Here is a 112,229-nt window from a genome sequence, read left to right as displayed (position 1 = left end):
AACCTGCTCGGCCCCGAGCTGACCGAACAGGCCATGTGGGGCGCCACGCCGTTCGACCAGATGCTCTGCCGCATCCAGTTCCGCAGCCTGCGCTACGAAGGCCAGTACACCCCGCCGTCCGAGCAGGGCAGCCTGGTCTACCCGGGCAACGTCGGCGTGTTCAACTGGGGCAGCGTGTCGGTCGACCCGGTGCGCCAGATCCTCTTCACCTCGCCGAACTACATGGCCTTCGTGTCGAAGATGATCCCGCGTGAGCAGGTAGCCGAAGGCAGCAAGCGCGAAAGCGAGACCAGCGGCGTGCAGCCGAACGCCGGCGCGCCATACGCGGTAACCATGCACCCGTTCATGTCGCCGCTGGGCATCCCGTGCCAGGCGCCAGCCTGGGGCTATGTGGCGGCCATCGACCTGTTCACCAACAAGGTGGTGTGGAAGCACAAGAACGGCACCACCCGCGACAGCACCCCGGTGCCGATCGGTATGCCGGTGGGCGTGCCGAGCATGGGTGGCTCGATCGTCACCGCCGGTGGCGTGGGCTTCCTCAGCGGCACCCTGGACCAGTACCTGCGCGCCTATGACGTGAAGAACGGCCAGGAGCTGTGGAAGGGCCGCCTGCCGGCAGGCGGCCAGGCCACGCCGATGACCTACACCGGCAAGGACGGCAAGCAGTACGTGCTGGTGACCGCCGGCGGCCATGGCTCGCTGGGCACCCGCATGGGTGATTACATCATCGCTTACAAACTAGCCGAGTAAGCCTCATCGCGGGGCAAGCCCGCTCCCACGCAGCCTGTATGGGGCTCGTGGGAGCGGGCTTGCCCCGCGATGGTTTCACCCCGTTCGTCTACCATTGAAACCCATCCTCCCCTGCCCCATCTAAGCACCATAGCCATTCACGCAGGTGCCCCATGAGCGACCAGCAGGATTTCCCGGAACATCCCGACGAACACAGCGAAGTCGAACACCTCGATACCTCGGCCACCCCCGGCCACCACCTCGCCCTGCCCGGCCAGCAGCTGCCGGACAAGGTCTACGTGATCCCGATCCACAACCGCCCGTTCTTCCCCGCGCAAGTGCTGCCGGTGATCGTCAACGAAGAACCCTGGGCCGAAACCCTCGACCTGGTCGCCAAGACCCCGCACCACTCCCTGGCGCTGTTCTTCATGGACACCCCGCCGGAAGACCACCGCCACTTCGACACCAAGGCCCTGCCCGAGTACGGCACGCTGGTGAAGGTGCACCACGCCAGCCGCGAAGGCGGCAAGCTGCAGTTCGTCGCCCAGGGCCTGACCCGGGTGCGCATCCGCACCTGGCTCAAGCACCATCGCCCGCCCTACCTGGTGGAAGTCGACTACCCACGCCAGCCGGCCGAGCCCACCGACGAGGTCAAGGCCTACGGCATGGCCCTGATCAACGCGATCAAGGAGCTGCTGCCGCTCAACCCGCTGTACAGCGAAGAGCTGAAGAACTACCTCAACCGCTTCAGCCCCAACGACCCGTCGCCACTGACCGACTTTGCCGCCGCCCTCACCTCGGCCACCGGCAACCAGCTGCAGGAAGTGCTCGACTGCGTGCCCATGCTCAAGCGCATGGAAAAGGTCCTGCCGATGCTGCGCAAGGAAGTCGAGGTGGCCCGGCTGCAGAACGAGATCTCCGCCGAGGTGAACCGGCAGATCGGCGAGCACCAGCGCGAGTTCTTCCTCAAGGAGCAGCTCAAGGTCATCCAGCAGGAGCTGGGCCTGACCAAGGACGACCGCAGCGCCGACCTGGAGCAGTTCCAGCAGCGCCTGGAGGGCAAGACCCTGCCTGACCAGGCGAAAAAACGCATCGACGAAGAGATGGGCAAGCTGGCCATCCTCGAGACCGGCTCGCCGGAGTACGCCGTTACCCGCAACTACCTGGAATGGGCCACGGCCCTGCCCTGGGGCGTGTACGGCAAGGACAAGCTCGACCTCAAGCACGCGCGCAAGGTGCTCGACCGCCACCACGCGGGCCTGGACGACATCAAGGAACGTATCCTCGAGTTCCTCGCCGTGGGCGCCTGGAAGGGTGAGATCAGCGGCTCCATCGTGCTGCTGGTGGGCCCGCCGGGCGTGGGCAAGACCAGCATCGGCAAGTCCATCGCCGAATCCCTGGGCCGGCCGTTCTACCGCTTCAGTGTCGGCGGCATGCGCGACGAGGCCGAGATCAAGGGCCACCGCCGCACCTATATCGGCGCCCAGCCGGGCAAGCTGGTGCAGGCGCTGAAGGAAGTCGAGGTGATGAACCCGGTGATCATGCTCGACGAGATCGACAAGATGGGCCAGAGCTACCAGGGCGACCCGGCCTCGGCGCTGCTGGAGACCCTCGACCCCGAGCAGAACGTCGACTTCCTCGACCATTACCTGGACCTGCGCCTGGACCTGTCCAAGGTGCTGTTCGTCTGCACCGCCAACACCCTCGACTCGATCCCCGGCCCCTTGCTCGACCGCATGGAAGTGATCCGCCTGTCCGGCTACATCACCGAAGAGAAGCTGGCCATCGCCAAGCGTCACCTGTGGCCCAAGCAACTGGAGAAGGCCGGCGTGTCCAAGGCCAGCCTGGGCATCAACGACGCCGCCCTGCGCGCAGTGATCGAAGGCTACGCCCGCGAAGCCGGGGTGCGGCAGCTGGAAAAACAGCTGGGCAAGCTGGTGCGCAAGTCGGTGGTCAAGCTGCTCGAGGACCCCGAGGCCAAGATCAGGATTGCCGCCAAGGACCTGGAGCCCGCCCTGGGCATGCCGGTGTTCCGCAGCGAACAGGTGCTGGCCGGCAAGGGCGTGATCACCGGCCTGGCCTGGACCAGCATGGGCGGTGCGACCCTGCCCATCGAAGCCACCCCCATCCATACCCTCAGTCGTGGCCTCAAGCTCACCGGACAGCTGGGCGAGGTGATGAAGGAGTCGGCGGAGATCGCCTACAGCTACGTCAGCTCGAACCTGAAGCAGTTCGGCGGTACGCCGGGTTATTTCAACGAGGCCTTCATCCACCTGCATGTCCCTGAAGGCGCCACGCCGAAGGACGGCCCCAGCGCCGGCGTGACCATGGCCAGCGCCCTGCTGTCGCTGGCCCGTGACCAGGCGCCGAAAAAGGGCGTGGCGATGACCGGCGAGCTGACCCTGACCGGCCAGGTGCTGCCGATCGGCGGGGTGCGCGAGAAGGTGATCGCGGCGCGCCGGCAGAAGATCTTCGAACTGATCCTGCCGGAGGCCAACCGCGGTGACTTCGAAGAGTTGCCCGAATACCTGAAAGACGGTTTGACCGTGCATTTCGCCAAGCGCTTTGCCGACGTGGCGAAAGTGCTGTTCTAAAAAGCCCAAGCCAGCTCCTGCAGGAACCTGTAGGAGCGGGCTTGCCCCGCGATCTGGCCCGCACAGACCACACAAACTTCCGACAGCTTCGGTTATCCTCAGGCAACTTCAGCCTCAGGAGCCAACATGATCGCCCCTCGTCTGCTCGTCCCCCTGGGCCTGGCCCTGCTCACCGCCTGCGCCCAGCACCCGCAACACACCGTCGAACTGGACGGCGACAGCGAGTGCCCCAAGCGTCTGGTCGTCGGCCAGACCATGACCCTCACGCTGCCCAGCAACCCCACCACCGGCTACCGCTGGCTGCTGCAGAACCCGGCCCCGGAGATCCTGCGCAGCCTCGGCCCCGAGGTATACAACTCACCGGAACAAGCCGGCATCGTCGGCAGCGGCGGGCTTTCCACCTGGCGTTTCCAGGCCAAGGCCGCCGGCGAGGGTCACCTGATCCTGGTCTACCAGCAGCCGTGGGCCCCGGAAGTGCGCCCGGTGCAGACCTTCGATTGCGCCATCCGGGTCAAGTAAGCGGGCGGCGCCGGTCAGCGAATCATGCAAGCTTGCCGTGGTTTGGCTAGAATGCCGCCCCTGTAGATTGCCAGCCGCCTGGACCCACCCGTGAGCAAACAACCCGACCGCCTATTCGCCCAACCCCTGGAGCAGGTGCCCGACTTCGTCTTCAACGAAGACGTGGTGCAGGTGTTCCCGGACATGATCAAGCGCTCGGTGCCCGGTTACCCGACCATCGTCGAGAACCTCGGCGTGCTGGCCGCGCGCTTCGCCCAGCCGAACTCCGCGCTGTACGACCTCGGCGCCTCGCTGGGCGCGGTGACCCAGGCGCTGCGTCGCCATGTGCGCACGGACGGCTGCCGGGTCATCGCGGTGGACAACTCCGCGGCCATGGTCGAGCGCTGCCGCCAGTACCTCACCGCCCAGGACTCGATGTTCCAGGAGCTGCTGCCGGTGCAGGTGCTGGAGGCCGACATCCTCGCCCTGCCCTTCGAGCCCGCCTCGGTGGTGGCGATGAACTTCACCCTGCAGTTCGTCGCCCCCGAGCAGCGCCTGGAGCTGCTGGGCCGCATCCGCCAGGCCCTGTTGCCGGGCGGTGCGCTGATCCTCTCGGAAAAACTGCGCTTCACCGACGCGCAGGAGCAGGACCTGCTCAACGAACTGCACCTGGACTTCAAGCGTGCCAATGGCTACAGCGAACTGGAAATCGCCCAGAAGCGCAGTGCCATCGAGAACGTGATGAAGCCCGACACCCTGGAGACCCATGAACAGCGCCTGCGCGCTGCCGGTTTCTCCAAGGTCGTGCCCTGGTTCCAATGCCTCAACTTCGCCTCGCTGATAGCCCTGCCATGATCGATCTGTCCCCCCTCGTCCGCCGCCTGGCGGGCACGCCCCTTGCCACCTGGTCCCAGGGCCTGCAGGCGCAACTCGAAGCCAAGCTGGAAAAGGGCCACGGCGACCTCGACCGCTGGCGTGGCGCCCTCGAGGCACTGCCGCAGCTGACCCCGAGCGAGATCGACCTGGTCGACGGCCTGCGCCTGGACTGCACCTGCGACGACGCCACCCGGGCGCAGATGCGCCAGGCGCTGATGGGCCTGTCGCCCTGGCGCAAGGGCCCGTTCGACCTGTTCGGCGTGCATGTCGACACCGAATGGCGCTCGGACTGGAAATGGTCGCGGGTCGGCCCGCACCTGGACCTCAAGGGCAAGCGTGTGCTCGACGTCGGCTGCGGCAACGGCTACTACCAGTGGCGTATGCTCGGCGCCGGCGCCGACATGGTCATCGGCGTGGACCCCAACTGGCTGTTCTTCTGCCAGTTCCAGGCCGTGCAGCAGTACCTGCCTGAACTGCCGGCCTGGCACCTGCCGTTCGCCCTCGAAGAGCTGCCGGCCAACCTCGAAGGCTTCGACACCGTGTTCTCCATGGGCGTGTTCTACCACCGCCGCTCGCCCATCGAGCACCTGCTGGCGCTCAAGGACTGCCTGGTCAAGGGCGGTGAACTGGTGCTGGAAACCCTGGTGATCGAGGGTGACGAAAACCAGGTGCTGGTACCCGAGGATCGCTACGCGCAGATGCGCAACGTCTGGTTCCTGCCGTCGGTGCCGGCCCTGGAGCGCTGGCTGCGCCGCGCCGGCTTCAGCGATGTGCGCTGCGTCGATGTCAGCGTCACCAGCATCGAGGAGCAGCGCAGCACCGAGTGGATGCGCTACCAGTCGCTGGGCGACTTCCTCGACCCGAACGACCACGGCAAGACCGTCGAAGGCCTGCCGGCCCCGCGTCGCGCCACATTGCTGGCACGCAAATAAAAAAAGGCGCCCGTTCGGGCGCCCAGGGTCACCTGCGCCGAGGAGCTGTCGCGGTGCAGGTGTGTGGTACTCAGTCCTTGGCCAGTTCGCGGGCCTTTTCCTCGGCCTCGCGCTCGGCCAGCGCCTGCTGCTTGTCGCCGTGCAGGCGAGCCTGGTCGTCGCGGAACGCTTGCCAGAATTGCTTCGAACGTTCCGCGCCACCCTCGGCGAAAACACTGGTGCTGCCCAAGGCGAGAATCGCCAGCAGCAGGTACTTGGTCAGGTTCATCGTGCTTGCCTCGTGTTAACCGTTTCGACAGGGCCATCATCGCAAGCGGCAGCTAACGCCAAGGTGAGGCGGACATTACAGTCCTGCAAGACAACCGCATCGCGGGGCAAGCCCGCTCGCACAGGATCGCCCTGTCAGGCACATGACCCGCGTATTACAAATCCGTTATTCCCGCCGCTTGCCCATTCGCATCCAGTAACATCCTCGCCGCTTGACCCTGATGTCACTACAGGGTCGAGAATCGCCCCCTTTCCACACAGAGCCCGACCATGCGCCTACTGATCATCGAGGACGAACCCCGCACCGCCGACTACCTGCAACAGGGCCTGCGCGAGAACGGCTACGTGGTCGATTGCGCCCACACCGGCACCGACGGCCTGCACCTGGCCCGCCAGCAGGCGTACGACCTGGTGATCCTCGATGTCAACCTGCCCGGGCTCGATGGCTGGGGCGTGCTGCAGCGCCTGCGCGCCGAATCCTCGACGCGGATCATGATGCTCACCGCCCATGGCCGCCTGGCCGACCGGGTCAAGGGGCTGGACCTGGGCGCTGACGACTATCTGCTCAAGCCCTTCGAGTTCCCCGAACTGCTGGCGCGCATCCGCAGCCTGTTGCGGCGCAACGACCAGCATCTGCAGCCAAGCACGCTGAAGGTCGCCGACCTCGAACTCGACCCCGGCCGCCACCGGGCCTGGCGCGGCGGCCAGCGCATCGACCTGACCGCCAAGGAATTCGCCCTGTTGCACCTGCTGATGCGCCAGAGCGGCGAGGTGCTGTCGCGCACGCAGATCATCTCGCTGGTGTGGGACATGAACTTCGACTGCGACACCAACGTGGTGGAGGTGTCGATCCGCCGCCTGCGGGCAAAGATCGACGACCCGTTCGAGGACAAGCTGATCCACACCCTGCGCGGCGTCGGCTACGTGCTCGAGGCACGGACGTGAAGCGCTCCAGCCTGTCGCTGCGCCTGGGCCTGACCGTCACCTTGCTGGGCGCGGCGCTGGTCTTGCTGCTGGCGTGCCTGGCGGTGTTCGCCCTCGACCACGAGCTGGACAGCCGGGCGCGTAAGGACCTGGCGCGCAAGATGCAACAGGTCGAACACAACCTGCGCGTCGATCTGCGCAGCGACGATCTGGGTGCCCGCGCCCACCCCCTGCTCGACCTGGTCATGGGGCACGACAACCTCAGCCTCAGCGTGCTGGCCGTCAACGGCCGCCACCCCGCCCTGCTCAGCCTGGGGCCGGCGCTGCAGTCGCAGCACCTGCTGAACCAGGAGGCCGACAACCAGCTGACCTTCCATACCTGGCGCGACGATGATGGTAATCAGATCCTCACTGCCAGCCGCCTGATGCGCCTGCGCGACGACACCCCGGTCAAGGTGCTGATGTCGCTCAACCGCAGCGATGACAACAGCCTGTTGCAGGCCTACCTGAACTCGACCCTGCTGGCCCTGCCGCTGCTGCTGGTGCTGATCGGCATCGCCGCGTGGAAGCTGGTGCAGCGCGGCCTGCGCCCGCTGCGGCACTTTCGCCGGATCGCCGGGCAGGTCTCGACCCAGGACCTGGCGCATCGCCTGCCGGACGAGGGCCTGCCTGCCGAGCTGGCCGACCTGGCCCGTGCCATCAACGTCATGCTCGACCGGCTCGACCAGGGCGTGCGCCAGCTGTCGCAGTTTTCCGACGACCTGGCCCACGAACTGCGCACGCCGATCGGCAACCTGATGGGCAAGGCCCAGGTGACCCTGGCCCGCGAGCGTGATGGCGACAAGTATCGCGAGGCGCTGGAGGACAGCGTCGAAGAGCTGACCCGGCTCAACCGCATCATCAACGACATGCTGTTCCTGGCCCAGGTCAGCCAGCCGCAGACCCAGGTGGCACTGACCCCTGTGGCGCTGGCAGACGAAGTGGCGCGGGTGAGTGAGCTGTTCACCTTCAGCGCCGAGCTCAAGGGCATCTCCCTGCACTTGCAAGGCTGGGGTACCGCGATGGCGGACAAGCTGATGTTCCAGCGGGCGCTGTCGAACCTGCTGAGCAATGCGATTCGCCATGGCCCTGAAGGCCAGCCGGTGGCCGTGGGGATTGAGCGAGTCGGTGACCAGGTCTGCGTGTGGGTGGAAAATCGCGGGCCGGGGATTGGCGAGGCGCATTTGCCGCACCTGTTCGAGCGGTTCTACAGGGCCGGGGCCGGGCGTTCGCGATTGGAAGGCGGGACGGGGTTGGGGCTGGCGATCGTGAAGTCGATCATGCAGTTGCATGGGGGGCGGGTGGAGGTTCAGAGCCAACCAGCGGGCCCGACTCGCTTCACCCTGGTGTTCCAGGCCGAGTGATCCACCGCCAGCGCCGGCCTCTTCGCGGGTAAACCCGCTCCCACAGGGATCTCACCAGCCCTGGGGCTTGCCCAGTACCTGTGGGAGCGGGTTTACCCGCGAAAGGGCCGGTACTGAAGAGCGCTGATCAGCGCGAAGCGGCGACGATCAGTGCCTTCATCTCTGCTACCGCCGCCTTGAAACCGACAAACAGCGCATGGGCCACCAGCGCGTGGCCGATGTTCAGTTCGTTGATGCCCTTGATCGCGGCCACGGCCTCGACGTTGTGGTAGTGCAGGCCATGGCCGGCATTGACGATCAGGCCCTGGCTAACGCCAAATGCCACGCCATCGACAATACGCTTGAGCTCCTCTGCCACCTCGGTCGGTGTCTCGGCGTCCGCATAGCGGCCGGTGTGCAGCTCGATGGCCGGCGCGCCGACACGGCGCGAAGCCTCGATCTGCCGCTCGTCGGCATCGATGAACAGCGACACCTCGGCGCCAGTGCGCGACAGGCGCTCGACCGCCGCCTTGATCCGCGCTTCCTGGCCGGCCACATCGAGGCCGCCTTCGGTAGTCAGTTCCTGGCGGGTTTCCGGCACCAGACAGATATGCGCCGGGCGGATCTTCTCGGCGAAGGCCATCATCTCTTCGGTGACGCCCATCTCGAAGTTCATGCGGGTCTGCAGCACGTCCTTGAGCAGCAGCACGTCGCGCTCCTGGATATGCCGGCGGTCTTCGCGCAGGTGCACGGTGATGCCGTCGGCACCCGCTTCCTCGGCGTCCAGGGCGGCCTTGACCGGGTCCGGATAGCGGGTGCCCCGGGCCTGGCGCAAGGTCGCCACGTGGTCGATGTTGACGCCGAGAAGCATGCGGTTGCTGTGAGTCACGAAGGGGCACTCCTGAAGGTTGAGGGCCACAGCATACGTGCTGATCAGCGCTTGCGAAACAGTTCCCGGCTGACCAGCGGCTTGGGCCCCAGGTGCACCGCCAGGGCCTGGCGCATCAGGCGCTTGGCGGCGAGCAAGGCGCCGGGCGCCTCCCAATCGGCCTGGGCCAGGGCCAGCAGCTCGCTGCCCTTGAACAGCCCGGGCTGGAACAGCTCGACCCGCTCAAGGCCAGCGTCCACCTGCAGGCGATAGAGCCCCTCGGCGACGACGGCGCTGTCGTTGACGTCATGATCCAAAGCGAAGGCATAACCCAGCTCGTCCAGCAGGCGCCATTCGAAGGAGCGCAGCAACGGCTCCAGCGGCCGCCCGGCGGCCAGGGCCTGCAAGGTCAGGGTGTAGTGTTCGAACAACGCCGGGTGCGGCGCCTCGGCGGGCAACAGGCGCATCAGCAGCTCATTGAGGTAGAGTCCGCTGAACAGCGCGTCGCCATGCAGCCAGGCGGCAATGCCGGAGCTGTCCAGGCGGCCGACGTTCTTCAGTTCGCCGCGCCCGCGCAGTTCGACTTCCAGCGGCACGAACGGCCGCACCAGGCTGCCACCCTTGCCCCGCGCCCGGCGCAGCACCGCCCGCACCCGCCCCTGGGGGGTGAGGAAGTCCACCAGCGCGCTGGTTTCCTTGTAGGGGCGGCTGTGCAGCACGTAGGCGGGTTGGGGGGCTGGTTGTTCCATGACGATCTCTGAACCCAGGTTTGACGCAACCCATGTAGGAGCGGCCTTGTGCCGCGAAAGGGTCGCGCAGCGGCCCCAAGACCCACGTAGTAATCGAGATCTTGGGGCCGCTGCGCGACCCTTTCGCGGCACAAGGCCGCTCCTACAGAGGGGGTACAGGCTTTACAGGTCGCCGTAACCCAGCGACCGCAGGGCGCGCTCGTCGTCGGACCAGCCACCCTTGACCTTGACCCACAGGTTGAGCATGACCTTGGAGTCGAACAGCACTTCCATGTCCTTGCGCGCCTCGGAACCGATGCGTTTGATACGCTCGCCCTTGTCGCCAATGATGATCTTCTTCTGCCCGTCACGCTCGACCAGGATCAGCGCATGGATATGCAGCACATGGCCCTGCTGCTTGAACTCCTCGATTTCCACGGTGATCTGGTACGGCAGCTCCGCGCCCAGCTGGCGCATGATCTTCTCGCGCACCAGTTCGGCGGCGAGGAAGCGGCTGCTGCGGTCGGTGATCTGGTCTTCCGGGAAGAAGTGTTCGTTCTCCGGCAGGTGCTTGGCGATCTGGGCTTCCAGCGCTTCGAGGTTGTGCCCCTGCTGCGCGGAGATCGGCATCACTTCGGCGTTCGGCAGTTGTTCCTGCAGCCATTGCAGATGCGGGATCAGCTCGGACTTCTCTTCCATGCGGTCGGTCTTGTTGACCGCAATGATCAACGGGCCGGTGACGTACTGCACCCTCTCCAGCACAAGCTGGTCCTCGTCGGTCCACTTGGTACGGTCGACCACGAAGATCACCACGTCGACGTCCTTGAGGGCCGCCGAGGCGTTGCGGTTCATGTAGCGGTTGAGCGCCTTGTCGTTGGCCTTGTGCATGCCGGGGGTATCGACATAGATCGCCTGCACGTCACCCTCGGTCTTGATACCGAGCATGTTGTGGCGGGTGGTCTGCGGCTTGCGCGAGGTAATCGCCAGCTTCTGCCCGAGGATGTGGTTGAGCAGCGTGGACTTGCCCACGTTGGGGCGACCGACAATGGCGACATAGCCGCAGCGGGTCGAAGTGTTCTCAGTCATTGCCATTCTCCACGCCCAGGGCGATCAATGCGGCGGCAGCGGCGACCTGCTCGGCGATACGCCGGCTCACGCCCTGGCCGCGGCTTTTCTTGTTCAGCAGGACCACTTCGCATTCGACGAAGAAGGTCCGGCAGTGCGGTTCGCCCTGGATGTCCACCACTTCGTAGCGTGGCAGCTCGCAGGCACGCGACTGCAGGAACTCCTGCAGGCGGGTCTTGGGGTCCTTGTTGGTGTCGACCAGGGTCAGCCCGTCGAACTCATCGGTCAGCCAGGCCAGGATACGCTCGCGGGCGGTCTGCATGTCGGCGTCCTGGTAGATGGCGCCGATCAGGGCCTCGAGGGCGTCGGCGAGGATCGACTCGCGACGAAAGCCACCGCTCTTGAGTTCGCCCGAGCCTAGGCGCAGGTACTCGCCCAGGTCGAAGCCACGGGCCAGACGGGCCAGGGTCTCGCCCTTGACCAGGCGTGCACGCAGGCGCGACAGCTGGCCTTCGCGGGCCTGCGGGAAGCGCTCGAACAGCGCCTCGCCGACCACGAAGTTGAGGATGGCATCGCCAAGGAATTCCAGGCGCTCGTTATTGCGCCCGGCATAGCTGCGATGGGTCAGGGCCAGCAGCATCTGGTCCTGGTTCTTGAAGGTGTAGCCGAGCTTGCGCTCCAGGCGGGCCAGGGAAGCGCTCATGGGGCCACCCGTGCAATGTTCAACGCGTTGTTCAAATCAACATCCTGAAAGACGGTTTGACTGCGGTCTGTCGCCGGAAACGGCGAAAGCTCTCGCTCCCTGAGAACACAGCCTATGTCAGAAATGCAATCGGCGCTGTCCGTGGACAGCGCCGTCGTTACTCAATGGATCAGCCCGACCCGCGACAGGTTCGGGAAGTGGCTGAGTTTCGGCTCCGGCCAGCTCATCCACACCGCGAACGCCTTGCCGACGATGTTCCGGTCAGGAACCATGCCGTGCAGCTCCTTGGGAATATTCGGGTCATCCCAGAAGCGGCTGTCGTTGGAGTTGTCGCGGTTGTCGCCCATCATGAAGTAATGACCGGCCGGCACGGTCCATTGCTGGTCCGGCGGCATGCGGTAGCGGGTCATTTCCTTGCGGATCAGGTGCTCGGCTTCACCGAGCTTTTCCTTGTACAGCTCGGCGCTGCCCAGGGTACCCGGCTCGCTGCCGACCAGTTGCTCGGCGATCGACTGGCCGTTGACGAACAGTCGCTTGTCGCTGGTGTAGCGCACCACGTCGCCCGGCAGTCCGACCACACGCTTGATGTAGTTGACGTTGGGGTCGCTTGGGTAGCGGAACACCATCACATCCCCGCGCTGCGGATCGCCCACCTCGATGACCTTCTTGTCGATCACCGGCAGGCGAATGCCGTAGGAGAACTTGTTCACCAGGATGAAGTCGCCCACTTCCAGCGTCGGCTTCATCGACCCCGACGGGATCTGGAACGGCTCGACCAGGAACGAACGCAGCACCAGCACGATGAACAGCACCGGGAAGAACGACTTGCCGTACTCGACCAGCAAGGGCTCCTTGTTCAGGCGTTCGACCACGGCCATTTCGGGCTGGCTGACGCTGCCCTGGTAGTTGGCGATCGCCGCCCGCCGGCGCGGGGCCAGGAACAGCAGGTCGATCAGACCCAACAGACCGCAGACGGCGACGGCGATGACGAGCAACAGCGGGAAATTTAGCGACATAGGACCTAGCTATCCAACCTGAGCACGGCAAGGAAGGCTTCCTGTGGAATCTCCACGTTACCCACCTGCTTCATGCGTTTCTTACCGGCCTTCTGCTTCTCCAGCAGCTTCTTCTTACGGCTGACGTCACCACCGTAGCACTTGGCCAGTACGTTCTTTCTGAGCGCCTTGACGGTTGTCCGCGCGATGATCTGGCCGCCAATGGCTGCCTGGATCGCCACATCGAACATCTGCCGAGGGATCAGTTCCTTCATCTTTTCGGTCAATGCGCGGCCTTTGTAGGCGGCATTGTCGCGGTGCACGATCAGGGCCAGGGCATCGACCTTGTCGCCGTTGATCAACACGTCCAGCTTGACCAGGTTGGCCGACTGGTAACGGTCGAAATGGTAGTCCAACGAGGCGTAACCGCGGCTGGTCGACTTCAGGCGGTCGAAGAAGTCCAGCACCACTTCGTTCATCGGCAGGTCGTAGCGCACCTGCACCTGGCTGCCGAGGAACTGCATGTCGCGCTGCACGCCACGCTTCTCGATGCACAGGGTGATGACGTTGCCCAGGTGCTCCTGTGGCACCAGGATGGTCGCGGTGACGATCGGCTCACGGAAGTCGTTGACCGCCGAGACGTCCGGCAGCTTCGATGGGTTGTCGACGGTGATGGTCTCGCCGGTCTTGAGCTCCAGCTCGTAGATCACGCTCGGCGCGGTGGTGATCAGGTCCAGGTCGTATTCGCGCTCCAGGCGCTCCTGGATGATCTCCATGTGCAGCATGCCGAGGAAGCCGCAACGGAAGCCGAAGCCCAGGGCGTCGGAGCTTTCCGGCATGTACTGCAACGACGAGTCGTTCAGGGTCAGCTTCTGCAGGGCGTCGCGGAAGTCCTCGAAGTCGTCGGAACTGACCGGGAACAGGCCGGCGTAGACCTGCGGCTGGATCTTCTTGAAGCCTGGCAGCACTTCGACTTCAGGCGTGTTGGACAGGGTCAGGGTGTCGCCCACCGGCGCGCCGTGAATGTCCTTGATGCTGGCGATGATGAAGCCCACTTCACCGGCTTTCAGATCGGCAGTCTGGGTGTGTTTCGGGGTGAACACGCCGACGCTGTCGACCAGGTGCACCTTACCGGTGGACTTGACCAGGATCTTGTCGCCCTTCTTGACGCGGCCCTGGCGCACGCGCACCAGCGAGACCACGCCCAGGTAGTTGTCGAACCAGGAGTCGATGATCAGTGCCTGCAGCGGCGCATCGATCTCGCCCTCCGGCGCGGGGATGGTCTGCACCAGGCGCTCGAGTACCTCGTCGACGCCCATGCCGCTCTTGGCGCTACAGGCCACGGCATCGGTGGCGTCGATGCCGATGATCTTCTCGATCTCGTCCTTGACGCGGTCCGGGTCGGCCTGGGGCAGGTCCATCTTGTTCAGCACGGGCATGACTTCCAGGCCCTGCTCGATGGCGGTGTAGCAGTTGGCCACGGACTGGGCCTCGACACCTTGACCGGCATCGACCACCAGCAGCGCACCCTCGCACGCCGCCAGCGAGCGCGAGACTTCATAGGTGAAGTCGACGTGGCCGGGGGTATCGATGAAGTTCAGCTGGTAGGTCTTACCATCCTGGGCCTTGTAGTGCAGCGTGACGCTGTGGGCTTTGATGGTGATACCGCGCTCGCGCTCGAGATCCATGGAGTCGAGAACCTGAGCTTCCATTTCGCGCGCAGTCAGGCCACCGCACATCTGGATGAAACGGTCGGCCAGCGTCGACTTGCCATGGTCGATGTGGGCGATGATGGAGAAATTGCGGATATGACTCAAATCACTCACAGGTCAACACTCGAAAAGGCTGCGAGCCGGACGCCCGCCGAAAAATAGCCGGGAATTGTACCTCAAGCCGGAGGGATATGGGAGATTCCTCTATCGGGTGCACTTACGCACTGTAGGAGCGGCCTTGTGCCGCGATCGGGCGCGCAGCGGCCGCAATATCCAGCATGCGCTGCACCTGGCGAGCGGTGACGGTGCCTCTGCGGCCGCTGCGCGCCCGATCGCGGCACAAGGCCGCTCCTACAGAGAATTGTGAAATTTCATGAAAAAAGGCAGCCGAAGCTGCCCTTTCCCTACTGTTCAACCCGCTTATTCAGCCAGCTTGAAGGTGATGAAGCTGGCACGCCCCTGACGCAGCACACGCATGGACACCGAACGGTTCTTCGGCAGCTCCTTGGCGATCTCGGTGAACTGCTTGGCCGAGGCGATGGCCTGGTTGTTCAGGTGGCTGATGACATCACCCGGACGCAGGCCGATCATGGCCGCCGGACCATCCTGGACTTCCTTGATGACCACGCCGCCCTTGAGTTCCAGCGACTTCTTCTGCTCGGCGGTCAGGTCCGACACGGATACGCCCAGACGGTTGCTGCTGCGCTCGGCGCTGCCATCGGCACCCGCGCCCAGACCGATGTCGGCGTCATCCTCAGGCAACGCGCCGATGGTGACGTCCAGGTTCTGACGCTTGCCGTTGCGGATGATCTCCAGCTTGGCCTTCTCGCCGTCCTTGAGGCTGCCGACCAGGTGCGGCAGGTCGGCGGACATGACGATCGGCTGGCCGTTCATGCTCAGGATCACGTCGCCCACCTGCAGGCCGCCCTTGGCTGCCGGGCCGTTTTCCAGGACCTGGGCCACCAGGGCGCCGGCCGGCTTGTCCAGGCCGAAGGACTCAGCGAGGTCCTTGTTGACCTCCTGGATCACCACGCCCAGCCAGCCGCGGCTGACCTTGCCATCCTTCTTCAGCTGGTTCGACACATCGATCGCCACGTCGATCGGGATGGCGAACGACAGGCCCATGAAGCCGCCGGAACGGGTGAAGATCTGCGAGTTGATGCCCACCACCTCGCCTTTCATGTTGAACAGCGGGCCACCGGAGTTGCCCGGGTTGATGGCCACGTCGGTCTGGATGAACGGTACATAGGTGTCGTTGGGCAGCGTACGGCCCTTGGCGCTGACGATACCTTTGGTCACAGAATGGTCGAAGCCGAACGGCGAGCCGATGGCCAGCACCCACTCACCGACCTTGAGCTTCTCCGAGTCGCCCAGCTTGACGATCGGCAGGTTCTTGCCTTCGACCTTGAGCAGGGCCACATCGGTGCGCGGGTCGGTGCCTACCAGCTTGGCCTGCAGTTCGCTGCGGTCGGACAGGCGGACGATGATCTCGTCGGCGTCGGCCACCACGTGGTTGTTGGTCAGCACATAGCCGTCGCTGGAGATGATGAAGCCCGAGCCCAGCGACTGTGCTTCGCGCTGGCGATCGCCACGGGGCGAGCGCGGCTGCTGCGGCATGTTGCGCTCGAAGAACTCGCGGAACATCGGCGGCAGGCCTTCGAGGTCCGGCATCTGCCCGGCGGCGACGCGGCGGTCCGGCAGTTTCTGCTTGGTACTGATGTTGACCACCGCCGGCGAGGCCTGCTCGACCAGGGTGGTGAAGTCCGGCAGGGACTCTTCGGCCTGGGCGCTGAGCACCTGGCCGAGCATGAGCACGGCGGCGAACATCGATAGGTAGGTTTTCAAGCGTGGTATTGACATACGGCTCCCGTCACAACGAGCGTAGTTAGCAGTAAGGTTCCCGCAGACGCAGGAAAGGCCAGACTCCGAGAAGCCTGACCTATAGAAAATTTGCGGCAGGATTGCAAATGACAATGCCTTAATTTCATGTCAGCTCTGTGTAACAAGAGCTGTCAGAAGGCGCGCCGTCATTGACGCGCCTGGGCATCCTGGGCCCGCATCGACAGGGCGACACGTTCAGCGGTCCCCAGCGGGATCTCGCCGACCACGGTGACCATTACTTTGCCCTTGGGCGTGGTCAGGCGCCGCGACACCGCGACGGTGGGACCGAGCTGGGCACGGGTATCGATACCGGCCTCGTTGCCGATCGGCTCGAGGAACACCGAGAAACGAGCGAGGCCGTCGTCATACATGAGGCTGCTGACGGTGCTCTTGCGCTCAGGGTCGCGACGCACCGAGCTGTTGACCAGCTCGAAGCCCGGCGGCAGCCAGTCCGAACGCCATCCGGCGACGGTTTCGGCGGTGCCGGCAGCCTTGCGCTCGACCGGTTTGCAGCTCGCGCTGGCCCCCAGTTCGGCATCGGTCGGCAAATTGTCGGTGTCCAGACGGGTCATCTGGAAGCGCTCGAGCAACTGACCCTTGTCGTTGAGCATCAACGAGCGCAGGGGCAGGCCGGTGCGGCGGTCCAGGTGCAATTCGAAGGCATAGCGATGCTGGTCACGCGGGGTGAGCGCGACAATCACCGCGTCGCGCCCGGCGACGCGTGATTTGCCCGCCACGCTCAGGTCGTACCAGCTCATCAGTTTCAGGGGATCAAGCACCCGCGGGGCGCTGTCCGGCGGTGTGCCCACGCTGCTGACCAGGTTGCCGCTGACGCACTGCACCTTGCCATCGACCCGCACGATTTCCTGGGCCGAGCCGTCGAGCTGCAGCAGCCGCTCGCTGACCTTGCCGTCCTGGACGCGATGCCAGATATCGTGGGATGAGAAGCTGCCGTTGCGTTCGTAGACGAAGGATCCCTGGTAACTCTGCTGCTGCTCGGCCCGTGCCAGCTTGTTCAGCCACTCACTCGCCTCGGGCGAGGAGTTGGCGGCCAGGGCCTGCACCGTCAGGCTGCTGCCAAGCAGCAGCGACAGGAGAGGTAGCGCGCGCATGATCCTCCTTAACTTAGCGGTTTTCCAGGCTGGCGGCGCGGGCGTAAGGCAGCGCGGTCTCGTTGCCCTTCAGCGCGGACTCCTGGGCGTGCTGGCGCAGGTAACCCGGCAGACGTTGATCCCAGCCGGCCTGGTTCTGCAGCACACCGTTGGCCATCGGCCCGGTCGGTTGCTCGTTGCCTTCACTATAGCCTGCCAATACGGCTGGGCCTTGCGCCTGTGGCATGCTCAGGCCCTGCTGGGCAGGCTGCTGGGCGGCCAGCTCGGCACCAGTGATCTCGTCCTGGTTGTAGAAACGCACGCCGGCCAGTACGGCAACGGTCACGGAAGCGGCCACGGCCAGGCGGCCGATGCTGCGCCACGGGCCCTGCTTGACCTTGGCCGGCACGGCCTCGTCGGCCAGCGCCGCGGAAACCGCCGAGGCGATGTCCAGCTTGGGCAGCAGCAGCTCCTTGTGCATGGCTGCGCGGGCAACCTGGTAACGCGACCAGGTGGCACGGGTTTCGGCATCGTCGACGGCGTTCAGCACGCGACGCAGTTCCAGTTCGTCCGCTTCGTTATCCATCACCGCGGACAGCGATTCCTGCAAAGCTTCACGACTCATGGCGGTTCCTCTCTTGGCTGTCGCCGCTGTCTCAGGTTTCCTGCAACAAAGGTTGCAGGGCTTTGTCTATGGCCTCCCGAGCGCGGAAGATTCGAGAGCGCACGGTACCCACTGGACATTGCATGACGCTGGCAATGTCCTCGTAACTCAGTCCATCGAACTCGCGCAGCGTCAATGCTGTACGCAGGTCTTCCGGCAGTTGCTGGATGGTGCGATGGACAGTGCCTTCGATTTCATCCCGCAACAACGCGCGCTCTGGGGACTCGAGATCCTTGAGACCATGATCGCCGTCGTAAAACTCCGCATCCTCGGAGCTCACATCGCTGTCTGGTGGCCGTCTACCGCGGGACACCAGGTAGTTCTTCGCCGTGTTGATGGCGATGCGGTACAGCCAGGTATAAAAAGCACTGTCACCGCGAAAATTCCCAAGCGCCCGGTATGCCTTGATGAAGGCTTCCTGCGCCACGTCCTGCGCCTCATGGGTGTCGTGTACAAAACGCACGATCAACCCGAGAATCTTGTGCTGATACTTCAGCACCAACAGATCGAAAGCTCGCCTGTCGCCACGCTGCACGCGCTCGACAAGCTGCTGATCCTCTTCCTGGGTTAGCATGAACACTCCTCAGTGATCTCGAAGGAGCGCTGCAACAGCCATCGTTCAGGCTTGCAACCATAGACTCGGGCTTTGCGCAAAAGTTCTCCCCTCCAAGCAAGTTTCCTGCGGCCCTTGGTCGGCTCGCACGAAAGACGCAGCGCGGTCACGGCCGGCTGCGTCGATAATCTGGTTTCATTACGCAGGTGCCAGCCCAAGATAGAGCTGCCGCCTTGCGTCGCCGCGGCGATCTGTGGCGTACGGGCAGCCTTCATAGGATTTCCAGGGGTATCGGAAAGTTCCCATAAAGATCGCCATCCACCCGTATGCGCCATTGGAAATCAGGCGCCCGGGGCTGCTATAAAGGCATCCCGGCCAGGTTTCACGATAGTTTCACAGTGCCATCTGCGCTCGACTATTGTGCCGTGCCCCTTCCAAAGATTACTAGTGTCCCGACATGAGCCAACAATTCCAACATGATGTCCTGGTGATCGGCAGCGGTGCCGCCGGTCTCAGCCTGGCACTGAACCTTCCGCGCCACCTGCGCATCGCCGTGCTGAGCAAGGGCGACCTGGCCAACGGCTCGACCTTCTGGGCCCAGGGCGGCGTCGCCGCGGTGCTCGACGACACCGACACCGTGCAGTCCCATGTCGAGGACACCCTCAACGCCGGTGGTGGGCTGTGCCACGAGGACGCCGTGCGCTTCACCGTCGAGCACAGCCGCGAGGCCATCCAGTGGCTGATCGAGCAAGGCGTGCCGTTCACCCGCGACGAACACTACAGCGTCGACGACGGCGGCTTCGAATTCCACCTGACCCGCGAGGGCGGCCACAGCCACCGGCGCATCATCCACGCCGCCGATGCCACGGGCGCCGCGATCTTCACCACCCTGTTGGAACAGGCTCGGCAACGCGCGAACATCGAACTGCTCGAACAACGCGTGGCCGTCGACCTGATCACCGAGCGCCGCCTGGGCCTGGACGGCGACCGCTGCCTGGGCGCCTACGTGCTGGACCGCAACAGCGGCGAGGTGGACACCTTCGGCGCGCGCTTCACCGTACTGGCCACCGGCGGCGCGGCCAAGGTCTACCTGTATACCAGCAACCCCGACGGCGCCTGCGGCGACGGCATCGCCATGGCCTGGCGCGCCGGTTGCCGGGTGGCGAACCTGGAGTTCAACCAGTTCCACCCGACCTGCCTGTACCACCCACAGGCCAAGAGTTTCCTGATCACCGAGGCCCTGCGCGGCGAGGGTGCCCTGCTGCGCCTGCCCAACGGCGAGCGCTTCATGCCGCGCTTCGATCCGCGCGAGGAGCTGGCGCCACGAGACATCGTCGCCCGCGCCATCGACCACGAGATGAAGCGCCTGGGGGTGGACTGCGTCTACCTGGACATCAGCCACAAGCCGGCCGATTTCATCACCAGCCACTTCCCGACGGTCTACGAGCGCTGCCTGACCTTCGGCATCGACATCACCCGCCAGCCGATCCCGGTGGTGCCTGCGGCCCACTACACCTGTGGCGGGGTGATGATCGACGAGCACGGCCACACCGACGTGCCCGGCCTGTACGCCATCGGCGAGACCAGCTTCACCGGCCTGCACGGCGCCAACCGCATGGCCAGCAACTCGCTGCTCGAATGTTTCGTCTATGGTCGCGCCGCCGCCGCCGACATCGAGGCGCGCCTGGAGCAGGTGGCCATGCCCCGCGCCCTGCCCTGCTGGGACGCAAGCCAGGTGACCGACTCGGACGAGGACGTGATCATCGCCCACAACTGGGACGAGCTGCGGCGGTTCATGTGGGACTATGTCGGCATCGTGCGCACCAGCAAGCGCCTGCAGCGTGCCGAGCACCGGGTGCGCATGCTGCTGGACGAGATCGACGAGTTCTACAGCAACTACAAGGTCAGCCGCGACCTGATCGAACTGCGCAACCTGGCGCAGGTGGCCGAGCTGATGATCCGCTCGGCCATGCAGCGCAAGGAAAGCCGGGGCCTGCACTACACCCTGGACTACCCGGGGATGCTGCCCGAGGCCCGGGACACCATCCTGGTGCCGTAGGCAGTCTGCGCGATCCCTGTAGGAGCGGCCTTGTGCCGCGAAAGGGTCGCGAAGCAGCCCCAGGGTTGATCGATTGACGCATCAACCGCCGGGGCTGCTTCGCAGCCCTTTCGCGGCACAAGGCCGCTCCTACAGGGGCATGCGCCAGATCACACAAGTGTAGGGTCGATCACCAGCACCAGCTTGCCGGACACCTGGTTGCTCGCCAGCTCCGCGTAGGCGGCCTCGGCGAATGCCACCGGGTAGGTGTCGACCAGCTGTGGCGACAGGCGCCCCTCGGCGAACAGCGGCCACACCTGCTGGCGCAGCTCGCGCAACAACTCTGCCTTGAACGCGTCATCGCGGTTGCGCAAGGTCGAACCGGTAATCTCCAGGCGCTTGCCCAGCACCAGCGCCAGGTCCAGCTCGACCTTGCGCCCGCCCATCAGGCCAATGATCACCCAGCGCCCGTCACGGGCCAACAGCTTGAGGTTGAGCGGGCCATAGCTGGCGCCCACCGGGTCGAGGATCACGTCGAACGGCCCGAGCTGCTCCAGATCGTCGAGGTTGTCATTGCGCACCACGCCGCCGGCGGCGCCGAGGGACTGACAATAGGCCAGGCGCTCCGGCGAACCGACACTGACCCACACCGGGTTGCCGAACGCCTTGCACAACTGGATGGCCGCGGAGCCCACACCACTGGCACCGGCATGCACCAGCACCTTCTCGCCGGCTTTCAACGCGCCCAGCTGGAAGATGTTCAGCCAGGCCGTGGCATACACCTCGGGCACCGCCGCTGCCTCGTGCAGGCTCAGGCCTTCAGGCACCGGCAGCACGTGCCGGGCGTCGACCACGACTTCCTCGGCCATGCCGCCGCCAGCCAGCAGCGCGCAGACCCGGTCGCCCACGCGCCAATCGGCGCCAGCCCCGACCTCCTCGACGATCCCTGAGCACTCCAGGCCCATATATGGACTGGCGCCAGGCGGTGGCGGGTACAGTCCGGCCCGCTGCAGCAAGTCGGCGCGGTTCAGCCCGGCGGCGGCCACTCGGATGCGCACCTGCCCGGCATCGCAGGCCGGGCGCTCGGCCTCGACCCACGCCACATGTCCGTCAACGCCTTGCAATGCCTTCACAGTGCCTCCATAGTTGAATCATATGACTGAGCCTGGGATAAGCACGTCCCAGGCTTTTTGCAGTATGCGTCCGGCTCCGATGGAACCGGCGAACGGAAAAGACGGCCTACTATGCGTGATCAATTGCCTCCACGTCGAATCAGCATGAAGCATTTCCTCCCCAGCACCGCCCTCGCCCTCATGATCGGCCTGGGCAGCCTCACGCTCGGTGGCAATGCGGCCGCCGCCAACAAGTGGGACAGCCTGCAGCCGGACCGCGACGAGGTCGTGGCCAGCCTCAACATCGTCGAGCTGCTCAAGCGCCACCACTACAGCAAGCCGCCGCTCGACGACGCCCGTTCGGTCATCATCTACGACAGCTACATCAAGCTGCTCGACCCGTCGCGCAGCTACTTCACCGCGGCCGACATCGCCGAATTCGACAAATGGAAGACCCAGTTCGACGACTTCCTCAAAAGCGGCAACCTCGAACCCGGCTTCACCATCTACAAGCGCTACCTGGACCGCGTGAAGCAGCGCCTGGACTATGCCCTGGGCGAGCTGAACAAAGGCGTCGACAAGATCGACTTCAGCGCCAAGGAAGACCTGCTGGTCGACCGCAAGGACGCGCCCTGGATGAAGAACCAGGCCGAGCTCGACGACCTGTGGCGCAAGCGCGTGAAAGACGAGGTGCTGCGCCAGAAGATCTCCGGCAAGGAGCTCAAGCAGATCCAGGAAACCCTGATCAAGCGTTACAAGAACCAGCTGGCGCGCCTGGACCAGACCCGCGCGGAAGACATCTTCCAGGCCTACATCAATACCTTCGCCCAGTCCTACGACCCGCACACCAACTACCTGTCGCCGGACAACGCCGAGAACTTCGACATCAACATGAGCCTGTCGCTCGAAGGCATCGGCGCGGTGCTGCAGAGTGACAACGACCAGGTCAAGATCGTGCGCCTGGTGCCGGCAGGCCCTGCCGCCAAGACCAAGCAGGTCGCCCCGGCAGACAAGATCATCGGCGTGGCCCAGGGCAACAAGGAAATGGTCGACGTGGTCGGCTGGCGCCTGGACGAGGTGGTCAAGCTGATCCGCGGCCCGAAAGGCTCGGTGGTGCGCCTGGAGGTCATTCCGGCCAGCAACGCGCCGAACGACCAGACCAGCAAGATCGTCTCGATCACCCGCGAAGCGGTCAAGCTCGAGGAGCAGGCGGCGAAGAAGTCGGTGCTCAAGCTCAAGCAGGACGGGCGTGACTACAAGCTGGGGATCATCGAAATCCCGGCCTTCTACCTGGACTTCAAGGCCTATCGCGCAGGCGATCCGGACTACAAGAGCACCACCCGCGACGTGAAAAAGCTGCTCACCGAGCTGCAGAAGGAAAAAGTCGACGGCGTGGTCATCGACCTGCGCAACAACGGTGGCGGCTCGCTGCAGGAAGCCACCGAGCTGACCAGCCTGTTCATCGAGAAGGGCCCGACCGTACTGGTGCGCAACGCCGACGGCCGTGTCGACGTGCTCGAGGACGAGAACCCGGGCGCCTTCTACAAAGGCCCGCTGGCGCTGCTGGTAAACCGCCTGTCGGCCTCGGCCTCGGAGATCTTCGCCGGTGCCATGCAGGACTACCACCGCGCGCTGATCATCGGCGGCCAGACCTTCGGCAAGGGTACCGTGCAGACTATCCAGCCACTCAACCATGGTGAGCTCAAGCTGACCCTGGCCAAGTTCTACCGGGTTTCCGGGCAGAGCACCCAGCACCAGGGCGTGCTGCCGGACATCGCCTATCCGTCGATCATCGACACCAAGGAAATCGGCGAAAGCGCGCTGCCTGAGGCCATGCCGTGGGACACCATCCGCCCGGTGGTCAAGCCGGCCTTCGATCCGTTCAAGCCGTTCCTGGCCCAGCTCAAGGCGCAGCATGAGGCGCGCAGCGACAAGGATGCCGAGTTCGTCTACATCCGCGATCGCCTGGCGCTGACCCAGAAGCTGATGAACGAAAAGACCGTCAGCCTCAACGAGCAGCAACGTCGCGCCCGCCACGACGAGATCGAGGCCAAGCAGCTGGCGCTGGAGAACATCCGCCGCAAGGCCAAGGGCGAAGAGCCGCTCAAGGAACTTAAAAAGGAAGACGAGGACGCCCTGCCCGCCGAGCCGGACGACACCAAGCCCGAGGACGATGCCTACCTGTCCGAGACCGGTCGCATCCTGCTCGACTATCTGGGCCTCAGCACGTCGGTGGCCAAGCACTGAAATGATGGCGAAATAATGTGACCTGTCATCAAACAGTCACCGGACTGTCGTGAAATGTAAGGGCCGGACGTGCAAGCGTCCGGCCTTTTTCACTTCAGGAAGCAGTCCATGACCGTCACCGAACAGCTCAGCGCATTGAGCGCCATCCTGGCTCAACGCAGCGTCCACTGTCTGTTCCAACCCATCGTCTGCCTCTCTGAAAGGCGTATCCTCGGCTATGAGGCCCTGAGCCGCGGCCCGTCCAACAGCCCACTGCACTCGCCGCTGAACCTCTTCGCCATCGCCCGCCAGGCCGGCCGCCTCGCCGAACTGGAGGTGCTGTGCCGTGAAACCGCCTGCCGCCGTTTCAGCGAGCTGAACCTTCCGGGCCTGTTGTTCCTCAACGTCTCGCCCGAGTCCCTGGTCGAGCCCGACTACCCGTCCGGGCGCACCCTGAAAATGCTCGAACAGGTCGGCCTGGCACCCAGCCGAGTAGTCATCGAGCTGACCGAGCAGACGCCTACCGAAGACTTCCAGCTGCTGTACAACGCCCTGCACCACTACCGCGACATGGGTTTCTCCATTGCCCTGGACGACCTGGGCGCCGGTTACTCGAGCCTGCGCCTGTGGTCGGAGCTGCGCCCGGACTATGTGAAGATCGACCGTCATTTCATCGATGGCATCCACCAGGACCCGCTCAAGCGCGAGTTCGTCGGCTCCATCCTGCAGATCGCCCGTGCCTCCCGCGCCCAGGTGATCGCCGAGGGCATCGAACTGGCCGAGGAGCTGGCAGTGCTGGGCGACATGGGGGTGACCCTGGTCCAGGGCTACCTGCTCGGCCGCCCTCAGGAGTTTCCAGCAGGCGACAGCCTCGGCCTGCCGCCCCCAGTGACAGGCTCGGGCGTTGCGCTGTGCGAGGACAGCCGCGACCTCAGCGCCCTGCTTATCCAGCAACCCTCGGTCACCCTCGACACCGCCACGCAGCAGGTGCTCGACGCTTTCCGTCGACAGGCCAACCTCAACTCCCTCGCCGTGCTGGACGAACAAGGTCGCCCCTGTGGCATCGTCCACCGCCACTCGCTCGCCGACGTCCTGCTCCAGCCTTTCGGCACCGACCTGTTCGCGCGCAAGCCGATCAGCCGCCTGATGAGCCAGGATTTTCTCGCCGTCGAGCGCGGCCAGTCGCTGCAGCAGGTCAGCCGCCTGCTTACCAGCCGTGCGCGCCAGCGTATCGAGGAAGACTTCATCATCACCCAGAATGGGCGTTACCTGGGGCTTGGGCGGGTGATCGACGTGCTCAAGCTGATCACCGAGCAGAAGATCCAGCAGGCAAGGCACGCCAATCCGCTCACCCTGCTGCCGGGCAACGTGCCGATCCAGCAGTGCCTGGCACGCCTGCTGTTGCAGCGGCGCAAGGCGGCTGTGTGTTACGTGGACATCGACAGTTTCAAGCCCTTCAACGATATCTATGGCTACGCCCGAGGCGATGAAGTGCTGTTGTGCCTGGCCCAGTGCCTGAACGATTGCGTCGATCCGAGCCGGGATTTCGTCGGCCATATCGGCGGCGACGACTTCATGCTGGTGCTGGGTTCGACGGACTGGCGCGAGCGCCTGCAATTGCTGCTGGAGGCTTTTGGCCGGCAATGCCGGCGCTTCTACCGTAGCGAACACCTGGAGGCCGGCTGCTTCATCGCCCACAACCGTCAGGGGCAGCGGGAGACGTTCGCCTTGCTGTCACTGTCGATCGGCGTGGTCTGGCTGGAGCCCGACAGCAGCGACGGGCTGGATGCCGGTCAACTGGCCGAACTCGCCTCCCAGGCCAAGCGCCAGGCCAAGGATGGCGGTGGCTCAGGCCTGAGCCTGATCGATACGACTGTGCTGAGTTAAACCAGGGGACCGCTATGCGGTCCTTTCGCCGGCAAGCCGGCTCCCACAATCCAGCCTACAGCCCCGATTTCAGGCTTCTTCCGGGTAGCGATACTCGAACACCCGCACCACTTCCGAGGCATGCCAGGATGCCGCTTCCATGCCATCCACCGGTCCGGAAAACCGCCCCAGGCGCTCGACGCACTCGAAGAACCCGGTGCGTGGCAGGCGACTGGCCCCCTGGCTGATCACCAGCGAGCTGCGCAGCGGCTGCTCGGCGCGGGCGTCGAGCGTCGCCAGGTACTCGAGGGCCGCCGTCAGGGTCTGCATGGCCGGGCTGGGCAATTGCAGACGCTCGAGCAGCGCACGGTAGGTGAGCAGGTGGCGTTGACGGCGGGCCAGGTCGAGCTCGGTCAGCAGGCTCTGCCACTGCTGACGGCTGATCCTGACCTGGCTCATGACGGCTCGCTCCAGCCGGCCACGCCCAGGTGCCAGGCCAGGCTGCGCAGGATCGCAGCGTCCGGGCGGCGCTCCCCGGACTCGATCATCGCCAGGTAGGCCGGGCTGATGCCGACACTGCGTGCCAGTTGCTCCGGGGCCAGGCCCTTGGCCTGACGCAAGGACGCCAGCTGGTCCAGGGAGGACTGGCTGGCGCTCGGTTGAGTGCTCTCGTTGTGACTGACTGAGTCGGGAGCTACGGCCGGCGCCTGGCCTGCGGCCGCCAGCAACTTCTGATATTGCTCCCAGGGAACCACTGCGTACTCGGGCTGACCGTCCCGGCTGATGACCTGAATACCCATACAACCCCCTTGACGTTGGATTACGGCATGTAATCCGTAGGCATAACCCTTATGCCAATTATATTACCAACCTCGGGGGTCTGTGCGGAATCAGCTGCCGGGCCGTTCGAGACGCAGGGCCTCGGGAGTATCAGGCAGGCGCTCGACCACCCGCAGCCGTTCCGGCGACTGGGCATCGCGCCAGGCCTTGAAACGGCCCAGCTCATCGGCCACGGTCTTGAGCACCCAGCCCAGCACGGCGATGTCATCGAGCAGGCCGACACCCAGCAACCAGTCGGGGATGGCGTCCAGGGGGCTGACGAAATACAGCAGCCCGGCAACGATGGTCACCAGCGCCCTGGGGCTGACGGCGCGGTACTCGCCACGCCACCAGGCCAGGCACAGCGCCTGCATCAGGCGCAGGTCCTCGCGTAATTGGCCCAGCTTCGGCCCCTTGCGGGCCACCGCGAACAACAGGGCCGGCAGGCGGCCACGACTGAGCAGGCGCTCGGCCAAGGGCAGGAAGCGGGCGAAATTCCAGGGTGCGCTCATGGGACCTCCAGAGGAGCAGGGGTTATCCACATTTATTGTGGATAACCTTGTGAACAGGGCGACATTGGCGCCGCGTGGTGCCCGCCGGGCAAGGGCCAGGTACGAATCGGGCGTTTTTTACACAACCGTTTCAATCGCGCAAACGTTTTGCGACACCGGCACCCGTGTCTGCGCGGCTACTGCTTGCGACAGTGAATGACGCCGACGGTTCGCGTCAAGCCGGACTGAAAACGACGACGCCCCGTCGAAACGGGGCGTCTTCTTGCAACGGGCCGGGTATTACTTGGCCGGTGCCTGGTCGGCCTTGGCCGGATCCTTGATGGCAATCAGTTCCAGGTCGAAGACCAGGACCGAGTTGGCCGGGATCAGCGGGCTCGGGCTCTGGGCGCCATAGGCCAGCTCAGCCGGGATGTACAGCTTGTACTTCTCGCCGACGTGCATCAGTTGCAGACCTTCGACCCAGCCCGGGATCACGCCGCTGACCGGCAGGTCGATCGGGCTGCCGCGCTCGACGGAGCTGTCGAAGACCTTGCCGTCGGTCAGCTTGCCTTCGTAGTGGACGGTGACCACGTCGGTCGGCTTGGGTTGCGGGCCGTCGGCCTTCTTGACCACTTCATACTGCAGGCCCGAAGCGGTGGTGATCACGCCAGGCTTCTTGGCGTTTTCCTCAAGGAATTTCTTGCCGGCGGCGGCAGCTTCCTCGCTGGCCTTGGCCAGGCGTTCTTCGGCGCGCTTCTGCAAGGCGGTGAAGGCTTCGACCAGCTCTTCGTCCTTGATGCGCTGCTCTTTCTTGCCTACCGCGTCCTCGATGCCCTGGGCGACGGCTTTCGAGTCCAGGTCGTCCATGCCTTCCTGGGCCAGGCTCTTGCCCATGTTCAGGCCGATACCGTAGGAGGCCTTCTGTGCCGGAGTCTTCAGCTCGACGCTGCTGGTCTGGGCGTCGCAGCCCGCGAGGACCAGGCCTACCAGGGCAACCGCGGCCGCCAAACGATGCTGTTTCATGTAATTTCCTTGTTCATGCGCCATGAGGGCAATCAGGGTAAAGCCGCGAGCTTAGCAGGCGGCCGCGACCAATGGCTACCGGCATAAGAGCGGGTTGCGCGCAGGAAGTTCCTGGGTGAAAGGTTGTTCATCCTCGGCGCTTGAAGCCAATGGCCAGTATTGACGGTTCAAAGGCGTGTTGCCGGAAGAATTTCATACAACCCGCTGCTCTTCCTCTCGCAGCGTCAGCACCTCGAATCCGCTCTCGGTCACCGCCACCGTGTGTTCCCACTGCGCCGACAGGCTGTGGTCGCGGGTGATCACCGTCCAGCCATCGCGCAACCCGCGCGTGCCGCGCCCGCCCTGGTTGATCATCGGCTCGATGGTGAACACCATCCCCGCTTGCAGCGGCATGCCCAGGCCGCGCTGGCCGTAGTGCAGCACCTCCGGCGCCTCGTGCATCTGCCGGCCGATGCCGTGCCCGCAGTACTCGCGCACCACGCTGTAGCCGGCGGCCTCGGCGTGGGCCTGGATGGCATGGCCAATATCGCCGAGCGTCGCGCCGGGGCGCACCTGCTCGATGCCCTTCCACAAGGCGGCATAGGTGGTGTCGACCAGGCGCCTGGCCTCGTCGCCGATCTGGCCGATGCAGTACATCTTCGACGAGTCGGCAATGTAGCCGCCCTGCTCCAGGGTGATGTCGACGTTGACGATCGAGCCTTCCTTGAGCACCTCGTCGACCTTGGGCATGCCATGGCAGACCACATGGTCCACCGAGGTGTTCAGCGAATAGGGGAAACCGTATTGGCCCTTGCTCGCCGGCCGGGCCTTGAGGGTTTCGACGATGAAGGCCTCGGCGCGGTCGTTGATCTGCATCGTGGTCACCCCGGGGCGAATGAAACCGTCGAGGTCGGCGAACACCCGGGCGAGCAGTTGGCCGGCGTTGCGCATCAGCTTGAGCTCGGCGGCGTCCTTGAGGATGACCTTGCTCATTGCAGCAACTCCTTGAGGTTGGCCTGTTCCTGGCGCAGCAACTGGCGCAGCAGTTCCTGGTAGGTCGCTTGCGGGTGCAGCTCGGCCAGCATGCCGATGCGGATCCAGTGCTCGGCCTGGGCGTTGATCGAACGCGACAGCGCGGCGCTGGCCACGCGCAGGTCTTCGTGGAGGTCGTCGGAGATCTTGACGATGCCCATGGTGCAGTTACTCGCATATATGAAACGTATGTGAATCATATACTCATCCAATTGCATGTGCCATCCGCTGGTGCGTGGCTCCCCGTATCGGTGCACGCCCATCGCGGGGCAAGCCCGCTCCCACGCGTGCTCACCTGCGGGGCGTGGGAGCGGGCTTGCCCCGCGATGACATGGCCCGGGATTTGCTGCCCATACGCCATCGAGACCATCAACGCCGATGGTCCCCTCCCATCACGACGAAGGCGCCGTGTTGCCCCGCTTGCCGATTGGCAGGCCAGGCAGCCGGCGCCTTTGCCATTTCATCAGCAGGAGATCGCCGATGAGCGACAGCCAAGTGCGCAGTGTGTGCCCGTATTGCGGGGTCGGCTGCGGCATCGTCATGCACGTGAGCGATGGCAAGGTGGTCAAGGTCAGTGGCGACAAGCAGCACCCGAGCAACTTCGGCCGCCTGTGCACCAAGGGCCAGAGCGCCCATGTGCCGCTGCAGGCCGGGCGCATGGCCCACGCCTTCGTGCGCGACCAGCGCAACCAGCAGCCGGCGCGCCGCAGCCTGGACACGGCCATCAGCGAAACCGCCGCGCGGTTGCGCGCGATCATCGACACCCATGGCGCGGATGCCGTGGCCTTGTACGTGTCCGGGCAGATGTCGCTGGAAGCCCAGTACCTGGCCAACAAACTGGCCAAGGGATTCATCGGCACCCGCCATATCGAGTCCAACTCGCGGCTGTGCATGGCCAGTGCCGGCAGCGGCTACAAGCAGTCGCTGGGCGCCGACGGACCGCCGGGCAGCTACCAGGATTTCGAGCGTGCCGAGGTGTTCCTGGTAATCGGCGCGAACATGGCCGACTGCCACCCGATCCTGTTCCTGCGCCTGCTGGACCGGCTCAAGGCCGGGGCCAGGCTGATCGTCGTCGACCCCCGGCGCAGCGCCACCGCCGACAAGGCCGACCTGTTCCTGCAACTGCGTCCGGGCACCGACCTGGCGTTGCTCAATGGCCTTCTCTATCTGCTGCATGCCAACGGCCACACCGACGCGGATTTCATCGCCCGCCATACCGAGGGCTGGGAGGACCTGCCGGCGTTTCTTGCGGACTACACCCCGGAGCGGGTCGCGGCCATCACCGGGTTGGACGAGGCCGACATCCGCGCAGCCGCCCGCCTGATCGGCGAGGCCGACGAATGGATGAGCTGCTGGACCATGGGCCTGAACCAGAGCATCCACGGTACCTGGCACAGCAATGCCCTGTGCAACCTGCACCTGGCCACCGGCGCCATCTGCCGCCCCGGCAGCGGGCCGTTCTCGCTGACCGGCCAGCCCAACGCAATGGGCGGCCGCGAGATGGGCTACATGGGGCCGGGCCTACCGGGCCAACGCTCGGCACAGGTGGCGGCGCACCGCGCCTTCGTCGAGCGGCAATGGCAGCTGGCGCCCGGCACGTTGCGCAGCGAGGGAGGCGAAGGCACCGTGGCGCTGTTCGAACAGCTCAAGAGCGGCGAGGTGAAGGCCTGCTGGATCATCTGCAGCAACCCGGTGGCCAGCGTCGCCAACCGCCAGCAGGTGATCGACGGCCTGAACCAGGCGCAACTGGTGATCAGCCAGGACGCCTTCCTCGACACCGAGACCAACCGCTACGCCGACATTCTCCTGCCGGCGGCGCTGTGGGCCGAGGGTGAAGGGGTGATGATCAACAGCGAGCGCAACCTGACCCTGATGCCCCGCGCCGTCGAGCCACCCGGCGAAAGCCTGGAAGACTGGCGCCTGATCGCGCGCATCGCTTGTGCCCTGGGCTACGCGCATGCCTTCGACTACCCCGACGCCGAGGCGGTGTTCGATGAGATCCGCCACTTCCATAACCCGGACACCGGCTACGACCTGCGCGGCATCGACTATGCCGGACTGCGCGCCAGCCCCCGGCAGTGGCCCTGCGCGCCGGGGCGCGAGGATGACCGCAGCCCGCTGCGCTATCGCAACGACGAACACGGCCAGCCAGCGGCACTGGCCTTTCCGACCGTCAGCGGCAAGGCGCGTTTTCATGCGCGGCCCTGGCTGGCGCCCGCCGAGCTGCCGGACGACGCCTACCCCTTTGTCCTCAACACCGGCCGCGTGCAACACCAGTGGCACACCCTGACCAAGACCGGCAAGGTCCCGAGCCTGAACCGGCTCGAGCCCGGCCCCTTTGTCGAGATCCACCCCGACGATGCCCGGCGCCTGGGCATCCGCGACAAGGACCAGGTGGCAATCCGTTCACGCCGTGGCCAGGCGCTGCTGCCGGCCCGTCTCAGCAACCGGGTGCTGCCTGGTGGCTGCTTCGCGCCGTTCCACTGGAATGACCTGTACGGCGAGCAGTTGGCGATCAACGCGCTGACCAGCGACGCCGTCGACCCCACCTCGCTGCAACCGGCCTTCAAGTACTGCGCCGTGACCCTCGAACGGGTCGCGGGCGAACGCATCGAGGCCCTCGACCTGAACGTCGCCATTCCTTCGGAGCCCGTCACCATGCCGACCGCCACCCTCGCCCGCCTGCTGGGCCTGGAGACACAGCCTGCCCCGGTGCTTGCCGAGGAGGAGCGGCATTACCTGCAAGGTTTCCTGCTCGGCCTGCAACAGGCGCGGGCCGAAGGCGTGCCAAGCCTGCCGGCTAACGCACCGCTGGCGCCGCCCCGACGCCTGTTCGTGGATGGTCTGCTGGCGGGGCTGTTCGCCCAGCCTCAGGCACAGGCAGGATTACCTTGCCATCGCGTGCTGTGGGCCTCGCAGACCGGCAACGGCGAGGCGCTGGCCGAGCGCTGCGCTAAACGCCTGCGCGAGGCAGGGCTGAAGGTGGAGCTCAGCAGCATGGAAGGTGTCAGCCCGGCGCAACTGCGCGGCTGCGCCAGCGTACTGCTGATTGCCAGCACCTTCGGCGACGGCGACGCCCCGGACAGTGGCGCCTCGTTCTGGCAGGCCCTGCAGGGCGCGGGCGACGTCGATTGCGTCAAGCTGCCCTATGCGGTACTGGCCCTGGGCGACTCCAGCTACGACCAGTTCTGCGGCTTCGGTCGCAAGCTCGACCAGCGCCTGGCGGAACTGGGCGGCCAGCGCCTGCTGGAGCGGGTCGACTGCGAGCCGGATTTCGATGCCGCATTCAGTGCGTGGCTCGAGGCCCTGCTGGCGGCCCTCGGCACAAACACCCCCGCGACATCGGCACCAGCAACCGCCGAATCTCACGGCAGGCACCAGCCATGGCCTGCGCGCCTGGTGCAGAACCGCCTGCTCAACGGCCCCGGCTCGACCAAGGAAACCCGCCAACTGGTGTTCGACCTCACGAGTAGCGGCCTGGACTATCAGCCCGGTGATGCCCTGGGCGTGTGGCCGCGCAACTGCCCGGCGCTGGTCCAGGAGCTGCTCAGCCTGATGCAACTCGATGGCCAGGCCGTGGTCGAGCTTGAAGGTCAGACGCCGATGCCCCTGAGCCTGGCGCTGGAACGGCATCTGGAGATTGCCCGTGTCACGCCACGACAGCTCGAAGCGCTCAGCGAAAACGCACCCTCTCTGCAACAGTTGTTGCAGCCTGAGTGCAAGACCGCGCTCAAGGACTGGCTATGGGGCCGGCAACTGGCCGATGTGCTGCGCGAGTTTCCCCGGCAATGGCCACTGAGCCGTTGGCTGACCTTGCTCAAGCCCTTGCAGCCGCGGCTGTACTCGATCAGCTCAAGCCCCAAGGCGCATCCCGGGCAGGTGCACCTGACGGTGTCCACAGTGCGCTACGGTGAACGCAAGGGGGTCTGCTCGGCCTTTCTCGCCGACCGTGCTGCGGACGTCGAAGTGGCCATCTTTGCCCAACCATCCAGACACTTCCGCCTGCCCGACGACGACGGCACGCCCATCGTAATGATCGGCCCCGGCACCGGCATCGCGCCCTTCCGGGCGTTTCTCGAAGAACGCCGGGAACGCGCTGCGTCTGGCCGCAACTGGCTGTTCTTCGGCGAGCAGCACGAGGAGCACGACTTCTACTATCGCGAGCAGTTGCTGGCTTGGGAAGCACAGGGCCATGTGCGCCTGAGCACCGCGTTCTCCCGCGACCAGCCGCAGAAGATCTATGTGCAGCAACGCCTGCTGGAACAGGGCGCCGAACTGTGGCGCTGGCTGCAGGACGGCGCGCATGTGTATGTCTGTGGCGATGCCCAGCGCATGGCCCGGGATGTGGATGCGGCCTTGCGCCAGGTGGTGGCGCAGCACGGCGGCCTGGACGAGGCCGCGGCAGCGGCGTATGTCGAAGGGCTGGGGCGGGACAAGCGCTACCGGCGGGATGTGTATTGATGCACCAAGGTGGTGAGGGCTGCACCCTGCTTGTGCGGCCGCACCACCTGGCCAGCACACGCCCAAAGCTGCAACCCTTGTGGGAGCGGGCTTGCCCCGCGATGACCGGAAGCCTGGCACACTCCCTGCTTCACCCAATGCACAACAGCCCCAACGACCAACGGCGGTCAACAGGGGCCTCACACTGATGAGTACAGGCAAAGGCGCCTGGAGCTTCGGCTCCAGGCGCCTTTTTCGTTTTCCGTGATCGAGGATCGGCTATGCAGGCAACAGCGAACGAGGCACAACGAGCACGACTGGTCATCGTCGGCAATGGCATGGTCGGCCATCACTGCGTCGAGCAGTTGATCGAACGCGGCGCCACGGCACACTTCGAGCTGCATGTGTTCGGCGAGGAGCGCCAGCGCGCCTACGACCGGGTGCACCTGTCGGAGTATTTCACCGGCAGCTGCGCCGAGACCCTGGCCCTGTGCGCCCCGGACTACTACAGCCGCCACGGCGTGCACCTGCACCTGGGCGAAGCGGTGCTGGACATCGATCGCGAGCGCCAGGAACTGCTCACCGCCGAGGGGCGCCTGGGCTACGACCAGTTGATCCTGGCCACCGGCTCCTACCCGTTCGTGCCGCCGATCGAAGGCTCCAGCGGCAATGCGCGCCTGGTCTACCGCACCCTCGAGGACCTCGACGCGATACGCGCCGCCGCCGCGGATGCCCGGCGTGGCGTGGTGGTCGGTGGCGGCCTGCTCGGCCTCGAGGCGGCCAACGCCCTCAAGTCCCTGGGCCTGGAGGCGCATGTGGTGGAATTCGCCCCACGCCTGATGCCGGTACAGCTGGACAGCGAAGGCGGCGCGGCGCTCAAGGCACGGATCGAGGCCCTCGGCGTGGGCGTGCACCTGTCCCGCGCGACCCAGTCGATCAGCGCTGGCGAGCAGTACCGCTACCGGATGAACTTCGACGGTGGCGAACACCTGGAGACCGATCTGATCGTCTTTTCCGCCGGCATTCGCCCACAGGACGCCCTGGGCCGGGCCTGTGGCCTGGAGATCGCCGCGCGCGGAGGTGTTGTGATCGACAACCAGTGCAAGACCAGTGATCCGCGGATCTTCGCCATCGGCGAGTGCGCGTCGTGGAATGGCAGCGTGTTCGGCCTGGTCGCCCCCGGCTACGCCATGGCGCGCAACCTGGCCGCGCGGCTGCTGGGCGAGGCGGCAGACGACTTCACCGGCGCCGACATGTCGACCAAGCTCAAGCTGCTGGGCGTGGATGTCGGCTCGATCGGCGATGCCCACGGCGCCACGCCCGGCGCACGCAGCTACCGCTTCATCGACGAGGCCAACAGCGCCTACCGCCGGCTGGTGGTGGATGCCAGCGGCAAGCAGGTGCTCGGCGCGGTGCTGGTGGGCGACAACAGCTACTACGACACCTTGCTGCAGTATGCCCAGAATGGCATCGCCCTGCCGGCCGACCCGGCCGCGCTGATCCTGCCGCAAGGCGGTGGCGCGCCGGCCCTGGGCGCCGATGCGCTGCCCGACAGCGCGACCATCTGCTCCTGCCACAACGTCAGCAAGGGCGCGGTGTGCGCCGCCATCGACAGTGGTTGCGCCGACCTTGCCGCCGTCAAGGGCTGTACCAAGGCCGCCAGCGGCTGTGGTGGCTGCGCAGCCCTGCTCAAGCAGGTGTTCGAACACGAACTGACCGCCCGTGGCGTGACGGTAGACAAGAGCCTGTGCGAGCACTTCGCCTACACCCGCCAGGAACTCTACGCATTGGTGCGGGTGGAGGGCATCCGCACCTTCAGCGAGCTGCTCGAACGCCATGGCAAGGGCCACGTGGGTTGCGACATCTGCAAGCCGGCGGTAGGCAACATCCTCGCCTCGTGCTGGAACCAGCCGATCATGGACCCGGCGCTGGTGCCGCTGCAGGACACCAACGACACCTTCATGGCCAACATGCAGAAAAACGGCACCTACTCGGTGGTGCCGCGCATTCCCGGCGGCGAAATCACCCCGCAAAAGCTGATCGTGATCGGCCAGGTGGCGCAGAAATACGACCTCTACACCAAGATCACCGGCGGCCAGCGCATCGACCTGTTCGGCGCCCAGCTGCATGAACTGCCGCTGATCTGGGGCGAGCTGATCGCCGCCGGTTTCGAGACCGGGCACGCCTACGGCAAGTCGACGCGCACGGTGAAATCCTGTGTCGGCAGCACCTGGTGCCGCTATGGCGTGCAGGACAGCGTGGCCATGGCGCTGCGCCTGGAGGATCGCTACAAGGGCCTGCGCTCACCGCACAAGCTCAAGTTCGCGGTGTCCGGCTGCACCCGCGAATGCGCCGAGGCGCAAAGCAAGGACATCGGCGTGATCGCCACCGACAAGGGCTGGAACCTGTACGTGTGCGGCAACGGCGGCATGCGCCCGCGCCACGCCGAACTGTTCGCCACCGACCTCGACGACGAGACCCTGGTACGGCTGATCGACCGCGTGCTGATGTTCTACATCCGCACCGCCGACAAGCTGCAGCGCACCTCGGTATGGCGCGAGGGCCTCGAAGGCGGGCTCGACTACCTCAAGCAGGTGGTGATCGACGACAGCCTGGGCCTGGGCGCCGAGCTCGAGGCACAGATGCAACTGGTGGTCGACCGCTACGAATGCGAATGGGCCAACGCCCTGGGCGATCCGGAAAAGCTCAAGCGCTTCCGCACCTTTGTCAACGACCAACGCGCCGATCCGGATGTGCACTTCGTGCGCGAGCGTGGCCAACGCCGACCGGCCGCGCCGCTTCAGCTGATTCCCACCCACGAGGAAGCAATGTGATGAACCTGTCCAACACGGCTTTAGCAAGTGAAATCCGCTGGCAGGCGGTGTGCCAGGCCAGCGACCTGGTCGCCGACTCCGGGGTGGTGGTGTGGCACGAGGGCAAGCAGGTGGCGTTGTTCTACCTGCCTGGACACGGGCGGGAGCTGTACGCCGTCGGCAACCGTGACCCACGCTCGGGCGCGAACATCATCGGGCGTGGGCTGGTGGGCAGCCTGGGAGCAACCGTGGTGGTAGCGGCACCGCTGTACAAGCAACATTTCTGCCTGCAAAACGGTAACTGCCTGGAAGATCCGACACAGCGCTTGCCGGTGTGGCCGGTGCGTATCCGTGGGATGACGGTCGAACTGGGACAGAGATTCAGATAACGATCAGCCTGCCGGGGCATGCCCCCGGCCAGTGCCCGGCTCTTGCCGCGGGTAATCAGTTCAGCCGCAAACCTGCCTTGATGGCTTCCCAATGGGCCAGATCAACCGCCTCCAGTGGTGTTTCCTTGCTATAGCTGACTGCCACGAAACGGGCCTGCCCGCTTGGCGCGTAGGCCAACTGACGCTGGTACGAGACCACTTCGCCGCGCTTGAATTGCAGGCTGACTTCCAGGCCGTGGATGCCGCGATCGACGCCTGCGCTGACCGGCTGTGGTTCGCTGATGACCGCCCCCAGGCGCTCACGCAACTGCGCCAGTTGCTGCTGGTAAAGCGCCTCCAGCGTCTGCCCGGCCGCCAGCGGACTGCGGGCGATCACCAGGGTGGTGCCACGCTGACGGAAGGTCAGCATGTTCATGGTGGTGTCTTCGGGCGTTTCATCGCCCAGTTCAAGGACCAGGTCCTGGGTCAGGTAGGCGGCCATAGCGCTGCTCCATGCATCGAAGCGGCACACGCTAAAGGTTCGGGGCTTCGCCTGCAAGGGAGGAACCGCCGCCCAGTGACGAAGATCACCCAGACGTTGCAGGTCTGGCCCGCACGGATACACTGCCGGGCATGAACCTCGATACCCGCATCAAGTTCCGGCACCTGCTGTGCTTCCTGGAGATTGCCCGGCAGGGCAGCCTGGCCAGAGCCGCCGACGTGCTTGCGATCAGCCAGCCGGCGATCTCCAAGACCCTCAAGGAACTGGAGGAGCTGCTCGAGGCACGCCTGTTCGAGCGCGGCCACAACGGCGTGACCCTGACCCCGGCCGGCACGCGCTTCATGCGCTACGCCGGCCCCAGCGTGCAGGCGTTGCGCGACGGGGTCGGCAGTGTCCGCGGCGAGGCGCGAGCGCCGTCGCAGGTGCGCATCGGCGTGCTGTCGACGGTCGAAGGGCTGCTGATGCCCGAGGTGCTGTGCCGCCTGCACCAACGTCACGAGGCGTTGCTGATCAGCGTGGTGACCGGGGCCAGCGCCCAGTTGCTCGGCCAGTTGCACCTGGGGGAGCTGGAACTGGTGGTCGGGCGGATGACCGACAGCCCGCAGATCCAGGGGCTGTCGTTCGAGCACCTGTACAGCGAGTCGATGACCCTGGTGGTGCGGCCCGGGCATCCACTGCTGGCGCAGCAGCCCGTCGAGCGCAGGCAGGTCGGTGATTATCCGCTGGTGCTGCCGCCACCGGGGACGACCATTCGCCAGCATGCCGACAGCCTGTTCGTGCAATGCGCGATCCCGCTGCCGGCACAGCGCCTGGAAACCTTGTCGCTGGCCCTGAGCAGGCGCTATGTGCTGGGCAGCGAGGCGGTCTGGGTGGCGCCACGGGACGCCGTGCTGATCGACTTCGGGCGTGGTGAGTTGGCCGAACTCGACCTCGGTGTGCGCGAACCGGGCGGGTCGGTGGGCATCTGCCGCAATGCGGCCCTGCCCCAGAGCCTGCCGGCGCAATGGGTGTGCGAGGTGCTCCGCGAGGTGGCCGAGGCCTATCGACTCGGGACCTATCCCTGACAACCCGGCAGGCATCTTCCTATACAATCCCCGCCAGTTCCCCGCGCCTCCAGGACCCCTTTCATGGACGAAACCGCGCAGCACTGGCTGCATGCCCTCTCCGCCCCCATGGCCGCCCTCAACGGCGCCAGCTACACCGCCCCCGACTATTTCGAGGGCGAAGACCAGACCGACCTCGAGCGCTGGTGGGGCATCAGCAACCGCGCCCAGTTGCTGGACATGCTCAGCATGGCCGACAACGGCCACGCCACCGAGATGAGCGAGGCCTACTGGCAATACCAGCGCTGCCTGCCCAGCCAGTGGCAAGCCCTGCTCGACACCCTGTCTCCACGCGAGCGCATCCGCCACGAATACGCCGCCCGCACCTTCCCCGACTGTGGCCCGGGCGGCACCCGGGCCTGGGACCTGGGGCGCATGGGTTTCCTGTTGCGTGCCGGCGTCAAGAAAGGCCTGATCGATCGCGACGAGAGCCTCTACCTGCACTATCGCCTGGCCCTGCGCGCCCGCCATTACTACAACCGCTGGGACGGCTACCTGGCCGGCTACCTGTTCGGCAAGGCGCTGTGGAATGCCAGCGACAGCAGCGACGAGACCCTGGCCGCCAACCTCGAGCGCCAGGGCTGCGAGCACTGGAATCGCTGCATCGTGCTCAACCTGCGCCTCGGCGCCCATGACCTGCTGGCCGGGCTGCCCTGGGACATGCCCCTGCCCGAGCCCGCACGGCCCACCACGCTGGAAGAGGACTGCTGGTCATGAGTTGCTGGATTCGCCTGGGGATCGAACCGACCCAGGACCTGGACACCATCCGCCTGGCCTATCGCGGCCGCCTGCCCTCGCACCACCCGGAAACCGACCCCGAAGGTTTCCAGGCGCTGCGGGCAGCCTACGAGGAAGCCCTGCGCCTGGCCCGCGAGCAGGCGCCCAGCGAGGCTGAGCCAACACTCGAAGAGAATGCCCCTCATCCAGCACTCAAGCAGTTCCACACCCTGCTTGAGGAGCCGTCCCTGCGCTTCGACCCACAAGCCTGGCAGCGCTTTATCGCCGAACTGGACGAGTTGCCGCTGGACGAACTGGACGACCTCGGCTGGCAACTGCTGCACACCCTGCGCGACTGCGGACCGCTGTCCCACCACTGCGCGGGCCTGCTGGCCCGGCGCCTGGGCTGGGCCGAACAGCTGCTGCGCCTGGACGACCGCCACGAAGTGGAAGCTTTCCTCGACCGCCTGGAAGAGCCCGACCCCTTCGACACCGCCTGCATGCGCGACTGGCCGGCCAGCGCACAGATGGAAAGCCTGTGGTATTTCCGCAGCCTTGAATACTGCTACCAGCAGCGCCCACTGTTCGAATACGAGCAGTTCGCCGGCGTGCATACCTGCCTGGCCATGCCGGATGACCCGGCCCTGGTGCAACGCCTGCTGGTGCAATTCTGCCAGGCCGGCATCGCCAGCAGGACCTTCCACGACCTGCTCCAGGCGCGCCAGCAACAGGCCCCGGACGATGCCGACCTGCTCTACCTGCTGGCCCGCCAGGCCGATGCCCTGGGCGCCGAGCAACAGGCCCTGGACTGCTGGCTGCGGCTGTACCGCGAACACCAGCACCCCCAGGCCGAACGCTGGCTGATCGACCTCTGCGCCCGTCACCAGCCCCAGCGCCTGCCGTTGCTGATCCAGGCCTTCGACCGCCTGCACACCCCGGCCGGCTGGCCCGCCGAGCTGGACGACCCCGCGCAGAACTGGGGCAGCCCCGGGCAATCCCCGCAGACCCTGGCGCGCTGGTCCGAAGCCTCGCGCCTGGAGCTGCAAGGCATCGCCGCGACCTTTGTCGACTGGCGGCTGGACGGCGACGACGAACTGCCGCTGCTCGCCTGGCTGTTGCAGGACCCGCAGGACCACGACCTGCACCGCCTGTACTGGCAGGCCTGGGCGCTACAACGCGGGGAAGCCGGCCTGCTGCGCCAGGTTCTCGCCCAGCCCCTCGCCGAAGATGCCCTCGACGCGCTGATCCTCGAAGGCTTCCAGCGCCAGGCCCGCCAGCAACTGCACTGGCTTGAACAGGCCCCGGTGGTCAAGGCGCTGGTGGATTTCTGCGCCAGCGACGACCCGGTGGCGGCCCTGCCCGAGGCCTTGACCGAGGACGCCATCCGCCCGGTCTGTCGCGAATGGCTGCGGCGCATGCGGGTCTACCCGGCCCACGCCCTGCATGCCCTGAATGTGCGCTTCGACATGCGCCGCCTGTTCACCACGCCGTTCGCCTTGCAACTGCAGGGCAACCTCGCCGAGACCGGTGTGCTGCTGCCGGCGATGCCTGAAGGTGAGTCGCTGTGGAACTGGCATCGCCAGCAATTGTTCATGCTCGCCCTGCTGGAGCAGCCGTCACGCTGGCTGACCCTGATCGACCCGGCCCTGCCGAGCCAGCTGCACTACCCGGCCGGGCATCCGTTCGCCCCGCTGCACGCCCTGCTCTGCCAGTTGCTGCCCAGCCCCGACGGCAGCAGTGGCCTGCTCGGCAGCCTGGACACCCGCGACCCTGTACAGGCGGTGGTTTCAGCGCGGTTGCTGACCCTGCATCAAGCCCTGAACAGCACACGTCTACCGGATGCAGCGCAATTGCTGGCCTGCCTGGAGCATGACGATGGCAGCCTGGGCAACGACCATCCTCTGGGTTACCTGCTGTTTTGCGCCGTGCTGCACCATGACCGCTCCCTGGACACCGAGCAGCGTGAACGTCTGCGCCAGCGCCTGGAAGCGCTGGCCCCGCAGGACGAATGGTTCGAGGCGCTGCGCAACGGCTTGCTGCAAGGCAAGACCAAGCATCCACCGGCCGAACTCGCCCATGCCCACGGCGTCGACAGCCGTGCGCTCAATGACGTGCTCGACGCCCTGGACAGCCTGTACAACGATTGCGCGCCGCCGAAGCTGCGCGCCCTGCGCGCCTTGCAGAAGATCAAGGACGACCCGCAGCAGGACCCGGGCCTGCGCTGTGCAATCATGGCCGTGCTGTCGTGGAGCGAGCGCATGCTGCGCAATGCCCTGCAGCACCCTCCGGCGAAATTCTGGGCCGTATGGAAGCTCAATAGCCGCCTGAACCGCTCAGGATTCGCCTTGAACCTGGCCGCCGCCGCCCTCTGCGCCAGCATGATGCTCACGCTGCCGGTGTTGATGCTGGTCACGGTGCTGTTGTTGATCAGCGCCTTCCTCAGGCGCCTGCGCGACCTTGGCCAGGGTATCCCGGCGCTGATCCTGCTGCTCGTGCTGAGCAGGGTGCTTCCGGTACTGCCGCTGTTGCTGCTGGGGCTGCCCGGTGACCGGCTGCCGAACCGCTACGGCTCGCAACCGGGCCAGCAGGCGCTGCTCGATGACAGCCTGCAGGCTACCCTGCGGCGCCTGAACGGTCAGTAGCGCAGCTCGTCGAGCGCCTGGCTCAACGCCTGGCGCTCACGGCTGATCTCACCGGCCTGCTGCCCGGCGAGCACGGCGTTGAAGGCGTCCAGCCAGTTGCCGATCAGCTCGCGCTCGTCGCCCAGGCTCTGCATCCAGGCCCGCTCCAGGCGGGCCAGCAGGGTACGGTTGGGCAGCGTGTCGCGCGGGTGGATCTTCAGCCGCGCCAGGCGCTCTTCACTGGCCAGGCGCGTCTCGGCATCCAGCCCGGTGGGGCTGCGGTCGATGCTGTGGCTGTGCTTCTGGCCGCTTTCGAGGAAGGTCACATCCACTTCCAGCAGACCGTTGATGTCGTAGCTGAAACGCACGTCCAGCGACTGGATCTCGCCGGTCGACTGCAAGGGGATCTCGAAACTGTCCACCAGGATGTTGTCGCGCACCCACGGCCGCTCGCCCTGGTACACGGCGATGCGCACGAACTTCTGCTCCGGGTGGCTGCTGTAGAAGCGCTGCACCTTCGAGGTGGGGATCACCGTGTTGCGCTCGATGATCGGCGAGAACGCGCCGGTGACGTCCTCGCCCCGGGACGAGGCCACACCGAGGGTGTAGGGGCAGACATCGGTCAGGATCAATTCGTCGATGGCCGCGTCGCGGGCCTTGCAGGCGGCCTGGCTAGCCGCGCCGAGGGCGACAATGGTGTCCGGGTCAAGGTGCCGGTACGGCAGGCGGCCGAACAGCTTGGCCACCAGTTGCTGCACCTGCGGCATGCGCGTGGCGCCGCCTACCAGCACCAGGCTGTCCAGCTCGCGTGGGCTCAGCCGGGCATCGCGCAGGGCCTGCTCGATGGGCGCACGCACCCGGGTCAGCAAAGGCGCCCAGATCGCCTGCAGCTTGAGGTCGTCCAACCGCCACTCGCGGGGCTGCACGCCATCGTGCCAGTCCAGCACGCGGCTGCCCTCGCCCGCCTCGCGCTTGAGCTGTTCGATGGCGTCATGCAGGCTGGCCAGGGCCTGGGGGGCCAGCTCCTCGACCTTGAGGTTCCAGTCGCGCAGGCAGGCCTGCAACAACGCTTCGGTGAAATCCTCGCCGCCCAGGTAATTGTCACCGGTGGAGGCATGCACCTCGATCAGCGGCAAGGCGTACTCCAGCACGGTGACATCGAAGGTGCCGCCGCCCAGGTCGAACACCAGGGTGCGCTCGAACTTCTGCTCGTGCAGGCCATAGGCCATGGCCGCGGCGGTCGGCTCGTTGATCAGCCGCTGGACCTTCAGCCCGGCCAATTCAGCCGCGAACACCGTGCGCTTGCGCTGCTCGTCGCTGAAATACGCCGGTACCGAAATCACCGCCTCGTTGACCGCGCAGCCCAGGTACGCCTCGGCATCCTGTTTCAACGCACCCAGCACCAGTGCAGACAATTCTTCAGGCGTGAATCGATGCTCCCCCAGCGTGTAGCGCTTGTCGCTACCCATGAAGCGCTTGAACGCCGCCGCGGAGCGCTCGGGGTGCGTGGTCAATCGCGCCCGGGCGGCCTGGCCGACCAGGATCGAGCCGTCGTCATCGACACTGACCACCGAAGGGGTGAGCACTTCACCCACGGCATTAGGGATCAGCCGGGCTTCACCGCCCTGCCAGACGGCAATCAGGCTGTTGGTGGTGCCGAGGTCGATACCGAGCAGTGGCGTGGAATGGGTGGGGGCGTTGGAGAGGCTGGCATCCTGCATGATCGGTCTCTGGCTTGCGATAGGAACCGACGCGGGGCCTGCTGGCCACATGCGGCGGACAGGGGCATTCTGGCGCAATGCCAGAAACAAAAAAAGCGACCCTAAGGTCGCTTTCTCTGTTGCTTCCGGGTGTTCAGTGGGCCCTGGAAGCTAAATATGGCGCGGCGGACGGGACTCGAACCCGCGACCCCCGGCGTGACAGGCCGGTATTCTAACCGACTGAACTACCGCCGCGCTATACATCGAGTGGTGGGTGATGACGGGATCGAACCGCCGACCCTCTGCTTGTAAGGCAGATGCTCTCCCGGCTGAGCTAATCACCCTTCGTCTCGGTGTGGCGCGCATTCTACGGAGGACCTCCTACCCTGGCAAGCACTTTTTTCAAAATTTCTGAAAAAAATTTCCAGGCCTTTCAAAGACCTAGCCGCGCCGCGATTTTCTTCCTCTCTATATGACTGCTGGCCCTATGACAGGGTTGGCCTGGAACCGCCCCTCGGAGAATAATGCCCGCCTTATGTATTAAGGAGAGATTCCCCCTCATGTGGTTCAAGAACCTGCTGTCCTATCGCCTGACCCAGGAAGTACCGTTCGAGGCCGAGGCCCTGGAGGCCGCCCTGGCCAGCAAGCCGGCCCGCCCCTGCGCCAGCCAGGAACTGACCACCTACGGTTTCGTCGCGCCGTTCGGCAAGGGCGAGGACGCCCCCCTGGTCCACGTCAGTGGCGAGTTCATGCTGATCGCCGCCCGTAAGGAAGAACGCATCCTGCCCAGCAGCGTGGTCAACGACGCGGTCAAGGAGAAGGTCGAGGAGATCGAGACCGAGCAGATGCGCAAGGTCTATAAAAAGGAACGCGACCAGATCAAGGACGAGATCATCCAGGCCTTCCTGCCGCGTGCCTTCATCCGCCGCTCGATGATCTTCGCCGCCATCGCCCCGCGCCTGGGCATGATCCTGGTCAACTCGGCCAGCGCCAAGCGCGCTGAAGACCTGCTGTCGACCCTGCGTGAAGTGATCGGCTCGCTGCCGGTGCGCCCGGCCACCGTGAAGATCGCGCCGAGCGCGACCATGACCGACTGGGTCAAGTCGCAAAAGGCCGCCGAGGGCTTCTTTGTCCTCGACGAGTGCGAACTGCGCGACACCGCCGAGGACGGCGGCATCGTGCGCTGCAAGCGCCAGGACCTGACCAGCGAGGAAATCCAGCTGCACCTGAGCACTGGCAAGCTGGTCACCCAGCTGGCCCTGGCCTGGCAGGACAAGCTGTCGTTCGTGCTCGACGACAAGATGGTGATCAAGCGCCTGAAGTTCGAGGAACTGCTGCAGGAGCAGGCCGAGCAGGATGGCGGCGACGAGGCCCAGCAACAGTTCGACGCCAGCTTCCAGCTGATGATGATGACCTTCACCGAGTTCCTGCCAGTGCTGTTCGAAGCCCTGGGCGGCGAAGAGATCCCGCAGGGGGTCTGAGGGTCAGGCCGGCGCGGCCCAGCGGCGCCGGCTGAACTTCAGGCGCACCCGCAATCGCCGGTGCGCCTCACGATCCAGTGCGTCCCTGGGGATGCACTGGCTCTGGCTGAACCTGTGCCCCTTGGGCACGAACCGCAGTACCACCAGGTTGGGCAGTGCGACGCTGTCCCTGCACAGGCGCGCCAACTGCCAGCCCCGCGCGCGGCTATATAGAAGCCAACCACGTGGGTCACGGCGCAGGCCGGTGATGGCCTCGGGGTGTATCAGCAGGATTCGCCGGGGAATGGCCCAGCAGGCGTGGGCAAGACAGGCGATGACCAGCAGGCCGCGCAGCCAACCGGGCAGCGCCATCAGCGCGAGGGTAAGCAGTGCCAGCGCCAGGCTGGCGAGGTAGGCCGTCAGCAGCAGGCGCGAGCCTTGCCAACGGCACTCGAAGCATTCACTTGGGCTGGACACGGTCCAGGATGATGCGAACCATGCGCTGCAGCTCCGGGTCTTCGGACTCGCTGCGTTCCATGAACCAGCCGAACATGTCCTGATCCTCGCAGGTCAGCAGGCGACGATACAGCTCGCGGTCGGCTTCGCTCAGGCTCGGGTAGACCTCCTGGGTGAAAGGTACCAGCAGCACGTCCAGTTCCAGCATGCCGCGGCGGCTGTGCCAGAAAAGCCGGTTGAGTTCAGTTTGTTCGACCATGGGGCCCTCCTCGAGTGGTCGCGCAGTATACCGTGCAGCGGACAAAGCGGCACAAGGCGTTGGTCTAGTCACCTACCTATTTTGTTACCGGCGTTCTATGATGGCCGCCAGTCTTTAGCTACCGCGATGACCCATGGCCGATTCCGCTTTCTTCTGTACCCTCTCCCATGAGGGCATCCTCGCCGTCCGCGGCTCCGACGCCGGCAAGTTCCTGCAAGGTCAGCTGACCTGCAACATCAGTTACCTCAGCGACGAGCACGCGAGCCTTGGCGCCCGTTGCATGGTCAAGGGGCGCATGCAGTCGAGCTTCCGTATCCTGCCCGAGGGCAATGGCTACCTGCTGGCCATGGCCAGCGAACTGCTCGCGGCGCAGCTTGCCGACCTGAAGAAGTACGCGGTGTTCTCCAAGGCCACGCTGGTCGACGACAGCGCCGCCTGGACGCGCTTCGGCCTGCAGCAGGGCGACGCCGCCCTGCAGGCGCTGGGCCTGTCCGTGGCGGACGAGGCCGGCGCGACCGCCCGACATGATGGGCTGATCGCCGTCCGCGCCTCGGCCGGCCGGGTCGAACTGTGGGCGCCTGCCGACCAGGCTGCCGCCGTTGGTGAAAAACTCGCAGCCTTGCTGCCTGAGGGCACGCTCAACGACTGGCTGCTGGGCCAGGTCCGCGCCGGCATCGGCCAGGTCATGGGCCCGACCCGCGAGCTGTTCATCCCGCAGATGATCAACCTGCAGGCCGTCGATGGCGTGAGCTTCAAGAAAGGCTGCTACACCGGCCAGGAAATCGTCGCCCGCATGCAATACCTGGGCAAGCTCAAGCGCCGCCAATATCGCCTGGCGCTGGCCGAGACAGCGGTACCCCAGCCGGGCGCCGAGATCTTCTCGCCGACCCACGGCTCGTCGGTCGGCGAAGTGGTGATCGGGGCCAGCACCGGCAGCGCCGTCGAACTGCTGGCCGTGCTCAGCGCCGAGGCGGTGGCGGACGACAACCTGCACCTGGGCAGCCTGGAAGGCCCGCGCCTGACGCTGCTCGACCTGCCTTACGAACTGGACCGCGACCGGGAAATCCAGCGCTGACCAGCCCGCCCCGGCTTTATGCCGGGGCAGCACCACCTTTGCCGTAGAGAAGTCCATGAACAAGCTGGCCGAGAAGGTCCAAGCGCAACTGCTCGCCGCCATCGACCGGGACGACCTGGTCCTGCCGACGCTGCCGGAAGTCGCCCTGAGCATCCGCGAAGCCGCCGAAGACAGCGAGATCAGCGTTTCCGCCCTGAGCAAGGTGATCGGCCGCGACGCCGCGCTGTCGGCCCGCCTGATCAAGGTGGTCAACAGCCCGCTGATGCGCGCCGCCGTCGAAGTCACCGACCTGCACACCGCCATCACCCGCCTGGGCATCAACTACAGCTGCAACCTGGCCATCGGCCTGGTGATCGAGCAGATCTTCCATGCCCGCGCCCCGGCGGTGGAACACAAGCTGCGGGATATCTGGGCCAACAGCCTGGAAGTCGCAGGCATCAGCTATGAACTGTGCCGACGCTACACCCAGCTCAAGCCCGACCAGGCCACCCTCGGCGGCCTGGTGCACCAGATCGGCGCCCTGCCGGTGCTGATCTATGCCGAGGAGCACAACGAGCTGCTGTCCGACCCGATCTGCCTGCATTTCGTGATCGAGCAGATCCAACCGGTGCTGGGCGACAAGATTCTCAGCGCCTGGGAATTCCCCGAGCAGTTGGTCAATGTGCCCAGTCAGGTGCAGGACCTGGACCGGCGCACCGACCAGATCGACTACATCGACATCGTGCAGATCGCCCGCTGCATCAGCCAGCGCGAACGCAGCCGGCCCCTGGCCGCCCTGCCCGCCTACCGCCACCTGGGGCTGCCCTATGGCACCGAGCTGGATATCGCCGAGCTGCTGGATGCGCGCAGCATGCTGCGCTGATCGAGCCCCGTATGCGCCGCCCCCTTCGCGGGTAAACCCGCTCCCACAGTCACCAGCCTCCCTGTGGGAGCGGGTTTACCCGCGAATAGGGCTGTAGGGACAACACATCAATCCGCGATAAAACTCACCCGCACCTTCAGCCCGCCCCGCTCGCCGTCGTGCAGGCTGATCTGCGCCAGGTGCGCCCGGCAGATCTCGCCGACGATGGCCAACCCCAGCCCGCTACCCTGCGCGCTGCGTCGGTAGAAGCGCTCGAACACCCGCTCACGCTCGTCCTCGGGAATCCCCGGCCCGTCGTCCTCGACTTCGAGCACGGCCGGCGCCAGTACCCGCAGGACTACGTCGCCACCGGGCGGGGTGTGGGCCAGGGCATTGTCCACCAGGTTGCTGAGCAGTTCGTTGAGCAAGGTCGGCTCGCCCTTGAGCCACACCGGCGCCTCGGCCTCCAGCGCCAGGGCGACGCCGCGGGCATGGGCCAGGGGCGCCATGGCCATGCCCAGTTCGCGGGCCAACTGGCTCAGGTCCAGGCGCTGGGCGCCGCCCTCGGCGATGGCCCGGGCGCCGTTCTCCACCCGTGCCAACGACAGCAGCTGGTTGGCCAGGTGGGTGAGTCGGTCGGTGCCCTGGGCCGCTGCCTCCAGGGTCTTGCGCCATTCATCGGGCTGCTGTGAGCGCAAACCCAGTTCGACCCGCGCCTTGAGCGCCGCCAGCGGCGTGCGCAGCTCGTGGGCGGCGTCGGCGATGAACTGCGCCTGGCGCTCGAACTGCCCCCGCAAGCGCTCGGTGAAGTGATTCAGCCCGCGCACCAGCGGCCCCAGCTCGCGCTGCACCTGGACCACCGGCAGAGCACGCAGGTCGTCCGGCTGGCGCTCCTCCACCGCCGTGCGCAAGCGCTCCAGCGGGCGCAGCGCGGCACTCACCGCGAACCACACCATCACCAGCGCGCCGAAGGCCAGCATGCCCAGGCGCAGCAGGGTGTCGGCCATCAGCCCGCGAGCCATGCGCACCCGTGCCTCCTCGGTCTCGGCCACGCGGATCTCGGCCATGCCGTTCATGTTCGGTTCGCTCACCGCCTTGAGCAGGCTGACCACGCGCACGTCCTGGCCCAGGTAGGTGGCGTTGTAGAAGCGCGCCAGCGCCGGATAGTCGTCGGTGCGCGGCGTGCCCGGCGGCGGAGGCGGCAGGTTCTCGTAGCCGGAAATCAGCTTCTGGTGGATGTCCAGCACCTGGTAGTAGATACGCCCGGCACTGTCGTAGGCAAAGGTGTCCAGGGCCACGTAGGGCACATCGGCGCTGAGGGTGCCGTCGCGCTGCGACAGGCCGGCGGCGATGGTCCGTGCCGACGCCAGCAGGGTCCGGTCATAGGCGGTGTCGGCGGCCTCGCGACCGTTCCAGTAGGCGCTCAGGCCGCTGGCCAGCATCAGCACCACCAGCAGCAGCGCCAGGTTGCCCAGCAAACGCCCGCGCAGGCTGCCGTTGTCACGCATCGCGGTGCTCGAGCAGATAGCCCAGGCCACGGAAGGTGACGATGGCCACCGGGTGGCCGTCGAGCTTCTTGCGCAGGCGGTGGATGTAGATCTCGATGGCGTCGGGGCTGGCCTCCTCGTCGAGGCCGAACACCTGGGCCGCCAGCTGTTCCTTGCTCATCACCCGGCCAGGGCGGGCGATCAGCGCCTCGAGCACGCTCTGCTCGCGCTGGGTCAGGGTCAGCGGCTCGCTGCCCAGGCTGAAGCGCCGGGTATCCAGGTCGTAGACCAGCGGGCCGCAGCGCTGCTGGCGCTCGCCACCAAGCACGCTGCGGCGCAGCAGGGCCTTGACCCGCGCTTCCAGCTCGGTCAGCTCGAAGGGCTTGGCCAGGTAGTCGTCGGCGCCCAGGTTCAGGCCGTGCACACGGTCCTTCACATCGCTGCGGGCGGTGAGCATCAGCACCGGCAAGGTCTTGCCGCGTCCGCGCAAACGCGCCAGCACCTCGAAACCGTCCAGCCGCGGCAGGCCGACATCCAGCACTGCCACGGCGTAGTCCTCGCTGGCCAAGGCCAGGTCGGCGGCCACGCCGTCATGCAGCACGTCCACGGTCAGGCCCTGGCTCTTGAGGGCCTGGGCCACGCTTTCGGCCAGTTGCAGATGGTCTTCGACCAGCAGCACACGCATCGGATTCTCCCTGTTCGGCTGGGCTTTTTGCGCGGAGTGTAACCCCGTGGCGGGTGCTGTGAAGCCCTCGCCGGAAACCTTTCACGCTGAAAGGTTAGCGAAAGGTTGGTTGCCTAGCATCGCACCACGGTCGCCCCGCGCGCCGCAAAAAGCACCAGCAAGGTGCAACACATAAGAACAATAAATGGAGTCACCGACGATGCTGTCCATGCAGCCGCAGGCGTTTGCGCCTATCCGTTCATTCGCCGCCCGACCTTCCGCCCTCGCCAGCGCCGTCGCCCTTGCCGGTGTCGCGCCCATCAGCCAGGCCGCCTTCTTCGAAGACAGCACGGCCACCTTCGAAACCCGCAACATGTACTTCAACCGCGACTTCCGCGACGGCACCAGCGCGCAGCAATCCAAACGCGACGAATGGGCCCAGGGGTTCATGCTCAATTTCGAGTCCGGCTACACCGAGGGCACCGTGGGCTTCGGCCTGGACGCGCTGGGCATGGTCGGGGTCAAGCTCGACTCCAGCAAGGACCGCACGGGCACCGGCCTGCTGCCCACCCACGACAACGGCAAGGCGGCCGACGAGTACTCCAAGCTGGGCCTCACCGGCAAGGTCAAGGTCTCGCAGACCGAGCTGAAGATCGGCACGCTGATCCCCGAACTGCCCACCCTGCAGCCCAACGACGGGCGCATCCTGCCGCAGACCTTCGAAGGCGGCCTGGTCACCTCGAAGGAGATCAAGGGCCTGACCTTCACCGGCGGGCGCCTGGAAAAAGCCAAGGACCGCGACGACAGCAACTGGGAAGACCTGGCCCTGAACAACAAGAATGGCCGCTTCGGTGGCACCTTCAGTGCCGACAACTTCGACATGGGCGGCCTGGACTACCAGTTCACCGACCGCATCACCGGCAGCTACCACTTCGCCCAGCTCGACGACATCTACCGCCAGCACTTCATCGGCCTGCTCGCCACCCAGCCCTGGGGCCCGGGCACCTTTGGCGCCGACCTGCGCCTGGCGATCAGCGACGACGCCGGCGCGGCCAAGGCCGGCAAGATCGACAACACCACCGTCAACGGCATGCTCAGCTACACCCTGGGCGGGCACAAGGTCAGCGGTGCCTGGCAGCAGTTGTCCGGTGACAGCGCCTTCCCCTACGTCGATGGCGCCGACCCGTACCTGGTCAACTTCGTCCAGATCAACGACTTCGCCGGCGCCGACGAACGCTCCTGGCAGGCACGCTACGACTACAACTTCGCAGCCCTCGGCATCCCCGGTCTGACCTTCATGACCCGCTACATCAGTGGCGACAACGTCAGCCGCGCCGCCGGTGGCGAGGGCAAGGAGTGGGAACGCAACACCGAACTGAAGTACGTGGTACAAAGCGGCCCGTTGAAGAACGTCGCCGTGCGCCTGCGCAACGCCACCTTCCGCTCCAACTTCACCCGCGACGCGGACGAAGTGCGGCTGCTGGTGAGCTACAGCGTGGCTCTGTGGTAACCCATAACAACAACGTTCACGGAGATAGACGATGACCTTTTCACTGCGCCGCCTCGTCCTGGCCACTGGTTGCCTGCTGCTGGCCGGCAACGCCCTGGCCGCCGAACCGAAACGCCCCGAATGCATCGCCCCGGCCTCGCCCGGTGGCGGTTTCGACCTGACCTGCAAGCTGGTGCAGAGCGCCCTGGTCAACGAGAAGATCCTCAGCAAGCCCATGCGCGTGACCTACATGCCCGGCGGTGTCGGTGCGGTGGCCTACAACGCCGTGGTCGCCCAGCGCCCGGCTGACGCCGGCACGTTGGTGGCCTGGTCCAGCGGCTCGCTGCTGAACCTGGCCCAGGGCAAGTTCGGCCGTTTCGACGAGAACGCGGTGAAGTGGCTGGCGGCCGTCGGCACCAGCTATGGCGCCATCGCGGTGAAGAGCGACTCGCCCTACAAGACCCTCGACGACCTGGTCGCGGCGCTGAAGAAAGACCCGAGCAAGGTGGTGATCGGCTCCGGCGGCACCGTCGGCAGCCAGGACTGGATGCAGACCGCGCTGATCGCCAAGGCCGCCGGGATCAACCCGCGCGACCTGCGCTACGTGGCCCTGGAAGGCGGCGGCGAAATCGCCACCGCGCTGCTCGGCGGGCACATCCAGGTCGGCTCCACCGACATCTCCGACTCCATGCCGCATATCCAGAGCGGCAACATGCGCATCCTCGCGGTGTTCTCCGACAAGCGCCTGGACGAGCCGGAAATGAAGGACATCCCCACCGCCAAGGAGCAAGGCTACGACATCGTCTGGCCGGTGGTGCGCGGCTTCTACCTGGGGCCGAAGGTCAGCGACGAGGACTATGCCTGGTGGAAGGCTTCGTTCGACAAGCTGCTGGCCTCCGAGGACTTCGCCAAGCTGCGTGACCAGCGCGAGCTGTTCCCGTTCGCCATGACCGGCGAGGAGCTGGACGGCTATGTGAAGAAGCAGGTGGCGGACTACAAGGCGCTGGCCCGTGAGTTCGGGCTGATCCAGTAAGCCACTCACACAGCTCCCTCTGTAGGAGCGGCCTTGTGCCGCGAAAGGGCTGGACAGCAGCCCCGGCAATTCAAGCTGCGAAGCTGAAATCCTGGGGCCGCTTCGCGGCCCTTTCGCGGCACAAGGCCGCTCCTACAGAGGGCCGCGCCGTGTCGAACATTACCGAGGATTCCTCCATGATCCTGCAACGCCTCTTCGCCCTGGCCCTGCTGGCGCTGTGCGCCGTGCTGGCCGTGATGGCCTGGCCCTACCAGGCCGCCTTCTCCTATGAACCGGTAGGCCCGCGCGCCTACCCGCTGCTGATGCTCGGCCTGATGGGCCTGGGCCTGCTGTACCTGGCGATCCGCCCCACACCCATCGTGCGCAAGGACGACGAACCGGAACTGGACCGCGAGACCCTGATCAAGATCGCCGCCTGCGTCGGCCTGCTGCTCGTCTTCGCCAGCACCTTCGAAACCCTGGGCTTCATCCTCAGCGCCATCCTGGTCGGCGTGCCCATGGCCCGCCTGTACGGTGGCCGCTGGCTGCACAGTGCCCTGGTGGTGGTGGGCATGAGCCTGTTCCTCTACTGGCTGTTCGACCGCGTGATGGACGTGCCCCTGCCCCTCGGCCTGCTCGACGTACTGGAGAACTGACACATGGATACCTTGAGCTACCTGGGCCAGGGCTTCGGCGTCGCCCTGAGCCCGTACAACCTGGTCACCGCCCTGACCGGCACCCTGATCGGCACCGTGGTCGGCCTGCTGCCGGGCCTGGGCCCGATCAACGGCGTGGCCCTGCTGATCCCCATCGCCTTCGCCCTCGGCCTGCCGCCGGAGTCGGCGCTGATCCTGCTGGCCGCGGTGTACCTGGGCTGCGAATACGGCGGGCGGATCAGTTCGATCCTGCTGAACATCCCCGGGGAGGCCTCCACCGTGATGACCACCCTGGACGGTTACCCCATGGCCCGCCAGGGCCTGGCCGGCGTGGCCCTGTCGCTGTCGGCCTGGAGTTCGTTCATCGGCGCCTTCATCGCCACCTGCGGCATGGTGCTGTTCGCCCCGCTGCTGGCGAAATGGGCGATCGCCTTCGGACCGGCGGAGTACTTCGTGCTGATGGTGTTCGCCATCGTCGCCCTCGGCGGCATGGCCGGCGACAAGCCACTGAAGACCTTCATTGCCGCGCTGATCGGCCTGTTCCTCTCGGCGGTGGGCATCGACGCCAACAGCGGCGTGTACCGCTTCACCGGCGACAGCGTGCACCTGGCCGACGGCATCCAGTTCGTGGTGCTGGTGCTGGGCCTGTTCTCCATCAGCGAAATCCTCCTGCTGCTGGAAAAGACCCACCACGGTCACGTGGCGGTCAAGGCCACCGGGCGCATGCTGTTCAACCTCAAGGAAGCGGCCTCGGTGTTCTTCGTCAACATCCGTTGCGGCCTGCTGGGCTTCTTCATGGGCGTGTTGCCGGGTGCCGGCGCGACCCTGGCCAGTGCCGTGGCCTACATGACCGAAAAACGCATCGCCGGCGACAAAGGCAAGTTCGGCAAGGGCGACGCCCGTGGCCTGGCCGCGCCGGAAACCGCCATCGGCGCCTCCTGCTGCGGCGCCCTGGTGCCGATGCTGACCCTAGGTGTGCCAGGCTCCGGCACCACCGCGGTGATGATCGGCGCGCTGACCCTGTACAACATCACCCCCGGCCCGCTGCTGTTCGAACAACAGCCAGACATCGTCTGGGGCCTGATCGCCTCGCTGTTCATCGCCAACCTGATGCTGATCATCCTCAACGTGCCGATGATCCGTGTCTTCACCCGCATCCTCGCCGTGCCGAACTGGGCGCTGGTGCCGATAATCGCGATCATTACCGCGATCGGCGTGTACGCAGTGCATGCCACCACCTTCGACCTGTTCCTGATGGTCGGCATCGGCATCATGGGCTACATCCTGCGCAAGCTGGACTTCCCGCTGTCGCCGATCCTGCTGGGCTTCATCCTCGGCGGGCTGATGGAGCAGAACCTGCGCCGTGCGCTGTCGATCTCCAACGGTGAACTGGGCATCCTCTGGTCGAGCCCGATCAGCATGGGCGTCTGGGTGCTGGTGGTGTGCATGCTGAGCCTGCCGCTGCTGCGCAGCTGGCGCAAACGTGCCCTGCAGCGCCGGGCCATGGCCGATGCCTGATCGGTCGTTGCCACTGTTCTGGGCCACCGGGCTGGTCGGTCTTGCCGGCGGATTTCTCGCCAGCAAGGTCGGCTGGCCCTTGCCGTGGATGGTCGGCTCGTTGCTGACGATCATCCTGGTGCGCTGCCTGAGCCCCTGGCAGCTCAGCGAAATCCCCAATGGCCGCAAATGCGGGCAATGGATCATCGGCATCGGCATCGGCCTGCACTTCACCCCGGCGGTGATCGAGCAGGTGGCCAGCCACTTCGCGCTGATCTTCTTCGGCGCGTTGTTCACCACCCTCTCCAGCGTGATCAGCGTGTGGCTGCTGCGGCGTACCGGTGAAGACCGCGCCACGGCATTCTTCGCCAGCATGCCGGGCGGTTCGGGCGAGATGGTCAACCTCGGCGCGCGCAACGGCGCGGTGCTCAGCCAGGTGGCCGCGGCGCAGAGCCTGCGGGTGCTGGCGGTGGTGCTGTGCGTGCCGGCGCTGTTCAAGTTCTTGCTCGGCGATGGCGTGCCGCTGAACCATGCCGGCAGCGTGAGCTGGGGCTGGCTGGCGCTGATCGCGCCGCTGGGGGTGCTGGTGGCGCTGCTCTGGCAGCGCCTGCGCCAACCCAACCCCTGGTTGTTCGGGCCGTTGCTGGTGGCAGCCAGCGTGAGCCTGGCGGGCAACCTGCAAATCGGCCTGCCCAACGGCGCCAGCCAGATCGGCCAGTGGCTGATCGGCAGCGGCCTGGCCTGTCATTTCAATCGCGCATTCTTCCGCCGGGCGCCGTCGTTCCTTGGCCGGACCTTGCTGGCCACGGCGCTGTGCATGCTGATCGCGGCGGGCGCGGCCTGGGCGTTGAGCCTGCTGACGCACCTGGACCTGCGCTCGCTGACGCTGGGGATGATGCCCGGGGGCATCGCCGAGATGAGCCTGACGGCGGAGACCCTGCAACTGTCCGTGCCGCTGGTGACGGCGCTGCAGGTGATGCGGCTGTTGTTCGTGCTGTTCCTGGCCGAGCCGTTGTTCCGGCGCTGGAATGCCAGCCAGTAGAGATGTGCTGGCTTCTTCGCGGGTAAACCCGCTCCCACAGGTACTGCGCAGCCCCTGAAAGGCAGCACATTTTCTGTGGGAGCGGGTTTACCCGCGAAGAGGCCCTCAGCCAATCACAGCGGCGGCAACGCCCAATCGATCGGCGCCATCCCGCGTTGTTCCAGGAAGCTGTTGGTACGGCTGAAATGCCCGCAGCCAAAGAACCCACGGTAAGCCGACAATGGCGATGGATGCACCGACTTGAGCACCAGGTGCTTGCTGGCATCGATCAGCTTCTGCTTGCTCTGGGCATGGGCACCCCACAGCAGGAACACCACGTTCGGGCACTGCTCGCTGACCACCTGGATGATCCGGTCGGTAAAGAACTCCCAGCCTTTCTTCGCGTGGGACGCGGCATTGGCGCGCTCCACGGTCATGGTGGTGTTGAGCAGCAGCACGCCCTGCTCGGCCCAGCTCTGCAGGTAGCCATGCGCGGGAATCGGCAGGTTCAGATCGCGCTGCAGCTCCTTGTAGATATTGACCAGCGACGGCGGCGTGGGGATGCCCGGCTGCACCGAGAAACACAGGCCATGGGCCTGGCCGGGGCCGTGATACGGGTCCTGGCCGAGGATGACCACCTTGACCTGCTCCAGCGGCGTGGAATTCAGGGCGTTGAAGATCAGCGGCCCGGGCGGGTAGATCTCCTTGCCGGCGGCGTATTCCGTACGCAGGAACTCGCGCAGCTGATGCATGTAGGGCTGGTCGAACTCGACGCGCAGCGCGGCCTTCCAGCTGGGTTCGAGTTTGATGCGATCGTCGTCGGTCATGGGGGCATCCAAAAGCAAAGTGCCGCGACACTAGGAAAGCCGGGGCGGCTTGTCAATCGATCCGACCGACGACCGGCAGCTTCGCCGCGGCAGGCCATACTGAGGGGATGACCTGCACGAGGTAGTCCATGTCCATTCAATGCGAGGTACTGACCGGCGTCGACGGCGCCCGTATCGGCATCGCCACCCTGGATGCGCCCAAGGCGCTCAACGCCCTGACGCTGCCCATGATCGAAGTGCTCGACGAGCGGCTGCGCGCCTGGGCCAGCGACCCCGGGATCGTCTGCGTGCTGCTGCGCGGCAACGGGCCGAAGGCCTTCTGTGCCGGTGGCGATGTCCGCGCCCTGGTCGAGGCCTGCCGCGAACACCCCGGTAGCGTACCGCCGCTGGCCGCTACCTTCTTCGCCAGCGAATATCGCCTCGACCATCGCCTGCACACCTACCCCAAACCCTTGTTGTGCTGGGGCCATGGCCATGTGCTGGGCGGCGGCATGGGCCTGCTGCAGGGCGCCGCGGTACGTATCGTCACCCCCAGCAGCCGCCTGGCCATGCCGGAAATCAGCATCGGCCTGTACCCGGATGTCGGCGCCAGCTGGTTCCTCGCCCGCCTGCCGGGCAAGCTCGGCCTGTTCCTGGGGCTGACCGGGGCCCCGCTCAACGCCCGCGACGCGCTGGACCTGGACCTGGCCGATCGTTTCCTGGGCGAGCATCAGCAGGAGGCGCTGATCGAGGAACTGCTGCAATTGAACTGGCAGGAGCAGACCGCCCTGCAGCTCAACAGCCTGCTCAAGGCCGAGCAGCACCGCGCTTGCGCCGAACTGCCGCAAGGCCAGTGGCTGGCACGCCGCGCCGTGATCGACGAAGTGCTCGATGTGGCCGACCCGGTGGCGGCCTGGCGGGCCCTGGCCGGCCTGGCCACCCATACCGATCCCTTGCTGGCGGCGGCGGGCCAGCGTCTGCACGAGGGCTGCCCGCTGACGGCGCACCTGGTGTGGGAACAGATCCGTCGAGCGCGGCACCTGTCACTGGCCCAGGTGTTCCAGATGGAATACACCCTGAGCCTGAACTGCTGCCGTCACCCGGAGTTCAGTGAAGGGGTGCGGGCCAGGTTGCTGGACAAGGACAACACCCCGCGCTGGCACTGGCCGGATGTGGCACAGGTGCCGGCGGCGGTGGTGGAGGCGCATTTCAGCAAGGCCTGGGAGGGGCGCCATCCGTTGGCGGAACTGGGATGACGTCAGTGCCCTGTCACCGCGACCAGCCCCGCTCGCCACCCCGGCCCCCATCGGGTCGACGGTCACGGTTGCCCTGCCCGTTGGAGTGCCAGCGATCGCCCCGGCGGTCGTCATTGCGGTAGTCGTGGCGGTCGCGATCCCGCCCGTAGTCGTAGCGCTGGCGGTTGCCGTAGTCGTAACGCGGATTCCCCTGCCAGCGCGGCTGCATGCCGGGCGCCGGATAAGGGCGGTATTGCGGCACCGGCGCCGGCCTGTAGTAACGCGGCGCGGGCTGATAGTAGTAACGGGTCTGCGGCACCACGTAGTAGCGGTCCTGGCGGTAGTAGCCTGGGTAAACGTAGCGATCGCTGGTGTAGTAGTCGCTGCGGTAATAGCCGCCGCTCTCGTAATAGGGGGCGCAGGCGGAGGTCAGCAGTCCGAGCAGGACGACGAGCAGGATTCGTGGGTACATGGCGGCCTCCTGGACCGCAGGGATGCCCGGCACAGCGACGCTGGCGGGCGTCGACGACAAGCTGTTGGTCGACACAGGATAAGACCGTGGCAACCGGGTTCAGTGCCATTTTCGCAACAAATTGAAACAGGTCCTGTAACGCCGAAAAACATGCAGTCATTTTTCGGTCATCTCTCTAGAATGTGGCCACCGGCACACCTCACGGGACGATCATGCCCTCGCCTTCCACCCTGTTCTCGCAACGCTCGCTGATCTTCGCCCTGCTGCTGTTGCTGGCCGGTGGCTTCCTGGCCACTTCGCTGCTCGGCTACTACGCCTCGCGCGGGGCGATCCGCGACGGCATCGTCAACACCGAGCTGCCGCTGACCTCCGACAACGTCTACTCGGAGATCCAGAAGGACCTGATCCGCCCGGTGCTGATCGCCTCGATGATGGCCCAGGACACCTTCCTGCGCGACTGGGTGCTGGCCGGCGAGCAGGACACCGGGCGCATCACCCGCTACCTGGGCGCCGTGATGGGCAGCCAGGCCACCTGCACCAGCTTCTTCGTCTCCGACCGCAGCCTCACCTACTACCAGGCCAAGGGCGTGCTCAAGCAGGTGCGGGCCGACGCCTGGCGCGACGCCTGGTATTATCGCCTGCGCCAGTCGAGCAAACCCTACGAGATCAACGTCGACCTGGACATGGCCAACCAGGACAAGCTCACCGTGTTCATCAACCACCGGGTGCTCGACTACCAGCAGCGCTTCATCGGCGCCGCCGGCGTGGGCTTGAGCGTGGAGTCGGTGGTCCGCCTGATCGACGACTACCAACGGCGCTACCAGCGCTCGGTGCTGTTCACCGATGCCCAGGGCAAGGTCCTGCTGACCGGCTCCGACGGCGGCCCCCATGGCCTGCGGGCTGGCCAGCAACTGGCCGACAGCAGCCAGTGGCAGGACCTGCTGGCACGCATGCCGACACCGGCCAGCGGCAGCCACGAGTACACCGACAACGACGGCCACAGTCACTTCCTCAATGTGCGCCTGCTGCCGGAACTGGACTGGTACCTGTTGGTGGACAAGCGCGAAACCGGCGCCCTGGACCGCATCCGCCAGTCGCTGTACCTGAACCTGGCGATCTGCGCCATGATCACCCTGGTGGTCCTGTCGCTGCTCAATGCCATGGTCAAGCGGCACCAGGACAACGCCGAAGCGCTGGCCACCCTCGACAGCCTCACCGGCCTGCCCAATCGCCGCAGCTTCGACCTGCTGGCCGGCCAGGCCCTTATCGAAGCCCAGCGCGACAACGCGCCGCTGGTCGCCCTGCTGATCGACCTCGACCACTTCAAGACCCTCAACGACACCCACGGCCACCTGGCCGGCGACGAAGTGCTGCGCCAGTTCGCCAATGTGCTGCAGGGCAGCCTGCGCCAGTCCGATATACTGTGCCGCTGGGGCGGCGAGGAGTTCATCGTGCTGCTGCGCGAAGCCGAAGGTCGCCAGGCCATCGAGGTGGCGGAAAAGATCCGCCGGCGCACCGAGCAACTGACCTTCAGCCATGCCGACCAGCCAATACGCCTGACCGTGAGCATCGGCCTGTCCGCCCTGCAGCGCGACGACAGCTTGCACAGCCTGCTGACCCGCGCCGACCACGCGCTCTATCGTGCCAAGCAAGGCGGACGCAACCGTGTCTGCAGCGAAATGCCCGGAACCGACCATGCCTGATCCTCGACACTGCCCCGCCTGCGGCGCCCTCAACCGGTGCGGCCTGGCCGACCCGCGCAACGCCACGCAAGGCTGCTGGTGCTTCGAAGTGGCCATCGACCCAACAGTGATCGAGGCCTTGCCCACCGAACTGCGCGACAAGGCTTGCCTGTGCCCGCGCTGCGCGCAGGTCGATGGGCAACTCAAGGCAGCGCCAGTGCACACGATCCGCTAGACTGCGCGCCGATTTCCCGCAAGCGACCCGCCCCATGCGCCTCGACCGATTCCTCGGCAACCTGCCCTGCTACAACCGCCAGCAAGTACGCCTGCTGCTGGCACAGCGGCGCGTGCGCGTGGATGGCCAGCCGACCGCCGACCCGTTGCTGGAGGTGCGTGAATTCAGCCGCGTCGAGGTCGATGAGCAGGTGCTCCAGGCCGGTCGTCCGGCACGCTACCTGATGCTGCACAAGCCCACCGGTTGCGTCAGCGCCACCCAGGACCCGCAGCACCGTACCGTGCTCGACCTGTTGCCGGCAGAGCTGCGCGATGACCTGCACATCGCCGGGCGCCTGGACTACAACACCACCGGGCTGATGATCCTGACCAACGATGGCCAGTGGTCGCGGCGCCTGACCCAGCCACGGACCAAGCAGCCCAAGACCTACCTGGTGCACACCGAGGACGAAATCGGTGCACATTACGTCGACAGGTTCCGCGAAGGGTTCTACTTCGCCTTCGAAGACCTCACCACCCTGCCCGCCCAGCTGGAGATCCTCGGCCCGCGCAGCGCACGCCTGGTCATCGTCGAGGGGCGTTATCACCAGGTGAAGCGGATGTTCGGGCACTTCCAGAACAAGGTGGTGGGGCTGCATCGGGAAAGCATGGGTTCGATCACACTGGACCCGATATTGCGTCCAGGAGCGTTCAGGACGCTGACCGCCGAGGAAATCGCCTCGGTCTGAGCGGATTTGCATGCCCCTGTAGGAGCGGCCTTGTGCCGCGAAAGGGCCGCGCAGCGGCCCCGGCAATTTCTACCTCGACGCGGAGATCGTTGGGCCGCTTCGCAGCCCTTTCGCGGCACAAGGCCGCTCCTACAGGGCGTGTATGCGGCCGATCCACCATTCGGCGGTTTCCCACGAAAGATTGCTCCAACGGCACTTGCGCGATCCCGCCCTCCCTGCTTGACTGCTAACTCGTCGGTCTGCATGTGACTCAACGGTCACAACCGCAGTCCAAGACGCCCTTTACCGGCCACCCGGGGTCTCGATGCCCTGGGGCACGGTAATCGCCCGCACAACAATACCGTCGACTACACGCGTCAAGGATCGACACAAGGGCCCACCGGTTTCCGTTCCAGGCGAATGCCTACCTGTCATAAAGCACGTGCACCCTAATGGCCTGTCCGGTCGATTCGGCGCCTAGCCCGCCTGCCGATCGCACACGCCACCAGGTGACGCGAATACCCTTTTTGCGCCAGGAGTCGATGACATGAGGCCAGAAATCGCTGTACTTGATATCCAAGGGCAGTACCGGGTTTACACGGAGTTCCATCGCGCGCAGGGCGCCGAAAAGACGATCATCCTGATCAATGGCTCGTTGGCTACCACGGCGTCCTTTGCACAGACAGTGCGCAGCCTGCACCCGCAGTTCAACGTGGTGCTGTACGACCAGCCGTATGCCGGCAAGTCCAAACCGCACAACCGCCATGAGCGGCTGCTGACCAAGGAGACCGAGGCGCACATCCTGCTCGAACTGATCGAGCATTTCCGTGCCGACCATGTCCTGTCGTTCTCCTGGGGCGGTGCCTGCACCCTGCTGGCGCTGGCGCACCAGCCGCGGCTGGTGAAGAAGGCCATCGTCAGTTCGTTCTCGCCGGTGATCAACGAACCGATGCGCGACTACCTGGACCGCGGTTGCCAGTACCTGGCCGCCTGCGACCGCTACCAGGTGGGCAACCTGGTCAACGACACCATCGGCAAGTACCTGCCGTCGCTGTTCAAGCGCTTCAACTACCGCCACGTCAGCAGCCTGGACAGCCACGAATACGCGCAGATGCACTTCCACATCAACCAGGTGCTCGACCACGACCTGGAACGGGCGCTGAAGGCCGCGCGCAACATCGACATCCCGGTGCTGTTCATCAACGGCGACCGCGACGAGTACACCACCGTCGAGGATGCCCGCCAGTTCAGCCGCCATGTCGGGCGCAGCCAGTTCAGCGTGATCCAGGGCGCCGGCCACTTCCTCGACATGGAGCACAAGACCGCCTGCGAGGATACCCGCAGTGCGATGCTCGGTTTCCTCAAGCCGGCTCTGCGCGAATCCCGCCACCGCTACTCACAGGAAACGGGGCAGCATGCACTGGCCATCTGAGCGCATCGGCGCCCTGTAGCCCTCGATACCCGCAGGCTACGGGTCGCCGACAGGCTTTTTTTACAGCCTTGGGCTTCTCATTCGGGGAGGGTTCTGGTAAAAAGTCGTGCTTCGAAGCGGGTATAGTTTATTGGTAAAACTATAGCTTCCCAAGCTATTGAGGAGGGTTCGATTCCCTCTACCCGCTCCACTTCGACTTTCCAGGGTCTTCCGCCGAACGCCAGGGAACGTCGTAAGTCATTGTCAGGATTGAGGATTTTCACCCAATATCGATCCACTGACATCCAGCGAAATCCACTCACAGCCGGTTCCAACTGGTACGTTGAGTGGTACATTGGCAATGCGGAGGTTCCCAAAACCGTATTGTTGCTGGAGGAGCCGGGGTTCCGTCGGGAACATGGCATCCAACTCGTTTCGCAGGAGTTGGGCTCATGCTTTCAGACCTCCAGGTTCGACAGGCCAAGGTGACCGGCAAGGCGTATTCGCTTGTCGATTTCGACGGTCTCTACTTCCATATCTCAGCCACCGGCTTCAAGGCCTGGCACTTCCGCTTCACTTGGGGCGGCAAGCGCGAGCGCATGTCCTTCGGCGGCTATCCCGCGCTTTCCCTGAAAGATGCCCGTCATCTGCGCGACGAGGCCCGGGCCATGCTGGCCAAGGACATCAACCCGCATTCGGAACGCAAGCGCAAACGCCACGTGATTGTCCTGGCGGGCGAGCACACCTTCCAGGCCATCTACGACAAATGGCTGGCCCACCGCAGCCTCTCTCTGGAAAATGAGGGCCGCCAGAGCACGCCCAAACAGATCGGGCGCGTCTTCGCCAAGGATGTGTTTCCCGTATTGCGCCACCTGACCGTCTACGACGTCACTCGCGCCCACCTGCTGGACATCATCGGCAGAGTGGAAAAACGTGGCTCGCTGTCGGTCGCCGAGAAGCTGCGCACCTGGTTCAGCCAGCTATTCACCTACGCCTCGGTGGTGGTGCCCAACATGGGCGACAACCCGGCCAAGGATTTGGATGTGGTGGCGATGCCGCTGCCGCCGGTGGAGAACAACCCCTTTTTGCGCATGCCCGAACTGCCGGCCATGCTGCAGACGTTGCGCAAGTACAGCGGCCGCCTGAATACGCAACTGGGTCTACGTCTGCTGCTGCTCACGGGCGTGCGCACCGGTGAATTGCGCTACGCCACGCCCGATCAGTTCGATCTGGAGCGCGGTCTGTGGATCATCCCGGTTGTCAGGCTCAAGCAACGCAAGCAGCTCACCAAGAAGAAGCGCCAGCGTTTCGCCGACATCCCGCCGTACATCGTGCCACTGTCGTTGCAGGCACAAGAAGTCGTTCGTCATCTGCTGGGAAATCTGAAGCCAGCGCAGGTCTATCTCATCCCCGGTGATTGGTGCCTGAAAAAACCTCTCAGCGAGAACACGCTCAATGGCGCGCTCAAGCGCATGGGCTATGAAGATCAGCTCACTGGGCACGGCGTTCGCGCCACCGTATCGACCGCGCTCAATGAATTGGGCTATCCGCCCAAGTGGGTAGACGCCCAACTCTCGCATGCCGATCCGGATCGGATCAGCGCGACCTACAACCACGCCGAGTACGTCGAGCAGCGCCGCGTCATGATGCAAGACTGGGCCGACCGCCTGGACTTGTTCGAGCAGAATCAGCTCGAAGTTGCCAGCACGCACCTGACCATCACGCTGCAGGGTCTGCCCACGATTGCCGGACAGGCGGCAGCGCAGCCGCCCGCCCTGAATCCAAACGCCCCTCAGTTGATCGTTGCGCCTGCACCGGATGCGCCAGCGGTTCCAGCTTCCGTCTATCGACTTTCGGCGGTGCATCTGCCCGAGTACGCGCGACCCACGCTGTCAGAGGTGCAGCGCGAGCGCTTGCAATTGCTGGAGATGTTCGAGGCATCCCACAACCTGTCGGTGGCCGACTACGCCAAGCTGGTTGGCAAGTCCCGCCGCTGGATCACTTACGAGATTCAGGCTGGCAATCTCCTGTCGATCCATCTGGGTCACCGTGGACAGCGCGTCCCGGACTGGCAACTCGACCCCATCAAACGCAAGCTGATTCAGGCTGTCCTGAAGCTGGTGCCGCGCGGCATCGACACCTGGCACATCTATCACGCACTGCTGCGGCCATACGATGCCCTGGGCAAGTGTCCAGTCATCGAGGCAGTCGATCCGACCAACCTGCATCTTGCAGCTCGACTGGTCGCCGCACATGCCATAGAAACCGATGAGCTTGCAGAGCAATCGGAAGTATCTCCGGTGCTGGCCAGGCAGACTGTAGAGCGCCTGGTAAAAACGGCAATGTTGGTTGATACGCCCGAAGATCTGGTCGCCCGTTGAGCTGAGGCCGGACGGCAGCCCGTCCGGTCAAGGTCCAAGCAGGGAACCAATAGGTCGATCGTTGCATGACCACCCGCCAACTCGCGATTTCCAAGTATTGGCAGGCAGTGTTTAGCGTCGAATCTGCGCTTGGCAGTCACCATAGGCGACTTCTCTGTGATGCTATCTCGCTATATCAGTATCCTGATCGGATATGACGCCAGCGGATTTCCGCAGCCAATCCCAAGCCCCGATCAATAGATTCCGACCGCTCGCAGCTTTTTCAAACCGCTGCCGTATCAGACCATACCGATACGGTTTTGCGTGAACCGCCACTTCTCACGATCCTGATAGCGCAAGCGTCACTGTCGAGCCGCGACGGACGCTCGCTTTTCTTGTGCTCAATGGATTTTTGTACATCGAGCACACAACGCCTACTCGTTGCGCGAACTGATCAGAAGTAATCAAAAGCGGGCGTCATCACTCGCGTCTTGCGCGGACAACAGGCCGACCATGGGGACGGCTGCAAAAGCAGTCGGCCCTGTAGTTCTTCTCCTGGAAGGAGACGGAGCATGCACGAGAACAAAAATGATGCACCAACATCAAAGGTGTTCTACCGCCCGCTCGAAGCGTCCATCCGCTGGGCCGGACTGCTGCGATACGAGCAGGTGATTCTGGCTTCGGTCTCGTCGCCGATGAATCTGCCGCAGTCGCTGGACTGCCCACGTTTGGGCGAACTGCGGCTGTACACCGACCGCATCTATGACGGCATCCTCAACGGGGAACTGCCCTTCGGGCAGCACGGCATCACGACGCGCGACACCACGTTGATCGAATCGCCTGATCTGACGGTGCGCCATGTCGATCTGAAGTGCTGGATGCGCCAGCACTACCCCGAGCAGCGGCCCGGCTTTCTCTTCTCCCGCAGCGAGCGCATCACCCATCCCTTCATCTCTCTGGAAACAGGGCAAGCCATGCTGGTCGAACGCCAGGCTTTGAAATCCGTCCTGGAACAGACCAAACGTCAGCTTCGCGAGTTGCAGGACAAGCATGACGCGCTGCTCAAGCAGCCCACGGTGATTCCGGCATGCGCGCAGTGTCCGATCAGTGATCGAGCCGAGGCCACCTACCTGAACATCGTTGGCGGCCTGTTGGAGCTGATGCTCGGCCAGTCGCCATCGGGCACGCCGTACTCCAGCTTCAAGACGCAGGAGGCCGTGGTCAGCGCGCTGGTCGCCCATCACAGCGGCGCCATGGGCATCGCGGAGCGGACATTGAACGGTAAGTTTGCCACCGCCAGGCGCCGGCTGCGTAGCGCCTCCCGCTGAGATTTGCCAGCTTGTATGTGCAGTCGCGGAGATTGCATTTGCAATGTCTTTTCGCAGCCGTGTCTATTGAATAGAGGTCACGCCAACAAACGCCGCTGAGCGTTCAGGAGTGACTGCCATGTCGCAAACATCTGTACTGCAGCCAAACGAGCGCCGCATCCTGCGCTTGGAAGAAGTCGAAGCGAAATCAGGTTTCAAGCGCGCCCACATCTACAACCTGATGAAGAAACGCCAGTTCCCGCAGGCCCTGCGTCTGGGCGTGCGCGCCGTGGGCTGGGACTCCATCGAAATCGATCAGTGGATCGACGAGCGCGTCAACAACCGGGCCTGACCCGTTCTCCCGCGGACTTTTCATCTTGACACGGAGAACGCCATGCAGGTCGTATCCATCATTTCAACCAAAGGTGGGGTCGGCAAGACTACCACCGCTGCGAACCTCGGCGGTCTCGCTGCGGACGCCGGACTGCGCGTGCTGCTGCTCGACCTCGATGTGCAGCCCACCTTGTCCTCATACTATGAGCTGGCTCACCGCGCGCCGGGCGGTATCTATGAATTGCTGGCCTTCAACGAGCGCGACCTCGACCAGCTTGTGTCCCGCACGATCATCGCGGGCCTGGACTTGGTGCTCTCCAACGACCACCGAGGCGAACTGAACACTTTGCTGCTGCACGCGCCGGACGGGCGCTTGCGGCTGCGGCATCTGCTTCCGGCGCTCAATCCCCTCTACGACCTGGTGCTGATCGACACCCAGGGCGCGCGCTCGGTGCTGCTGGAGATGGCGGTGCTGGCCTCCGACCTCGCACTGTCACCCGTGACCCCGGAAATTCTCGCCGCCCGCGAGCTGCGGCGCGGCACCATGCAGTTGCTGGAGGACATTGCACCGTACCGGCAGCTGGGCATCGCGCCGCCGCCGCTGCATCTGCTCATCAACCGCGTCCATCCGGTGTCCGCCAACGCCCGCCTGATCCAGCAGGCGCTGCGCGATCTGTTCCAGGACCATGCTGACATCCGTGTGTTGGCTACCGACGTGCCGGCCATTGAGGCTTATCCGCGTGCTGCTACGCGCGGCCTGCCGGTGCATCGGGTCGAGTACCGCCAGCCAGTGGGCAGAGTCGCTCCCGCCGCGCTCGCCACCATGCGCGATCTTGCCGGCGAATTGCTCCCGCAGTGGCAGGATCGATTTGCCGCAGTGTCCGGCCGTCCGCCACAGCCTCTTGATACCAGGAGGCCCCATGGCCAACGCACATGAACTGGCCCGAGGTCACAGCCGGCTGCGCGCCCTGATCGAGTTCGCCGTGGGCGAAGGCTGGCACGTCAAGCGCACGGCGGGCGGTCACCTCAAGTTCACCAAGTCAGGCTGCGCCGCGATCTACACCAGTTCGACGGCCAGCGATCACCGGGCAGCCCTCAACGCCCGTGCGCAGATCCGTCGCGCCGAGCGCGAGACCCGATCCCAAGCGCAGGGGGGCGGCCATGACTGAGATCACTTCCCAGCAGATGGCCGGCAAACTGCTTGCGTCCGGGTTCGAGCGCAGCGGCCCGTCAGCAACGACCTTGAGCGACCCGATCGCCGACACGCCCATGGTCGTGACGCTCGACCAATTGCGCCCCTACGACCACGACCCGCGCAAGAAGCGCAATCCGGTGTACGAGGAAATCAAGGCATCCATCCGCGAGCGTGGTCTGGACGCGGCTCCGGCCATCACCCGGCGGCCCGGCGACGATCACTACATCATCCGTAATGGCGGCAACACGCGACTGGCAATCCTGCGCGAACTCTGGTCGGAGACCAAGGACGAACGATTTTTTCGGGTCTCATGCCTGTTCCGCCCGTGGCCCGAGCGTGGCGAGATCGTCGCGCTCACCGGGCATCTTGCGGAAAACGAACTGCGCGGTGGCCTCACCTTCATCGAGCGGGCTTTGGGCGTCGAGAAAGCGCGCGAATTCTACGAACTGGAAAGCGGCTCCACCCTGAGCCAGTCCGAGCTGGCCCGCCGCCTGGCCGCCGACGGATACCCCGTGCAGCAGTCGCACATCAGCCGGATGGCCGACGCAGTACGCTACCTGCTGCCCGCAATCCCGACCGTGCTCTACGCCGGCCTGGGGCGTCACCAGGTCGAGCGGTTGTCGGTCATGCGCAAGGCCTGCGAGCGCACCTGGGCGCATTACGCCAAAGGCCGCTCACTGGTTCAGGACTTCGACGAGTTCTTTCAGGAAGTGCTGTCGCAATTCGATGTCCAGGCCGACGAGTTCTCTGCGCAGCGCATACAGGACGAGCTGATCGGCCAGATGACCGAATTGCTGGGTGTTGATTACGACGTGCTCGCTCTGGACATGACCGAATCCGAGAGCCGCCAGCGCGCCTTGGTCAGCGAGCCGACGCCGCCCTCGACGCCGCCTGCCCTGCCAGAGCCAGAGGCCATTGCGCGCCCACCTGCCGATACTGCGCCACCTGCTGCGAGGCCGACGGCAACTCCCTCGACGGGCGAGAGCGACGCGGAAGCCAGTCATTCGGACGCGGTCAGCCCGGCGACAGATGGCGACCGGCTTCAGGAGCACATCGTCTCGCCGGCGCCGACAACGGAACGGCTTGAGTCCATCCAGCGCATGGTCGCCGACCAGTTGGGCGATGCACTGCCGCACGACTTCTCGGCGAATGTCTTGCAGTCCATCCCGGTGCAGGCTGGTGGGCTCTATCCGATCTCGGATGTCTGGTACATCGCCCCCGGCCTGGACACACCCGAGCACCTGCGCATCCACGTCGCGCAGTTTGCCCGCGAGATTGCGGGCGAGGCACACCTGGGCGAGTGCATCGATGACCGTCCAGAAGGCATCGGCTTCGCCTGCCGTGCCCATACCTCAAGCCTGGCGCCAAAGGGCCGTGCCGTCCATGCGCTGTTGGCTTGCCTGGCCGGTCAGCAGCCCGCCGACGTCGGTCTGGACAACGGGCAACTCGTCATCGACCTGCCGGCGCTGCTGCACGGCCAGGGCGACGTAACCCGACGATTGAGCGACACCGCGCTGGTCAAGCTGTTCCGCCTGCTGCGACTGGCCCGCCGCCTGCTCGATCTCGAAGCCGGCGCTGCGGACTCTGGAACCTAAGCGAGGGAGGCCAGCATGTCCACAGCACACCCGCTCAACCAGGCTGTCATCGCCCAGGCCCTCTATGACCTGCGCAATGGGCAACTGCGCCGCTGCAAACTGATGGGGTTTGGCGAGGCAGAGCTGGACGCCCTCAAGCATCCTGCGCTGATCAGCGTGCTGGCCAACGCCAACGTCTCCTGGTGCTCAGTGACGGTCAACCGCGAAGTGCTGCGGCGGCTGCTCCAGCAGGCGCAGGACGTGGAGAAGGAAATCGCCACGGTCGATCGCATGCTCAGGCTGGGCGCGAGCACGGAGATGGTCAGCAAGTTCTATGGCTTGACGCATCAGGAAGTAGCGCTTCGCCGTGAAATCCTCGGTCTGCCCAAGCGCAAGGGCCGGCACCCCGTGCTGGACGAGGAGCAGGACACGGAGCTGTGGCGGCAATGGAAGGCCGTGACCAACAGCAGAACCGTCGATCTCGAAGATGACACTTCCATCCTCGATGCCGCCATGGACTTGGCCGAAGGAATGTCGCTGCCTCTGTCGGTGGTCTGGGCCTCGATCAAGAGCTGGGTCGATCAGGGATTGGCGTGAGTCATGGCCGTGGACGACACCGCACCACGAGCCCTACGCCAAGGCCCCATCGCACTGGCAGAACTGTTCGATGCTGCGCTGAAAGACCTTGCGCCCAAGCCCGCCCCCAGCGCACCTGCGTCTACACCTGCACAGTCGCCCACGCCCACCTCCGGCGATGCTTTCCTGTTCAGTGGCAACCGGCACGAGACGGTGCCACGCAAGTTGTTCCTCGACCGCCGCCTGACGCCGCTGGAACGAAACGCCTGGCAAGTGTTCCGACTGATGCTCAACGACGATGGCGTGACCGCATTTCCCACCTACGAGCAGTTGCGCCCCTGGCTAGCGTCCATGCCCTGCGCAGGCCAGGCCTCGCATGAAACCGTGGCACGGGCGCTGACACTGATGCGCCTGACCCGCTGGCTGAGCCTGGTTCGGCGACGGCGCGACCCCAAGACCGGCCGCATCCTCGGCAATCTGTACGTGCTGCACGACGAACCCCTGACACCGTTCGAGGCCATGCAGCTCGACCCGGACTACCTGCAACTCGTCAGCCAGGCGCTCGGCCATTCTGCCAAGGCCGTGCAGATCGTGGGCCTGCACACGCTCAAGGAAATCGGCGAAGACCCATTACTGGCCGGACGCACCCTCCCGTCACGGTTGCAGGTGATGGCCGAACGTCTCGCCAACCAGAACCCCACGGCCTGCGAAAGTTATCCACAGGAAGACGCCATTCACGATTCCGAAGAAGGGGCTCCGAGCCTTCTTCGGAATCGTGAACGACCCGCTACGGATTCCGAAGCAGGGCTGAAACCCGCGCCAGACGTCTCTCTTCGGAATCCGAAGCAGGCCCGTACAGTACGTAGTAGTTGTATTAATGAAATACGTACTACTGCGCAGGCGCGCGCGCTGGGCGATCTGCAATGGCCCAAGCGCTTTGCACAACTGAAGGCGGAACAGCAGGCGGGTGCCAAGGTGGCATTGCAGCAAGTTGATCCCTCGCTGAGGCAGGACGTGCTGGACGAATGGGCCGCGCGTTGTAGCAACCCCGGCATCCGCAATCCCGCAGGGTATCTGTTCGGCATCATCCAGCGGGCCATCCACGGTGAGTTCAATGCCTGGGCAAAGAAAGACCCGCCACCGGCACCCACTCAACCAAACGAACGGCCACCACCCGCACCGCCGACCCAAACGCAGGGTAAGCCGGTGCCACCAGAAGTCGCCAGGCAGCACATCGAGCGGCTGCGAAATCTGCTCGCCAGCAAGTGAGCAGGCCGGCAAGGCGGTGAAGTGGACGCCCATGGATGCCAGTAGAGCTATCCCCTGGGGATAGTTCCACCGTTGGGGCGGATGCCGTGCAGTCGCAGGCCTCGCCTCGAACATCTGCCGCAGCATCGGCCTTGTCCGTCCTGATCCTGACGTGCAGCGTTCGCTGGCGCTCCTTGGAGCTATCCCCTGGGGATAGCTCGCGCCGCAGGCGGCCACCACGCGCTGAACCGGGGTCTGGCAGGTTTCGGTTTGTTGACTGACGGCCTTCCGCTTCCTGCCGAAGCTGACCGCTCCTTTCCCCACAACGAGCGGACACCATGGCAACCAATGAATCTCTGCAACTGAATCTCGGCTCCCTGCGCAGCGCGATGTCGCTGACGCTTCACACCCACCACGCTTCGCGCATCTGGCATGGCCGTGCCGCCGCCGAGGGGCGACCGGGCATCGTCGGCCTGAACGGCTACATCGCCCAAATGAACAAGATGCGGCGCGGTTCGGAGCAGGACGACCCGTACTCGGATTGGTGGATGCTGCGCATCGAGGTCAAGCTCGACCAGACCAAGACCACGCTGCAAGCGCTGCGCGAGCAGGTGGATCAGGCGCTGGCAAGCGTACCGCCGGCACTCAGCCTGGGCGAGAACCTCAACGTGCAACCCGTCAAGTTGCCGCTGTTCGTCAATGCGCAGCTCGGCTTTGCCGCCGTCTATCTGCTGGCCGACTACGACGACATCGCCCGCAAACTGATCCTCGCCCATCACACGGCGCTCATCGACCGCAGCACCTTGGAGCGCTGGCTCAACGAGGGCGCCCATGCACTGCGCAGCCTGTTCTCGCTGGCCCAGCAATACCGCTATTCGGGCTGTACGCGCGACGACTTCGTGTCAAAGAACGCCGCAGCACGGGCGGCGCTGGAGAAATTCGGCGAACTGCCGCAGGACGTGCTGGAAGGCACGCACCGCTCGAAGTTCGCGCCGCCCATCGTGCGCCGTGGCCTGCAACAGCGTGTCGAGAGTCCTGCTGCAGCGCCTGCCCCCAACGACGAGGCCGCCACCGGCGCGGTGCCCGAGGTCGGCGTCGGCGAGATCAAGGGCGAGCAGGCATGAGCGATCCGAACCGCGAACCCCGCTACTTCCAGGGCCTGCAACAGGCTGCCTTCGTGAAGCTGGAACACGCGGCCTCTCTAAAAGGCCTTTTAAAGCCTTTTAAGGGTAAGGGGGATCTTGAGGCCTGGGCCAGCCAGTGCTTCGCCATGCGCGACGAGTTGATTGGCTTGGCTCAGCGGCAGGTGCTGCAACAGGCAGTCGGGCATCCCTTCCACCTGCTGCCCGTGGAGTTGGCCCAACAAACCACTGGCGCAGGAACGGCGTTTTTGCGCTGGCGCAAGCACGACCGCTCAGCCATGGGCGTAGCCCTGTGGCAGGAATTGATGGCGAGCACCGGCACGCCGGTCAACTTACTGGCCGAGCTGCACGCGATCGAGCTTCAGCGCATCACGCTGAACATGCAGATCAGCCTGTTGCACACCCTGGGCAGGCAGGCCCAGGAATGCGCCAGCAAGGCGGCTGTGGCGGAAGACGCCTACCTGCGCCGGCTCAAGTCCATCCCACCTGGAATGCGTGATCGGTGATGGCACCGGACACCCCAGCACACACCCGACGCCGACGCGGCACGGGTATTTCAACCACCATGGAGATTGCAACATGAGCACGCACTTTTGGGGCGAAGGCAACATTGGCTCCCCGCCCGAATACCGGGAGTTCCCCAACGGCAACGACGAGCCGCGGCGCTTGCTGCGGCTGAACGTGTATTTCGACAACCCCGTTCCCACCAAAGGCGGCGACTTCGAGGATCGCGGCGGCTTCTGGGCGCCCGTGGAAATCTGGCACCGCGACGCCGCGCACTGGAAAAGCCTCTACCAGAAAGGCATGCGCATCCTGGTCGTCGGCCGCATGGAGCGCGAGCCCTGGACGGACAACGAAGATCAGCCGCGCGAAACCTGGCAGATCAACGCGCGCAGCGTCGGCATCCTGCCGTTTCGCATCGAGTCCGTGACCCTCAGCCCGAAGCCGCAGGATGCGGAGGCAAAGCCCCAGGCCGCCCAGGAACCGGCTGCGCCAAAAGAGCCGCGGCGTAGGAAGTGACCCGGCATGGGTCGGCCACTGTTCGCCGCTCCATGCACCCGCGAGCTATCCCCAGGGGATAGCTCCATCTACGTCCACCGGATTCCACGTGCTCCCGAAAATCGCGGCTCCCGGCCCGCACACCCCGGCTGCATACCATCTCCGCCCCAGCCATTCCATCCCGTGAAAGTGGTCGCCACCGCTTGCGACTTGTTTGCTGTTGCCCCTGGTGGGGACCGGCATCCTCGATTCCAGCAACTCAATGAACCACGGAAATCGGATGGACGGATATGCGGCTGTTCTTGTGCGAGAAGCCCTCCCAGGGCAAGGATATTGGTCGGATTCTCGGCGCGACACAGCGCGGTGAAGGCTGCCTCAACGGCTCCGGCGTCACGATTACCTGGTGCATCGGCCATCTCGTAGAAGCGGCAGCACCCGAGGTCTATGACGCGGCGCTCAAGCGCTGGTCGCTGGAGCAGTTGCCCATCATTCCCCAGCAGTGGCGGGTCGAGGTCAAACCCAAGACCGCCACGCAATTCAAGGTCGTCAAGGCGCTTCTGGCGAAGGCGACCCATCTCGTCATCGCCACCGATGCCGACCGCGAGGGCGAGCTGATCGCCCGCGAGATCATCGACCTGTGCGGCTACCGTGGCCCCATCGAGCGCTTGTGGCTGTCGGCGCTCAACGATGCGTCGATCCGCACTGCGCTCGGCAAGCTGCGACCATCATCCGATACGCTGCCGATGTACTACTCGGCGCTGGCGCGTTCGCGGGCAGACTGGCTCGTCGGCATGAACCTCAGCCGTCTGTTCACGCTGCTCGGGCGGCAGGCGGGCTACGACGGCGTGCTGTCGGTCGGACGTGTCCAGACCCCGACCCTGAAGCTGGTCGTTGATCGCGACCGCGAAATCGCGGCTTTCAAGTCGGCGCCGTTCTGGGCCATCGACGTGTCTTTGTCCACAGAGGGTCAGGCTTTCTCCGCGCAGTGGGTTGCGCCCGACGGCTGCACCGACGACGCCGGTCGTTGCCTGCAACAGCCGGTCGCCCAGCAGGCGGCGCAGCAGATTCGCGCTGCGGGCAGCGCCCAGGTGGTGTCGGTCGAGACCGAGCGCGTGCGCGAAGGCCCGCCCCTGCTGTTCGACCTGGGGACGCTTCAGGAGGTCTGTTCCAGGCAGCTCGGGCTGGACGTACAGGAGACATTGCAGATAGCCCAGGCCCTGTACGAGACGCACAAGGCCACAACCTACCCGCGCTCGGACTCCGGCTACCTGCCCGAAAGCATGTTCGCCGAGGTGCCCACCGTCCTGGACAGCCTGCTCAAGACCGACCCGTCGCTGCGCCCGATCATGGGTCAGCTCGACCGCACCCAGCGTTCGCGTGCATGGAACGACGGCAAGGTCACAGCGCACCACGGCATCATCCCGACGCTCGAACCGGCGAATCTTTCCGTCATGAGCGAGAAGGAACGGGCCGTGTACCGGCTAATCCGGGCGCATTACCTGGCCCAGTTCCTCCCTCACCACGAGTTCGACCGCACCGTGGCCGAGCTTTCCTGCGGCCAGCAGAAGCTGGTGGCTACGGGCAAGCAGGTCGTCGTCAAGGGCTGGCGCCTGGTGCTGGACGAGCCCGAACGTGAAGGCAGCGCTGATGAGGACGCCGACGCCTCTGCACGCAGCCAGGTGCTACCCGCGTTGCGCGAAGCGATGGCATGTCAGATCGCTGGGGCCGACATCAAGGCACTCAAAACGATGCCACCCAAGCCCTATACGCAGGGCGAACTGGTCAAGGCGATGAAGGGTGTTGCGCGTTTCGTGACCGACCCGCGCCTGAAGCAGAAGCTGAAGGACACGACGGGCATCGGCACCGAGGCGACGCGGGCCAACATCATCAGCGGGTTGATCACTCGCGGCTACATCGTGAAAAAGGGACGCTCCATCCGTGCATCGGATGCGGCGTTCACGCTGATCGATGCCGTGCCTGCGGCGATTGCTGACCCCGGCACCACCGCCGTGTGGGAACAGGCACTCGACATGATCGAGGCTGGTCAGCTCACGCTGGACGTGTTCATTGGCAAGCAGGCCGCCTGGATTTCGCAGTTGATCGCGCAGTACGGCAGCATGTCCCTGTCCATCAAGCTTGCCCATGGACCAGCATGCCCGCAGTGCGGCGCATCGACGCGCCAACGCACCGGCAAGAGCGGTCCATTCTGGTCGTGCAGTCGCTACCCCGACTGCAAAGGCACGCTGCCGGTCGAATCTGGTCCGCCCAAGCGTGGCGCTTCGCGCTCGCGTAGCAGCGGCCGCAAAGGCGCCTAACCGACTCCGTTTCCCGTGGGCCGCACCCTGTTTCAAAGGCGTGGCCCGTGTCCCGCACGCCCCTGCGGGTCGCCCAGCGCGCAACGCCTTCTTGTCCGTGTGCGCGTCCCGTCGAGCCGTCCCCGGCTGCGGGACCTGAAGGTAGTTTTTCCGCGAACCGCCTCCCGCGTGTTCTGCTGGTCTGTGTTTCTCCCGCCCACTGCGAAGTGGTCCCCCGATGGCTTGCCTGGCAGCGCGAGCCACCCGGAGACCCTTTGTGGTCAGCGGTATTCAGTGCCGGTGCCCACCGGCGCAAAAACGGGCTCCCTTTGTGCGCGGATGTGCGCCAGACGATGCCGGCCCCAGCCACGACATGGGCCGGGTGTGATTGCTGATGAGCAGACGGTTCGAGCGACGACCGGGCCTGCAACAGCCCACGGGTGGTTATTTCCTCCCGAGCCGAAGGTCAGCGAGCCTTCGGCTCCTTTGTCTCGTCGATCAACGTTCCGATCCAAGGGCCGGCCACAGCAACAGGAAACCGACGCATGCAACAACCGGAGAAAGTACGAGCCGCGTTCGAGCGCGACCTTGGCAACAAGGTGCTGTTCATCAAGGACGGCAAGCTGCTGTTTATCGATGGCATCAACCTCAAGGCCATCGCCGACCGTAAGGCGTATTTCGCTTCGCTGCGTGCGCGGCAAACGCAACCCATTGTGGTCCTGGCCGAACTGGGACAGGACGAGGCATTCGCCCTGTGGAAGCAGTATGTCCTGGGCGACAAGACCGAGTGAGCCAACGCACCCACGCCCCCCCTGACAGCCCGCACTCGATGCGGGTTTTCTGTCTCCGCGCCATCAATCCGGGCTGGGCCGATTGCCGTTTTCCAACTGACGCAGCGAGGCTCCCGGACGAAGCTGCCCGCATGTTCGCTGATTCGTCAGCACATGCCAGCAGCCATGGGTTCCAGGCTGCCGTGGGTTCTTCCCGCGTAACCCGCCAGTCCGTATCGCATCAAGTCTGCGGACGCGCGTCCCCGTGACGCCGATGCTTTTTATCCACCACGTGCGGGAGCTGCCATCCCGTGAGGGACAAGGCCTCGCTTTTCCAAGGAGCCTACCCATGTCCCACAAAGCCTCTTTCGGCCAGTTGGCCTTGACCTATTGCGGCAAGTTCCTGCCGCTCGAAGTCCTGCAAAGCGCCGCCGGCCACTACATCGGCACGCGCGATACCGAAGGTCCCGTTTCGCGGGAATCGCACGAGTACTTCCGCAGCCATGCGGCGGCTCAACGTGCCCTCGAAAGAGGCGGCTGGTCCCAGCTCGCCATTCCCTGATCCAACTGGAGGAATCACGCCATGAATCAACTGCTGCCGCAGGAAGTCGTCGATCAGATCATGCGGGAAGAGCAGCATTTCGCTGCCGCGCCCCAAGCCTTCTTCGAGGCATGGAAGCGTGGTGCCGAGATCGCTGGCCCCGAATGGTTCGGCGACGGCACCCGTGAAGGTCTGAACCAGGCCAAGAGCAAGTGGGATCTGCGTCCCAACATGCTGCTGCTCAATGATGCCCTCGGCGTCCTGAGCAGCGGCGAACGCATGTTCCTGTCCGCCATGGTCAGCTTCTACAACGCGCGCGAGGGCGGTGCCATGCTCAAGCGCTGCCACTTCGACGGGCTGTCGGACTTCGACGGCCTCGATCTGCAACGCCGCAAGGTCATCGCCGACTTGATGGTGAACTACAGCGGCTGGTGAGCCCGTTTCGGGCACACCCCCGTCTTTTCGTTCCCCACGAGGGACATGCGTCCACACGGCCATGTCCCTCGATTTCCTTTCCGTAGCCCAGCGTAAAGCGGCTGAATCAAAGCCAACGATCAGCGCCGACTGACGCATTTTCCCTTTTCAACCCACTGGGTCCAATTCCCGGTGGCGGGAATTGGCTCCATTATTCAATCTGGAGCGTTCCCATGTCTCAGAATCCCAATCCCTTTGTTCGCGGCTACTGGAACTTGAAAATCGTCCGCACGCTGTCCATCAGCTACGAGGACGGAAGCCCGCATGTCTGGCGAAATATCCACCCGAGCCAGCAACATCTTTCCGACCAGGAACTGATTTCATCTTCCTGCATCGTCACCAGCGATTTCGCGGTGGTCACGAACGGCTCTGAACCTATAAGCGCCGAGGTGCTGGCCGAATGCGATGCCGATGAGGGCGTTAACGGCGAAGGCGTGATCGGTGCCGTGGTCTATGCCATTCATGGCGAGGACTTCGACGATCGCCTGATCCACGTCGGTGACAGCTATTCGGTCGAGGCCGCGCGGGAAATCGTGCAGCGCCTGAGTTTCGAGACCGGCTACTACAGCCGCTGCTGGGAAATCAGCAGCGCGCACATCAGCCAGGAAACCGGCCAGTACCTCGCCAATCTGGCGGACCTCGCCACGCCGGAGGCCTTTTTGTTCATCGCCTTTCGGGTTCCGTACAGCCCGGCGATCGGCGTCAAGCTGATCTCAACGCCCTGGACGGACCAGAACCTGGAGCACGCCGATGGCATCACCGCCGAGCAGCTTCGGCAGGAGCACCGCAGCAAGGGCATGCCAGACGACCTGGCGAACATCCTGGAACTGGCTGGCCAGGCCGATGTGCGCATCCTCATCCTCGACGCCGACGCGCCCGTGTTGCCGGGCTTGCCGCTGGCCGAGTCCTAGCAAACACACCACGAGCCCACCTTCCTCTTTGCCCTCCATGCCAGCCCGTCTCCTTTCTAGGAGCCGGGCTGGTCCAATTTCATAGGAGCACTTTATGTTCCCCGACCTCATCTCGCCCGCACGCGACTTCGAGCATCAGCTTGGAGCCTGCGTCAACGCCATGGGCCAGGACGACGCCATCGGCCAGATCCTGGTATTCGAGCGCTTGAGTGGCACGCTGCACATGCGCCATATCGCCAGCGCCGATCTGGCCGACACCGACATTGACGACTACGAAATGGTCGTTTTCGACGGTGGCAACACCGGCGGCGACACGTGGAAGCACGTGTTCTTTCCACGTCAGCGCGAACACTACTTCGTGTACCAAGCCTGACCACCCAGCCCCTTTCGAGGGGCCTTTTCTTGTCCCGGCGCAGGAAAGCGGGTGCGGCGCGGTGCGGTTTGCTGAGCGCAGGCCGCTCACTCAAGGGCCATCCTTACCCCATGTTCGTCGGCGTTGCCGACACATGCCCAGGCAGCCAAGACCTTCAAGGCTGCAAGCGCGGGAAACCGTGCTGGTTGTTTCTTCCTACGGACGCATCGCGCCCATTCACCCACAAGGGACCTCTCCCTTGCGGGCGGGAATCCCTTGTTCTTCCTCAAGGAGATTCACATGGATCGCTCTCTCATCAAGACCCTGATGCCTTCGCTGGTCGCAGGCCATGTGCCGCGCAACGTGCGATCGTTCAAGTACCGCGTGTTCGATGATCAACCACAGTCCTCGACACTGGGCTTCGTCATTGATCCCCAGCCCTTCGACGGCAAGGTGGTAGCAGCCAGCAAAGACGCCATCGTCGTCAAGCTCAAGCCCAGCGAGTTCGCGGTACTCGATCCCAACCTGGTGACCACCGTTCCCAGCGAGGGCACCAAGGTGCATGTCCAACCCTATGCCCGTCGCCGTTTCGACGGCCTGCGTGCGGACACGCCAGAAGAGCGCACCGAGATGATGTCCGACGGCACTCCCTACACCGTCAAGACACACATCCTCGGCTCCGCGCCGGCCAAGCTGCCCATTCCCGAGCCGCAGTGCATGGAACTGGGTCAGCTCATCGAGCAGTTGGAGGAAATGCCGGCGCCCGACAGGTTCCGGCGCATCACCCACATGCTGGTCGATGCGGGCGCCCACGACTTCACCTGGGTCGATCCGAAGCCGTCCAGGATCATCGAAACGCCCCCGGCGATCAGTTTCACGGTTTCGACCGCGAAGTTCGCCGGCCAGGTGACGATCCTCTACCAGCGCGGCAGCGATACCTATGCGGTGGAGCTGCGCCGCGACGGCGAGTTGGTCGATCGGCACGACGAGGTGTACTTCGACATGCTCGGCGAAGTGCTGGAGCGGCTCATCGACGACGGACGCTGGCGTCTGATCGATGTGAGCGTGATCGGCGCGGAGACGTCCCGACGGCGCCGCGCTGTACCTGCGTGACACCACGAAAAAAACCAGGCGACATGCCCCCACAGGCTCTCCCTCCATTCGGAAGGAGGGCCTTTTTTCTGCCTGGGAGATTCATCAAAGGGAATCGCCCGGATGCCGATTGATGGCTGCCTCGCGCGCGAGGCGAGGCCATGCTGAGCCCATGCCTGCTGACGTTGTCAGCGACATGCCAGGCAACCATCGGTCTTCGAGGTTGCGGCGCAGCTCCCACTGCGTGACCGAGCCAGCTCGCACCGCATCCATCCGCGAGCGGCCACCAGTCTCTGGTGGTGGATGCTTTCGCCTTATCAACCCATCGCGGGGTTACGCACCTTTCCCCGCAGCGTGGGACTGGCGTGTCTCCGCTTCATCCCTATGGAGATTCACCATGAGCACCACGTCCAACGAGAAATCGTATTTCGACCTCCACACCTCGGGCATCGGTTACATCCAGCGTGTCCGTGAAGTGCCTGTTCGGGGCGGCCGCCGTGCGCAGCCTTTTCTGGCATGCACCATCGCCGCGCTGGTCGGTTCCGCAAAGGACCCCAGCTATCGCTATTTCGATGTCAAGGTCTCGGGTGCCGAGGCCAAGAAGCTGGTCGAGCGCTGCATCGGCGTTGACGATCCCAAGCAGCGCCCGCTGGTGCGCTTTCGCCTCGGCGACCTGTGGGGCGATGCGTACATCCGCGACAAGGGCGAGCAGAAAGGCCAAGCCGCCGCGTCCCTCAAGGCGCGACTGCTCAAGGCCGAGCCACTTGACCGAGCCGAACTGGCTTCGATCAGGCATCACGAGCTGATCACCCGCGGCATCGGCTACCTCAGCCGTCCGAAGGACGTCACGCCCAAAGATGGCGACCCGTTCCTCTCTTGCACCGTCGCCGCGCTGGCCGGGCCTGTCGATGAACCGGAGTATCGGTACTTCGACACCATCGTTACCACCCCTGAAGCCGAGCATCTGGTTCGCCGGTGCGTGCAGGCCATCGAAGGGGACTGCAAGGTGCTGATCGCCTTCCGTCTCAACGACATGAAGATCGATCCGTACATCCGCACCAAGGGTGAACGCGCTGGGGAACCGGCCGCAAGCCTGGAATCGACGCTGATCCACATCGGCCTGATCAAGATCGACGGCACCAAGGTCTATCCGACGAGCCCCGCGCAAGCCGAGACGCCGCCAGCCCAGGACGCATCCGCGTCCGAAGCCGAGGACGCCGGCCCCGCTGCCGATCAGCCTGCCGAGCCCGCCGAGCGCGAGCCCGAAGGTGAAGTCGAGAAGCAGGAGCCGGCATTGGCTGATTCGTTCTGATCGGCAAGGCCCTCGCGGGCCTTGTCGTTTTCCCAATCGCTAAGGAGAACCATCATGGCAGCCACATCGGCATCCGATAAATCGGTTTCGCCCATTGTCGTCCCCGGCCAACTCACGCTGCGCACCATTCGCGGCAAGAACGGCCCCTTCACCGTCGGTCGCCTCGCCACGCACCTCGGTACGTTCGAGGTCAAGGACCCGGAGCTGGAGCAATACCCCGAAGGCAAGTACGACGGGGAGTTCATCATCAGGTACATCTTCCCGAAGTCCTACCCGGTCGGTGGTGGCATGCGTTTCGAAATCCGCGCCAGTCTGGACGGAATGACGCTCTACGACATCGACAAACTGAGCCGTGACGAGGCACGCAGCTTCGCCACTCAGGACCTCGATCCACTTGATGAAGAGCTGGGCGAACAGCCTGCGGTAACGCCGGCCAAACCAGCCAAACCAGCCAAAACGTCCAGGCCCGCCAAGCCCGCACCTGTGCAGGCATCCGCAGACCCGCTGGTCGATACCACCCCCTTTGGTGTGGATGCGCCGACGCCCGCTACGGCGACTGCCTCCGGCAGTACCGAAGAGGGCGATGCCGCGCTGTTCGGCCTGCTGTGGCCGCTGGATGAGTCCGTGAAACTGGATTCGACCATCGACCGCCGCACCCTGCGCGCGCAGATCGCTCGCTTGAGCGAACTGGGTTATGCGCTGGACTTCAAGACGCAAGAGTGGAGCCGCCAGGCCGAACTGCAACCCGCGTAGTACGGAACGCTGCATCTGCGGTGTTCCTCACCCACCCGCCGGGGGCCTTCCCCTCGGGGGAAGCCTCCGGCTTCATTTCTCCCGGAGGCCTCTCATGGGCTGGTATTTCTCCCCCCAATCGCGGTCTGAACTGATCGCGGAACTGATCACACCGCAAGAGACCGAGCGCACCAGCGTGAAGGTCATCGCCCACGCACTGCGTGGCAACGTCCTCTGGTCTGTTACGCAAGTGACGGCCAAAGCCGACGGCGTACATCGTGATCTCGCGCCAGGTCAGTCCCTGCGCTATATCCGCTGCGATCTGCTGCAACGCAGCGGCGGCCAGTGGGGCTACAAGCCGCTGGACGAATCCATGCACCCGTACTACTACTCGTGCCCGCTGTCCTATCTGGATCTCGCACCGGAGCAATCCGCCGACTGGCGTGCAGGCGTTCGCGCCTACCACGCGCAGAGGCGCATACCCAAAGCAGCCCCGGCTACGACGCTGACGGCCTGAGCCAGGGCGTTTGCCCTACCACCCCAAGGGGCAGCACTTGCCCCAGCGGCGCTGCTGTTCCCGCTTATCCGAGGACACCACTATGCCCGCAAACCCTTCTTCCACCACGCTGTATCGCATCGACGAATGCCCGGACGTGATGGCCGACGCTTGCGTCGGCGATGACCAGGGCAATCTGATCTTCCTGTCGATCTGGGCGCGGGACACCGCCGTCCAGCAGTTCCTTGCTCGCCTGACCCTCGGGCGTGACGAGCAAGGCCTGGAGCAGTTCCACGTCATCACCGACCAGGGCGGCAGCGTCCCGGTGTTCGTCGGCAACGTCGATCGCCTGGAAAAGCGCATGACCCGCGCCTACCGGCGAACGCTGTTCGGTTCGCTGTCCAACGTGTGGCTGTTCGATCGGCGCTGCGTCAAGCCCGACAAGGCCAACGCCAGCGCACTGGCATTGCTGCCCCGCGATAGCGACCACCGGCTTGACCGCCTGTGGACGTTGGTGCAGGACACCTGCCCACTGCCATTGCTCGACCACTGGCGCGAAACCGTGCTGGAACTGCTGCAAAGCCGCGAGATGCTGACCCGCCTGCCGTTCGCCCTCGGGCCTTTGGTGGGCCATCGGCTCGCCATCGACGTGCCGGCGCTGACCCAGGCGCTCGGCTCGCTGATCCGCAGTGACGTGCTCACCGCCTATCCCTATCCGGCCAAGATTTGGACGCCGGAAACGGTAGCGGCTTGACCCACCTGCGCAGGCACGCCAAGGCGTGCCTGCGCCAATCATCCCCGCCAACCAGGAGACTTCCATGGCTCTCATGTTCCCGCGGCTCGCCCGCAATTTCGTGAAAAACGGGTACTTCCCGACCGACGAACCCACGCTCGAAAGAGCGCTCAACGCATTGATGCCCAGTAACTCTGAATCCAATGGGCCGATGTGCATCCTCGATCCCTGCGCCGGCGAAGGCGTGGCAATCGCTGAAGCGGCTCATGCCCTGGGGCGCGAGCATGCCAAGGCGTTCGCCGTCGAGTTCGACGCAGAGCGGGCGCGCCATGCCCGTGGTCTGGTCGATCACTGTCTGCACGCGGACCTGATGGACACGATGATCTCCAAGCAGTCCTTCGGTCTGCTCTGGCTCAATCCGCCGTATGGCGACCTGTCCAAGGACGTCAACGGCAACATTGGCTATCAAGGTCAGGGCCGAGCCCGCCTCGAAAAGCTGTTCTACCAGCGCACGCTGCCCCTGTTGCAGTACGGCGGCGTGCTGGTCTTCATCGTCCCCGGCTACGTGCTCGATGCCGAGCTGGTCGGCTGGCTGACACGCCACTACACCGACCTGCGGATCTATCGAGCGGTGGAAACGCAGTTTAAGCAGGTGGTGATCTTCGGGCGACGGGTGCGTCAGCGTGAGCAGACACCCGATGCCGTCAAGGCCGTGCGCAGTCTGTTGCTGCAGATTGGGCTTGGCGAAATCGAAGCCGAGGAGCTGCCGAGCGAATGGCCGTTCCTGCCGTACATCGTCCCCGCCAGCCCGGCGGAGCCGGGGCATTTCTTCCGCGTGACGATGGAGCCGGAGCAGTTCGCCGATGAGGTTGGCAGACTGCAAGGCCTCTGGCCGTCGCGGGATACGCAGTTGGGGGCCGCGCAGCAGACGCTACGTCCACCGGCGCGGGCCTTGTCCCACTGGCATCTCGCCCTGGCTCTGGCCGCAGGCGCGATCTCGGGAGTCGTGCAATCCAAGACGGGGCGCGTGCTCGTCGTCAAAGGTGACACCCACAAGGACAAGACGCTCCAGCGGGAATTCACCGAGCGCGAAGACGGCTCGATCGCCGAGACGCGCATCCTCACCGACAAGTTTGTTCCCGTCATCCGCGCGTGGGACATGACGCCTGATTCCCCGACACGGGGCGAGGTGTTGACCATTCGCTGATTGTTTTTCACCGCCGACGGTTCGCCGTCGATTTTTCCACCTACCGGGGTCCAGTCGCCCCGATGGGGTGCCGTGGCCCCTCCATATCCAGGAGCCTTCCATGGCAGCCCAAGCACTTTCCATCAGCCAAACACCGAGCCTGCGCTTCTCGCCAGGCCAGGTGGTCATGACCTGCGGCGTCGATGACCTGGTCCGACAGGGCCGGCTCAACCCGACTCCCTACCTGCGTCGCCACCTCGGCGGCGATTGGGGCGACCTCGACGACAGCGACAGGCGGCAGAACGATGCCGCGCTGAAGTCCGGCGAGGATCGTCTGTTTTCTTCTTACGAGGTCACACCCGGCCTGAAGATTTGGATCATCACCGAATGGGATCGCAGCGTCACCACGCTGTTGCTGCCCAACGAGTACTGACCGCGAGTTGTCACCGCAGGCCAAGGAGTGCCTGTACTGTCCAACCACCGACGGTTCGCCGTCTCTCTTCCCACCACGGGGCATGTCATCGCCCCGCTGGGGTGGTGCATGCCCCATTCTTTTTATGGAGCATCACCATGCCCGTTGATCTCGACACCACCGCCAGCAATGCAGCGCCCGTACCGGGCGAACTGCTCGAAGCGGAATCATCCCCTCTGACCCTGAGCCTTCAGGATTTTGTCGGCGAGTTCGGCGACGAACTGCTTGATTCTCTCAACCGCGCCAACCCGCCGGTCTATACCGGCCAAGCGCAAGCACAGCGGCAACTCGTCGTTGCCAGCCTCAAGCGCAAGCTGTTCCAGGCCCAGGCCGACGTTGTCCATGCTGCCGCCGAGCTGCTGGTCGATCAAGGCGAACGCGCTGCGATCGTCAATGGCGAAATGGGCTGCGGCAAAACGACCGTCGGCATCGCCACGGCCGCGGTGCTCAACGCCGAAGGCTACCGCCGCACGCTGGTACTTTCGCCTCCCCACCTGGTCTACAAGTGGCGGCGCGAGATCCAGGAGACGGTGGCCGGCGCCAAGGTCTGGGTGCTCAATGGCCCGGATACGCTGGTCAAGCTCATCAAGCTGCGCGAGCAGTTGGGTGTGCAGCCCACGGGCCAGGAGTTTTTCGTCCTGGGGCGCGTGCGGATGCGGATGGGGTTCCACTGGAAGCCGGTCTTCACCCAGCGGCGCACCCGCCACGGCGACGTGGCAGCATGCCCGAACTGCGGCACGGTCATTACGGACCTCGACGGCGAACCGGTCAACCCGATCTCGCTCGAAGCCGAGGAGTCCCGCAGGAAGTGCAGCCACTGCGCCGCGCCCCTGTGGACGCTGATCCGCCCGCGTAGTCTGTCCGGCAGTGACCAGTCCTCTGTCGTCCTCAAAGCCTTGAAGCGCATCCCGACCATCGGGGAAGTCACCGCGCAGAAGTTGATGCAGAAGTTTGGTGACGGCTTCCTGGCCTCGATGCTGGGTGACAACATCCACGAGTTCATCAACCTGATGGACGGCAATGGCGAGCTGGTGTTTTCCGACCGTCAGGCCACGCGCATGGAACGTGCGATGGCCAACATGGAGTTTGGCTTTGGCGAGGGCGGCTACCAACCGTCCGAGTTCATCAAACGCTACCTGCCGCAAGGCACGTTCGACCTGCTCATCGCCGACGAGGCGCACGAGTACAAGAACGGTGGCAGTGCCCAGGGCCAGGCCATGGGCGTGCTGGCGGCGAAGGCTCGCAAGACCTTGCTGCTGACCGGCACGCTGATGGGCGGCTACGGCGATGATCTGTTCTACCTGCTGTTCCGGGCACTGCCAGGGCGGATGATCGAAGACGGCTACCGCCCGACCACGAGCGGCAGCATGACCTCGGCTGCGATGGCGTTCATGCGCGATCACGGCGTCCTCAAGGACATCTACTCCGAGAGCGCCGGCACGGCGCACAAGACGGCCAAGGGCACCAAGGTATCGGTGCGCACGGTCAAGGCTCCCGGCTTCGGCCCGAAAGGGGTCTTGCGTTGCATCCTGCCGTTCACCATATTTCTCAAGCTCAAGGACATCGGTGGCAACGTCCTGCCACCGTATGACGAGGAGTTTCGTGAAGTCCAGATGGACGTGGCGCAAGCTGCGGCCTACCGCGATTTGGCGGGTCGGCTGACCGCAGAGCTGAAACAGGCTCTGGCGCGACGCGATACGACCTTGCTGGGGGTGGTGCTCAACGTGCTGCTGGCCTGGCCGGATTGCTGCTTCCGGTCGGAGACCGTGGTGCATCCACGCACGCGCAACACCTTGGCGTTTGTCCCGGCTCAGTTCAATGAGTTCGAGATCAGCCCCAAGGAGCGTGAGCTGATCGAGATCTGCAGGCAGGAGAAGACACAGGGCCGCAAGGTTCTGGCCTACACGGTCTATACCGGCACGCGCGATACCACGTCGCGCCTGAAGGGGCTGCTGGAGCAGGAAGGCTTCAAGGTGGCGGTGCTGCGCGCAAGCGTGGATGCCAGCCGCAGAGAAGACTGGATCGCCGAGCAACTGGACCGTGGCATCGACGTGCTCGTCACCAATCCCGAGCTGGTCAAGACGGGGCTGGACCTGCTGGAGTTCCCGACGATTGTGTTCATGCAAAGTGGCTACAACGTGTACTCGCTCCAACAGGCAGCACGCCGCTCCTGGCGCATCGGGCAGAAGCAACCCGTGCGCGTGATCTACCTCGGCTATGCCGGTTCCTCGCAGATGACCTGCCTGGAACTGATGGCCAAGAAGATCATGGTCTCGCAGTCCACCTCGGGCGATGTGCCCGAATCGGGGCTGGATGTCCTGAACCAGGACGGTGATTCCGTCGAAGTGGCGCTGGCCCGGCAATTGGTCACCGCCTGATTTCCACGCCACAAGCCGGCCTAGCGCCGCCGGCTTTCTGTTCTTCCCACCTTGCAGCCCCGTCCGCGTTCTTCGTGGGCGGGGCTGCGTTTTTCTCTCATTCCAAAGTGTTCCCGTGAAGGCCGAGCGCTTGCCCAAGGCAGCAAACCGGGCACCACCCAGTTCGCATTCCTGGCTGACCGCACGGCATCGCGCCGCCAATGTATCGGCATCGCAACAGAAGAGCCGATGCCATGCCCGCCATCCATGTATCCCGGCGTCTGGTCGGCGCTGGTCTCCTGGCCGCTGCCCTGGCCAGCGGCTGCGCCACCACGACCGCGCCACTGGCACCAGACGCCATAGAGGAAATCGCCTCCGTTCCCCAACCCGAGGCACCCGAGTTCATTCCCGTCGTGCGCTATGGCCGCTACACGCTGGTTGAGCTGGCACCCTCGGCAGCGCAGCGTGACTTGCTGTTGCAGACCATCGATGTGTCCATGCCGGAGGATGCCCGTGCCACGGTGGGCGATGGCCTGCGGCATGTGCTCAAACGCAGTGGTTACCAGCTTTGCGAGATGGCCCACGCCGTGACCGAGTTGTATGCGCTGCCGCTGCCGGCGGCGCACCTGCATCTTGGCCCCATGACCTTGCGCGATGCGCTGCTTACCCTGGCTGGCCCGGCCTGGGAACTGCACGCGAATGACCGGGCACGGCAGATTTGCTTTGAGCAGGCTGGAGGCAGTGCGACCGCCGAGCACGAACACGAACCGCCTGCTGCCGAGGCGGTGCAGACGTTTCCGCTGATGCCTTCGGTTTCGGGAGGCCAGCCATGAATGCCGCGCAGTCTCCCCGTCGCCCGATCACCGCCATGATGTTGCAGAGCCTGATGTGGCTCTGGCTGATCGGCCTCAGCGTTTTCGTCGCTCTCGGCTACCAGGCGGTGAACGAGCAGGTCGACCAGGAGCTGCTTAATTCCCGCCTGCAACGTCTCGAAGCGCAGGCGGTAGGTCTGGCCGAGGCCATTGAGGCCATCCAGCAGCGTCCAACCGTCGCAACGGCGGCAGACCTTAAAGACACCCGCGAACTCCTGGAAGCACGCGCTGCCCAGGTCGAGACAACGCTGAGCGGCTATGCCGCTGCTGACGACCTTCAGGCGCTGCGCACGGAGGTCGAGCAAATCAAGACGCGCCAGACCGTTGCGCGCACCGCAGCACCCGCTCAGCCGCGCACACCGCGCAGGCCTAACGCCAAGCCGGAACCGCTGCCACTGCCGTTCCGCATCGTCGGCGCCGAACTTCGCGCCGGCCAGCGCAGCCTGTCCGTCGCGCCGAGCAGCGGGGACTTCACGCCCGACCAGCTTGAGGTACTGCTGCCCGGCGATTCGCTCGGCCCATGGCGCTTTCAGGCGGTCGAGGGCAACTCCGCCGTGTTTCAGGCCGGCGACCAGACCCGTCGCGTGGCGATCCCTTGAGCTGAGGACATGACATGAAGCCTGCCATTATCCTTTCCGCGCTTCTGCTGGTGTCTGCCCAGTTGTCCGCTTGGGCGCAGCAACCGACCACGGCCCCCGCCGGCAATGCCCAGAGCCAGGAGCGTCCGCTGGTCACTCGCGCCTTGGACGACCGGGTGGCAAGCGACTGGGGCTTGCAACCGCAGGAGTGGGCGCGCTATCGCGAACTGATGGATGGGCCGCTGGGTATCTACTCACCCAACCTGGACCCGCTGTCCGCCCTGGGCATCGAGGCGCGCACCGACGAGGAACGGCTCCGCTACGCAGAGCTGCAGGTACAGATCGAGGCACGCCGTGTCGAGAAGCTGCTCGCCTACCAGCGTGCCTACGACGAGGCCTGGCAGCGCCTGAATCCCGGCATGCAGCGGGTGAACCTGCCTGACGACAAGCCCGACACCGGCACAAGCGCCAATCCCTTGCGCGGTTCAGGCCGCACGGCAGTGTTCATCAAGGACGGCTGCGCGGCCTGCGGGCAGCTCGTGCAGCGCCTGCAATCCTCTGGTACCGAGTTCGACCTGTACATGGTCGGCAGCCGCCAGGACGACACACGTATCCGCGACTGGGCCAAGCGGGCGAACGTCGATCCGGCGCGCGTGCGCAGCGGTGGCATCACGCTCAACCATGATGGCGGGCGGTGGCTGTCGCTGAGCTTGCCCGGAGACCTTCCTGCGGTCGTGCGCGAGGTGAACGGTCAATGGCAGCGCCAGCCATAGTGGCCACCTCCGTTTCGCAGTGCTTGCGCGCACTGGTGATCGCGGCGGGCCTGTGCGCCTGCGCCGCCCATGCCCAGGAGCTTCCGCCACCGGCTTACCAGCTTGCCGCACAGCGCGCAGGCATCCCCTCGACGGTGCTCTACGCCGTAGCCTTGCAAGAGAGCGGCATCCGACGCAATGGACGCATCGTCCCGTGGCCGTGGTCGCTCAACGTCGCTGGCCAGTCGCGTCGTTACGCAACACGCGCCGACGCCTGCGCCGGTTTGCAGCAGGCGATGCGCGCCACGCCGCACACGCGCATCGACGCGGGCCTTGGCCAGATCAACCTCGGCTACCACCAACAGCGCTACGCCAGCGCGTGCGACCTGCTCGACCCGTACCGCAATCTTTCCATCGCCGCTGAAATCCTGAAAGAGCAGCACACCACTGGCGAGGACTGGTTGCTGGCAATCGGTCGCTACCACCGTCCTGCGGGCGGAGAACCTGCCGCCCGTTACAGGCGGAGCGTGTCGCGCCACCTTGCCCGTGTGCAGGGCACGCACCCAACCACCGCGGCCCTCGCTGCGCGCCAGGAGACATCCCCATGACGAACCTCCCTCTGAGCAACTTCACGCTGAAGGGTCTGCTCGTGCTGCTGGCGGCTCTGCCGCTGGCCTCGCGTGCCGGCGAGCCGCTGATCGTGGTCGAAGACCGTGGCGGCGCGTCGGCGCTGCCGTACTACGAGGCTCTGAACCTTCAGCCGCGCGCCGATGCGCCGGCCCGACCGCCCATCCCAATGCTCCCGGTGCCCGCCACGCCCATGGACGAGGCCGCGATGTTGCCGGTGCGCAGTGCCAAGCTCACACCTGGCACCGTCGCGCGGCGGGTGATAGAGGCGCCGGGCCTGCGGCCCTTTGTGGTCATCGGCGACGACGAGGCGTCCCGCGCCTGGCTTCGTCGTCAGGCGGCCTCGCTGCGCCAGCGCGGCGCGGTGGGCCTGGTGGTTAACGTCGAGACCGTGCAGGGCCTGGCACGGCTGCGCGCCCTGGTGCCGGGCGTAGCCCTCGCGCCTGTGGCCGGTGACGACCTGGCCGAGCGCCTGGCTCTGCGACATTACCCGGTGCTGATCACAGCCACCGGCATCGAGCAATGAAGCCATGTCGGGGAAACAGCCGGTCGAGGTTTTGCTGCGCCCAGCGGTGGAGTTCTATACCGTCGCGGCGTGTGCAGGCGCCGCGTTTCTGTCCCTGGTGGCCCCGTGGTCGCTCGCGCTGAGTCCGGCCATGGGCGTCGGCAGTGCGCTGGCGTTCTGCGCCTACGGTGCCATCCGCTACCGCGATGCCCGCGTCATCCTGCGCTACCGGCGCAACATTCGCCGCTTGCCGCGCTACGTGATGACCAGCAAGGACGTACCGGTCAGCCAGCAGCGTCTGTTCGTGGGGCGCGGGTTTCTGTGGGAGCAGAAACACACCCATCGGCTCATGCAGACGTACCGACCGGAATTTCGCCGCTACGTCGAGTTGACGCCGGCCTACCGGCTGGCGCGCAGGCTGGAGGAACGGCTGGAGTTCGCGCCGTTCCCGCTGTCTCGGCTGCCCGCGCTCACGGGCTGGGATGTGTCTTTCAACCCGGTGCGCCCGCTGCCGCCTGTGGGCGGCCTGCCGCGCCTGCACGGCATCGAACCCGATGAGGTGGACGTCAGCCTGCCGCTGGGTGAGCGCGTCGGGCATTCGCTGGTGCTGGGCACCACGCGCGTGGGCAAGACGCGGTTGGCCGAGTTGTTTGTGACCCAGGACATTCGGCGCAAGAACGCCGACGGCGAGCACGAGGTCGTCATCGTCATAGACCCCAAGGGCGATGCCGATCTTTTGAAGCGGGTGTACGTCGAGGCCAAACGCGCGGGTCGTGAGGGTGAGTTCTATGTCTTCCATTTGGGCTGGCCCGACATTTCCGCGCGCTACAACGCTGTGGGCCGCTTTGGGCGCATCAGCGAGGTGGCCACCCGTGTTGCAGGGCAGCTCTCCGGGGAAGGCAACAGCGCGGCATTTCGCGAGTTTGCGTGGCGCTTCGTCAATATCATCGCCCGCGCCCTGGTGGAACTGGGCCAGCGCCCGGACTACATGCTGATCCAGCGCCACGTCATCAACATCGACGCGCTGTTCATCGAGTACGCCCAGCACTACTTCGCCAAGACCGAGCCCAAGGCCTGGGAGGTGATCGTCCAGATCGAGGCCAAGCTCAACGAGAAGAACATCCCGCGCAACATGATTGGGCGCGAGAAGCGCGTGGTGGCGCTGGAGCAGTACCTCTCCCAGGCCCGTAACTATGACCCGGTGCTCGACGGCCTGCGCTCGGCGGTTCGCTACGACAAGACGTATTTCGACAAGATCGTCGCATCGCTGCTGCCGCTGCTGGAGAAACTCACCAGCGGGAAGATTTCCCAGCTTCTGGCGCCGAACTATTCCGACCTGGCCGACCCCCGCCCGATCTTCGATTGGATGCAGGTCATCCGAAAGCGCGCCGTCGTCTATGTGGGCCTGGACGCGCTATCCGATGCCGAGGTCGCCGCAGCGGTCGGCAACTCGATGTTCAGCGATCTCGTTTCGGTGGCAGGCCATATCTACAAGCACGGGATCGATGACGGCCTGCCGGGCGCATCGGCTGGCACGCGCGTGCCGATCAACGTCCACGCGGATGAATTCAATGAACTCATGGGTGACGAGTTCGTGCCGCTGATCAACAAAGGCGGCGGCGCCGGTCTGCAAGTCACCGCGTACACCCAGACCCTTTCGGACATCGAGGCTCGCATCGGCAACCGCGCGAAGGCCGGTCAGGTGATCGGCAACTTCAACAACCTGTTCATGCTGCGCGTGCGCGAGACGGCCACCGCTGAACTGCTGACCCGGCAATTGCCGAAGGTCGAGGTCTATACGACCACCATCGTCTCCGGCGCGACCGACAGCTCCGACATCCGCGGGGCGACGGATTTCACCAGCAACACGCAGGACCGCATCAGCATGTCCAGCGTGCCGATGATCGAGCCGTCGCACGTCGTCGCCTTACCCAAGGGTCAGTGTTTCGCGTTGTTGCAGGGCGGCCAGCTTTGGAAGGTTCGCATGCCGCTGCCGGCACCGGACCCCGATGAGGTCATGCCGCAGGATCTGCAACAACTCGCGGGCTACATGCGCCAGAGCTACAGTGAGGCCACGCAGTGGTGGGAGTTCACCAGTTCCCCGGTCTTGCAGGACACGGCCTTGCCCGATGACCTGCTCGATGAGGTGGCCACCGCCGACGCTCCTGCCTCCGGCACGGGCGATATGGCCAGAGACGAGGCCGCACCATGAGCGATGCCGCCGGCACCACACGAAGGGAGCAAGGCCGCCGCCAGGGTCTGGTCATCGGCACGATCACGCTGCCTTTTCGGCTGCTTGGGGTACTGATCGGCTCGCTGCTGTTCTCCATCGTCATGGAGTGCGTGGGCATGCACTTGTTCTGGAAGGATCAAAGCTGGCGGCACTCCCAGCAGATGCTGCAGTACGAGCTGGGGCACCTGTCTAGCCATTTCACGCGCAGCGTGATCGTGCAGGAGCCGGGGCGCACAGCGCACGAGTTGGTAGATACCGGCTACGAATGGGTGTTCGTGCGTTCGGGGCTGCTGGAGCGCATGAGCCAGACCGCCGAGCGCGCCCGTGCGTCGAGCCAGGGCCAGACGCGCAACTTCCGCTATTTCATCAGCCAAGTCTATGTTTGGACCGAGAGCTACCTGATTGCGGCAGCGTTCACGACGCTGACCTTTCTCGTGCGTCTGTTGGTCCTGGTGCTCACCCTGCCACTGATCTTCACGGCGGCATTCGTAGGTCTGATCGATGGCCTGGTGCGCCGTGACGTGCGGCGCTTCGGCGCGGGCCGGGAATCCGGCTTCATCTACCACCGCGCAAAGGCGAGCCTGATGCCGCTGGCCGTGCTGCCTTGGGTGACGTACCTGGCGCTGCCGGTATCGGTGCATCCGCTGCTGATCCTGCTGCCGAGCACCGCCTTGCTTGGACTGGGTATATCCCTGACTGCGGGGAGCTTCAAAAAGTACCTCTAGCTATATTGTGCTGAACGCCCCGTCATCATCTGGACCACCATAACGCTGTAGTCGCACTGCGCACTCAATCAATACGATCCGTGCGAGGTAGGCTGCATACTGCCGCTCTGCCGCGAATGATTCCAGTCTGTCGTAGTGCGTGCCATGCAGTATCTGCGATCGACCATGGTCATAGATGTCCTTGACCAATTGCTTCAGCGTGCGAGGACGGTTGCCTCGTATTACCTGCGTGTCGTCACTCGTTCCGGTCAGATGCACGACCATTTTACAGATACCGCCGTTCCTGCCGCCGCAGCTCAGTACATCCAGGCAGGTTCCGAGCTTCGCCAACGCTATAGCATCGCTTAACTCACGGTTTCCTTCGCCGAACCAATCCAGCGCAGTAGCCCATCGATTGGCAAGCTTGGGATGCGGGTGACTCGATGGATCAAGCAGCCCATCAAGGATCGCCGCGAATGCCGGAAGAATAGATGTCATGTCATCCAACGCTTGCCTTACTCGTTCAGGAGGTTGCGAAGGAATCCGCTTCCCGAGCGAGCTTCCAGGCAACCACAGAAACCCTTTGGTTTCGACCAGGCGATCGCTACCCGCAGGCGGTAGGCGCTCGTCTTGAAGCGCCTGTTGCAGGAAGCACTCGGGGGCTCCAAAGCCCAGAGAGATAGCGTCAAGCGCTGTCTTGCCAACCAATCTCGCCAGCTTGCGTGAGAATTCACGCTCATAGCCACGGACTGTTACCTTGACCAAGGCTGGACATCCGACTATCGCACTGTAGACGGCGTTGGCCAGCCCTTCGATGGAGGAGCCATCATTGGCCTTCTGCAAGGCATCCTTGAGAATTTCCTTCCAGCGGTGGTTCGCCTCTGGTTGGTTCAGATAGTGATCCTTTCCCTGCTGAGGGAAATCTACAGAATCTATCCAGTCCGACCTATTCAAGAATGTCACCGGGCCGAGGGAGAACGGAGACTTCCTCTCCATGCCCAGGGTCCAGGCAGGGAAATAGTGCGTGTGTTCGTTGGTGATGCTTGCGAGTCGTTCCTCGATAAGCAATTTCAGTTTGGGAAGCAGCCCGCCCTGATCGCATTCATCAAACCCCGAAAGCTCACCCGAGGCGTGCATATCGGCAACGGCTTGGCGGGCAATTTTCTGAAAGGCCTCGGGTTCGATCTTCACTGAGTTCAGAGTCCGATTCTGATGGAGGGTGCTGGAGAACTGCCCAAGCGCCTCTCTTGCCTTCTTGGTGAAGTACCGCTGCATACCGTTCTCAGCGGTGATGAAATCAGGAATGCCGGCCTCTTCGGACCATGGAGTGGCCCCCTTGTGCACGCGATCTAACTCATCCACCAGAGCTTTCAGCTCGGTCTTTAGCCCCATAAATTCCTCCTCGATCTACTTCTGACCGCAGGATAGCCCAGGCTGACACCAACAGCCTCGGCATCCATCAATCCGGTCATCCGCGGGTTCCTATTGTTTGCGGCCTAAAGCAGCCCTGATCTCCACGATCGAGCCATTGCTGATCACACAGGAATGGCGCGATGGTGGCTTCAACCTGGCTGCGTGCCGCGCATCGCGGCGTGCCCACTTTTCTCGTGACGGCCCTCCTGCTGGGCCAGTCCCCGATGGCGTTGGCCGAGCCCCCCGCGCAGCGTCAGGAATTGGTCGCGGCGCTGCGCCAGCTCGACGCGCTGGAGCGCACCGTCGCCGACAGCGCCGCGCATGCTCCCGTCCAGCCGGGCGAGCGCTACCACTTCGATTACCCGCGGCTGCTGGCTGACCTAGCGCGCGTGCGCGCCGGCATCCAGGCGCACCTCTCTCCTTCGCGTGCTCAGCCGCGCGACCCCGCCGAGCTGGCCGGCGACTACCGCACCGAGCGGGCCGTCGAGCCATCGCCGACGACCGCGGAGGCCAAGCCATGAACGGCGCCCAAGTCTCGGCATTTCAAGCCAACAGCGGCATCGCGCCTTCCGCGATGGCGACCGTCCTGGTCGGCGTCGTGTTCGCGGTCCTGCTCGTCTGGGGCGTCTGGGCCATCCGAACGGCTTACGTAGGGTGGTCCGAGAGCCGCCTCAACCAGCGCCAGTTCCTCGGCGTCTGCATCCGCTTCGTCGCGATGTACCTCGTCCTGAGTTTCTTCCTCCTCTCCTGACCTGAAAGGCCTGACCATGCAAAACCGCATCCTCACTTCCCGTTTTGTCCAGCGCACCACCGTGGCTCTGGGCGCCGCCGCGCTGCCGGCGCTGTCGTTCGCGCAAGGCCTGCCGCAGTTGGAGAACCCGACCCGGGGCGCCGGCAGCGGCATCATGGAGACGATCAGGAACTACGGCTACGACATCATCATGCTCGTGGCCCTGCTGGTTGTGGCGTCGATGTTCATTGGCGTGTGCTACCACGCCTACGGCACCTACGCGGAAATCCACACTGGTCGCAAAACCTGGGGCCAATTCGGCCTCACGGTCGCCATCGGCGCGGTGCTGCTCGTGATCGGCATTTGGCTGCTCACCGAAGCCACCGGCATCCTGTAAGGCGAGGCCGGTATGTCCGAGCAGCAGCACGTCCGTGCTGACGGGACGGTCACGTTCCTTCCGCACCGGCTCAACCGCCATCCCGTTGTCGTGCGCGGCCTCACCGCCGACGAGCTGTGGATCTGCTGCGGCCTGTCCGGTGCCGCCGGCCTGCTGGTCGGTGCGCCGCTGTCCTGGGTGTTCCGCACGATCGCGCTCGCGCCCACGTTCGTCGTGCTGGGCGTGGCCTTCGGCGTGTTCATCGGGGGCGGCATCCTGCGTCGCCTCAAGCGTGGGCGTCCCGACACCTGGCTGTATCGGCAACTCCAGTGGCGCATCGCCACGCGCTATCCGCTGGTGGCGGGCTGGGTGGGCGGCCATGTGCTGATCTCACGCTCCGGCTTCTGGACCACCCGAAGGTCTGCTGCAAGGGGGGCACGATGAGCCGCTTCAAGAACGAGATCACCCATCTGCAGGCGCACATCAAGACGCTTCGCCTGGGTGCTGGCGCGCTGGTCATCGTCGCCCTGGTGATGGGCGGCGGCTGGTGGAGCGCTCCGCGCGACCTGACCATCCACGTCCCGCCTGATCTGCGCTCCGGCAGTACCCGCAAGTGGTGGGAAGTGCCGCCCGAATCGGTCTATGCGTTCACGTTCTACGTGTTTCAGACCCTCCACCGTTGGCCCACGAATGGCGAAGAGGACTACGCACGCAACCTTCACACACTCTCGCCGTATCTCACGCCGTCCTGCCAGGCTTTCCTGCGAGCCGACTACGACTACCGCCGCAGCACGGGTGAGTTGCGCCAGCGCGTGCGCGGCATCTACGAAATCCCGGGCCGTGGCTACGGCGACGACCCTACGACGCGCGTGCGCGTGGTCTCCGACCGCGACTGGGTGGTGACACTGGACATCAGCGCCGACGAGTACTACGGCGCGGAACAGGTCAAGCGCGCCCTGGTGCGCTACCCCATCAAGGTCACGCGCGTGGACATCGATCCCGCCCGCAACCCGTTCGGCCTGGTACTCGACTGCTACGAAGGGGCGCCGCAGCGCATCGGCGCCCCGGAGCCGACGCGCCCGGCGCCCGGTGGTTTGGCTCCGCAAGCGCCCCAAGGAGAAACCCCATGAAGCATCCTGTACTCGCACTGCTGGGGCTGCTGGTCGTAGTCGCAGCACCTGTCGCCCATGCGGTGGAGATCCTGCGCTGGGAACGTCTGCCGCTGGCCGTGCCGTTGCGTGTCGGCCAGGAGCGCATCGTGTTCATCGACAGGAACGTCCGCGTGGGCGTGCCTGCCGGCGTGGGCGAACGTCTGCGCGTGCAGAGCGCGGGCGGTGCGGTGTACCTGCGCGCCAGTGCGCCGATCGAACCAACACGGCTGCAACTGCAGGACGCCGACACGGGCGCATTGATCCTGCTGGACATCGCCGCCGAGCCGGCCAAGGACGGCGAAGCCGAGCTGGAGCCGGTGCGCATCGTCGAGGGCAACAGCACCCCGGCGCGCTATGGCGATCAGCCGGAGGGTGCCGACGCGCCCCCGGCGCACACCCAGAATCAGGCAGGCGCGCGGACGGCGCGGCGCGAAACCCCGGTCTCGGTCGCGCTGACGCGCTTCGCCGCGCAGAACCTCTATGCGCCGCTGCGTACGGTCGAGGCGCTGCCGGGTGTCATGCGGGTCAATCTGCGCCGCGACATGGACCTGACCACGCTGATGCCGACGCTGCCGGTGCGCGCGGTCGCGCTCGCGTCGTGGCGGCTGGAAGACCAGTGGGTCACCGCCGTGCGTCTCACCAACGGCAGCAGCGGCTGGATCACCCTCGACCCGCGTGTGCTGCAAGGCGATTTCCTCACGGCCAGCTTCCAGCACGAGGCGCTGGGTCCACGCGGAACGCCCGAGGACACCACCGTTCTGTACCTGGTGACGCGCGGGCGTGGCCTCGCGCAGTCGCTGCTGCCCGCTATCCACCGCTTCGACCCGGCTGCGCATCTGCCGCAGCCGCAAATCGAGACACGGGACAACGAGGCCGCGGATGGCAAGGAGACTCGCCATGCGCAGTAACGGACTCCTGAAGTGGCTGATGATCCCCGTGGCCCTGTTGGTGCTGTTCGTCGCCATCCGGCTGTTCTCCGGTGGGAGCACGTCGACACAGCCCGCAGCCGATGCCGGCGCCCAGCTCACGCCCGAGGAGATGAAGGCGCTGGGCATCGAGGGCGATACCCCCCGCGATACCGTGGCGACCCTGGTGGCGCAGGTGAAGCAATTGCGCACCGAGCTTCAGACCACGCTCTTGGACAACAAGTCTCAGCGCGAAGAGAACCAGCGCCTGCGCCAGCGCGAGAACGCCATCGACCAGCGCATCAATTCGGCGCTGGAGACCGAGCGCTCCAACCTGCGCCGCGACCAGCAGCAGGCAGCCAGCGAGCGCCAGCAGACCGAGGGACTGCTCGCCGACCTGCAGCGGCGCCTGGAAGGCATCGGCGGGCGCGGCGGCGGCCACGCCGATCTACCCGTGGGCCTGGGGCTGCGTAACGGCGACGAGGCAGGCATGGAAGGCGGCGTGCGCTGGGTCGAGCCGGACGACGCGAAGCCCACTGATGGGCGTAACGGCAGTCGTGGCACGGGTGGCGGCATGAGCTTTCCGACGAGCTTCGGCCCCGCGCAGAGCACGCTGGAAACCACGGCACAAACCGTGGCGAACGCGGGCGCCCGCGCCGCAGGCGTCAAGAGCGCCAAGCCGGTCTATACGGTGCCGACCAACTCGACGCTGATGGGATCGGTGGCAATGACGGCGCTGATCGGCCGCGTGCCGATCGACGGTACGGTCAACGATCCGTATCCGTTCAAAGTCCTGGTCGGTCCCGACAACCTCACGGCAAACGGAATTGACATTCCCGACGTGGCGGGCGCCGTGTTTTCCGGCACGGCCTCGGGTGACTGGACGCTCTCTTGCGTGCGCGGCCAGGTGCGCAGCATCACCTTTGTGTTCCATGACGGGACCATTCGGACGATTCCCGAAGACCGCGAGGGCAACCAGCAGAACAACCAGCAGCGCGACGGCCTGGGCTGGATCAGCGACCCCTATGGCATTCCCTGCGTCAGCGGAGAGCGGCGCAGCAACGCCCAGCAGTACCTCGGCTCACAGGCGCTGATCACCGCGGCGGGTGCCGGCGTCGCCTCGCTCATCGACAGCGACAGCGGTCAGATGTCCTACGTGGGCGCCGATGGCTCCATCGGAAGCGTCGGCATCTCGGGCAACGAAGCCGTGGGCCGCATCCTGGCCGGCGGCGTTCGGGACATGGCCGATTGGGTGAACAAGTTGTACGGCCAGGCCTTCGCCGCCGTCTATGTCCAACCCGGCGCAAAGGTCGCCGTCCACCTCGAAAAGCCGCTCGCCATCGATTTCGATCCCGAAGGTCGCAAGGTCGATCACCGTGCAGGAGAAAGCCATGCTCTCGAACTTGAATAAGGGCCTGGCGCTGGCCCTTGCCGTCGCGGTGCTCGGCGGCTGCGCCACCAGCAAGGAAAAGCTGCTGCCCCACGGCGACAGCACGATGATGGACATCTGGCAGCAGAACGCCGGTGACGGCGGCGGTGGCGCCGGCCAGGTGGCACGCAGGCAATTGCTCGACGCGCGCCAGAGCCTGCGCCGGCCGCTGACCGAGATGGATGTACAGGCCGCGCCCGCCGAGCAGATGCGCTACACGCGCACAGCGCGCAACGAGGTCTATCGCCAGTTCCAGCGCCTGCCGAATCCCGACCTGGTGATGTACGTGTACCCGCACCTGGCAGGCACGGACCCGGTGCCCGTGCCGGGCTATACGACGGTTTTTCCCTTGTACCAGCGCGTGCAGTACGCCATGCCCGGCGAGCGCGTGGAGGACTACTGATGCGCTGGAAACTCCCCTGGCCGAAGCTGACTGCATCCGACGCAGACGATGACGAGCAGCCGGACGGCTGGCAGCGCCACGTCGAGGCCCTGCGTCAGGCCGGCATCCCCGAACCCGGCACGGCGGTCCATGGCCACAGGCCGGCGACCGTGGCCGACGAGCAGGCGCTGTACGACGTTGCGCCGTCGTTCGCGGAATTCCTGCCCTGGGTGGAGTTCCTGCCCCAGTCGAAGTCGATGCTGCTGGAAGACGGGCAATCGGTCGCGGCGTTCTACGAGCTGGTGCCGCTGGGCACCGAGGGCCGGGAACCCGGCTGGCTCGCGCATGCCCGCGACGCCTTGGAGAACGCGCTCCAGGACTCGTTCGATGAACTGGACGAGAACCCCTGGGTACTCCAGCTCTACGCCCAGGACGAACCCAGCTTCGACCAGTACATGCAGACCCTGCGCGACTACGTGCAGCCGCGCGCCCGCAATACGGCTTTCACCGAGTTCTACCTTCGCTTCTTCGGACACCACCTGCGCGCGGTAGCGAAGCCCGGCGGGCTGTTCGAGGACACGGTGGTCACACGGCTGCGCTGGCGCGGCCAGACGCGGCGCGTGCGCATGGTCGTCTATCGCCGGGCCACCGGGCAGGCGAACCGCCGCGGCCAGACGCCCGAGCAGATGCTGAACATCGTCTGCGATCGCTTGTGTGGCGGGCTGGCGAACGCCGGCATCCAGGCCCGGCGCATGGCCGCGGCCGACGTCCATGACTGGCTGCTGCGGTGGTTCAACCCGCGTCCCACGCTGCTCGGCCCTGGGATCGAGGACCGCGAACGCTTCTATGCGCTGGCACGCTACCCCGACGAGACAGAAGACGGCGAGATCGAGCTGGCGAGCGGGCGGGATTTCAGCCAGCGGCTTTTCTTCAGCCAGCCACGCTCGGACGCGGATCACGGCACCTGGCACTTCGACGGCATGCCGCATCGTGTGCTGGTCACTGACCGGCTGCGCATGCCGCCCGGCACGGGGCATTTGACTGGCGAAACCCGCAAAGGCGATGCGATCAATACGCTGTTCGATCAGATGCCCGAGGACACGACGATGTGTCTGACCATGGTGGCGACACCCCAGGACATCCTCGAATCGCACCTGAACCACCTGGCGAAGAAGGCAGTCGGCGAAACACTGGCATCGGAGCAGACGCTCAAGGATGTGCAGGAGGCCCGCTCGCTGATCGGCAGCGCGCACAAGCTGTACCGGGGAACACTGGCGTTCTATTTGCGCGGCCGGGATGAAGCCGAACTGGACCGGCGCGGCCTTGATCTGGCGAACGTGATGCTTAACGCCGGTTTGCAGCCCGTGCGCGAGGACGATGAAGTCGCGCCTTTGAACAGTTATCTGCGCTGGCTGCCGTGCTGCTACAACCCGAGCCAGGATCGACGGAACTGGTTCACCCAACTGATGTTCGCCCAGCACGTGGCGAACCTCTCACCGGCCTGGGGCCGCAGCCAGGGCACGGGCCATCCGGGCAATACGTTCTTCAATCGAGGCGGCGGGCCGATCACCTTTGACCCGCTCAACCGCCTGGATCGGCAGATGAACGCGCACCTGTTCCTGTTCGGCCCCACCGGCTCCGGCAAAAGCGCAACGCTCAACAACCTCTTGAACCAGGTCACGGCCATCTACCGGCCGCGCCTCTTCATCGTGGAAGCCGGCAACAGCTTCGGCTTGTTCAGCGATTTCGCCAAGCGCCTGGGCCTGACTGTGAACCGGGTCAAGCTGGCCCCCGGCTCGGGCATCAGCCTGGCGCCGTTCGCCGACGCGCGTCGGCTGATCGAAACGCCGAGCGACGTGCAGACGCTGGATGCCGATGTGCTGGACGAGGACATGCCACCCGATGCATCGGCCATGGAAGCGGACGAGCAGCGCGACGTACTCGGCGAGTTGGAAATCACCGCACGGCTGATGATCACCGGCGGCGAGGATAAAGAAGAGGCCCGGATGACGCGGGCCGATCGCTCGCTCATCCGCCAGTGCATCCTCGACGCCGCCGAGCATTGCGTGGCCGAGAAGCGCACGGTGCTCACGCGCGACGTGCGCAACGCGCTGCGCGAGCGCGGCCAGGACCCAACGCTGCCAGAGATGCGGCGCGTGCGGCTGCTGGAGATGGCAGATGCCATGGACATGTTCTGTCAAGGCACGGACGGCGAAATGTTCGACCGCGACGGTTCGCCGTGGCCCGAAGCCGACATCACCCTGGTCGATCTGGCGACCTATGCCCGCGAGGGCTACAACGCGCAGCTCTCCATTGCCTACATCAGCCTGATCAGCACGGTGAACAACATTGCCGAGCGCGATCAGTACCTGGGCCGCCCGATCATCAACGTCACCGACGAAGGACACATCATCACCAAGAACCCGCTGCTCGCCCCCTACGTGGTGAAGATCACCAAGATGTGGCGCAAGCTGGGGGCCTGGTTCTGGCTCGCCACACAAAACATCGACGACTTGCCGCGCGCTGCAGAGCCCATGCTCAACATGATCGAGTGGTGGATCTGCCTGTCGATGCCGCCCGATGAGGTGGAGAAGATCGCGCGGTTCCGCGAACTCTCGCCTGCGCAGAAGGCGCTGATGCTTTCCGCGCGCAAGGAAGCAGGGAAGTTCACCGAGGGCGTCATCCTCTCCAAGAGCCTTGAAGTGCTGTTTCGGGCCGTGCCACCGAGCCTCTATCTCGCGCTCGCGCAGACCGAACCCGAGGAAAAAGCCGAGCGTTACCAGCTCATGCAGCAACACGGCATCAGTGAACTCGACGCGGCCTTCAAGGTGGCCGAGAAGATCGACCAGGCGCGTGGCATCGAGTCGCCAGCCTTGGGCCTGCCGCAATAGCAGCCGGAGAATGCCGTGAAACCGAAACGTCCTTCCATTCCTATGCCGGTACAGGCGCTCCGCCATCGGCGCTGGCCCTGGTTCGTGGCGATTGGACTGATCACACTGCTGTTGATCTGGCTCGTGTCCCGCGCACCCAGTGAACCCGCGTTGCAGGCTCCCGCGCAGGTCAGCACCGCGCAGGTGGCCGGGCCTCCCTGGCAGATGGGCAACGCGCAGGGCCGTTTCACGCTGACGCTCTATGCCGACCTCGAATGTCCGTTCTGCCGAGCGTACTTCCCGCAGCTCAAGCGCTGGGTGGGTGCCAACGCGGACGTAGCTCTGCAATGGCACCACCAGCCGCTGGCCGCGCACGAACCGGCCGCCTCCGCCGAGGCACGCCTGGCCGAGTGCGCCGCCGAAAGTGGCGGGCATGCTGCGTTCTGGCAGGCCATTGAATGGATCTATGCGCACACACGTAGCGACGGCTTGGGCTTGCCCGAGGGTCTGCGCTATCCCGGCCTCAACCCAGCCGTCGAGCAGTGTTTGGCCAGCGAGCGACCGGATAGGGTGATTCGCGCTCAGGCCGAGGAAGCCACCAAGGGCGGCGTGACCGCGACGCCTTCGATTCGTCTGCAGGATCGCCAAACCGATCAGGCAGTCGTGTTGCAGGGGCCGATCGAAGGCGATGCACTGCTGTCGGCCATGGACATGCTGGTGGCTGAGGATGCCGCCGCTCCACCGACCACCGAAATGCCTGCCGACGTTGTCGGCGACATGCCCAGGTAGCCTGCGGTCTTTGAGGCTACGGCGCAGCACGCTGCGCTGACCGTCACCCGTTCGCCTCGCATCCTGGGCGCGAACGATCACCGCAGCAGCGGTGATGGATGCACCTTGTTCCGTTGTTCCATTCCCTGGAGGGCCTGCCCTCCAGGGGCATGTGCGCTCTCCGATTTCCCTGCCTGGAGGTTCGCCATGTCTGTCGTCATCAATGACTCCTGCCTGGAGTCGCTTTCCGATATTTCTATTCAGAACGAGGACTGGATCGTTCAGCAAGCCATCGTGTTGCTGGAGCGGCGGGTTTTCAAAGCAGGGCCACGTCTTGAGCGGCCCGCAGCGGTCAGGGACTACCTTCGTTTGAAGCTGGTCGCCGAGCCCAACGAAATATTCGTCGTCGTGTTCATGAACAGCATGCACGCCGTGCTGGCCGTGGAGCCGATGTTCCATGGAACGATCAATGCGACCTCGGTTTATCCACGTGTCGTGCTGCAGCGAGCGTTGCAACTGAACGCCGCTGCGGTCATCTTCGCGCATCAGCACCCCTCGGGCACCACCGAGCCATCCAATGCGGATCGGTTGCTGACCGAGCAGTTGAAGACGGCCTTGGCGCTTATCGACGTGCGGGTACTCGACCATTTCGTGATTGGTCAAGGCGCACCGTACTCGTTCGCCGAGTCTGGTCTTTTGTAATCACAGCGGAGGCTTCGGCCTCCGCTTTTTCCATGCGACAGCACCGAAAAGGTATGCGGGGTGCCCGCGATGCGCATTGTTTGTTGGGGCGGCAGCGGGTTCGCGTTCGACTATGGCTCTGATCAACTTCCAGGGCACGCGACATGCCAGCATCTTTATTCCGCTTCGCATCCGGCTGGCGAACCCTTGGCCTGGCCGTTGCACTGCCGGCATCCTTGGCCGTTTTCAGCCCAGCCACCTTCGCCGCCGATGTGGTGGTCGTCACCGACAGCCGCCACCCGGTCAAGACTATGGGTGGAGAGCGGCTGATCGAGCTGGATGAAGGCCAGCGCATCGAAGCCGAGCTTTCCGCACAGCTGCCCGCCGATCCCGAGCAGGCCACGGCCATCGTCAAGCGCCGCCTGAACAACGGCGGTGCCGGCCTCCAGCGCCGCATCGCTTCCGCATACCAGGGCGTCGCCGACGCCTGGAGCCTGGGCGTCACCAGCATTCCGGCAGTCGTGGTGGATCAGCGTTACGTGGTCTATGGCGAGCCGGACGTGGCCCGTGCCGTCGCGCGCGTTGCGCAACACCGGAGGCCGCAGCCATGACCCGCCCCTTCGAGCGGATGCGCCTCCTGCGTGCTGGCGTGGCCTCAGTGCTGCTGCTCAGCGCCACGGGCAGCTACGCCCTCAACACCGCAACCATCGTTGGCTCAGTGGCATCGCCAGACTGCCTCGAATACCGCGTCGTCGGCATCTGCTACTGGCTCTACTGCACCTGGACGGGCTGCACGGTGCGCACGTCCATCAAAGTTCGCCACTACATCCCGGATGCGGTCGTCTCCAGCTACAGCAACACCGGCGAGAACCCCTGGGTCGAAGTTCGTCCGATGAGCACGCCCAACCCTTCGGCCCAGGCCGGCGGAGACGGCACCACCAACGAAGACCACGAGAACAATCTCGCCAAGTTCAAGAACGCGGACGTCATCGGCCACCCCGGCGTCGAGGTGTTCAACCAGTTCGTCTCATCGTCGGGCTACTTCTGCGAGGGTGCGGGTACGGCGTTCATGCCATACCTGCTCAGCACCCTGGACACGCTGGCCTGGCGCTACAACGTGCCCGAGATGGCCTACCCGGAGGCGCTGATTCCGGGCAGGCGCGAGGTCGGCGCGCGCACCACGCTGAACCTGTGGGGCAACGTGTATCCGCGCGGCGGCTTCCTGCACCAGGCCGACGACCACAAGGCTGGCGCCGTGGTGGCCCAGCGCGCCGGCGATGTCGTCACGCGCCGCGGGCAGATCCACGTCTACCAGCCGCTGCTCGCGAACTCGCGGCCCGGCTACTGGCCTGCCGGCGCGCTGATGGAAGGCGATGCCTCGACCGGCAAGTGGCAGGAACTCACGCCCGTCCTGTCCTCGTCCTGCACGGTCTTCCCGCGCAGCGGCTTCCTGACCCAGGCCCAGCAAGGCGACTACGCCTGGGCGCTGTGGCGGCCTTATTCGTGCTGCGAACGCCGGGGCCAGGTGTTCCTCGGCAGCGTCGATTTCCAATGAGGGTACGGCGATGAAGCGTCCTGAACTGATGAACCTCTCCACCAAGGCATGCCGCCTGCTGCGCCCCACAGTGCTGGCCGGCGCGCTCGCCCTGGGCTGCGGCCTCGCGTGGGCGCAGGCTGGCTTCCAGACCAGCGGCCCCGTCATCGGCGATGAAGTCATGTACTCGATCGGCGGCGGCAGCGCGGTATCCATGGGCCGCGCCGCCGGCATGCGCTCGATCGGGGTCGGCGTGGGCTGGAACAGCAATCTCATCTGCGGCGACATGAGCATCCAGACCACGCTGCGCAACCAGCTCAACGGCATCACGAACGGCTTCCAGCAGATCATGAGCAACGTGATCCAGAGCGCCACGAGCGCCGTGGCATCCCTGCCTGCGCTGATCATCCAGCGCGCCGATCCCGGTCTGTACAACCTGCTGACCAACGGCGTGCTGCAGGCGCGGCTGGATTTCGACCGCTCGAAGCTGACGTGCCGCGCCATGGCCGAGAGGATGGCCGACACGGCGGGCGGCCAGTTGGGCTGGAGTCAGATGGCCGAAGGCATGGCGTTGCGCGATGCGGTGTCGAGCACGGATGCCGTGTCGGCGATCGAGCAGGCCGAAACGCGCCGTGGCAACGATGGCGTGCCCTGGGTCGGCGGCAGCAATGCCGGTGGCGCGGGCCAGCCCGCCGTCCGGGTGGTCGGCGACGTGACCCGCGCGGGTTACAACCTCGTCAACGGCCGCGGCGTGACTGACACGTCCTCCATCGCGCCCACCAGTTGCGCAAGCCTGTCCTGCCAGACCTGGACGTCGCCGCAGCAGGCCACCGAATGGGCGACACGGGTGCTTGGGGAACAGGTGCAGCGCACCTGCGATGCCTGCACCAAGACCGAGACGGTGCCCGGCGTCGGACTGACGCCGCTGATCCAGGAGGAGTACGAGGAGAAACTGGAAGCCCTGCAGGAACTGGTCTCGGGGACGCGCAACACGACGTTCGAGCACTTGCGTGCGGCCGGCAGCACCTCGCTGCCCATTACGCGGGGCGTGATCGAGGCGCTGCGTGACGAGCCGGACAAGGAGCTGCTGGCGCGGCGCCTGGCATCGGAGGTCGCGCTGTCGTCGGTGTTGGAGAAAGCGTTGCTGCTCCAGCGCACGCTGCTGACCGGCAAGAAGGAACCCAACGTGGCGGCGAACCAGCTGGCGGTCGCGGCGGTGAACCACGAAAGCGACACGCTCGACCAGGAGATCCGCAACCTTAAGACCGAACTGGAACTGCGCCGCGAGCTGGCCAACAACTCGCCGATGGCCATCATCCAGCGCCACGGCACGCGCGCGGCCGGCTCGCGCGGCATCTACGAAGGCGACCCGGTGCCCGACCGCCTCGACCAGTTGCAGAAGGGCAACCCAGGGAGCCGGCCATGAGCACGACCTCGTGGCGCCCGCGCTGGCTGTTCAGCCGGCGCGTGGGGCAGGCACTGCTGTGGGCGGTGATGCTCGTCGCCGCGGCCGTGGGCGCCAACATCGTCGGTATCTACCTCGTCGGCAGCGTTGCTGGATGGGAGCAGTGGCTGGTGGCTGCCGCGGGCTACTTCCTGGTGTGGCGGTTGTGCCTGTATGGGGCGACGGCCTATGGCTGGGTCTGGATGCGCCGCCGGCTGCTGGCACGCGAGGAACAAAACGGGACAGATGGGCAGGCACGGCGCCGCCTGGTGCGCAGCGAGATCGCCGGCGTCTTCGCCATCGTGGTGCTGGAAGCCAGCCTGCTGATGCAGGGCTGAAGGGAGATTCGGGCCATGACGCTTTTCACGACCGACTACCTGGAGTACTACCTGACCCTCGTGTCCTGGATCGTCCATAACGGCATCTGGGCGGTGCTGGTCTCCAGCGGTGTCTTCGCGCTGCCGTTCGTTGCGATCATCGTGCAGGAATGGTTGAAGGCCCGCTCGGAGGGAGCCGACGAAGGCAACAAGGGTGTGCTCTCGGCTGCGCGCATCGAGAACCGGGTGTTCGTCGCCATCGTGGTGGTGATGTTTGCGGGCATCCCGTTCATCGACGTGGATCTCAACACCATCCAGTACGACAGCTCGCGCTCGGCCCAGTGCCAGGTCAGCGTGCCGCAGCCCACGGATACCGGCTGGTCGCAGTCCTTCAGCACCATCAACAACCAGAGTGCCAAGGTGCCGGTCTGGTGGGGTTTCATGCACGCGCTCTCGCGCGCCGTCACGGGGGCCTCGGTGGCCGCAATCCCGTGCGGCACCGATCTGCGGCAGATGCGCATGGAGATCGACGCCACGCGCATCGACGATCCGGTGCTGGCTCAGGAGGTGGCGGATTTCTCGCGCGACTGCTACGGGCCGGCGCGCGCCAAGCTGTTCATGCAGCGCCCGAACCTCGATGAGACGCAGATGCACGACGTGACCTGGATCGGTTCGCACTTCTTCACGGACACGAGCGGCTACTACGACACCTACCGCTCCAGCACGCCGCGCGACGACTGGCCCTACGACAGCACCCGCGATGCGGGGCTTGCGCAAGTGGCCAGCGGTGGCGGCTACCCGAACTGCAGGCAGTGGTGGGCCGACGGCAGCAACGGCCTGCGTGCGCGGCTGCTGGGGCAGGTGGACCCGAGCCTGTTGAATCGCCTGGCGGGCTGGGCCGGATTCCTGAGCCGTGCCGAGGTGGACGATTCCGTGATCCGCGCGATTGCCTCGCCACGGCAGCAGAAGCTCAACCAGGGTTCGGTCTATACCGACTACGGCGGCCAGATCGACAAGACCTTGCCGAACATCGTGACGCGCGCGGCTGGCGACGTCGGGATGGCCGTGGGGGCGGTCGCCGCGTTCCCGGCGATGGACGTGGTGCGCCAGGCGCTGCCCATGGTGCTCGCGCTGCTCAAGATGGCGCTCGTGATCTGCATCCCGCTGGTGCTGGTCGTGGGCACCTATGACCTGAAGACGGTCGTCACCGTGAGCGTCGTGCAGTTCGCGCTGTTCTTCGTGGATTTCTGGTTCCAGCTCGCACGCTGGGTCGATTCAACGATCTTGGATGCGCTCTATGGCTGGGGGTTCGGCTGGAACCGGCCGCACACCAACTTCGACCCGTTGGTGGGGCTGAACAATGCCTTCGGCGACATGCTTCTGATGTTCGTCATGGGCACGATGTTCATCGTGCTGCCCACGTTCTGGATCATGGCCTTGGCTTGGGCGGGTGTTCGCGCCGGGAATGTCCTGCAAGGCCTCGCCGGGGCAACGGGGGACGCCAAGGCTGCCGGAGGCAAGGGCGGAGGCATTGCGATCAATGCCATCTCAAAAAAGTGAGCAGCGCTACTCGTCGTCCTCGATGTGCGGATCGATTCGGAAACCATCGTAGGTGTACAGACCGAATCCAGCAGGCCCGTTGCGCCATTCCGGCTCGGTCGGGTCGTCGTCCAGGCCCGCATTGCGCGCCACCCATGCAGCCACCACCGCGGCCACCAGCAGCAGCGCCAGCCAAGACGCGGTGTACAGCAGCACACCAAGTGCGACCAGCTTGACCACCCACAATCCCATAGCGGCACCAACGACCGGCACCCCCTTGGAGGCGAGCCAGTTCGACAACCGTCGCTCGCCACGCACATAAGTGCGCCATCCACGACCGACGGTGCGGCCGAGGCGCTCCGAGGTGCTGATTCGGGTCGTCGTGTTCATGGTCGTCTCCTGCTACGTGAGGAATGCCTACTCCAGTTTGCTCCAATCCTGCCTGCTTACCTGTACCAATGCGTTCCAGTCGTCTGGCGGATTTCCCCGCCCGAGCATCTTCTCGAACACTGCGTATGGATCTGACTTGCTGCCCGATGACCGCAAGGTCTGCTCGTCGTTGACCCAGGCATATACGATGACCTTCGCCTTCGAGTCGTACCGGAAGAACAGCCGGTACCGTCTTCCAAGTTTGGCCCGCCGCCAATGGCGATAAGCCGGCCCCATGGTGTTGCCCTGACGATATTCGTCGCGGGCTGGATCGCCCGGCACCACATCTTGCATCAACTGGACCAAGGCCCGGAAGAACTTGACGTTGGCGTTGGACCCGAAGCGCTCCGGGTCGCTCTCTTGCGCACGCAGCACAGCTGCGCGCAGTTTCATCATCTGCTCGATCAAGTTGTCGTGGAACAGCAGCGTCCAGCCATGCTGTTGCATCAAATTTCCACGTCCTCATCGAAATCGTCGGCCAGGCTCACCTTGTGGCCCGCATGCTCTAGCATCGTGCGAGCCAGATCCTTCGGCAACCCGCGAATGTTCCGGCCAGCCTCAATATCGCGGGCCAGAAGGGTCAGGAACGCGGCAATGGCGGGGTCTTCGTGCTCGGCATCAGCACGGGTCACGACGACTTCACTGCCACGCAGCTCGAACGCGAGCTTGCTGCCGGTATCGGCGCCAAGCGCCTGCCGGATTGACTTGGGTAGCGTGATCTGGCCTTTGGAGGTCAGCGTGGCAACTTCATGAATGGCAGGCATGGCGGTTCTCCTGGAGGCAATGCCTGCATTGTAAGGAAACTTCCTTACATCGTCAATGCGGTGGGGCCTCATGGCGTCCTCCCGAGTCCAAGAATCGGCCCATCGTAGGCTGGGAACAGCCCGCCTTCCCGCATCAATCCGGCCCCGCTGCAACCCGCATTGGTGGTGGACGATCAACGCCTGGCGCCCTATACCCAAAGGCTGTTAAGGGCCAAAAGGCCGAAAGGGGAAGGGAATGGAGTGCAAGGGGAAAGGCCCTACCTCGAAAAAGCAAAAAGGCCTCCCGGTCGGCCCGCCATCAGGACACCCTCATGCTCTCCCTGTTCCAGCGAAAACGGGCCTCGGTCGCTGCCGCTCCGTCGCCAACGCCAGCCACTGATCTTCCGAAAGGGCTGCTGCGGCCCGAGTCGGCCGCATCCCTACTGGCGATACCGCGCCGGCAAAAGCTGCTGGAACACATCTGGCAGCGCACATCGCTGTCGCGCAAGCAGTTCGCCATCCTCTATCGCGCTCCGCTGGAGTGCTACGCCGAGTTGGTCCAGCAGTTCCCTGCATCGGAGGCCCATCACCATGCGTACCCCGGCGGCATGCTCGACCATGGCCTGGAGATCGTCGCCTACAGCCTGAAGCTACGGCAGTCCCATCTGCTACCTATCGGCGCCAACCCCGAAGACCAAGCGGCGCAGTCCGAGGCCTGGACCGCCGCCGTCGCCTACGCTGCGCTGCTGCATGACATCGGCAAGATCGCCGTCGATCTGCATGTCGAACTGGCCGACGGCAGCACTTGGCACCCTTGGCACGGCCCGTTGCAGCAGCCGTACCGCTTCCGCTACCGCGATGATCGCGAGTACCGCCTGCACAGCGCCGCGACGGGATTGCTCCACCACCAACTGCTCGATCGCCAAATCCTGGACTGGCTCAGCGGCTACCCCGCGCTCTGGGGACCGCTGCTTTATGTTCTTGCCGGCCAATACGAACACGCTGGGGTGCTTGGCGAACTCGTCGTGCAGGCCGATCGCGCTTCGGTCGCCCTGGAACTGGGCGGCGATCCTGCCCGCGCCATGGTCGCGCCCAAGCACGCACTGCAACGCAAGCTGCTGGACGGGTTGCGTTACCTGCTCAAGGAGGAGCTGAAGCTGAACCAACCCGAGGCCTCCGATGGCTGGCTCACCGAAGACGGCTTGTGGCTGGTGAGCAAGACGGTCTCGGACAAGCTGCGCGCACACCTGCTGTCCCAGGGCATCGACGGCATCCCTGCGAACAACACCGCCGTGTTCAACGTGCTGCAGGATCACGGCATGTTGAAGCCCACGCCGGACGGGAAGGCAGTCTGGCGCGCGACCGTGATCAGCACGACGGGCTGGTCCCATTCATTCACCTTGTTGCGACTGGCGCCGGCGCTGATCTGGGAATCCGGCGAGCGGCCAGCACCTTTTGCCGGTACGGTGGCGATCGACGCGACGCTCGCAGAAAACGACGCCAGTGCGCCAGCTACCCCGCCTGCGGTCGTGATGAAGCCCGCCCAGGAAGACCAGGGGCCCCGACCTTGGGAAGGCGGCAGCGCCGCTGCCTTGGCTCCGCCGCCCACGGCCCACCAGGCCTTGCCCGACGCGCTGGAGGACATGCTCACGATGGTTGGCATGGGTGATTCGAGCGGCACCCAGCAAGATGCGGAAGTCGTTTCGAGCATGACGCCTGCCACGCGCCCCGAGGCGTCCATGCCAGCGATGGTCACGGTTTCACCGACGTCTATGCCCACGGCTGCGACATCGCCCTCAACGGCGCGGCCCTCCGGCGAGCACTTCATGACATGGCTGCAACAGGGCATCGCATCACGCCGGCTTATCATCAACGATGCGAAGGCGCTCGTGCATACGGTGAGCGATACCGCTTACCTGGTCAGCCCAGGCGTCTTCCAGCGCTATGCGCAGGAGCACCCACAGGTAGGCGCATTCGCCAAGCAGGAGAACCAGCAAGATTGGCGGTGGGTGCAAAAACGCTTCGAGCGGCTGCAACTGCATCGCAAACAAGCTAGCGGACTGAATATTTGGACTTGCGAAGTCACCGGGCCGCGAAAATCGCGCAAGCTACACGGCTACCTGCTTCTTCAGCCGCAATCGGTATTCGGTGACGTGCCACCAAACAATCCCTACTTGGCCGTGCTTCCGACGTGAATGACCAGACTCATTCAGCATCAGAAGATCCGCCGTCCTTGAGTTCGGCGAACTTCGCAGCCATTGTTGGGTTACCCCGAGTCAACTTCTTGATCGTCACGTCCTGCGCCTTGTCGTTCGCAAGTCGAAGATTCCTGTCGGTGCCAAGCAGGGCCTCCTTCGTCTTCTGTAGGTGGTCGATCGACTTGTCAATTTCATCGATTGCTGTCTGAAATCGCCTGGAGGCGAGGTCGTAGTTTTTCGCGAATGCGGTCTTGAACGTATCCAGCTGGGTCTCGAAGTTCGTGATATCGATGTTTTGCGCCTTCACGAGCGCCAGTTCCAATTTGTACTTGAGCGAATTCATCGCCGCATTTCGCAGCAGCGTGATGATGGGAATGAAAAATTGCGGCCGAACAATGTACATCTTCGGGTGGCGGTGGGACATATCAATGATCCCAGTGTTATATAACTCACTGTCCGGTTCGAGTAGAGAAACTAGCACCGCATACTCACAGCCCTTCTCGGTGCGATCCTTGTCGAGCTCCTTCAGGAAGTCTTCGTTCTTCTTCTTGGTGGCAGTTTCGTCATTCTCGTTCTTCATCTCGAACATGATCGAGACGATCTCGGTGCCAGCTTCATCGGAGTCGCGAAAGATGTAGTCTCCCTTGCTGCCGCTGCGCGCATCGTTGTCCTTCTCGAAATACGCCCTCGGAAATGCGGTGGCGCGAATTCGATTGAACTCGGTCTCGCAATGTTGCTCAAGGGGTCGCCTCAGAAAACGGAAAATAAAGCACGCTAAGCCGGTTGCAGCGGTCGTAGCGGCCTGAACTTGCCCGCG

General features: G+C 65.0%; 109 protein-coding genes and 3 tRNA genes (1 of these 112 running past the window's edge). 79 read left to right on the top strand and 33 right to left on the bottom strand.

Going from position 1 to position 112,229, the window contains the following annotated elements; translation table 11 throughout:
• The 5 genes from LU671_RS12280 to cmoB all read left to right on the top strand — a co-directional run.
• Positions 1-750, top strand: the 3' end of a protein-coding gene (locus LU671_RS12280) for a glucose/quinate/shikimate family membrane-bound PQQ-dependent dehydrogenase (RefSeq protein WP_203647784.1). The gene continues 1,662 nt to the left of window position 1, outside the view; only the last 750 of its 2,412 coding nucleotides appear in the window; the start codon falls outside the window, past its left edge; the stop codon is at positions 748-750.
• Between the two features lie 152 nt (positions 751-902).
• Entirely contained in the window at positions 903-3,323 is a 2,421-nt protein-coding gene (gene lon / locus LU671_RS12275; protein WP_203647785.1) for an endopeptidase La, read from the top strand.
• Positions 3,324-3,449: 126 nt separating this feature from the next.
• On the top strand, positions 3,450-3,842 hold the full coding sequence (locus tag LU671_RS12270; RefSeq protein WP_203647786.1) for a protease inhibitor I42 family protein: 393 nt from the start codon (positions 3,450-3,452) through the stop codon (positions 3,840-3,842).
• A 90-nt stretch (positions 3,843-3,932) separates the two neighbouring features.
• Positions 3,933-4,676 carry a carboxy-S-adenosyl-L-methionine synthase CmoA gene (gene cmoA, locus LU671_RS12265; RefSeq protein ID WP_050703993.1) on the top strand — a complete coding sequence of 248 codons (744 nt, stop codon included), beginning with the start codon at positions 3,933-3,935 and terminating at the stop codon, positions 4,674-4,676.
• Entirely contained in the window at positions 4,673-5,629 is a 957-nt protein-coding gene (cmoB, locus tag LU671_RS12260) for a tRNA 5-methoxyuridine(34)/uridine 5-oxyacetic acid(34) synthase CmoB (protein ID WP_203647787.1), read from the top strand. The genes cmoA and cmoB overlap by 4 nt, the downstream gene beginning before the upstream one ends.
• A gap of 70 nt (positions 5,630-5,699) precedes the next feature.
• On the opposite strand, the gene LU671_RS12255 is transcribed toward cmoB, so the two are convergent.
• Positions 5,700-5,897 (bottom strand): hypothetical protein, encoded by a 198-nt coding sequence (locus LU671_RS12255; protein WP_203647788.1) that lies wholly within the window; start codon positions 5,895-5,897, stop codon positions 5,700-5,702.
• Positions 5,898-6,166: 269 nt separating this feature from the next.
• Here LU671_RS12255 and LU671_RS12250 point away from each other — a divergent pair, with 269 nt between their 5' ends.
• Together LU671_RS12250 and LU671_RS12245 are read left to right on the top strand one after the other, a co-directional pair.
• On the top strand, positions 6,167-6,841 hold the full coding sequence (locus LU671_RS12250) for a heavy metal response regulator transcription factor (protein WP_050703990.1): 675 nt from the start codon (positions 6,167-6,169) through the stop codon (positions 6,839-6,841).
• Positions 6,838-8,223 carry a heavy metal sensor histidine kinase gene (locus LU671_RS12245; RefSeq protein ID WP_232855783.1) on the top strand — a complete coding sequence of 462 codons (1,386 nt, stop codon included), beginning with the start codon at positions 6,838-6,840 and terminating at the stop codon, positions 8,221-8,223. Before LU671_RS12250 ends, LU671_RS12245 begins: the two co-directional genes overlap by 4 nt.
• A gap of 127 nt (positions 8,224-8,350) precedes the next feature.
• Here LU671_RS12245 and pdxJ read toward each other — a convergent pair whose 3' ends face one another.
• From pdxJ to rpoE, 10 genes are all read right to left on the bottom strand, one after another.
• Positions 8,351-9,073, bottom strand: a complete 723-nt coding sequence (gene pdxJ, locus LU671_RS12240) for a pyridoxine 5'-phosphate synthase (protein WP_269806722.1) — start codon at positions 9,071-9,073, stop codon at positions 8,351-8,353.
• Between the two features lie 62 nt (positions 9,074-9,135).
• Entirely contained in the window at positions 9,136-9,819 is a 684-nt protein-coding gene (recO, locus tag LU671_RS12235; RefSeq protein ID WP_203647790.1) for a DNA repair protein RecO, read from the bottom strand.
• Between the two features lie 162 nt (positions 9,820-9,981).
• Complete coding sequence (gene era / locus LU671_RS12230; RefSeq protein WP_203647791.1) at positions 9,982-10,884, bottom strand: GTPase Era; 903 nt, start codon at positions 10,882-10,884, stop codon at positions 9,982-9,984.
• The gene (gene rnc / locus LU671_RS12225; protein ID WP_028690123.1) at positions 10,877-11,566 is read right to left on the bottom strand and encodes a ribonuclease III; all 690 of its coding nucleotides are present in this window, start codon (positions 11,564-11,566) and stop codon (positions 10,877-10,879) included. Before rnc ends, era begins: the two co-directional genes overlap by 8 nt.
• 161 nt (positions 11,567-11,727) lie before the next feature.
• Complete coding sequence (gene lepB / locus LU671_RS12220; RefSeq protein WP_110739523.1) at positions 11,728-12,582, bottom strand: signal peptidase I; 855 nt, start codon at positions 12,580-12,582, stop codon at positions 11,728-11,730.
• 5 nt (positions 12,583-12,587) lie between these two features.
• On the bottom strand, positions 12,588-14,387 hold the full coding sequence (lepA, locus tag LU671_RS12215; protein WP_110739522.1) for a translation elongation factor 4: 1,800 nt from the start codon (positions 14,385-14,387) through the stop codon (positions 12,588-12,590).
• 306 nt (positions 14,388-14,693) lie between these two features.
• Positions 14,694-16,100: a DegQ family serine endoprotease gene (locus LU671_RS12210; protein WP_442799908.1), complete on the bottom strand. Its 1,407-nt coding sequence runs from the start codon at positions 16,098-16,100 to the stop codon at positions 14,694-14,696.
• Between the two features lie 200 nt (positions 16,101-16,300).
• Positions 16,301-17,266, bottom strand: coding sequence for a MucB/RseB C-terminal domain-containing protein (locus LU671_RS12205; RefSeq protein ID WP_232855781.1), 966 nt, complete (start codon positions 17,264-17,266; stop codon positions 16,301-16,303).
• Between the two features lie 13 nt (positions 17,267-17,279).
• On the bottom strand, positions 17,280-17,870 hold the full coding sequence (locus LU671_RS12200; protein ID WP_203647794.1) for a sigma-E factor negative regulatory protein: 591 nt from the start codon (positions 17,868-17,870) through the stop codon (positions 17,280-17,282).
• A gap of 31 nt (positions 17,871-17,901) precedes the next feature.
• Entirely contained in the window at positions 17,902-18,483 is a 582-nt protein-coding gene (rpoE, locus tag LU671_RS12195; protein ID WP_010220971.1) for an RNA polymerase sigma factor RpoE, read from the bottom strand.
• 436 nt (positions 18,484-18,919) lie between these two features.
• Here rpoE and nadB point away from each other — a divergent pair, with 436 nt between their 5' ends.
• Positions 18,920-20,521: an L-aspartate oxidase gene (nadB, locus tag LU671_RS12190; protein ID WP_203647795.1), complete on the top strand. Its 1,602-nt coding sequence runs from the start codon at positions 18,920-18,922 to the stop codon at positions 20,519-20,521.
• A gap of 149 nt (positions 20,522-20,670) precedes the next feature.
• Here the strand turns inward: nadB and LU671_RS12185 are convergent, their stop codons facing one another.
• Positions 20,671-21,633, bottom strand: a complete 963-nt coding sequence (locus tag LU671_RS12185; protein WP_232855780.1) for an NAD(P)H-quinone oxidoreductase — start codon at positions 21,631-21,633, stop codon at positions 20,671-20,673.
• A 144-nt stretch (positions 21,634-21,777) separates the two neighbouring features.
• Between LU671_RS12185 and LU671_RS12180 the strand changes: the two genes are divergently transcribed.
• The gene (locus LU671_RS12180) at positions 21,778-23,859 is read left to right on the top strand and encodes a carboxy terminal-processing peptidase (RefSeq protein WP_203647797.1); all 2,082 of its coding nucleotides are present in this window, start codon (positions 21,778-21,780) and stop codon (positions 23,857-23,859) included.
• A gap of 108 nt (positions 23,860-23,967) precedes the next feature.
• On the top strand, positions 23,968-25,725 hold the full coding sequence (locus LU671_RS12175) for a bifunctional diguanylate cyclase/phosphodiesterase (protein ID WP_232855779.1): 1,758 nt from the start codon (positions 23,968-23,970) through the stop codon (positions 25,723-25,725).
• A 69-nt stretch (positions 25,726-25,794) separates the two neighbouring features.
• Here LU671_RS12175 and LU671_RS12170 read toward each other — a convergent pair whose 3' ends face one another.
• From LU671_RS12170 to LU671_RS12145, 6 genes are all read right to left on the bottom strand, one after another.
• Entirely contained in the window at positions 25,795-26,163 is a 369-nt protein-coding gene (locus LU671_RS12170; RefSeq protein ID WP_050703980.1) for a hypothetical protein, read from the bottom strand.
• On the bottom strand, positions 26,160-26,504 hold the full coding sequence (locus tag LU671_RS12165; RefSeq protein ID WP_203647798.1) for a helix-turn-helix domain-containing protein: 345 nt from the start codon (positions 26,502-26,504) through the stop codon (positions 26,160-26,162). Before LU671_RS12165 ends, LU671_RS12170 begins: the two co-directional genes overlap by 4 nt.
• Positions 26,505-26,594: 90 nt before the next feature.
• Positions 26,595-27,035 carry a YkvA family protein gene (locus LU671_RS12160; RefSeq protein ID WP_050703978.1) on the bottom strand — a complete coding sequence of 147 codons (441 nt, stop codon included), beginning with the start codon at positions 27,033-27,035 and terminating at the stop codon, positions 26,595-26,597.
• A 279-nt stretch (positions 27,036-27,314) separates the two neighbouring features.
• Entirely contained in the window at positions 27,315-28,037 is a 723-nt protein-coding gene (locus tag LU671_RS12155) for an FKBP-type peptidyl-prolyl cis-trans isomerase (RefSeq protein WP_050703977.1), read from the bottom strand.
• A gap of 192 nt (positions 28,038-28,229) precedes the next feature.
• Positions 28,230-29,009, bottom strand: coding sequence for a type I methionyl aminopeptidase (gene map, locus LU671_RS12150; protein WP_232855778.1), 780 nt, complete (start codon positions 29,007-29,009; stop codon positions 28,230-28,232).
• Positions 29,006-29,209 carry a ParD-like family protein gene (locus LU671_RS12145; RefSeq protein WP_050703975.1) on the bottom strand — a complete coding sequence of 68 codons (204 nt, stop codon included), beginning with the start codon at positions 29,207-29,209 and terminating at the stop codon, positions 29,006-29,008. The genes map and LU671_RS12145 overlap by 4 nt, the downstream gene beginning before the upstream one ends.
• Before the next feature lie 319 nt (positions 29,210-29,528).
• Here LU671_RS12145 and LU671_RS12140 point away from each other — a divergent pair, with 319 nt between their 5' ends.
• From LU671_RS12140 to nirD, 3 genes are all read left to right on the top strand, one after another.
• Entirely contained in the window at positions 29,529-33,509 is a 3,981-nt protein-coding gene (locus tag LU671_RS12140) for a bifunctional nitrate reductase/sulfite reductase flavoprotein subunit alpha (protein ID WP_232855777.1), read from the top strand.
• 260 nt (positions 33,510-33,769) lie between these two features.
• A complete protein-coding gene (gene nirB / locus LU671_RS12135; protein WP_232855776.1) occupies positions 33,770-36,322 on the top strand; it encodes a nitrite reductase large subunit NirB in 2,553 nt (850 codons plus the stop codon).
• On the top strand, positions 36,322-36,690 hold the full coding sequence (gene nirD, locus LU671_RS12130) for a nitrite reductase small subunit NirD (protein ID WP_232855775.1): 369 nt from the start codon (positions 36,322-36,324) through the stop codon (positions 36,688-36,690). Before nirB ends, nirD begins: the two co-directional genes overlap by 1 nt.
• Positions 36,691-36,745: 55 nt before the next feature.
• On the opposite strand, the gene LU671_RS12125 is transcribed toward nirD, so the two are convergent.
• Positions 36,746-37,171 (bottom strand): DcrB-related protein, encoded by a 426-nt coding sequence (locus tag LU671_RS12125; RefSeq protein ID WP_203647804.1) that lies wholly within the window; start codon positions 37,169-37,171, stop codon positions 36,746-36,748.
• Between the two features lie 131 nt (positions 37,172-37,302).
• On the opposite strand from LU671_RS12125, the gene pcaQ reads away from it, so the two are divergent.
• The 3 genes from pcaQ to LU671_RS12110 all read left to right on the top strand — a co-directional run bounded on the left by pcaQ (position 37,303) and on the right by LU671_RS12110 (position 41,633).
• A complete protein-coding gene (gene pcaQ, locus LU671_RS12120) occupies positions 37,303-38,235 on the top strand; it encodes a pca operon transcription factor PcaQ (protein WP_232855774.1) in 933 nt (310 codons plus the stop codon).
• Between the two features lie 63 nt (positions 38,236-38,298).
• A complete protein-coding gene (locus LU671_RS12115; RefSeq protein ID WP_232855773.1) occupies positions 38,299-38,991 on the top strand; it encodes a DUF1266 domain-containing protein in 693 nt (230 codons plus the stop codon).
• A complete protein-coding gene (locus tag LU671_RS12110; RefSeq protein ID WP_232855772.1) occupies positions 38,988-41,633 on the top strand; it encodes a J domain-containing protein in 2,646 nt (881 codons plus the stop codon). The genes LU671_RS12115 and LU671_RS12110 overlap by 4 nt, the downstream gene beginning before the upstream one ends.
• On the opposite strand, the gene LU671_RS12105 is transcribed toward LU671_RS12110, so the two are convergent.
• From LU671_RS12105 to LU671_RS12095, 3 genes are all read right to left on the bottom strand, one after another.
• A complete protein-coding gene (locus LU671_RS12105) occupies positions 41,627-43,333 on the bottom strand; it encodes a molecular chaperone HscC (protein WP_232855771.1) in 1,707 nt (568 codons plus the stop codon). The two genes, LU671_RS12110 and LU671_RS12105, sit on opposite strands and share 7 nt — an antisense overlap.
• A gap of 157 nt (positions 43,334-43,490) precedes the next feature.
• Positions 43,491-43,567 (bottom strand) — tRNA-Asp (locus LU671_RS12100).
• 13 nt (positions 43,568-43,580) lie between these two features.
• A tRNA-Val gene (locus tag LU671_RS12095) sits at positions 43,581-43,656 on the bottom strand.
• Between the two features lie 216 nt (positions 43,657-43,872).
• Between LU671_RS12095 and rdgC the strand changes: the two genes are divergently transcribed.
• Positions 43,873-44,793, top strand: coding sequence for a recombination-associated protein RdgC (gene rdgC, locus LU671_RS12090; protein ID WP_232855770.1), 921 nt, complete (start codon positions 43,873-43,875; stop codon positions 44,791-44,793).
• Positions 44,794-44,796: 3 nt separating this feature from the next.
• Here rdgC and LU671_RS12085 read toward each other — a convergent pair whose 3' ends face one another.
• Together LU671_RS12085 and LU671_RS12080 are read right to left on the bottom strand one after the other, a co-directional pair.
• On the bottom strand, positions 44,797-45,249 hold the full coding sequence (locus LU671_RS12085; protein WP_232855769.1) for a protein YgfX: 453 nt from the start codon (positions 45,247-45,249) through the stop codon (positions 44,797-44,799).
• Entirely contained in the window at positions 45,233-45,487 is a 255-nt protein-coding gene (locus tag LU671_RS12080) for an FAD assembly factor SdhE (RefSeq protein ID WP_028690159.1), read from the bottom strand. The genes LU671_RS12085 and LU671_RS12080 overlap by 17 nt, the downstream gene beginning before the upstream one ends.
• A 133-nt stretch (positions 45,488-45,620) precedes the next feature.
• On the opposite strand from LU671_RS12080, the gene ygfZ reads away from it, so the two are divergent.
• On the top strand, positions 45,621-46,562 hold the full coding sequence (ygfZ, locus tag LU671_RS12075; RefSeq protein ID WP_203647810.1) for a CAF17-like 4Fe-4S cluster assembly/insertion protein YgfZ: 942 nt from the start codon (positions 45,621-45,623) through the stop codon (positions 46,560-46,562).
• A 55-nt stretch (positions 46,563-46,617) separates the two neighbouring features.
• A complete protein-coding gene (locus LU671_RS12070; protein ID WP_050703963.1) occupies positions 46,618-47,424 on the top strand; it encodes an HDOD domain-containing protein in 807 nt (268 codons plus the stop codon).
• Between the two features lie 107 nt (positions 47,425-47,531).
• Here LU671_RS12070 and LU671_RS12065 read toward each other — a convergent pair whose 3' ends face one another.
• Together LU671_RS12065 and LU671_RS12060 are read right to left on the bottom strand one after the other, a co-directional pair.
• On the bottom strand, positions 47,532-48,911 hold the full coding sequence (locus tag LU671_RS12065) for a sensor histidine kinase (RefSeq protein ID WP_203647811.1): 1,380 nt from the start codon (positions 48,909-48,911) through the stop codon (positions 47,532-47,534).
• Positions 48,904-49,575, bottom strand: coding sequence for a response regulator (locus LU671_RS12060; protein ID WP_028690163.1), 672 nt, complete (start codon positions 49,573-49,575; stop codon positions 48,904-48,906). The genes LU671_RS12065 and LU671_RS12060 overlap by 8 nt, the downstream gene beginning before the upstream one ends.
• A 199-nt stretch (positions 49,576-49,774) precedes the next feature.
• Here LU671_RS12060 and LU671_RS12055 point away from each other — a divergent pair, with 199 nt between their 5' ends.
• The 5 genes from LU671_RS12055 to LU671_RS12035 all read left to right on the top strand — a co-directional run bounded on the left by LU671_RS12055 (position 49,775) and on the right by LU671_RS12035 (position 55,250).
• Positions 49,775-51,064 carry an OprD family porin gene (locus tag LU671_RS12055; protein ID WP_203647813.1) on the top strand — a complete coding sequence of 430 codons (1,290 nt, stop codon included), beginning with the start codon at positions 49,775-49,777 and terminating at the stop codon, positions 51,062-51,064.
• Between the two features lie 31 nt (positions 51,065-51,095).
• The gene (locus LU671_RS12050; RefSeq protein WP_028690165.1) at positions 51,096-52,076 is read left to right on the top strand and encodes a Bug family tripartite tricarboxylate transporter substrate binding protein; all 981 of its coding nucleotides are present in this window, start codon (positions 51,096-51,098) and stop codon (positions 52,074-52,076) included.
• A 176-nt stretch (positions 52,077-52,252) separates the two neighbouring features.
• Positions 52,253-52,711 (top strand): tripartite tricarboxylate transporter TctB family protein, encoded by a 459-nt coding sequence (locus LU671_RS12045; protein ID WP_203647814.1) that lies wholly within the window; start codon positions 52,253-52,255, stop codon positions 52,709-52,711.
• A gap of 3 nt (positions 52,712-52,714) precedes the next feature.
• A complete protein-coding gene (locus LU671_RS12040; protein WP_232855768.1) occupies positions 52,715-54,229 on the top strand; it encodes a tripartite tricarboxylate transporter permease in 1,515 nt (504 codons plus the stop codon).
• Entirely contained in the window at positions 54,222-55,250 is a 1,029-nt protein-coding gene (locus LU671_RS12035; RefSeq protein WP_232855767.1) for an AbrB family transcriptional regulator, read from the top strand. Before LU671_RS12040 ends, LU671_RS12035 begins: the two co-directional genes overlap by 8 nt.
• Before the next feature lie 113 nt (positions 55,251-55,363).
• On the opposite strand, the gene ung is transcribed toward LU671_RS12035, so the two are convergent.
• Positions 55,364-56,056 (bottom strand): uracil-DNA glycosylase, encoded by a 693-nt coding sequence (gene ung, locus LU671_RS12030; protein WP_232855766.1) that lies wholly within the window; start codon positions 56,054-56,056, stop codon positions 55,364-55,366.
• 128 nt (positions 56,057-56,184) lie between these two features.
• Here ung and LU671_RS12025 point away from each other — a divergent pair, with 128 nt between their 5' ends.
• The gene (locus LU671_RS12025; protein WP_203647817.1) at positions 56,185-57,291 is read left to right on the top strand and encodes an enoyl-CoA hydratase/isomerase family protein; all 1,107 of its coding nucleotides are present in this window, start codon (positions 56,185-56,187) and stop codon (positions 57,289-57,291) included.
• Positions 57,292-57,304: 13 nt separating this feature from the next.
• Here LU671_RS12025 and LU671_RS12020 read toward each other — a convergent pair whose 3' ends face one another.
• Positions 57,305-57,742, bottom strand: coding sequence for a hypothetical protein (locus LU671_RS12020; RefSeq protein ID WP_232855765.1), 438 nt, complete (start codon positions 57,740-57,742; stop codon positions 57,305-57,307).
• A 212-nt stretch (positions 57,743-57,954) separates the two neighbouring features.
• Here LU671_RS12020 and LU671_RS12015 point away from each other — a divergent pair, with 212 nt between their 5' ends.
• The 37 genes from LU671_RS12015 to LU671_RS11835 all read left to right on the top strand — a co-directional run bounded on the left by LU671_RS12015 (position 57,955) and on the right by LU671_RS11835 (position 92,524).
• The gene (locus LU671_RS12015) at positions 57,955-59,445 is read left to right on the top strand and encodes a sensor domain-containing diguanylate cyclase (RefSeq protein ID WP_232855764.1); all 1,491 of its coding nucleotides are present in this window, start codon (positions 57,955-57,957) and stop codon (positions 59,443-59,445) included.
• Positions 59,438-59,659, top strand: a complete 222-nt coding sequence (locus LU671_RS12010) for a cysteine-rich CWC family protein (RefSeq protein WP_203647819.1) — start codon at positions 59,438-59,440, stop codon at positions 59,657-59,659. Before LU671_RS12015 ends, LU671_RS12010 begins: the two co-directional genes overlap by 8 nt.
• A 34-nt stretch (positions 59,660-59,693) precedes the next feature.
• The gene (locus LU671_RS12005; protein ID WP_232855763.1) at positions 59,694-60,386 is read left to right on the top strand and encodes a pseudouridine synthase; all 693 of its coding nucleotides are present in this window, start codon (positions 59,694-59,696) and stop codon (positions 60,384-60,386) included.
• 526 nt (positions 60,387-60,912) lie between these two features.
• Positions 60,913-61,797: an alpha/beta fold hydrolase gene (locus LU671_RS12000; RefSeq protein ID WP_203647821.1), complete on the top strand. Its 885-nt coding sequence runs from the start codon at positions 60,913-60,915 to the stop codon at positions 61,795-61,797.
• A 116-nt stretch (positions 61,798-61,913) separates the two neighbouring features.
• Positions 61,914-61,987: transfer RNA gene (locus tag LU671_RS11995), tRNA-Gly, on the top strand.
• 241 nt (positions 61,988-62,228) lie between these two features.
• Positions 62,229-64,157 carry a tyrosine-type recombinase/integrase gene (locus LU671_RS11990; protein ID WP_003158602.1) on the top strand — a complete coding sequence of 643 codons (1,929 nt, stop codon included), beginning with the start codon at positions 62,229-62,231 and terminating at the stop codon, positions 64,155-64,157.
• Between the two features lie 551 nt (positions 64,158-64,708).
• Positions 64,709-65,464 (top strand): hypothetical protein, encoded by a 756-nt coding sequence (locus tag LU671_RS11985; protein ID WP_003158603.1) that lies wholly within the window; start codon positions 64,709-64,711, stop codon positions 65,462-65,464.
• 118 nt (positions 65,465-65,582) lie between these two features.
• Entirely contained in the window at positions 65,583-65,795 is a 213-nt protein-coding gene (locus LU671_RS11980; RefSeq protein WP_003158604.1) for an AlpA family transcriptional regulator, read from the top strand.
• 42 nt (positions 65,796-65,837) lie between these two features.
• On the top strand, positions 65,838-66,713 hold the full coding sequence (locus LU671_RS11975; protein WP_003158605.1) for a ParA family protein: 876 nt from the start codon (positions 65,838-65,840) through the stop codon (positions 66,711-66,713).
• Entirely contained in the window at positions 66,697-66,945 is a 249-nt protein-coding gene (locus LU671_RS11970; RefSeq protein WP_003158606.1) for a hypothetical protein, read from the top strand. Before LU671_RS11975 ends, LU671_RS11970 begins: the two co-directional genes overlap by 17 nt.
• Positions 66,938-68,566: a ParB family protein gene (locus LU671_RS11965; protein WP_003158607.1), complete on the top strand. Its 1,629-nt coding sequence runs from the start codon at positions 66,938-66,940 to the stop codon at positions 68,564-68,566. The genes LU671_RS11970 and LU671_RS11965 overlap by 8 nt, the downstream gene beginning before the upstream one ends.
• 15 nt (positions 68,567-68,581) lie before the next feature.
• Positions 68,582-69,142 carry a DUF2857 domain-containing protein gene (locus tag LU671_RS11960; protein ID WP_003158608.1) on the top strand — a complete coding sequence of 187 codons (561 nt, stop codon included), beginning with the start codon at positions 68,582-68,584 and terminating at the stop codon, positions 69,140-69,142.
• Between the two features lie 3 nt (positions 69,143-69,145).
• Entirely contained in the window at positions 69,146-70,390 is a 1,245-nt protein-coding gene (locus tag LU671_RS11955) for an STY4528 family pathogenicity island replication protein (RefSeq protein WP_003158609.1), read from the top strand.
• A gap of 317 nt (positions 70,391-70,707) precedes the next feature.
• A complete protein-coding gene (locus LU671_RS11950; protein ID WP_003158610.1) occupies positions 70,708-71,493 on the top strand; it encodes a PFL_4669 family integrating conjugative element protein in 786 nt (261 codons plus the stop codon).
• On the top strand, positions 71,490-72,017 hold the full coding sequence (locus LU671_RS11945) for a DUF3158 family protein (RefSeq protein ID WP_003158611.1): 528 nt from the start codon (positions 71,490-71,492) through the stop codon (positions 72,015-72,017). Before LU671_RS11950 ends, LU671_RS11945 begins: the two co-directional genes overlap by 4 nt.
• Positions 72,018-72,090: 73 nt before the next feature.
• Complete coding sequence (locus tag LU671_RS11940; protein WP_003158612.1) at positions 72,091-72,531, top strand: single-stranded DNA-binding protein; 441 nt, start codon at positions 72,091-72,093, stop codon at positions 72,529-72,531.
• Positions 72,532-72,800: 269 nt separating this feature from the next.
• Positions 72,801-74,825 (top strand): DNA topoisomerase III, encoded by a 2,025-nt coding sequence (locus tag LU671_RS11935; RefSeq protein ID WP_003158613.1) that lies wholly within the window; start codon positions 72,801-72,803, stop codon positions 74,823-74,825.
• 524 nt (positions 74,826-75,349) lie between these two features.
• The gene (locus LU671_RS11930; RefSeq protein ID WP_003158614.1) at positions 75,350-75,595 is read left to right on the top strand and encodes a hypothetical protein; all 246 of its coding nucleotides are present in this window, start codon (positions 75,350-75,352) and stop codon (positions 75,593-75,595) included.
• Between the two features lie 328 nt (positions 75,596-75,923).
• On the top strand, positions 75,924-76,136 hold the full coding sequence (locus LU671_RS11925) for a hypothetical protein (RefSeq protein WP_003158617.1): 213 nt from the start codon (positions 75,924-75,926) through the stop codon (positions 76,134-76,136).
• Positions 76,137-76,157: 21 nt separating this feature from the next.
• A complete protein-coding gene (locus LU671_RS11920) occupies positions 76,158-76,550 on the top strand; it encodes a hypothetical protein (protein WP_003158618.1) in 393 nt (130 codons plus the stop codon).
• A gap of 212 nt (positions 76,551-76,762) precedes the next feature.
• Complete coding sequence (locus tag LU671_RS11915; protein WP_003158619.1) at positions 76,763-77,500, top strand: DUF5983 family protein; 738 nt, start codon at positions 76,763-76,765, stop codon at positions 77,498-77,500.
• Positions 77,501-77,594: 94 nt separating this feature from the next.
• Positions 77,595-77,873 carry a hypothetical protein gene (locus tag LU671_RS11910; RefSeq protein ID WP_003158620.1) on the top strand — a complete coding sequence of 93 codons (279 nt, stop codon included), beginning with the start codon at positions 77,595-77,597 and terminating at the stop codon, positions 77,871-77,873.
• A 279-nt stretch (positions 77,874-78,152) separates the two neighbouring features.
• Positions 78,153-78,965 (top strand): hypothetical protein, encoded by an 813-nt coding sequence (locus tag LU671_RS11905; protein WP_003158621.1) that lies wholly within the window; start codon positions 78,153-78,155, stop codon positions 78,963-78,965.
• A gap of 376 nt (positions 78,966-79,341) precedes the next feature.
• Positions 79,342-80,256 carry a DUF3577 domain-containing protein gene (locus tag LU671_RS11900; protein ID WP_003158622.1) on the top strand — a complete coding sequence of 305 codons (915 nt, stop codon included), beginning with the start codon at positions 79,342-79,344 and terminating at the stop codon, positions 80,254-80,256.
• 54 nt (positions 80,257-80,310) lie between these two features.
• Complete coding sequence (locus tag LU671_RS11895; RefSeq protein ID WP_003158623.1) at positions 80,311-81,009, top strand: DUF3275 family protein; 699 nt, start codon at positions 80,311-80,313, stop codon at positions 81,007-81,009.
• Between the two features lie 94 nt (positions 81,010-81,103).
• Positions 81,104-81,505 (top strand): hypothetical protein, encoded by a 402-nt coding sequence (locus LU671_RS11890; protein ID WP_003158624.1) that lies wholly within the window; start codon positions 81,104-81,106, stop codon positions 81,503-81,505.
• A gap of 82 nt (positions 81,506-81,587) precedes the next feature.
• Positions 81,588-82,238, top strand: coding sequence for a hypothetical protein (locus LU671_RS11885; RefSeq protein ID WP_003158625.1), 651 nt, complete (start codon positions 81,588-81,590; stop codon positions 82,236-82,238).
• 64 nt (positions 82,239-82,302) lie between these two features.
• Positions 82,303-83,424: a DUF6094 domain-containing protein gene (locus LU671_RS11880; protein WP_003158626.1), complete on the top strand. Its 1,122-nt coding sequence runs from the start codon at positions 82,303-82,305 to the stop codon at positions 83,422-83,424.
• A gap of 166 nt (positions 83,425-83,590) precedes the next feature.
• A complete protein-coding gene (locus tag LU671_RS11875; protein ID WP_425311439.1) occupies positions 83,591-83,836 on the top strand; it encodes a plasmid related protein in 246 nt (81 codons plus the stop codon).
• Positions 83,837-83,973: 137 nt separating this feature from the next.
• Positions 83,974-86,253 (top strand): helicase-related protein, encoded by a 2,280-nt coding sequence (locus LU671_RS11870; RefSeq protein WP_003158628.1) that lies wholly within the window; start codon positions 83,974-83,976, stop codon positions 86,251-86,253.
• A 233-nt stretch (positions 86,254-86,486) separates the two neighbouring features.
• Positions 86,487-87,065: a PFGI-1 class ICE element type IV pilus protein PilL2 gene (pilL2, locus tag LU671_RS11865; protein WP_003158629.1), complete on the top strand. Its 579-nt coding sequence runs from the start codon at positions 86,487-86,489 to the stop codon at positions 87,063-87,065.
• Positions 87,062-87,703: a hypothetical protein gene (locus LU671_RS11860; protein ID WP_003158630.1), complete on the top strand. Its 642-nt coding sequence runs from the start codon at positions 87,062-87,064 to the stop codon at positions 87,701-87,703. Before pilL2 ends, LU671_RS11860 begins: the two co-directional genes overlap by 4 nt.
• A gap of 14 nt (positions 87,704-87,717) precedes the next feature.
• Positions 87,718-88,455 carry a TIGR03759 family integrating conjugative element protein gene (locus LU671_RS11855; protein ID WP_003158631.1) on the top strand — a complete coding sequence of 246 codons (738 nt, stop codon included), beginning with the start codon at positions 87,718-87,720 and terminating at the stop codon, positions 88,453-88,455.
• Entirely contained in the window at positions 88,437-89,042 is a 606-nt protein-coding gene (locus LU671_RS11850; RefSeq protein WP_003158632.1) for a transglycosylase SLT domain-containing protein, read from the top strand. The genes LU671_RS11855 and LU671_RS11850 overlap by 19 nt, the downstream gene beginning before the upstream one ends.
• A complete protein-coding gene (locus LU671_RS11845; RefSeq protein WP_003158633.1) occupies positions 89,039-89,587 on the top strand; it encodes an integrating conjugative element protein in 549 nt (182 codons plus the stop codon). The genes LU671_RS11850 and LU671_RS11845 overlap by 4 nt, the downstream gene beginning before the upstream one ends.
• A 4-nt stretch (positions 89,588-89,591) precedes the next feature.
• A complete protein-coding gene (gene traD, locus LU671_RS11840; RefSeq protein WP_003158634.1) occupies positions 89,592-91,778 on the top strand; it encodes a type IV conjugative transfer system coupling protein TraD in 2,187 nt (728 codons plus the stop codon).
• Positions 91,775-92,524, top strand: coding sequence for a TIGR03747 family integrating conjugative element membrane protein (locus tag LU671_RS11835; RefSeq protein WP_003158635.1), 750 nt, complete (start codon positions 91,775-91,777; stop codon positions 92,522-92,524). The genes traD and LU671_RS11835 overlap by 4 nt, the downstream gene beginning before the upstream one ends.
• Here the strand turns inward: LU671_RS11835 and LU671_RS11830 are convergent, their stop codons facing one another.
• Positions 92,525-93,895, bottom strand: coding sequence for a hypothetical protein (locus LU671_RS11830; RefSeq protein WP_003158636.1), 1,371 nt, complete (start codon positions 93,893-93,895; stop codon positions 92,525-92,527).
• 161 nt (positions 93,896-94,056) lie between these two features.
• Between LU671_RS11830 and LU671_RS11825 the strand changes: the two genes are divergently transcribed.
• The 16 genes from LU671_RS11825 to LU671_RS11750 all read left to right on the top strand — a co-directional run bounded on the left by LU671_RS11825 (position 94,057) and on the right by LU671_RS11750 (position 108,063).
• A complete protein-coding gene (locus tag LU671_RS11825) occupies positions 94,057-94,437 on the top strand; it encodes an integrative conjugative element protein, RAQPRD family (RefSeq protein ID WP_003158637.1) in 381 nt (126 codons plus the stop codon).
• Positions 94,434-94,667 (top strand): TIGR03758 family integrating conjugative element protein, encoded by a 234-nt coding sequence (locus LU671_RS11820; RefSeq protein WP_003050225.1) that lies wholly within the window; start codon positions 94,434-94,436, stop codon positions 94,665-94,667. The genes LU671_RS11825 and LU671_RS11820 overlap by 4 nt, the downstream gene beginning before the upstream one ends.
• Before the next feature lie 16 nt (positions 94,668-94,683).
• Positions 94,684-95,043 (top strand): TIGR03745 family integrating conjugative element membrane protein, encoded by a 360-nt coding sequence (locus LU671_RS11815; protein WP_003158638.1) that lies wholly within the window; start codon positions 94,684-94,686, stop codon positions 95,041-95,043.
• 12 nt (positions 95,044-95,055) lie between these two features.
• Positions 95,056-95,466 (top strand): TIGR03750 family conjugal transfer protein, encoded by a 411-nt coding sequence (locus tag LU671_RS11810; protein ID WP_003158639.1) that lies wholly within the window; start codon positions 95,056-95,058, stop codon positions 95,464-95,466.
• Complete coding sequence (locus LU671_RS11805) at positions 95,463-96,152, top strand: PFL_4703 family integrating conjugative element protein (protein ID WP_003158640.1); 690 nt, start codon at positions 95,463-95,465, stop codon at positions 96,150-96,152. The genes LU671_RS11810 and LU671_RS11805 overlap by 4 nt, the downstream gene beginning before the upstream one ends.
• Positions 96,149-97,081: a TIGR03749 family integrating conjugative element protein gene (locus LU671_RS11800; RefSeq protein ID WP_003158641.1), complete on the top strand. Its 933-nt coding sequence runs from the start codon at positions 96,149-96,151 to the stop codon at positions 97,079-97,081. The genes LU671_RS11805 and LU671_RS11800 overlap by 4 nt, the downstream gene beginning before the upstream one ends.
• Positions 97,071-98,489 carry a TIGR03752 family integrating conjugative element protein gene (locus LU671_RS11795; RefSeq protein ID WP_003158643.1) on the top strand — a complete coding sequence of 473 codons (1,419 nt, stop codon included), beginning with the start codon at positions 97,071-97,073 and terminating at the stop codon, positions 98,487-98,489. The genes LU671_RS11800 and LU671_RS11795 overlap by 11 nt, the downstream gene beginning before the upstream one ends.
• Positions 98,470-98,910, top strand: a complete 441-nt coding sequence (locus tag LU671_RS11790) for a TIGR03751 family conjugal transfer lipoprotein (RefSeq protein WP_003158644.1) — start codon at positions 98,470-98,472, stop codon at positions 98,908-98,910. Before LU671_RS11795 ends, LU671_RS11790 begins: the two co-directional genes overlap by 20 nt.
• Positions 98,910-101,780, top strand: a complete 2,871-nt coding sequence (locus LU671_RS11785; RefSeq protein WP_003158645.1) for a conjugative transfer ATPase — start codon at positions 98,910-98,912, stop codon at positions 101,778-101,780. Before LU671_RS11790 ends, LU671_RS11785 begins: the two co-directional genes overlap by 1 nt.
• A 15-nt stretch (positions 101,781-101,795) precedes the next feature.
• Entirely contained in the window at positions 101,796-102,548 is a 753-nt protein-coding gene (locus LU671_RS11780; protein WP_031299380.1) for a DsbA family protein, read from the top strand.
• A gap of 186 nt (positions 102,549-102,734) precedes the next feature.
• Positions 102,735-103,229, top strand: coding sequence for a RadC family protein (gene radC / locus LU671_RS11775; RefSeq protein ID WP_003158647.1), 495 nt, complete (start codon positions 102,735-102,737; stop codon positions 103,227-103,229).
• 143 nt (positions 103,230-103,372) lie between these two features.
• Positions 103,373-103,819 carry a TIGR03757 family integrating conjugative element protein gene (locus LU671_RS11770; RefSeq protein WP_003158648.1) on the top strand — a complete coding sequence of 149 codons (447 nt, stop codon included), beginning with the start codon at positions 103,373-103,375 and terminating at the stop codon, positions 103,817-103,819.
• Positions 103,816-104,763: a TIGR03756 family integrating conjugative element protein gene (locus LU671_RS11765; RefSeq protein ID WP_003158649.1), complete on the top strand. Its 948-nt coding sequence runs from the start codon at positions 103,816-103,818 to the stop codon at positions 104,761-104,763. The genes LU671_RS11770 and LU671_RS11765 overlap by 4 nt, the downstream gene beginning before the upstream one ends.
• Positions 104,764-104,773: 10 nt before the next feature.
• Positions 104,774-106,168, top strand: coding sequence for an integrating conjugative element protein (locus LU671_RS11760; protein WP_003158650.1), 1,395 nt, complete (start codon positions 104,774-104,776; stop codon positions 106,166-106,168).
• A complete protein-coding gene (locus tag LU671_RS11755) occupies positions 106,165-106,524 on the top strand; it encodes a hypothetical protein (RefSeq protein WP_003158651.1) in 360 nt (119 codons plus the stop codon). Before LU671_RS11760 ends, LU671_RS11755 begins: the two co-directional genes overlap by 4 nt.
• A gap of 15 nt (positions 106,525-106,539) precedes the next feature.
• Complete coding sequence (locus LU671_RS11750; protein WP_003158652.1) at positions 106,540-108,063, top strand: conjugal transfer protein TraG N-terminal domain-containing protein; 1,524 nt, start codon at positions 106,540-106,542, stop codon at positions 108,061-108,063.
• Between the two features lie 6 nt (positions 108,064-108,069).
• Here the strand turns inward: LU671_RS11750 and LU671_RS11745 are convergent, their stop codons facing one another.
• Genes LU671_RS11745 through LU671_RS11735 form a run of 3 tightly spaced genes read right to left on the bottom strand, consistent with a single transcriptional unit; the run spans position 108,070 to position 109,235 of the window.
• Complete coding sequence (locus LU671_RS11745; protein ID WP_003158653.1) at positions 108,070-108,432, bottom strand: DUF3742 family protein; 363 nt, start codon at positions 108,430-108,432, stop codon at positions 108,070-108,072.
• 27 nt (positions 108,433-108,459) lie between these two features.
• Complete coding sequence (locus LU671_RS11740; RefSeq protein WP_003158654.1) at positions 108,460-108,918, bottom strand: type II toxin-antitoxin system YhaV family toxin; 459 nt, start codon at positions 108,916-108,918, stop codon at positions 108,460-108,462.
• A complete protein-coding gene (locus LU671_RS11735; RefSeq protein WP_003158655.1) occupies positions 108,918-109,235 on the bottom strand; it encodes a type II toxin-antitoxin system PrlF family antitoxin in 318 nt (105 codons plus the stop codon). The genes LU671_RS11740 and LU671_RS11735 overlap by 1 nt, the downstream gene beginning before the upstream one ends.
• Before the next feature lie 311 nt (positions 109,236-109,546).
• Here LU671_RS11735 and mobH point away from each other — a divergent pair, with 311 nt between their 5' ends.
• Complete coding sequence (gene mobH / locus LU671_RS11730) at positions 109,547-111,409, top strand: MobH family relaxase (protein WP_003158656.1); 1,863 nt, start codon at positions 109,547-109,549, stop codon at positions 111,407-111,409.
• A gap of 10 nt (positions 111,410-111,419) precedes the next feature.
• Here mobH and LU671_RS11725 read toward each other — a convergent pair.
• Positions 111,420-112,229: DUF2130 domain-containing protein (locus LU671_RS11725; RefSeq protein ID WP_218060861.1), on the bottom strand; the 810-nt coding region annotated here is incomplete at its 5' end.

It is taken from the genome of Pseudomonas sp. NMI760_13 (genome assembly GCF_021283245.1).
GTDB classification, from domain to species: domain Bacteria; phylum Pseudomonadota; class Gammaproteobacteria; order Pseudomonadales; family Pseudomonadaceae; genus Aquipseudomonas; species Aquipseudomonas peradeniyensis.
This window is presented reverse-complemented; position numbering and strand designations above follow the sequence as displayed.

Excerpts from the sequence above, each read along its gene's own strand:
- traD (WP_003158634.1), top strand. The coding sequence starts at position 89,592 with ATGTCGGGGAAACAGCCGGTCGAGGTTTTGCTGCGCCCAGCGGTGGAG.
- LU671_RS11965 (WP_003158607.1), top strand. The coding sequence starts at position 66,938 with ATGACTGAGATCACTTCCCAGCAGATGGCCGGCAAACTGCTTGCGTCC.
- LU671_RS12060 (WP_028690163.1), bottom strand. The coding sequence starts at position 49,575 with ATGCGTGTGCTGCTGGTCGAAGACCATCTGCAACTGGCCGAAAGCGTG.
- LU671_RS12000 (WP_203647821.1), top strand. The coding sequence starts at position 60,913 with ATGAGGCCAGAAATCGCTGTACTTGATATCCAAGGGCAGTACCGGGTT.
- LU671_RS12250 (WP_050703990.1), top strand. The coding sequence starts at position 6,167 with ATGCGCCTACTGATCATCGAGGACGAACCCCGCACCGCCGACTACCTG.
- LU671_RS12010 (WP_203647819.1), top strand. The coding sequence starts at position 59,438 with ATGCCTGATCCTCGACACTGCCCCGCCTGCGGCGCCCTCAACCGGTGC.
- LU671_RS12180 (WP_203647797.1), top strand. The coding sequence starts at position 21,778 with ATGAAGCATTTCCTCCCCAGCACCGCCCTCGCCCTCATGATCGGCCTG.
- LU671_RS11910 (WP_003158620.1), top strand. The coding sequence starts at position 77,595 with ATGTTCCCCGACCTCATCTCGCCCGCACGCGACTTCGAGCATCAGCTT.
- LU671_RS11845 (WP_003158633.1), top strand. The coding sequence starts at position 89,039 with ATGACGAACCTCCCTCTGAGCAACTTCACGCTGAAGGGTCTGCTCGTG.
- LU671_RS12005 (WP_232855763.1), top strand. The coding sequence starts at position 59,694 with ATGCGCCTCGACCGATTCCTCGGCAACCTGCCCTGCTACAACCGCCAG.
- LU671_RS12070 (WP_050703963.1), top strand. The coding sequence starts at position 46,618 with ATGAACAAGCTGGCCGAGAAGGTCCAAGCGCAACTGCTCGCCGCCATC.
- LU671_RS12255 (WP_203647788.1), bottom strand. The coding sequence starts at position 5,897 with ATGAACCTGACCAAGTACCTGCTGCTGGCGATTCTCGCCTTGGGCAGC.
- LU671_RS12270 (WP_203647786.1), top strand. The coding sequence starts at position 3,450 with ATGATCGCCCCTCGTCTGCTCGTCCCCCTGGGCCTGGCCCTGCTCACC.
- pcaQ (WP_232855774.1), top strand. The coding sequence starts at position 37,303 with ATGAACCTCGATACCCGCATCAAGTTCCGGCACCTGCTGTGCTTCCTG.
- LU671_RS11960 (WP_003158608.1), top strand. The coding sequence starts at position 68,582 with ATGTCCACAGCACACCCGCTCAACCAGGCTGTCATCGCCCAGGCCCTC.
- LU671_RS11770 (WP_003158648.1), top strand. The coding sequence starts at position 103,373 with ATGCCAGCATCTTTATTCCGCTTCGCATCCGGCTGGCGAACCCTTGGC.
- LU671_RS11830 (WP_003158636.1), bottom strand. The coding sequence starts at position 93,895 with ATGGGGCTAAAGACCGAGCTGAAAGCTCTGGTGGATGAGTTAGATCGC.
- ung (WP_232855766.1), bottom strand. The coding sequence starts at position 56,056 with ATGACCGACGACGATCGCATCAAACTCGAACCCAGCTGGAAGGCCGCG.
- LU671_RS11880 (WP_003158626.1), top strand. The coding sequence starts at position 82,303 with ATGGCTCTCATGTTCCCGCGGCTCGCCCGCAATTTCGTGAAAAACGGG.
- LU671_RS11760 (WP_003158650.1), top strand. The coding sequence starts at position 104,774 with ATGAAGCGTCCTGAACTGATGAACCTCTCCACCAAGGCATGCCGCCTG.
- LU671_RS12175 (WP_232855779.1), top strand. The coding sequence starts at position 23,968 with ATGACCGTCACCGAACAGCTCAGCGCATTGAGCGCCATCCTGGCTCAA.
- LU671_RS11750 (WP_003158652.1), top strand. The coding sequence starts at position 106,540 with ATGACGCTTTTCACGACCGACTACCTGGAGTACTACCTGACCCTCGTG.
- LU671_RS11810 (WP_003158639.1), top strand. The coding sequence starts at position 95,056 with ATGTCCGAGCAGCAGCACGTCCGTGCTGACGGGACGGTCACGTTCCTT.
- LU671_RS12045 (WP_203647814.1), top strand. The coding sequence starts at position 52,253 with ATGATCCTGCAACGCCTCTTCGCCCTGGCCCTGCTGGCGCTGTGCGCC.
- LU671_RS11870 (WP_003158628.1), top strand. The coding sequence starts at position 83,974 with ATGCCCGTTGATCTCGACACCACCGCCAGCAATGCAGCGCCCGTACCG.
- lepB (WP_110739523.1), bottom strand. The coding sequence starts at position 12,582 with ATGTCGCTAAATTTCCCGCTGTTGCTCGTCATCGCCGTCGCCGTCTGC.
- LU671_RS11785 (WP_003158645.1), top strand. The coding sequence starts at position 98,910 with ATGCGCTGGAAACTCCCCTGGCCGAAGCTGACTGCATCCGACGCAGAC.
- LU671_RS11930 (WP_003158614.1), top strand. The coding sequence starts at position 75,350 with ATGCAACAACCGGAGAAAGTACGAGCCGCGTTCGAGCGCGACCTTGGC.
- LU671_RS11920 (WP_003158618.1), top strand. The coding sequence starts at position 76,158 with ATGAATCAACTGCTGCCGCAGGAAGTCGTCGATCAGATCATGCGGGAA.
- LU671_RS12080 (WP_028690159.1), bottom strand. The coding sequence starts at position 45,487 with ATGGTCGAACAAACTGAACTCAACCGGCTTTTCTGGCACAGCCGCCGC.
- LU671_RS12210 (WP_442799908.1), bottom strand. The coding sequence starts at position 16,100 with ATGTTCGCCGCCGTGCTCATGCTCGGCCAGGTGCTCAGCGCCCAGGCC.
- LU671_RS11935 (WP_003158613.1), top strand. The coding sequence starts at position 72,801 with ATGCGGCTGTTCTTGTGCGAGAAGCCCTCCCAGGGCAAGGATATTGGT.
- LU671_RS11890 (WP_003158624.1), top strand. The coding sequence starts at position 81,104 with ATGGGCTGGTATTTCTCCCCCCAATCGCGGTCTGAACTGATCGCGGAA.
- lon (WP_203647785.1), top strand. The coding sequence starts at position 903 with ATGAGCGACCAGCAGGATTTCCCGGAACATCCCGACGAACACAGCGAA.
- LU671_RS11795 (WP_003158643.1), top strand. The coding sequence starts at position 97,071 with ATGCGCAGTAACGGACTCCTGAAGTGGCTGATGATCCCCGTGGCCCTG.
- LU671_RS12105 (WP_232855771.1), bottom strand. The coding sequence starts at position 43,333 with ATGCAGGATGCCAGCCTCTCCAACGCCCCCACCCATTCCACGCCACTG.
- LU671_RS12145 (WP_050703975.1), bottom strand. The coding sequence starts at position 29,209 with ATGGGCATCGTCAAGATCTCCGACGACCTCCACGAAGACCTGCGCGTG.
- LU671_RS11755 (WP_003158651.1), top strand. The coding sequence starts at position 106,165 with ATGAGCACGACCTCGTGGCGCCCGCGCTGGCTGTTCAGCCGGCGCGTG.
- LU671_RS11905 (WP_003158621.1), top strand. The coding sequence starts at position 78,153 with ATGGATCGCTCTCTCATCAAGACCCTGATGCCTTCGCTGGTCGCAGGC.
- LU671_RS11925 (WP_003158617.1), top strand. The coding sequence starts at position 75,924 with ATGTCCCACAAAGCCTCTTTCGGCCAGTTGGCCTTGACCTATTGCGGC.
- mobH (WP_003158656.1), top strand. The coding sequence starts at position 109,547 with ATGCTCTCCCTGTTCCAGCGAAAACGGGCCTCGGTCGCTGCCGCTCCG.
- LU671_RS12025 (WP_203647817.1), top strand. The coding sequence starts at position 56,185 with ATGTCCATTCAATGCGAGGTACTGACCGGCGTCGACGGCGCCCGTATC.
- cmoB (WP_203647787.1), top strand. The coding sequence starts at position 4,673 with ATGATCGATCTGTCCCCCCTCGTCCGCCGCCTGGCGGGCACGCCCCTT.
- pilL2 (WP_003158629.1), top strand. The coding sequence starts at position 86,487 with ATGCCCGCCATCCATGTATCCCGGCGTCTGGTCGGCGCTGGTCTCCTG.
- LU671_RS12115 (WP_232855773.1), top strand. The coding sequence starts at position 38,299 with ATGGACGAAACCGCGCAGCACTGGCTGCATGCCCTCTCCGCCCCCATG.
- LU671_RS11950 (WP_003158610.1), top strand. The coding sequence starts at position 70,708 with ATGGCAACCAATGAATCTCTGCAACTGAATCTCGGCTCCCTGCGCAGC.
- LU671_RS12155 (WP_050703977.1), bottom strand. The coding sequence starts at position 28,037 with ATGAAACAGCATCGTTTGGCGGCCGCGGTTGCCCTGGTAGGCCTGGTC.
- rpoE (WP_010220971.1), bottom strand. The coding sequence starts at position 18,483 with ATGCTAACCCAGGAAGAGGATCAGCAGCTTGTCGAGCGCGTGCAGCGT.
- LU671_RS12020 (WP_232855765.1), bottom strand. The coding sequence starts at position 57,742 with ATGTACCCACGAATCCTGCTCGTCGTCCTGCTCGGACTGCTGACCTCC.
- map (WP_232855778.1), bottom strand. The coding sequence starts at position 29,009 with ATGAGCAAGGTCATCCTCAAGGACGCCGCCGAGCTCAAGCTGATGCGC.
- rnc (WP_028690123.1), bottom strand. The coding sequence starts at position 11,566 with ATGAGCGCTTCCCTGGCCCGCCTGGAGCGCAAGCTCGGCTACACCTTC.
- rdgC (WP_232855770.1), top strand. The coding sequence starts at position 43,873 with ATGTGGTTCAAGAACCTGCTGTCCTATCGCCTGACCCAGGAAGTACCG.
- LU671_RS11940 (WP_003158612.1), top strand. The coding sequence starts at position 72,091 with ATGAGCACGCACTTTTGGGGCGAAGGCAACATTGGCTCCCCGCCCGAA.
- LU671_RS11900 (WP_003158622.1), top strand. The coding sequence starts at position 79,342 with ATGAGCACCACGTCCAACGAGAAATCGTATTTCGACCTCCACACCTCG.
- LU671_RS12200 (WP_203647794.1), bottom strand. The coding sequence starts at position 17,870 with ATGAGTCGTGAAGCTTTGCAGGAATCGCTGTCCGCGGTGATGGATAAC.
- LU671_RS11860 (WP_003158630.1), top strand. The coding sequence starts at position 87,062 with ATGAATGCCGCGCAGTCTCCCCGTCGCCCGATCACCGCCATGATGTTG.
- LU671_RS12055 (WP_203647813.1), top strand. The coding sequence starts at position 49,775 with ATGCTGTCCATGCAGCCGCAGGCGTTTGCGCCTATCCGTTCATTCGCC.
- LU671_RS11805 (WP_003158640.1), top strand. The coding sequence starts at position 95,463 with ATGAGCCGCTTCAAGAACGAGATCACCCATCTGCAGGCGCACATCAAG.
- LU671_RS11790 (WP_003158644.1), top strand. The coding sequence starts at position 98,470 with ATGCTCTCGAACTTGAATAAGGGCCTGGCGCTGGCCCTTGCCGTCGCG.
- LU671_RS12160 (WP_050703978.1), bottom strand. The coding sequence starts at position 27,035 with ATGAGCGCACCCTGGAATTTCGCCCGCTTCCTGCCCTTGGCCGAGCGC.
- LU671_RS11835 (WP_003158635.1), top strand. The coding sequence starts at position 91,775 with ATGAGCGATGCCGCCGGCACCACACGAAGGGAGCAAGGCCGCCGCCAG.
- era (WP_203647791.1), bottom strand. The coding sequence starts at position 10,884 with ATGACTGAGAACACTTCGACCCGCTGCGGCTATGTCGCCATTGTCGGT.
- nirB (WP_232855776.1), top strand. The coding sequence starts at position 33,770 with ATGCAGGCAACAGCGAACGAGGCACAACGAGCACGACTGGTCATCGTC.
- LU671_RS12165 (WP_203647798.1), bottom strand. The coding sequence starts at position 26,504 with ATGGGTATTCAGGTCATCAGCCGGGACGGTCAGCCCGAGTACGCAGTG.
- LU671_RS11980 (WP_003158604.1), top strand. The coding sequence starts at position 65,583 with ATGTCGCAAACATCTGTACTGCAGCCAAACGAGCGCCGCATCCTGCGC.
- LU671_RS11800 (WP_003158641.1), top strand. The coding sequence starts at position 96,149 with ATGAAGCATCCTGTACTCGCACTGCTGGGGCTGCTGGTCGTAGTCGCA.
- LU671_RS11820 (WP_003050225.1), top strand. The coding sequence starts at position 94,434 with ATGAACGGCGCCCAAGTCTCGGCATTTCAAGCCAACAGCGGCATCGCG.
- LU671_RS12015 (WP_232855764.1), top strand. The coding sequence starts at position 57,955 with ATGCCCTCGCCTTCCACCCTGTTCTCGCAACGCTCGCTGATCTTCGCC.
- LU671_RS12035 (WP_232855767.1), top strand. The coding sequence starts at position 54,222 with ATGCCTGATCGGTCGTTGCCACTGTTCTGGGCCACCGGGCTGGTCGGT.
- LU671_RS11745 (WP_003158653.1), bottom strand. The coding sequence starts at position 108,432 with ATGAACACGACGACCCGAATCAGCACCTCGGAGCGCCTCGGCCGCACC.
- LU671_RS11825 (WP_003158637.1), top strand. The coding sequence starts at position 94,057 with ATGGTGGCTTCAACCTGGCTGCGTGCCGCGCATCGCGGCGTGCCCACT.
- LU671_RS12065 (WP_203647811.1), bottom strand. The coding sequence starts at position 48,911 with ATGCGTGACAACGGCAGCCTGCGCGGGCGTTTGCTGGGCAACCTGGCG.
- LU671_RS11815 (WP_003158638.1), top strand. The coding sequence starts at position 94,684 with ATGCAAAACCGCATCCTCACTTCCCGTTTTGTCCAGCGCACCACCGTG.
- nirD (WP_232855775.1), top strand. The coding sequence starts at position 36,322 with ATGAACCTGTCCAACACGGCTTTAGCAAGTGAAATCCGCTGGCAGGCG.
- LU671_RS11850 (WP_003158632.1), top strand. The coding sequence starts at position 88,437 with ATGGCAGCGCCAGCCATAGTGGCCACCTCCGTTTCGCAGTGCTTGCGC.
- LU671_RS11875 (WP_425311439.1), top strand. The coding sequence starts at position 83,591 with ATGACCTGCGGCGTCGATGACCTGGTCCGACAGGGCCGGCTCAACCCG.
- LU671_RS12140 (WP_232855777.1), top strand. The coding sequence starts at position 29,529 with ATGAGCGACAGCCAAGTGCGCAGTGTGTGCCCGTATTGCGGGGTCGGC.
- LU671_RS11990 (WP_003158602.1), top strand. The coding sequence starts at position 62,229 with ATGCTTTCAGACCTCCAGGTTCGACAGGCCAAGGTGACCGGCAAGGCG.
- LU671_RS11765 (WP_003158649.1), top strand. The coding sequence starts at position 103,816 with ATGACCCGCCCCTTCGAGCGGATGCGCCTCCTGCGTGCTGGCGTGGCC.
- LU671_RS11735 (WP_003158655.1), bottom strand. The coding sequence starts at position 109,235 with ATGCCTGCCATTCATGAAGTTGCCACGCTGACCTCCAAAGGCCAGATC.
- LU671_RS11970 (WP_003158606.1), top strand. The coding sequence starts at position 66,697 with ATGGCCAACGCACATGAACTGGCCCGAGGTCACAGCCGGCTGCGCGCC.
- ygfZ (WP_203647810.1), top strand. The coding sequence starts at position 45,621 with ATGGCCGATTCCGCTTTCTTCTGTACCCTCTCCCATGAGGGCATCCTC.
- LU671_RS11740 (WP_003158654.1), bottom strand. The coding sequence starts at position 108,918 with ATGCAACAGCATGGCTGGACGCTGCTGTTCCACGACAACTTGATCGAG.
- nadB (WP_203647795.1), top strand. The coding sequence starts at position 18,920 with ATGAGCCAACAATTCCAACATGATGTCCTGGTGATCGGCAGCGGTGCC.
- LU671_RS11975 (WP_003158605.1), top strand. The coding sequence starts at position 65,838 with ATGCAGGTCGTATCCATCATTTCAACCAAAGGTGGGGTCGGCAAGACT.
- LU671_RS11955 (WP_003158609.1), top strand. The coding sequence starts at position 69,146 with ATGGCCGTGGACGACACCGCACCACGAGCCCTACGCCAAGGCCCCATC.
- recO (WP_203647790.1), bottom strand. The coding sequence starts at position 9,819 with ATGGAACAACCAGCCCCCCAACCCGCCTACGTGCTGCACAGCCGCCCC.
- LU671_RS11895 (WP_003158623.1), top strand. The coding sequence starts at position 80,311 with ATGGCAGCCACATCGGCATCCGATAAATCGGTTTCGCCCATTGTCGTC.
- LU671_RS12125 (WP_203647804.1), bottom strand. The coding sequence starts at position 37,171 with ATGGCCGCCTACCTGACCCAGGACCTGGTCCTTGAACTGGGCGATGAA.
- LU671_RS12040 (WP_232855768.1), top strand. The coding sequence starts at position 52,715 with ATGGATACCTTGAGCTACCTGGGCCAGGGCTTCGGCGTCGCCCTGAGC.
- LU671_RS11915 (WP_003158619.1), top strand. The coding sequence starts at position 76,763 with ATGTCTCAGAATCCCAATCCCTTTGTTCGCGGCTACTGGAACTTGAAA.
- LU671_RS12205 (WP_232855781.1), bottom strand. The coding sequence starts at position 17,266 with ATGCGCGCGCTACCTCTCCTGTCGCTGCTGCTTGGCAGCAGCCTGACG.
- LU671_RS12050 (WP_028690165.1), top strand. The coding sequence starts at position 51,096 with ATGACCTTTTCACTGCGCCGCCTCGTCCTGGCCACTGGTTGCCTGCTG.
- LU671_RS11945 (WP_003158611.1), top strand. The coding sequence starts at position 71,490 with ATGAGCGATCCGAACCGCGAACCCCGCTACTTCCAGGGCCTGCAACAG.
- LU671_RS11985 (WP_003158603.1), top strand. The coding sequence starts at position 64,709 with ATGCACGAGAACAAAAATGATGCACCAACATCAAAGGTGTTCTACCGC.
- LU671_RS11855 (WP_003158631.1), top strand. The coding sequence starts at position 87,718 with ATGAAGCCTGCCATTATCCTTTCCGCGCTTCTGCTGGTGTCTGCCCAG.
- LU671_RS12110 (WP_232855772.1), top strand. The coding sequence starts at position 38,988 with ATGAGTTGCTGGATTCGCCTGGGGATCGAACCGACCCAGGACCTGGAC.
- LU671_RS12170 (WP_050703980.1), bottom strand. The coding sequence starts at position 26,163 with ATGAGCCAGGTCAGGATCAGCCGTCAGCAGTGGCAGAGCCTGCTGACC.
- LU671_RS11885 (WP_003158625.1), top strand. The coding sequence starts at position 81,588 with ATGCCCGCAAACCCTTCTTCCACCACGCTGTATCGCATCGACGAATGC.
- radC (WP_003158647.1), top strand. The coding sequence starts at position 102,735 with ATGTCTGTCGTCATCAATGACTCCTGCCTGGAGTCGCTTTCCGATATT.
- pdxJ (WP_269806722.1), bottom strand. The coding sequence starts at position 9,073 with ATGCTTCTCGGCGTCAACATCGACCACGTGGCGACCTTGCGCCAGGCC.